Source organism: Micromonospora reichwaldensis (assembly GCF_031845925.1).
Taxonomy (GTDB): Bacteria; Actinomycetota; Actinomycetes; order Mycobacteriales; family Micromonosporaceae; genus Micromonospora; species Micromonospora reichwaldensis.
The window spans coordinates 1-86,079 of the sequence record NZ_JAVRFL010000030.1 but is presented as its reverse complement, the minus strand read 5'-3'; the positions used below and the strand labels follow the sequence as shown (position 1 = coordinate 86,079).

At 71.4% G+C, this 86,079-nt stretch carries 73 protein-coding genes; 31 read left to right on the top strand and 42 right to left on the bottom strand.

Features of this window, described 5'->3' with window-relative positions:
• The coding region (locus RM555_RS23010; RefSeq protein WP_311413683.1) for a hypothetical protein at positions 1-528 on the top strand (528 nt) is incomplete at its 5' end.
• A gap of 401 nt (positions 529-929) precedes the next feature.
• Here RM555_RS23010 and RM555_RS23005 read toward each other — a convergent pair.
• A complete protein-coding gene (locus RM555_RS23005; protein WP_311413682.1) occupies positions 930-1,442 on the bottom strand; it encodes a hypothetical protein in 513 nt (170 codons plus the stop codon).
• A 177-nt stretch (positions 1,443-1,619) separates the two neighbouring features.
• On the opposite strand from RM555_RS23005, the gene RM555_RS23000 reads away from it, so the two are divergent.
• Positions 1,620-6,476 carry a DEAD/DEAH box helicase gene (locus RM555_RS23000; RefSeq protein ID WP_311413681.1) on the top strand — a complete coding sequence of 1,619 codons (4,857 nt, stop codon included), beginning with the start codon at positions 1,620-1,622 and terminating at the stop codon, positions 6,474-6,476.
• A gap of 293 nt (positions 6,477-6,769) precedes the next feature.
• On the opposite strand, the gene RM555_RS22995 is transcribed toward RM555_RS23000, so the two are convergent.
• Together RM555_RS22995 and RM555_RS22990 are read right to left on the bottom strand one after the other, a co-directional pair.
• Complete coding sequence (locus RM555_RS22995; RefSeq protein ID WP_311413680.1) at positions 6,770-7,237, bottom strand: NUDIX hydrolase; 468 nt, start codon at positions 7,235-7,237, stop codon at positions 6,770-6,772.
• A gap of 24 nt (positions 7,238-7,261) precedes the next feature.
• Positions 7,262-8,485, bottom strand: coding sequence for a helix-turn-helix domain-containing protein (locus tag RM555_RS22990; RefSeq protein WP_311413679.1), 1,224 nt, complete (start codon positions 8,483-8,485; stop codon positions 7,262-7,264).
• Positions 8,486-8,865: 380 nt separating this feature from the next.
• Here RM555_RS22990 and RM555_RS22985 point away from each other — a divergent pair, with 380 nt between their 5' ends.
• Both RM555_RS22985 and RM555_RS22980 read left to right on the top strand, forming a co-directional pair.
• Positions 8,866-9,123: a hypothetical protein gene (locus RM555_RS22985; RefSeq protein ID WP_311413678.1), complete on the top strand. Its 258-nt coding sequence runs from the start codon at positions 8,866-8,868 to the stop codon at positions 9,121-9,123.
• Positions 9,124-9,706: 583 nt separating this feature from the next.
• Positions 9,707-10,432: a GntR family transcriptional regulator gene (locus tag RM555_RS22980; RefSeq protein WP_311413677.1), complete on the top strand. Its 726-nt coding sequence runs from the start codon at positions 9,707-9,709 to the stop codon at positions 10,430-10,432.
• 27 nt (positions 10,433-10,459) lie between these two features.
• Here the strand turns inward: RM555_RS22980 and RM555_RS22975 are convergent, their stop codons facing one another.
• Positions 10,460-10,645: a hypothetical protein gene (locus RM555_RS22975; RefSeq protein ID WP_311413676.1), complete on the bottom strand. Its 186-nt coding sequence runs from the start codon at positions 10,643-10,645 to the stop codon at positions 10,460-10,462.
• A 166-nt stretch (positions 10,646-10,811) separates the two neighbouring features.
• On the opposite strand from RM555_RS22975, the gene RM555_RS22970 reads away from it, so the two are divergent.
• The 8 genes from RM555_RS22970 (at position 10,812) to RM555_RS22935 (ending at position 18,261) form a co-directional block, all read left to right on the top strand.
• Positions 10,812-11,240, top strand: a complete 429-nt coding sequence (locus RM555_RS22970; protein WP_311413675.1) for a hypothetical protein — start codon at positions 10,812-10,814, stop codon at positions 11,238-11,240.
• A gap of 161 nt (positions 11,241-11,401) precedes the next feature.
• Positions 11,402-11,629: a hypothetical protein gene (locus RM555_RS22965; protein WP_311413674.1), complete on the top strand. Its 228-nt coding sequence runs from the start codon at positions 11,402-11,404 to the stop codon at positions 11,627-11,629.
• Positions 11,620-13,053 (top strand): FtsK/SpoIIIE domain-containing protein, encoded by a 1,434-nt coding sequence (locus tag RM555_RS22960; protein WP_311413673.1) that lies wholly within the window; start codon positions 11,620-11,622, stop codon positions 13,051-13,053. The genes RM555_RS22965 and RM555_RS22960 overlap by 10 nt, the downstream gene beginning before the upstream one ends.
• On the top strand, positions 13,050-13,760 hold the full coding sequence (locus tag RM555_RS22955) for a DUF2637 domain-containing protein (protein ID WP_311413672.1): 711 nt from the start codon (positions 13,050-13,052) through the stop codon (positions 13,758-13,760). Before RM555_RS22960 ends, RM555_RS22955 begins: the two co-directional genes overlap by 4 nt.
• Complete coding sequence (locus RM555_RS22950) at positions 13,757-15,538, top strand: replication initiator (RefSeq protein ID WP_311413671.1); 1,782 nt, start codon at positions 13,757-13,759, stop codon at positions 15,536-15,538. Before RM555_RS22955 ends, RM555_RS22950 begins: the two co-directional genes overlap by 4 nt.
• A gap of 18 nt (positions 15,539-15,556) precedes the next feature.
• Entirely contained in the window at positions 15,557-15,850 is a 294-nt protein-coding gene (locus RM555_RS22945; RefSeq protein WP_311413670.1) for a helix-turn-helix domain-containing protein, read from the top strand.
• An 11-nt stretch (positions 15,851-15,861) separates the two neighbouring features.
• On the top strand, positions 15,862-17,346 hold the full coding sequence (locus RM555_RS22940; RefSeq protein WP_311413669.1) for a tyrosine-type recombinase/integrase: 1,485 nt from the start codon (positions 15,862-15,864) through the stop codon (positions 17,344-17,346).
• A 108-nt stretch (positions 17,347-17,454) separates the two neighbouring features.
• Positions 17,455-18,261 (top strand): HAD family hydrolase, encoded by an 807-nt coding sequence (locus RM555_RS22935; RefSeq protein WP_311413668.1) that lies wholly within the window; start codon positions 17,455-17,457, stop codon positions 18,259-18,261.
• Positions 18,262-18,449: 188 nt separating this feature from the next.
• On the opposite strand, the gene RM555_RS22930 is transcribed toward RM555_RS22935, so the two are convergent.
• Complete coding sequence (locus tag RM555_RS22930; RefSeq protein ID WP_311413667.1) at positions 18,450-19,196, bottom strand: Fic family protein; 747 nt, start codon at positions 19,194-19,196, stop codon at positions 18,450-18,452.
• A gap of 267 nt (positions 19,197-19,463) precedes the next feature.
• On the opposite strand from RM555_RS22930, the gene acs reads away from it, so the two are divergent.
• From acs to RM555_RS22910, 4 genes are all read left to right on the top strand, one after another.
• The gene (acs, locus tag RM555_RS22925) at positions 19,464-21,428 is read left to right on the top strand and encodes an acetate--CoA ligase (protein ID WP_311413666.1); all 1,965 of its coding nucleotides are present in this window, start codon (positions 19,464-19,466) and stop codon (positions 21,426-21,428) included.
• Between the two features lie 266 nt (positions 21,429-21,694).
• Complete coding sequence (locus RM555_RS22920; RefSeq protein ID WP_311413665.1) at positions 21,695-24,484, top strand: immune inhibitor A domain-containing protein; 2,790 nt, start codon at positions 21,695-21,697, stop codon at positions 24,482-24,484.
• 424 nt (positions 24,485-24,908) lie between these two features.
• Complete coding sequence (locus RM555_RS22915; RefSeq protein ID WP_311413684.1) at positions 24,909-27,305, top strand: immune inhibitor A domain-containing protein; 2,397 nt, start codon at positions 24,909-24,911, stop codon at positions 27,303-27,305.
• A 138-nt stretch (positions 27,306-27,443) separates the two neighbouring features.
• Complete coding sequence (locus RM555_RS22910) at positions 27,444-28,376, top strand: alpha/beta fold hydrolase (protein ID WP_311413664.1); 933 nt, start codon at positions 27,444-27,446, stop codon at positions 28,374-28,376.
• A 1-nt stretch (position 28,377) separates the two neighbouring features.
• Here RM555_RS22910 and RM555_RS22905 read toward each other — a convergent pair whose 3' ends face one another.
• Complete coding sequence (locus RM555_RS22905) at positions 28,378-28,743, bottom strand: hypothetical protein (protein WP_311413663.1); 366 nt, start codon at positions 28,741-28,743, stop codon at positions 28,378-28,380.
• Positions 28,740-32,027, bottom strand: a complete 3,288-nt coding sequence (locus RM555_RS22900; RefSeq protein ID WP_311413662.1) for an SseB family protein — start codon at positions 32,025-32,027, stop codon at positions 28,740-28,742. The genes RM555_RS22905 and RM555_RS22900 overlap by 4 nt, the downstream gene beginning before the upstream one ends.
• Positions 32,028-32,179: 152 nt before the next feature.
• Between RM555_RS22900 and mycP the strand changes: the two genes are divergently transcribed.
• On the top strand, positions 32,180-33,457 hold the full coding sequence (gene mycP, locus RM555_RS22895) for a type VII secretion-associated serine protease mycosin (RefSeq protein ID WP_311413661.1): 1,278 nt from the start codon (positions 32,180-32,182) through the stop codon (positions 33,455-33,457).
• A gap of 150 nt (positions 33,458-33,607) precedes the next feature.
• Here the strand turns inward: mycP and RM555_RS22890 are convergent, their stop codons facing one another.
• On the bottom strand, positions 33,608-33,898 hold the full coding sequence (locus tag RM555_RS22890) for a WXG100 family type VII secretion target (RefSeq protein WP_132232078.1): 291 nt from the start codon (positions 33,896-33,898) through the stop codon (positions 33,608-33,610).
• A gap of 26 nt (positions 33,899-33,924) precedes the next feature.
• A complete protein-coding gene (locus RM555_RS22885) occupies positions 33,925-34,245 on the bottom strand; it encodes a WXG100 family type VII secretion target (RefSeq protein WP_132232452.1) in 321 nt (106 codons plus the stop codon).
• Positions 34,246-34,470: 225 nt separating this feature from the next.
• On the opposite strand from RM555_RS22885, the gene eccE reads away from it, so the two are divergent.
• From eccE to rarD, 4 genes are all read left to right on the top strand, one after another.
• A complete protein-coding gene (gene eccE / locus RM555_RS22880) occupies positions 34,471-36,420 on the top strand; it encodes a type VII secretion protein EccE (protein WP_311413660.1) in 1,950 nt (649 codons plus the stop codon).
• Between the two features lie 54 nt (positions 36,421-36,474).
• Positions 36,475-36,861, top strand: coding sequence for a phage holin family protein (locus tag RM555_RS22875; RefSeq protein ID WP_151457240.1), 387 nt, complete (start codon positions 36,475-36,477; stop codon positions 36,859-36,861).
• 93 nt (positions 36,862-36,954) lie between these two features.
• Positions 36,955-37,455, top strand: coding sequence for a GNAT family N-acetyltransferase (locus RM555_RS22870; protein ID WP_311413659.1), 501 nt, complete (start codon positions 36,955-36,957; stop codon positions 37,453-37,455).
• On the top strand, positions 37,452-38,381 hold the full coding sequence (gene rarD, locus RM555_RS22865) for an EamA family transporter RarD (protein ID WP_311413658.1): 930 nt from the start codon (positions 37,452-37,454) through the stop codon (positions 38,379-38,381). Before RM555_RS22870 ends, rarD begins: the two co-directional genes overlap by 4 nt.
• Before the next feature lie 10 nt (positions 38,382-38,391).
• On the opposite strand, the gene RM555_RS22860 is transcribed toward rarD, so the two are convergent.
• The 3 genes from RM555_RS22860 to RM555_RS22850 all read right to left on the bottom strand — a co-directional run bounded on the left by RM555_RS22860 (position 38,392) and on the right by RM555_RS22850 (position 40,996).
• A complete protein-coding gene (locus RM555_RS22860) occupies positions 38,392-39,084 on the bottom strand; it encodes an anti-sigma factor family protein (protein ID WP_311413657.1) in 693 nt (230 codons plus the stop codon).
• Positions 39,081-39,575: a sigma-70 family RNA polymerase sigma factor gene (locus tag RM555_RS22855; RefSeq protein ID WP_255474788.1), complete on the bottom strand. Its 495-nt coding sequence runs from the start codon at positions 39,573-39,575 to the stop codon at positions 39,081-39,083. The genes RM555_RS22860 and RM555_RS22855 overlap by 4 nt, the downstream gene beginning before the upstream one ends.
• Positions 39,576-39,709: 134 nt before the next feature.
• The gene (locus RM555_RS22850) at positions 39,710-40,996 is read right to left on the bottom strand and encodes a DUF418 domain-containing protein (protein WP_311413656.1); all 1,287 of its coding nucleotides are present in this window, start codon (positions 40,994-40,996) and stop codon (positions 39,710-39,712) included.
• 109 nt (positions 40,997-41,105) lie between these two features.
• On the opposite strand from RM555_RS22850, the gene RM555_RS22845 reads away from it, so the two are divergent.
• Both RM555_RS22845 and RM555_RS22840 read left to right on the top strand, forming a co-directional pair.
• Positions 41,106-41,873, top strand: coding sequence for a TetR/AcrR family transcriptional regulator (locus tag RM555_RS22845; protein WP_311413655.1), 768 nt, complete (start codon positions 41,106-41,108; stop codon positions 41,871-41,873).
• A gap of 234 nt (positions 41,874-42,107) precedes the next feature.
• On the top strand, positions 42,108-44,219 hold the full coding sequence (locus tag RM555_RS22840; RefSeq protein ID WP_311413654.1) for a PhoX family protein: 2,112 nt from the start codon (positions 42,108-42,110) through the stop codon (positions 44,217-44,219).
• A 122-nt stretch (positions 44,220-44,341) separates the two neighbouring features.
• Here the strand turns inward: RM555_RS22840 and RM555_RS22835 are convergent, their stop codons facing one another.
• Entirely contained in the window at positions 44,342-45,124 is a 783-nt protein-coding gene (locus RM555_RS22835) for an IclR family transcriptional regulator (protein ID WP_311413653.1), read from the bottom strand.
• A 153-nt stretch (positions 45,125-45,277) separates the two neighbouring features.
• On the opposite strand from RM555_RS22835, the gene RM555_RS22830 reads away from it, so the two are divergent.
• A complete protein-coding gene (locus RM555_RS22830) occupies positions 45,278-46,459 on the top strand; it encodes an MFS transporter (protein WP_311413652.1) in 1,182 nt (393 codons plus the stop codon).
• Between the two features lie 11 nt (positions 46,460-46,470).
• Here the strand turns inward: RM555_RS22830 and RM555_RS22825 are convergent, their stop codons facing one another.
• From RM555_RS22825 to mqnC, 21 genes are all read right to left on the bottom strand, one after another.
• Positions 46,471-47,556: a polyprenyl synthetase family protein gene (locus RM555_RS22825; protein WP_132232098.1), complete on the bottom strand. Its 1,086-nt coding sequence runs from the start codon at positions 47,554-47,556 to the stop codon at positions 46,471-46,473.
• 90 nt (positions 47,557-47,646) lie between these two features.
• Positions 47,647-49,200 carry an NADH-quinone oxidoreductase subunit NuoN gene (gene nuoN, locus RM555_RS22820; RefSeq protein WP_151454893.1) on the bottom strand — a complete coding sequence of 518 codons (1,554 nt, stop codon included), beginning with the start codon at positions 49,198-49,200 and terminating at the stop codon, positions 47,647-47,649.
• Between the two features lie 118 nt (positions 49,201-49,318).
• Positions 49,319-50,854 carry an NADH-quinone oxidoreductase subunit M gene (locus RM555_RS22815; RefSeq protein ID WP_132232102.1) on the bottom strand — a complete coding sequence of 512 codons (1,536 nt, stop codon included), beginning with the start codon at positions 50,852-50,854 and terminating at the stop codon, positions 49,319-49,321.
• A gap of 64 nt (positions 50,855-50,918) precedes the next feature.
• Positions 50,919-52,877: an NADH-quinone oxidoreductase subunit L gene (nuoL, locus tag RM555_RS22810; RefSeq protein WP_311413651.1), complete on the bottom strand. Its 1,959-nt coding sequence runs from the start codon at positions 52,875-52,877 to the stop codon at positions 50,919-50,921.
• A gap of 11 nt (positions 52,878-52,888) precedes the next feature.
• Positions 52,889-53,188, bottom strand: a complete 300-nt coding sequence (gene nuoK / locus RM555_RS22805; protein ID WP_132232104.1) for an NADH-quinone oxidoreductase subunit NuoK — start codon at positions 53,186-53,188, stop codon at positions 52,889-52,891.
• On the bottom strand, positions 53,185-53,955 hold the full coding sequence (locus RM555_RS22800; protein WP_311413650.1) for an NADH-quinone oxidoreductase subunit J: 771 nt from the start codon (positions 53,953-53,955) through the stop codon (positions 53,185-53,187). Before RM555_RS22800 ends, nuoK begins: the two co-directional genes overlap by 4 nt.
• Positions 53,952-54,593 (bottom strand): NADH-quinone oxidoreductase subunit NuoI, encoded by a 642-nt coding sequence (gene nuoI / locus RM555_RS22795; protein ID WP_121397080.1) that lies wholly within the window; start codon positions 54,591-54,593, stop codon positions 53,952-53,954. Before nuoI ends, RM555_RS22800 begins: the two co-directional genes overlap by 4 nt.
• A gap of 1 nt (position 54,594) precedes the next feature.
• The gene (gene nuoH / locus RM555_RS22790; protein WP_311413649.1) at positions 54,595-55,950 is read right to left on the bottom strand and encodes an NADH-quinone oxidoreductase subunit NuoH; all 1,356 of its coding nucleotides are present in this window, start codon (positions 55,948-55,950) and stop codon (positions 54,595-54,597) included.
• Positions 55,947-58,460: an NADH-quinone oxidoreductase subunit G gene (locus tag RM555_RS22785; RefSeq protein ID WP_311413648.1), complete on the bottom strand. Its 2,514-nt coding sequence runs from the start codon at positions 58,458-58,460 to the stop codon at positions 55,947-55,949. The genes nuoH and RM555_RS22785 overlap by 4 nt, the downstream gene beginning before the upstream one ends.
• Before the next feature lie 58 nt (positions 58,461-58,518).
• A complete protein-coding gene (gene nuoF, locus RM555_RS22780; protein WP_311413647.1) occupies positions 58,519-59,835 on the bottom strand; it encodes an NADH-quinone oxidoreductase subunit NuoF in 1,317 nt (438 codons plus the stop codon).
• Entirely contained in the window at positions 59,832-60,974 is a 1,143-nt protein-coding gene (gene nuoE, locus RM555_RS22775) for an NADH-quinone oxidoreductase subunit NuoE (protein ID WP_311413646.1), read from the bottom strand. Before nuoE ends, nuoF begins: the two co-directional genes overlap by 4 nt.
• On the bottom strand, positions 60,971-62,296 hold the full coding sequence (locus RM555_RS22770; protein WP_311413645.1) for an NADH-quinone oxidoreductase subunit D: 1,326 nt from the start codon (positions 62,294-62,296) through the stop codon (positions 60,971-60,973). Before RM555_RS22770 ends, nuoE begins: the two co-directional genes overlap by 4 nt.
• Positions 62,293-63,030, bottom strand: coding sequence for an NADH-quinone oxidoreductase subunit C (locus tag RM555_RS22765; protein WP_311413644.1), 738 nt, complete (start codon positions 63,028-63,030; stop codon positions 62,293-62,295). Before RM555_RS22765 ends, RM555_RS22770 begins: the two co-directional genes overlap by 4 nt.
• A complete protein-coding gene (locus tag RM555_RS22760) occupies positions 63,027-63,704 on the bottom strand; it encodes a NuoB/complex I 20 kDa subunit family protein (RefSeq protein WP_132232122.1) in 678 nt (225 codons plus the stop codon). The genes RM555_RS22765 and RM555_RS22760 overlap by 4 nt, the downstream gene beginning before the upstream one ends.
• 14 nt (positions 63,705-63,718) lie before the next feature.
• Positions 63,719-64,084 carry an NADH-quinone oxidoreductase subunit A gene (locus RM555_RS22755; RefSeq protein WP_111134310.1) on the bottom strand — a complete coding sequence of 122 codons (366 nt, stop codon included), beginning with the start codon at positions 64,082-64,084 and terminating at the stop codon, positions 63,719-63,721.
• A 193-nt stretch (positions 64,085-64,277) separates the two neighbouring features.
• A complete protein-coding gene (locus RM555_RS22750) occupies positions 64,278-65,555 on the bottom strand; it encodes a geranylgeranyl reductase family protein (protein ID WP_132232124.1) in 1,278 nt (425 codons plus the stop codon).
• 148 nt (positions 65,556-65,703) lie between these two features.
• Positions 65,704-65,934, bottom strand: coding sequence for a hypothetical protein (locus tag RM555_RS22745; RefSeq protein ID WP_311413643.1), 231 nt, complete (start codon positions 65,932-65,934; stop codon positions 65,704-65,706).
• A 65-nt stretch (positions 65,935-65,999) separates the two neighbouring features.
• Complete coding sequence (locus RM555_RS22740; protein WP_151454888.1) at positions 66,000-66,710, bottom strand: demethylmenaquinone methyltransferase; 711 nt, start codon at positions 66,708-66,710, stop codon at positions 66,000-66,002.
• A 114-nt stretch (positions 66,711-66,824) separates the two neighbouring features.
• Complete coding sequence (locus tag RM555_RS22735) at positions 66,825-68,054, bottom strand: COG1361 family protein (protein ID WP_311413642.1); 1,230 nt, start codon at positions 68,052-68,054, stop codon at positions 66,825-66,827.
• Positions 68,055-68,276: 222 nt separating this feature from the next.
• Positions 68,277-69,482: an LPXTG cell wall anchor domain-containing protein gene (locus tag RM555_RS22730; protein ID WP_311413641.1), complete on the bottom strand. Its 1,206-nt coding sequence runs from the start codon at positions 69,480-69,482 to the stop codon at positions 68,277-68,279.
• Positions 69,483-69,833: 351 nt separating this feature from the next.
• Entirely contained in the window at positions 69,834-71,024 is a 1,191-nt protein-coding gene (gene mqnC, locus RM555_RS22725) for a cyclic dehypoxanthinyl futalosine synthase (protein WP_311413640.1), read from the bottom strand.
• Between the two features lie 126 nt (positions 71,025-71,150).
• On the opposite strand from mqnC, the gene RM555_RS22720 reads away from it, so the two are divergent.
• On the top strand, positions 71,151-71,972 hold the full coding sequence (locus RM555_RS22720) for a peptidoglycan recognition protein family protein (protein ID WP_311413639.1): 822 nt from the start codon (positions 71,151-71,153) through the stop codon (positions 71,970-71,972).
• 86 nt (positions 71,973-72,058) lie between these two features.
• On the opposite strand, the gene paaE is transcribed toward RM555_RS22720, so the two are convergent.
• The 5 genes from paaE to paaA form a co-directional block, all read right to left on the bottom strand.
• The gene (gene paaE / locus RM555_RS22715) at positions 72,059-73,168 is read right to left on the bottom strand and encodes a 1,2-phenylacetyl-CoA epoxidase subunit PaaE (RefSeq protein ID WP_132232136.1); all 1,110 of its coding nucleotides are present in this window, start codon (positions 73,166-73,168) and stop codon (positions 72,059-72,061) included.
• Positions 73,165-73,641: a 1,2-phenylacetyl-CoA epoxidase subunit PaaD gene (gene paaD / locus RM555_RS22710; protein WP_311413638.1), complete on the bottom strand. Its 477-nt coding sequence runs from the start codon at positions 73,639-73,641 to the stop codon at positions 73,165-73,167. Before paaD ends, paaE begins: the two co-directional genes overlap by 4 nt.
• Positions 73,642-73,814: 173 nt before the next feature.
• Positions 73,815-74,540, bottom strand: a complete 726-nt coding sequence (gene paaC / locus RM555_RS22705) for a 1,2-phenylacetyl-CoA epoxidase subunit PaaC (RefSeq protein ID WP_311413637.1) — start codon at positions 74,538-74,540, stop codon at positions 73,815-73,817.
• A gap of 67 nt (positions 74,541-74,607) precedes the next feature.
• A complete protein-coding gene (gene paaB / locus RM555_RS22700) occupies positions 74,608-74,928 on the bottom strand; it encodes a 1,2-phenylacetyl-CoA epoxidase subunit PaaB (RefSeq protein WP_121397098.1) in 321 nt (106 codons plus the stop codon).
• Entirely contained in the window at positions 74,925-75,992 is a 1,068-nt protein-coding gene (paaA, locus tag RM555_RS22695) for a 1,2-phenylacetyl-CoA epoxidase subunit PaaA (protein ID WP_311413636.1), read from the bottom strand. Before paaA ends, paaB begins: the two co-directional genes overlap by 4 nt.
• Positions 75,993-76,351: 359 nt before the next feature.
• Between paaA and RM555_RS22690 the strand changes: the two genes are divergently transcribed.
• The gene (locus RM555_RS22690) at positions 76,352-77,308 is read left to right on the top strand and encodes a hypothetical protein (RefSeq protein WP_311413635.1); all 957 of its coding nucleotides are present in this window, start codon (positions 76,352-76,354) and stop codon (positions 77,306-77,308) included.
• Positions 77,308-78,255, top strand: a complete 948-nt coding sequence (locus RM555_RS22685; protein ID WP_311413634.1) for a serine hydrolase — start codon at positions 77,308-77,310, stop codon at positions 78,253-78,255. The genes RM555_RS22690 and RM555_RS22685 overlap by 1 nt, the downstream gene beginning before the upstream one ends.
• A gap of 31 nt (positions 78,256-78,286) precedes the next feature.
• Here the strand turns inward: RM555_RS22685 and RM555_RS22680 are convergent, their stop codons facing one another.
• From RM555_RS22680 to RM555_RS22670, 3 genes are read right to left on the bottom strand one after another with little or no spacing between them, the layout of a single operon-like run.
• Complete coding sequence (locus RM555_RS22680) at positions 78,287-79,138, bottom strand: menaquinone biosynthetic enzyme MqnA/MqnD family protein (RefSeq protein WP_311413633.1); 852 nt, start codon at positions 79,136-79,138, stop codon at positions 78,287-78,289.
• Between the two features lie 33 nt (positions 79,139-79,171).
• Positions 79,172-80,506, bottom strand: coding sequence for an MFS transporter (locus RM555_RS22675; protein WP_311413632.1), 1,335 nt, complete (start codon positions 80,504-80,506; stop codon positions 79,172-79,174).
• Between the two features lie 40 nt (positions 80,507-80,546).
• Complete coding sequence (locus RM555_RS22670) at positions 80,547-81,131, bottom strand: helix-turn-helix domain-containing protein (RefSeq protein ID WP_101413749.1); 585 nt, start codon at positions 81,129-81,131, stop codon at positions 80,547-80,549.
• 245 nt (positions 81,132-81,376) lie between these two features.
• Here RM555_RS22670 and RM555_RS22665 point away from each other — a divergent pair, with 245 nt between their 5' ends.
• From RM555_RS22665 to RM555_RS22650, 4 genes are all read left to right on the top strand, one after another.
• Positions 81,377-83,485, top strand: a complete 2,109-nt coding sequence (locus tag RM555_RS22665) for a HelD family protein (protein ID WP_311413631.1) — start codon at positions 81,377-81,379, stop codon at positions 83,483-83,485.
• 58 nt (positions 83,486-83,543) lie between these two features.
• Entirely contained in the window at positions 83,544-84,461 is a 918-nt protein-coding gene (locus tag RM555_RS22660; protein WP_132232158.1) for an ABC transporter ATP-binding protein, read from the top strand.
• Between the two features lie 15 nt (positions 84,462-84,476).
• The gene (locus RM555_RS22655; protein ID WP_132232160.1) at positions 84,477-85,214 is read left to right on the top strand and encodes an ABC transporter permease; all 738 of its coding nucleotides are present in this window, start codon (positions 84,477-84,479) and stop codon (positions 85,212-85,214) included.
• 94 nt (positions 85,215-85,308) lie between these two features.
• The gene (locus RM555_RS22650; protein WP_311413630.1) at positions 85,309-86,070 is read left to right on the top strand and encodes a VOC family protein; all 762 of its coding nucleotides are present in this window, start codon (positions 85,309-85,311) and stop codon (positions 86,068-86,070) included.
• Positions 86,071-86,079 lie beyond the last annotated feature (9 nt).

The window sequence follows — 86,079 nt, the reverse complement described above, 5'->3', positions numbered from 1 at the left end:
AAGTCCCAGATGCGCCTCCCCACCTCGGCTGTCGACGGCTTCCTCAAGTCCCAGATGCGCCTCCCCACCTCGGCTGTCGACGGCTTCCTCAAGTCCCAGATGCGCCTCCCCACCTCGGCTGTCGACGCCTTCCTCAAGTCCCAGCAGGACCAGGTCCGCCTCACCCTCGGGAAACTGGACACCAGGGCCGCCCTCCGGGTAGCAACGACCGGTTTGCAGAGCCCGGCCGCGTTGGTGGTCGATGACGCACTTGGAGACTTCGAGCGCGCCCTCGAGGACGCTGGACAACGGGTGGACCCCGACGAGGCGTCACTTCTGGCTGTCTGGTCGGAGTCGCTGCGGGAATTCCGGTCCTGGCTCCTTCAACCTGCCGTCAAGTGGCCTGCCATCGGGCTGGTTTCGTTCCTCGTCTCCTACTGGTGGGTGACCCTTAAGACCCAGCATCCGGACGTGGCTGACATGGTTGAGGTTCCCTTTTCGGTCCTAGCTGGATGCCTGATAGCGATGGCGGCAAACGCGAAGAAGTAAGCCAGGCCGCTCGCCTCGCTACCTGCTGCCATCCCGTCTGCCGCCGACCCACACACCGTGGAGCGGGCCAGGGGCCAGGGTGCCAAGGTGGAGCGCCCTACCGGACGAACGACCTTGGCACCCTGGCCCCTGGTCTGCTCGGCTTGCCTGGGTCGGTGGCGGACGGGATGGCAGCTCCCCACCACCGACAACCGCAACGGTTCTGCGCCCATCCTGGAGTCGTCTGGCCCCCGCCGGAGGCAGGGCTTGTATCGGCCGGCGCGCCGGCCGACGCCGGCGCTTGCGCCGGGAGCAGGCCGAGCGCGGCCGGCCTGCGGCCCGCTTGCGGGCCGCCTTGATCCAAGAGAGATGGTTTCGGCAATGCTGAGGCTTGAACCCTTGTCCTCCGTCGACTGCCATGACTATCCGCCTGCCTTCCTGGGGGGCGTCCGCATCGACGGGTAGGTCGGCAGAGCTTGGCCGCGTGGCGCGAGCATCGGGTTAAGGCCTTGGTCAAGGATGGCGCGATCGGAGTCGGACAGCCGAACAAGGGCCCGACGGAGATAGACGCTCCACGCATGAGGCTTGGGGAAGGCGTCCAGCCGATCCACCAACGGCCCCAACTCAAGCCCGCCTGGATAGGGAACCACGCCATCGATGCGTAGCTCGCAGGCGGAGTGGAAGGAGCGTTGGGCGATTTCTATCGGCTGGTCCAGGCGACGTGCAGCCGTTGCGGCCGTCGCAACGCCGATCACCCGGCCACGGTCGCGCGGTGGGTTGTTCCAGGCGCTACGGGTGGCATACAGGAACAGGCGATCCCCAGGTGCAAGGTCAGCTACCTCGGCTCGTGGCGTAGCTGGGAAGGCCATCCGCTGCTCGTGCAGCACCCACCAGATAGCGTCGCGTTCGCCGAGCACGACCAGGTACGAGCTCATCACCCCGAAGACTCTACGAGCACGTTGCTGTCGACAGGACCAGGGAATCGTTGGGGACGTAACCCTACTCGTGGCCACCTCACCTGAGGCCTCACCCGCCACGCTCGGGATCCTGGCCTCCGCCACACCAGCTACCACCCTTCCCGCCTGGCGCAACGTTCGGCAGAATCCCTACCCATGCCGACGACGCTGCAATCGATCCTGGATGACCTGTACTTCTCCGCGACCTCGGAGGCGGACAAGGGGGCGAAGTTCGAGCGATTGATGGTGGCGTACCTGCGTACTGACCCTCAGTATGCGGAGCAGTTTTCCCAGGTGTGGCGCTGGATGGAGTGGCCCGGTCGTGACGGTCAAGCCGATCATGGGATCGATCTAGTAGCCCAGGAACGCGACAGCGGTGAGGTCGTGGCGATCCAGTGCAAGTTCTACGACCCACGGAGCACGATCCAAAAGCCGGATATCGACTCATTCCTGTCCGCATCGGGCAAATTCCCCTACAAGCGACGCATGATCATCTCCACGACCGATCGCTGGGGTACGAACGCCGAGGCCGCCATCCGTGGCCAGCAGATTCCCGTCCAGCGGATCCGCTTCAAGGACCTAGCTGAGTCGAGCATCGACTGGTCACAGTTTTCACTGGCGACTCCTGAGGTGCTGGTACTGAAGGACAAGAAGGGCCTGCGTCAGCATCAAGAGAACGCGATTAAGGACGTCAAGGCTGGGTTCGAGACCCATGATCGGGGCAAGCTCATCATGGCTTGCGGAACTGGCAAAACCTTCACCTCTCTTCGACTGGCTGAACAGATGGTCGGCACGGGTCGCTCGGCACTATTCCTAGTGCCGTCGATCGCACTGTTGTCGCAATCGCTGCGGGAGTGGGCGACCGAGTCCGAGGTCCCGCTCCAGGCGTTCGCGGTGTGCTCGGATCCCAAGGTCAGCAAGGTCAACCTAGATAACACTAGTGAGGACATCTCCTCGGTCGACCTGCCCCTGCCGGCCACCACGGACTCGAAGCTGCTGCACACGAAGCTTGCGAGCGCGCCCGGCGATCGGATGCGGGTGGTGTTCGCTACCTACCAGTCGATCGGCGTCGTCTCTGCGGCTCAAGCCGCTGGCGGGGTGGACCCATTCGATCTGATCATCTGCGATGAAGCACACCGCACCACGGGCGTGACGCTTGCTGGCGAGGACGAGTCGGCGTTTGTCCGGGTACACGACCCGGAATACATTCTCGGCGAGCGGCGCCTATATATGACCGCCACCCCGCGAATCTACGACGACAATACCAAGGCGAAGGCCGGGGAAGCGGACGCCATCGTGACCTCGATGGACGGAGAGGAGTTCGGCCCAGAATTCCACCGCCTCGGGTTCGGAGAAGCTGTGTCCAAGGGCCTGCTTACTGACTACAAGGTCCTCGTTCTAGGCATCGATGCCGGCGTTGTGTCGCGCACCTTCCAAGCGCAGCTGGCTGACGACACTCTTGAACTGCGGCTTGACGACGTGGCTAAGATGGTTGGGTGCTGGAACGGGCTGGCCAAGCGTGGTGAGTCTGGCTTCGGGTTCGGTGATGACGTCGCGCCGATGACGCGTGCCGTGACCTTTGCTTCCTCCATCAAAGCGTCGAAGGCATTTGCTGAAACTTTTCAAAGGATCACTGAGCATTATATCCGGTCCGCCGATTTCGACAGGGAGTTCACCGACGAGGAAACCGGCACGCCTGATCGCGCGTTGCGCTGCGAAGTGCGGCACGTCGATGGTGGCATGAACGCTCTAATCCGCAATGAGAAGCTCGACTGGCTGCGGGAAGACGCGGGGACGGACACCTGCCGGATCCTGTCCAATGCTCGTTGTCTTTCAGAAGGAGTTGACGTCCCGGCCCTTGACGCCGTCATCTTCCTTAACCCACGGAAATCTCAGGTGGACGTTGTTCAGTCTGTCGGACGCGTAATGCGCCTGGCCCCTGACAAGAAGTACGGGTACATCATCCTTCCCGTTGCCATTCCGGCTGGCACACCACCAGACCAGGCGCTAAGTGGCGGCCGTTTTGACGTGATCTGGCAGGTGCTACAGGCACTACGTGCCCACGATGAACGCTTCAACGCCATGATCAACCAGATCGACCTCAACCGGGCACCTGGTGAACGTCTAGAGGTGATTTTCCCCGATCATCCGACGGATGATTCGGACACGAGCGGTGAGACCACCAGTAAGCGCCAGTACACCCAAGGGATGCTCGATTTACCGACCGTTACCCAATGGCGAGACGCAATCTATGCAAGGATCGTCGCCAAGGTCGGTTCCCGGCGTTATTGGGAGGACTGGGCCCAGGACATCCGCGAAATTGCGGAGGCCCACATCACCCGGATCAAGACCATCCTCGATAACCCCACACCCGAGATCGAGAAGCGTTTTGACGCATTCCTTGCTGGGCTCCGCGGCAACCTGAACGACTCAATTGGCCGAGACGATGCTATCGAAATGCTCTCACAGCATCTGATCACGAAACCCGTCTTCGATGCTCTTTTTGATGGCTATGACTTCACCGAGCATAACCCCGTGTCGCGCACGATGCAGACTATGGTCGACGCGCTGGACGATCAGAACCTTGATAGCGAGACCAAGACACTAGAAGCCTTTTACGAATCGGTGCGCGTGCGGGCTGCTGGAATCGACAACACGGCCGGTAAGCAAAAAATTATCACTGACCTCTACGAGTCATTCTTCAAAAATGCGTTCCCGAAGATGGCAGAGTCTCTGGGTATTGTCTATACCCCTGTTCAGGTAGTCGACTTCATCCTTCGCTCAGTGGAGGAGGTCCTACATTCAGAGTTCGGTGTGTCGATTAGCGACGAAGGCGTTCACGTACTTGACCCGTTCACAGGAACCGGGACGTTCATTGTCCGTCTTCTTGAAACTGGAATAATACGCCCAGGTGACTTACTTCGAAAGTATTCCCAGGAGCTTCATGCGAATGAGATCCTCCTGCTGGCATACTACATCGCTGCCATCAACATCGAAGCGACCCTCCATGGGCTACTCAAGGAACGGGATCCGAGCGCTGGGTACGTGCCGTTCAACGGCATTGTCCTGGCGGACACCTTTCAAATGACGGAAGACGACGACAAGATAGACTCCGTCGTCTTCCCTACGAACAACGCTCGAGCCGAGGCACAGAAGGCACTCGATATTCGCGTAATTATCGGCAATCCGCCCTACTCTGTAGGCCAGAACAGTGGCAACGATAACAACGCCAACTTGAAGTATCCGACGCTCGACAACCGCATTCGCACAACTTACGCGGCTGATCGGAACCGCGGCGGCGGACAAAGCGTGTTCGACTCTTATATTCGCGCCATCCGGTGGGCGTCTGACCGTATCGGCGACGAAGGCGTCGTTGGCTTTGTAACTAATGGCGGCTGGGTCGAGAACAACACCGCAGACGGCCTGCGCAAGACCTTAGCGAACGAGTTTTCGGTCATTTACGTATACAACCTCCGGGGAAATGCCCGAACTGCTGGAGAGCAGCGGCGCCGAGAAAAGGATAATATCTTCGGCCAAGGAGCCAGGACTACAGTCGCCATCATTCTGCTTGTTAAGAAGGCTGGGGCCACTGGATCGGCCGAGGTGCGTTATCGAGACATTGGTGACTATCTCACGAGAGAAGATAAGCTCCGTATCATTGAGGAGTCTCGCCTGGACACGGTGGACTGGCAAAGTATCAGCCCGAACACTCACGGCGACTGGCTGGGCCACCGCGACGAAGCGTTCGGCCTGTTCGCAGCGATCGGCGACAAGCGTGGTTCCGCGAATGGTTTGACCATCTTTGCGACCTACTCTCGCGGATTGGAGACAGGCCGCGATGCCTGGGTCTACAACTATTCGAACCGGAACCTGATGGATAACGTCAGGCGAACGGCTGCCGCGTACAACGCTCAGGTTGATGCCTTCAAGGACTTCATCATCGACCACCCTGGTGAGAAGCCAAGGTCGCTCGTTGACGAGTTCATCGATACGGATGCAACGAAGATCAGCTGGACTAACAGCCTTAAAAATCGGCTGGCGGCACGAAAGCCGGTATCCTTTTCGCCCGAGGCGGCGCGGATGGCGCTCTACCGGCCCTTCAACAAACAGCACGTGTACTTCGACCGAGCCCTCAATCACATTGTCGGCCAGCTGCCCGCTATCTTTCCGACGCCAAGTCATACCAACATCGGCTTCTACCAGGTTGGCTCGGGTTCGGCCGTTCCGTTCTCGGTGATCATGACAGATCTGCTTCCTGATCTTCACGTAACAGGTGCTGGAAGTGGTGGGCAGTACTTCCCGCGCTGGTCCTACGTCGAGCTGGAGGGATCCGCGGATCTGCTTAGCATGCTTGATGACAACGCAAGTGACCGGTATGAGCGGGTCGATAACATTACAGATTCCGCTCTCGCTGATTACCGATCCGCATACGGTGCCTCCGTATCAAAGGATGACATATTTTTTTACACCTACGGCCTTCTACACTCTCCCGAATACAGGATTCGTTACTCAGCTGACCTGAAGAAGATGCTCCCTCGCATTCCAAAAGTAGCCACCTCTGAAGACTTCCATCGCTTTGCCGATGCCGGTCGTGAGCTCGCCGAACTGCATATCGGCTACGAGGAGGTAGAGCCCTACCCGCTGACGGAGTCTGCCGATGGCAAGGTGACGGGCTCGGAGCTCTACCGAATGCAGAAGATGCGCTTCGCCGGCACCGGTAAAGCCAAGGACCGATCGACGATCATCTACAACCGCTACATCACGTTGTCGGGGATCCCTGAAGAGGCGTACCGCTACACGGTCGGCACTCGGTCTGCCGTTGAGTGGGTGATGGAGCGCTACCAGGTTAAGAGCGAAAGCGCGTCGGGTATCACTAACGACCCAAACGAGTGGCTCAAGGAGCTCGGTGACCCGAGATACATTGTGGATCTTGTCAAGCGGGTTGTGACCGTCTCGCTAGAGACGATGAAGATCGTGGACTCCTTGCCCTCGCTAATCCTCAAGGCGGGATAGCGCTTAGGGTTCCCGGCCATCCCGTCGCCGTCGACCCGCCCTTTGAGGCGCGGGCCGCCGCCCGACCCGCCACGTGAAGCGCACCTTGACACACTCGGACGCTGTCAGGCCGGGCGGTGGTCTGCTCGGCCTGCCCGGGTCGATGGCGACGGGATGACCTACCGTAACCACCCACGGACCGTGACCATCCGGCGCAGCCTCGGCCATCCTGTAACCGGAGGGTCCCTGCCGGATGCGCCCCAACCGTAACCCCGCAGCGCCGCCACGCCTTGAACCCGTGTCGAAACTCTGGGCTAGAGGGCGTTGCCGTGCTCCGCATATGCGGCGATGCCGCTGCTGCGTGCTGCGATCGCTGTGCGGAGTCTGCGAGTGAGTCGAGGCGGTCCGTGATGATTCAGATCTTCTGCTGTCACGTAGCGCCATTCGGTGAGTTCACCGTCCGTGAATCGGATGGCCTGTTCTTGCTCTGTAGTGAGAGAACCAGCGTCGAAAATGAAGAGGAGCTTGTCTCCTTCGTGCTCGGCCGGTGCCCAGTCGACGACGAGCATGGGGCCGACGGCGGTGGTGAGGCCGAGTTCTTCCTCGATCTCGCGCATGCACGCCGCGCGCGGTGATTCGCCGGGTTCGACGTAGCCGCCGGGGATGTCCCAGTGCTTCTTATAGCTGGGGCGTACGAGGAGCACGCGGCCTTCGTCGTCAAAGAAGAGGGCGCCTGCGGCGACGCGTGGGGTTGCCATGGGTGGCATCTCGTTGGCCGTCACCAGGGCAGCCTAGATGGGCTGGTTTCAGTCGAGCACCTTGAGCCGCCGGGCCAGTCCGACCAGTTCGGCTGAGGGCTTGCCGCGCTGCCGGCGTACCCAGGTCAGGGCGAGTTGTCGGCTGAGGAAGTGATGGCGGACCTGTTCGGGTGCCATCTGTTCGGCGTCCAGTAGGACCGCCTGGGCGTCGTCAAGGCGGTTCCACGAGCTGTAGGCGCGAGCGACTTCGAGGGCGTGCCGTACCCGTCGCTCCATCGGTAGGCCGGCGGTGTCGACTCGTGGCCCGAGGTCGATGGCGACTTGCAGATCGCCCAGCTCGGCGGCGGTGGCGACGCGGTGGATAGCGACGTTGGTCGGACCGAACGCGGTCCAGAGATGGTTGGCGTCGGCTCCGAGCTGGCCGGCGGCGTGGTCGGCGGCGGCGAGGAAGGTGCGGGTGGTGGCAGCGTCGTTGGAGCGGGCGGCGGCCATCGAGCCGGACAGGAACAGGGTTCCGTAGACGGAGAGCAGCGCTGGCGTGGCCTGCTTCAGGTGGGGATCAAGGTAGCCGGCGGCGTCCTCGGTGAGTCGTACGGCTTCGGAATAGCGGCCGGTGGCGTGCAGGGCGTGTCCGACGGAGCGGAACAGGGAGCCGGTGATGAGCGGGTCGCCCGTGGGTCGGACGGCGGCCAAGCCGCGGTCGGCGGCGATCCAAGCGAGATCGCTTTCTCCGAGCTTGGTGAGCTGGGTGGCGGCGAGTTGGTACGTCAGACCGAGTAGCCGACGGGCCTGATCCTGGTCGTCGCCGTCGTGGTGGTCAGCGGCGGCCTGGGCGCGGTTCAGCAGGTCGGGCAGGCGGCCGGTGACGTGCCCAAATCGGGAGTCCTGGTACGCGTCCCAGAGGGCGCCTACCTCCTTCCTGAGCACGGCGACGCTCGACGGCTCCGCTTCCATACCGCCACCGAACGGACCGAGGGCGCGGTAGTTCATCAGGGCGGCGCGGAGGGCGGGGACGGTTTCGGTGCCGCTGTCGCTGGTCCAGTCGAGCAGTGTGGGTTCGCCGAGCAGATCGCCGAGGGAGACGTCCAGGACTTCGGCCAGGGACTTGATGACGGAGAGCCGGTCCAGCTCGATCCGGTTGTTCTCAATCTTGCCCAGCCAGTCAGCAGTACGGCCGATGAGTCCAGCTAGGACCTCCTGGGAGAGACCGCGTCGTCTGCGGTACCAGGCGACGCGTTCGCCGATGGTCAGGGTGTTGGTTGTCCCGCGCACGGGTTCACTGTCTCCCCTCGGTCGGCTGCGACCCCGGAAGGATTTTCCGGGTCGCTGGGCGGTATGTGCCACAACCTGTCTGCATGACGGGGCTGAACGTATCGAGCAACTGCCAATCCTGCTCGGGCGCGGGCTGGAAGTACACCCTTGCCCGCACCGCCATTCGTGGGATGGGGCGCGGGTCGGAGCGGACTCGTTCGCTTGCCCGGCGGTCCTGCTTGGACTGTGCGGGTTCCGGTCGGGCGACCTGCTGAGGCTGGCCCGGGGTGGGTGCTGGCGTGGGGCCTCGACCCGAACGACGGCCCGTGAATGGCCCGCCCGCTCCGGCGCCCCGCAAGCCGGCGCCGTCCCGGCCGGGTGTCCCGGTGCCAGGCGACCTGGTGCTGATCGACGGCCGGGCGTCGGTGCAGTTCGGCGGAGATCGCGCGCTGTGGCTACGGGTGACGTCGGTCTGCGACAAGCCGACCTACTACGGCTGGGTGTGGCTCACCGGCTACGCCATCGACCTGGCCACCGGCAAGGCGTTGGCACGGCGTGAGGTCTTCGCGCAGATCGCCGGCCTTCAGATCCAGCGACGCAAAACCAACAACGCGCCGCCTCGCAACGTGGCGCCGGTGATGAGGAGACGCGGTGTTTGACGTTCGGGTACGACTCGGTGCGGTGCTGACGATCGATGCAGCCGATCGTCTCCTGCCGTCGGATGGGCCGGTGACGTTGTGGGTGACCGGAGTTCGGCTGGTGGCCAACCGTCCGCCGCAGGATGAGTGGATCTGGGTCGAGGGGGTCAGGGTCGGTCCGTCCGGTCGTCACGGTCGGCAGGCGCAGATCCTGGTACGCGCGAGCAAGCTCCCACCGGATGGGGCGGCCCGATGAGTACCTACCTGTCCAGTGCGCTACGCGACCAGCTCCGGGCGGCACAGGCGCAGCTTGACCAGCACACGCCATCGAGCGCGGACGGGCGCTGCGCCACCTGCGGCGAGGACGGTCCGTGCCCGCAGCGTCAGGCAGCGTTGCGGGTGTTCGGCCGGTACGGGTGCCTGCCGCGTCGGTGGCCGGGCGCGACTCGTCCGGAGTCGGTGGGAGCGCCATCGTCGTGGTCGGGATGGCTTGCCGCAGCGGTCGGGCGTGTGACGCCGAACGGCTGAGTTGACTTGTTCTGTCATGCAAACAACTCATAAGCTGCTGATATTCATGCAGCGTTCCTAGGTGGGGTGGCCCGCGATGGCGTACGAGATTCCGACGCCGAAGTACCTGCGCGTGTTGAACACGCTGCGGAAGCGCATCGAGGACGGCGACTACGCGCCCGGTGCGGCACTGCCGTCGGAGAACCAGCTCTGTACGGAGTTTGGGGTGTCCCGCCCGACGGTGCTCAAGGCGCTGGGAATTCTCAAGCAGGACGGCTGGATCGAGTCGCAGCAGGGCAAGGGCAGCTTCGTACGCGGCCGGCCCGTCTCCGGGCGCACCTCGCCCGACTACGCCCGCGACGCGGTCGAGCTGGACGAGACCGGGGAGACGGAGATTCTGCACGTCGGCCCGGTGCTCGCCTCACCGCGGATCGCGGCGGAGTTAAAGATCCCGGAGGGCACGCCGGTCTATGAGCGGCGCCGCCGTACCGTCTCGGAGGCGGGTCCGGTGGACCTGGTCGCCACGTTCGTGCCGGTGGACATCGCGGTCGGTACCGACATCACCAGGCCGGACCCGATCGCGGGTGGCCTGCTGGACCTCATCGCCCGCCACAAGGGCCTGCGACCCGACTACGCCACCGAGCGAATGACCGCCCGCCGGGTAAGCGACGTTGAGGCTGAGGCCCTGGAGGTGCCGGCCGACGAGTCGGTGATGAGCGTCGTCATCACCGTCCACCAGGCATCCGGCAACCCGATCATGACGTCGGTGCTGGTGATGCCAGGTAGCCGCCACGAGATCGAGGACACCTACGCTCTGTCCTGATTCGCCTGCGTCAACCTCGCTGGCGGCTCAGCGGCACATCTCGCCGGCAGTCCGCGTAACTCGTCCGTCTCCCCGATCGACGCACAGTTCGCTTGTCGTGCGGTCGATCCAGTAGATCTGCCCGCGTCCGATGAGCACTGGCTGGTCCAGGTGGAACCATCGACCAACGGTGTCCACCAGCAACAGGCGCTCGGCTGTCTCCCGCTGCGGCATCACGTCCTCCTCCTGCTGGTCCTGGCACCCCGGGGGCCGGCTCTCCACATTGTGCAATCGGTTCCCCTTCGATCTTGCTTGTACTTACAAGCTGACGTAGCTTGTTAGCTCAACCGGTTGTAAGGAAGACAACTGGCGAGGCTAGGAGGCTGCCGAAGTGGTTCCGATGACGTTGAAGGTTCCCGTCCCGTCCGAGTACGTGTTCCCCGCCGGGGCTCTCTGCCTTGGGGTGTCGCCGCAGATTGACTTTGAGCGGCGGGGTGAGGCGGACAACCAGGCGCGGGACAAGGAGACCGGGGAGCGGGTCTGGGTGGTGCGGGTGATGGACCTGGACTCGGAGGCCGGGAAGTTCGGGCGGTCGACCGAGGTGAAGGTCAAGGTGGTGGCGGCGCAGCAGCCGGTGCCGCCGCCGTCGACGGTGCCGGGTTACCCGCCGGCGGTGGAGTTCGAGGGCCTGACCCTGACCCCGTACGTGGATTCGCAGCGGTGCAAGCCGGGCCGCTCGTCGGGTGACTGCCGCTCCCGCATGGCGTACTCGCTGCGGGCCACCGCGATCCGGCCGGCGTCGACTATGCCCGGCTCGGTGGCTGCCTGACTGCTTCTAGGCGCGCGGGGCGGGTCGTTTCCCCGCCAAGAGTCCCGGCCCGTCCCGCGCTTCTTCCATCCCTCACGTGTGAAGGAGGGCGTGATGCCCACCGTAGTTCCCCCTGCCCTGAACTGCTCTGAGGGCCGCTGCTCGTCGGGGTGGTGGTCCTGATGTCCCGTACCCGCCTGATCGGTCTGCGCCACGCCTACCGCGAGGTGGAGGCGGCCCTCCGGTCTGTGCTGCGGTTGCCGCCGGCTTCGGCACAGGTGTGCGCGATCCGCTGCCCCCGCTGCGCGGAGTGGGTGAAGCCGCGCCGCTTCGACCTGCGTCGCATGTCCTGCCGCTCGTGCATCGCCACCCTGGCGCGTCCTGGCAGGGGTGGTGACCTGTGCCTCTGATCAACATCATTCCGGGCGACAAGATCCCGGTGGCGCCGATGAACATGCGCCTTCCTGCATGGCGGGTCCCGGGTTGGCTGCTGGTGTTCTGGTGGCTGGCCCGGGGCCTGTTCCGCCTCACCGTGCTCGCGGTGCGGTACTGGTGGCTCACCGCCCCGACCGTGGCCGCTCTGTGGGTGCGGGCCGAGTATGGCGGGCGGGTGCTGGCCGGCGTCGTCCTGGCGGTCGCCGTCGGCTGTGGGGCCTGGTGGCGGTGGCACTCGTCGTCGTGGCTGCGCTTCGGCTGGTACCCGCTCGTCAGCCGCGTCCGCGCATTGGTGGTCTACCGGCGGCGGTGGGCATCGGTCATGGCCACGTGCGGGTTGGCGACGGTGTTCGCCGGTGACCGGTACGTGCCGCAACTCCTGCGGGTGCGCTGCGATCGGTACGGCGACGAGCTGACCGTCCGCATGCTGCCGGGGCAGATCCCCGACGACTGGGGGCAGGCTGCGGAACGCCTCGCCTACGCCTTCCGCCTGCGCACCGGCCAAGCCCGCTCGACGGCCCGCCCGGATCGGGTGGTGATCCGGTTCCTGCGCCGTGACCCCCTGGCCGGCACCGTGGCGCTCCTGCCAATGACCGAGGTGCCGGACCTGGACGGGCTTGCGCTCGGTGTGCGTGAGGACGGGCAGCCCTACCGGCTGCGGCTGACCGGTTCGCATGTGCTGATCGCGGGGGCGACAGGCTCGGGCAAGGGGTCGGTGTTGTGGTCGCTGATCCGTTCCCTGGCTGGCGGTGTCCGGTCGGGGTTGGTGGAGCTGTGGGCATTCGATCCCAAGGGCGGCATGGAGCTGGCAGCCGGGGTGCCGCTGTTCGCCCGCTTCTCCTACGACGACCCCGACGGCATGGCCGGCGTCCTGGAAGAGGCCGTAAAGCGGATGCGGCTGCGGGCGGCCCGGCTGCGCGGGGTTGCTCGTCAGCACACGCCGACGCCGGATGAGCCGTTGATCGTGTTGGTGGTCGACGAGCTGGCGGCGTTGACGGCGTACATCACGGACCGGAAGGTCCGCGACCGGATCAAGGAAGCCCTCGGCCTACTGCTGTCCCAGGGACGCGCGGTCGGGGTGCACGTCGTAGCGGCGTTGCAGGATCCGCGTAAGGACGTGCTGCCGTTTCGGGACCTGTTTCCGACCCGCATCGGCCTGCGGCTGACCGAGCCAGAACAGGTCGACATGGTCCTCGGCGACGGTGCCCGCGATCGGGGAGCACTGTGCGACCGCATCCCTGAATCGACACCCGGTGTGGGGTTCGTCGTCCTCGACGGCGTCCGCGAACCCGTCCGGGTCCGCTTCGCCTACCTCACTGACGACGACATCCGCGAGCTGGGCCGTGACTATCGGCGGCTCTGCGGCGACACCAACGACGAGCAGGAGGTGACCCGGTGAAGACCAACGCGACTGCGGATCGGGTGGAGGGCGTAGTCCTGGTGCTCATCGTCCTCACGGTGGGCGGGCTGGCCGGGGCGGCGTCGTTCACGCACGTGCACGACTGGACCATGGCCAACTCCCCGACCGGTACGGGGGACTGGTTCGGGTGGGCCAACGCCGCGATCTCCGAACTCCTGCCCCTGGCGGCGCTGCTGACCATCCGGCGGCGCCGCCGCACCGGCGGGTCGGTCGGGTACCCGATGTTCCTGCTCGTCTGCGCCGTCGCGCTGTCGCTGTCGGCGCAGCTCGCCGTGGCAAAGCCGGGCGTGTCCGGGTGGCTGCTGTCAGCCGTGCCGGCGCTGGCGTTCCTCGGCCTGTCCAAGCTCATCTTCTCCACCACCCCTGCTGCCTCGCTGACGGTGTCTGTCGACAAGCCGGCAGACACCAGCGAGTGGGGCGACGTCCCTCCCGGCTACAACCCGGCCGACCACCGGCCCCCCTTTGACGTCGCCGACGAGAACCAAGCGGTGACCCTCGCCGTCGTCGACGAGGGCCAGGCGGTGAACGTCTCCGTGGAGGCCACCGACGAGCAGCCCCGCCCGGCGACTCTCCGCCCGGTTTCCGTGGCGCCGGTGGAACAGCGGCGGCCCGGACTGGTGCCCGTACCAGCGGCGGCTTTCGCGCCCCGCAACGGCAGCGTCTTCGACGGGGAGCGTGACCGGTGAGCCAACTCGAACTCGTCCCCACGACTCCCGTCGAGCAGCCCCGACCGGGATCGCGCGCGGACAGGATGCGCAAGCCCCTGGCCAAGGACGCGCTCAAGCAACTCGCCGAACAAAACGGCGTCTGCGTCCGCCCCCTGGCTCTGCGCCGCACCGACACCGCCACCGGCCACACCGAGGTCGTCGAAGTGCCCTGCGGGGCCACCCTCGCTGTCAAGTGCAAGCCCTGCGCGGAACGGGGCCGGCGGCTGCGCATCCAACAGATCCGCGAGGGCTGGCACCTCGCCGACGAACCCGCCGTCCGACCCGACAACCCCGGAGAAGACGTCCTCGCCCTCGTACGGGTCCGGGCACACCTGGAATTCGAACGCGAAGCGCTGCACTACCAGCCAATGACCCCCGACGAGCGGGCCGCGCAGATCGCCGACGTGGACGCCGCGATCGCGGAACTGGATGAAGCGCTCGCCGAAACCAGCCTGCGCGGGCACCTCACCCCGAAGGAGCGCGACGAGCGGCCTCGGCGCAAGCGGTCGACCCGGCGGCGGCAGGACTCCCCAGACCTGCCACGCCTGCCGGTCGACCCGCGCACCGTCGGCCGCGCCTACTCCGGGAAGGCAGGAAAGACGCACCGGCCGTCGATGCTCGTCACGCTGACGCTCGGCTCGCACGGGCCGGTCCACTCTCACCTACGGCGCGGCGCCTACGTCGCCCCGTGCGAGTGCGGCCAGCGGCACGGCCCGTATGACGACGTGCTCGGCACCCCGGTCGACCCCACGACGTACGACTACCGGCGCGCGGCCCTGGACTCGATCCACTTCGCCCGGGTCCTCGACCGGTGGTGGCAGAACGTCCGCCGCGCCGCCGGCTGGAACGTCCAATACGCCGGAGCCGTCGAGCTGCAACGACGACTCGCCCCACACGCACACTTCGCCATCCGCGGCACCCTTCCCCGCCGGCTGCTCAAGCAGATCGCAGCGGCCACCTACCACCAGGTGTGGTGGCCGCCCTTCGACGAACTGACGTACCCGGTCGACAAGCCGCCGGTCTGGAACGTTGACCGTCAGGCGTACGTCGACCCGAAGACCCGGGAGCCGCTGCCCACCTGGGGTGAAGCCCTCGACGCCCTGGAGGAACCCGACAGCCGCCCCGCCTACGTCGCCCGGCTCGGCCGTATCGACGCGCGGGGCATCGAGCAGGGCACCAAGGATGCGGAGCGGTCGATCCGGTACGTGACGAAGTACGTCACCAAGGACCTGACCGACCAGGCCAAGCCACGCTCCGACGCGCAGAAGGCGCACTTCGACCGCCTCCACGCCGAGCTGGCCGTCCTGCCGTGCTCGCCGACGTGCGCGAACTGGCTGCTGTACGGCGTCCAGCCGGACGGGGTCAAGGCGGGCTTGACCCCCGGCCGCTGCACCGGGAAGGTCCACCAACGCTCCACCCTCGGCTTCACCGGCCGACGCGTCCTCGTCTCCCGCCAATGGTCCGGCAAGACCCTCGCCGACCACCGCGCCGACAACCGCGCCTGGGTCCGCGCCATCCTCGCCGGCGGCATGGCCGACACCGAGGAACACGACCAGGCGGCCGACGACGCGGACGGCTCGAAGCGGTACCGGTTCGAACTCGCCCGACCCGAAGACCCCGACGTGCCACCCCTGGAACACCGCCTCCTGCGCGCGATATCCGCCCGCATCCGCTGGCGCGCTGACCTCGACACCGCCCGGATACGAACAGCCGCCGCCGTTTCGGCAACCGCACAACCCGCCGCGCTCGCGGCCTGAACCCCTGGGGAGGAAATCTTGTCCATCGTCGTGCCGTTCGCGCCTCGGCAGGCCGGGCCTCGTGCTGGCGACGTTGCCCCCGGCGACCGCCCGCCTCAGCCGGTCCGGGCCGTCTACACGGTCAAGGAAGTGGCCGCACTGCTGTCCCTGTCCGTCAGCTCTGCCTACGCCCTGGTCCGGGCCGGGCAGATCCCCGCCGAACGGCTGGGGCGGCGCTGGGTGGTGCCGCGTAGCCGTTTCCACGCATGGCTCGACGGTGCCTCCGGCGGCCTTTCGGCAACGGGTACCGACGCGCCGCGCGGGGGCTGGTGATCGTGGGCTTCGTGAGCAAGACGCCGGCTGGTACGTACCGGGCGAACTGGCGGGACTCGGCCGACCGGCAGAAGGCGAAGACGTTCCGCACCAAGAAGGAGGCGAACGCGTTCCTGGCCGAGGTGGAGGGCGCGCTCAACCGGGGGACGTACGTCGACCCCCACGCGGGGCGGATGCGCTTCGGCGAGTTCGTGACGCGGTGGCTCGCCGGGCGGTCGGTGGAGGCTCGGACGGCCGAGCGGACGGATTCGATGCTGCGGGCTCACCTGCTGCCGCAGTGGGCGGACTGGCCGTTGGCGAAGATTGACTACCTGGCGGTACAGGAGTGGGTGACCACCCTTGGCCGGACTCTGGCGCCGTCGACGACGACGAAGCACCTCGGGATGCTGTCGATGATCATGCAGACGGCGATCCGGGCGCGCCTGATCGCGGTGAACCCGTGCGAGGGGGTGCGGGTGCCGCGTAACCGGGCGCGGGAGGCTCGCGCCGGCACGATCAGCCGGGAGGCGTTCTTCGGCCAGCTGCTGCCCGCCGTGCCGGCCGAACACAGGGGCATCGTCTGCGCCGCCGCCGGGGCGGGACTGCGCTGGGGTGAGTGCGCGGGCCTGCCGTGGGAGGCGGTCGACCTCGATCGGGGGTTGCTGCACGTCGCCCAGGTGGCGGTGGAGACCCACGGCGGGATCGTGCTGCGGGCGTACCCGAAGACTCGGGCCGGCGTGCGGACGGTGCCGATGCCGCCGTTCCTCGTCGACGAGCTGCGCCGGCGGCGCGGAGCCGCGGTGCCGGACGGGCGGGCGTTGGTCTTCGCCGATCGGGACGGCGGGCCGCAGCGGCGGTCGAACTTCCGGCGGCGGGTGTGGCTGCCGTCGTTGGTGCGGGCCGGGTTGCTCGGTCGGGTGGCCGAGGTGGCGCCGGGCCGGTGGGTGGCGTCGTGGCCGGACCGGGACGGCCGGGAGCAGCGGGCGGAGTTCGCCGACGAGTCGGCGGCGGTAGCGCACGCGGCGGCCTCGGCGTTCGGCGGTCTGCGGTTCCACGACCTGCGGCACTCGTACATCACGTGGCTCGTGACGGACGGGGTGCCGGTCAACGTGGTGCGGCGGGTCGTGGGGCACGAGAAGGCGTCAACGACGCTCAATCGTTATACGCACACCCCGGACGACTACGCCGACCGGGTGCGGCTGACGTTCGCTGACGATTCGCTGACTTTCCGCCCGGCGCCCCGCCCAGTCGGCCTCGGAGAAGTGCCTCTACCAGGTCGGGAGCGCTTCCGGGAAAGGGACGACCCCCGTCGGGGGGAGACGGGGGTCGTCGAAGGTTCGGCTCCGGGGGGGGTCGAGCCGAACCCACTCAGCGGTCACGGGGGGTGCAACCGCCGAGGGTCTGCCTGTCGTACGAGATGTGAACACTCGTCGCATCAGCAAGTCTGCCTGAGCGAACCTGTATACGTCGAGTGGCGTCTCCTCCACTCCGTGCGAAATAATGTTCGCAGAGTGTGACCATAATCACGATGAGCGAGGGTGGCGGAGGGTCGGCCCGCAGGTCCGAGGGGTCGCCGGGCCCCGGGCACCCGCCGACCATAGACCATCCGGCTAGACTTTCGCGCCGTGGGCCGAAGTGCCGCTTTCTTCGATCTGGACAAGACCGTCATCGCCAAGTCGAGCGCCCTGGCGTTCGGTCGGCCGTTCTACCGGGACGGCCTGATCACCCGGCGTGACGTGGTCAAGTCGGCGTACGCCCAGCTGATGTTCCGGCTGGGCGGCACCGACGCGCAGACCATGGCCAGGACCAGGGACTACCTCGCCGCGCTCTGCAAGGGCTGGCAGGTGGAACAGGTCCGCCAGATCGTCGCGGAGACGCTGCACGAGCTGATCAACCCTTACGTGTACGCCGAGGCCGCCGCCCTGATCGAGGAGCACCAGGCCGCCGGCCGGGACGTCGTCCTGGTCTCCGCCTCCGGCGAGGAGATGGTCCGCCCGATCGGCGTGCTGCTCGGAGTCACCGACGTGATCGCCACCCGGATGGGCGTGGTCGACGGCCGCTACAGCGGCGAGGTCGAGTTCTACGCGGCCGGCTCGAGCAAGGTCGACGCCGTCGGCGAACTGGCCGCCGAGCGCGGCTACGACCTGGCCGACTCGTACGCCTACTCCGACTCGTACAGCGATCGGCCGCTGTTGGAGTGCGTCGGCCATCCCTCGGTCGTCAACCCGGACCGGCAGCTGCGCCGGCTCGCGGTCGAGAACTCCTGGCCGGTGCTGGAGTTCCGGCACCCGATCCCGCTGGGGCGGAGGCTGCGCGAGCGCCCGGCCGTCCCGGTCGCCGCCGCGGCGTTGGGCGTGGGCGTCGGCGTGGCCATCGGCATCGCCTGGTACGGCCGGCACCGCCGCACCCGCACCGCCCCCACACCAGCCTGAGCCGCGAGGCCGGCGCCCACCCGGCCCGGCGAAGGGCGTAACCACCTGAGCGCCCGCCTGCCCGAGCCGCGGCGTCCGCCCGGCCCGGCGACCGCACACGACCACCTGAGCCGCGAGGCCGAGCCGTGAGTCCGGCGCCCGCCCCGATCCGGTGACCGCGCGCGATCCGCGGACGAGTCGGCTCCGGCTCAGGCCGCCGCCAGGACCTCGTCGCCGATGGTGGTGAGCTGGTCGGCGCCGACCTCCACCGCCGCCATGTAGTGACGCAGCCAGGAGCGCAGCCCGTCCGGGGTGCCGGTGGCGAAGGCGCCGGCTGAGCCGACGTACTCCGGTTCGCGCTCGTGGTGACCGACGTCCACGGCGAGCAGGCCGCGCGGGTCCAGCCCGCTGGACAGCAGCACCAGGCGGGCGGCGCCCCGGGCCACCACCCCGGACGGCCCGGCGAAGGGGCGCAGGTTCAGCAGCTCGCCGTGCACGACGGCGGCCAGCACCAGCGGCGAGACCTTCGTGCCGCCGGCGACGAGCCCGGCCAGCCCGTCCAGCCGGGCGGCGACGACCGGGTCGGCCACCGGACGGCCCAGCTCGGCCTCACCGACGACGTCGCGGGCGGCGAGCACGTGCAGCCTGGCCAGCGCCTGCCGGGGCGCCTTCGGCCAGAGCTCGGACAGCCCCGGCAGCGCCCCGGCGACCCGCAGCGCGCCCTGCACCACCGGCTCGGTCACCGTCCCGGCGCGGACCGCCTCGCGCTCGCGGGCGTACCCCTCCAGGGCGGCGCTGGCCACCGCGGACCGGAGGCTGACCTCGGCCGCGACCTGGCCGCCGTGCCGGCGCAGCGCGCGGTGCCCCAGGGCCTGGTCGAAGCGCTCGCGGGCCCGCTCCACGGCGGGGGCGACGTCGGCGAGCGCGAGCAGCGGGGCGAGCGGGTCAGCGGTCACCCCGTCACGCTAGCGACTGCCCGGCGCGACCCGCCGACGAGCCGCCCGGAAGCGACCGGTGCCACCCTGCGCTTCGGTGAGGAAGGGGCCCTTCCTCTACAGGATGCGTTAAGAAGGTGCCCTTCCTTACACCTGGAACGCCGTCCGGCGCGCGGCGGAGGCCGCTCGGCGCGTGTCGGCCGGACCGGCGGTCGCCCGTGCCGACCGCCCCGACTAACCTCGTGCCCTAGAGAGACGCAGGTCACCCGAGCGACGAGGGAGTACGGCATGAGCGAGGCATTGGCCAATCTGCTGAACGAGACGCGCCAGTTCCCCCCGCCAGCCGAACTCGCCGCGAACGCCAACGTCACCGCCGACGCGTACGCGGACGCGGACGCCGACCGGTTGGCGTTCTGGGAGCGGCAGGCCGGGCGGCTGACCTGGGCGCGGCAGTGGGACCAGGTGCTCGACTGGTCGAAGCCGCCGTTCGCGAAGTGGTTCGTCGGCGGGCAGCTCAACGTGGCGTACAACTGCCTGGACCGGCACGTCGAGGCCGGGCTGGGCGACAAGGTCGCGATCCACTGGGAGGGCGAGCCGGGCGACACCCGGACCATCACGTACGCCGACCTGCACCGGCTGACCTGCCAGGCGGCGAACGCGCTGACCGAGCTGGGCGTCACCGCCGGCGACCGGGTGGCGATCTACCTGCCGATGGTCCCGGAGGCGGCCGTCGCGATGCTGGCCTGCGCCCGGGTCGGCGCCACGCACAGCGTGGTCTTCGGCGGCTTCTCCGCCGACGCGCTGACCAACCGGATCCAGGACGCCAGCGCGAAGGTGGTGATCACCGCCGACGGCGGCTACCGCCGGGGCAAGCCGTCGGCGCTGAAGCCGACCGTGGACGAGGCGGTGGCGAACTGCCCGTCGGTCGAGCACGTGCTGGTGGTGCGCCGCACCGGCGAGGAGGTGGCCTGGTCGGGCAGGGACCGCTGGTGGCACGAGACGGTCGAGACCGCCCCGGCCGAGCACGCCGCGCAGCCGTTCGACGCCGAGCACCCGCTGTTCATCCTCTACACCAGCGGCACCACGGCCCGCCCGAAGGGCATCCTGCACACCACCGGCGGCTACCTGACCCAGACGTCGTACACGCAGCACGCGGTCTTCGACCTGAAGCCGGAGACCGACGTCTACTGGTGCACCGCCGACATCGGCTGGGTGACGGGGCACTCCTACATCGTCTACGGCCCGCTCTCCAACGGCGCCACCCAGGTCATGTACGAGGGCACCCCGGACACCCCGCACAAGGGCCGGTTCTGGGAGATCGTCGACAAGTACAAGGTCAGCATCCTCTACACCGCCCCGACGCTCATCCGCACGATGATGAAGTGGGGCGAGGACATCCCGGCCGGTTACGACCTGTCCTCGCTGCGGCTGCTGGGCAGCGTGGGTGAGCCGATCAACCCCGAGGCGTGGATGTGGTACCGGCAGCACGTCGGCGGGGGTGAGCTGCCCATCGTGGACACCTGGTGGCAGACCGAGACCGGGGCGATCATGATCTCGCCGCTGCCGGGCGTGACGGCGACCAAGCCCGGCTCCGCGATGACGCCGCTGCCCGGGATCGTCGCCGACGTGGTCGACGACCAGGGCCAGTCGGTGCCGAACGGCGGCGGTGGCTACCTGGTGCTGCGCGAGCCGTGGCCGTCGATGCTGCGCACCATCTGGGGCGACGACGACCGGTTCATCGAGACGTACTGGTCGCGCTTCGAGGGCATGTACTTCGCCGGGGACGGGGCGAAGAAGGACGACGACGGGCACATCTGGCTGCTGGGCCGCGTCGACGACGTGATGCTGGTGTCCGGGCACAACATCTCCACCACGGAGGTGGAGTCGGCGCTGGTCTCCCACCCGTCGGTGGCCGAGGCGGCGGTGGTCGGCGCGACCGACCCGACGACCGGGCAGGCCATCGTCGCGTTCGCCATCCCGCGCGGCACCACGGACACGGCGGGCGAGGCCGGCGAGAAGCTCATCGCCGAGCTGCGCAACCACGTGGCGAAGACGCTCGGCCCGATCGCCAAGCCCCGGCAGATCATGCTGGTGCCGGAGCTGCCGAAGACCCGCTCGGGCAAGATCATGCGTCGGCTGCTGCGCGACGTCGCGGAGAACCGCTCGCTCGGCGACGTCACCACGCTCCAGGACTCGTCCGTGATGGACCTGATCTCGTCCGGCATGGGCGGCGGCAAGTCCGACGAGGACTGACGCAGGCGTACGCCCCGATGGGTGGCGGTCCCACGCAGACCGTCACCCATCGTCGTTTCTTACGGGTGTGCGACCGGCCGGATACGTGCTGTCACATCGGTCGGTCGGGTGAGCCGAGTGAAGCTGAACGGTCACAGGGAGAGGTCGACCCCTGTCGTTCCCCTCTTTTCTGTTCTAGGTTCACGCTCGTCGGGTCGGTTCGATGGATGTCGCATCGATGGAGGCCGACCGGCTTCCTCCTCCCCATGCCCGAGAAACGGAGCGGCATGAACAGAAATCCGCAATCCGGGTCGCGTCGACGCCTGCTCGTCGCGCTGCCCGCCATCGCCCTCGCCGCCTCGTCACTGACCGTGACCGGTGGCGCGGCGGCGGCGGAGCCCGGCCCCGCCCGAGCCACGATCGGGGCGGACGAGCACTACATCAACTACGCCGAGCCCGCCGTCCAGCCGGACAGCAGCGGCCGTGAGGTCAAGGGCAAGGGCGGCGTCTACGCCCCGGCGGTCGAAGAGGCGCGCGCCTACGACCGCAAGTACGCCCGCGGCAACCCGGTCGCCGCCGGGCAGCTCGCGAAGCACGAGGCCAAGTCGATCATGACGGGCAAGAGCCCGCGGCAGATCAAGAAGGCCCCGAGCACCCAGACCGCCAAGCTGCTGACCCTGCTGGTGGAGTTCAACGACCAGGCCAACGACGACTTCACCGGCGTCATGGTCCCCCGGACGGTCTTCGAGGACCGGACCTGCGTCCCCGGCACCGTGCAGAACGGGCCGAAGCACAACAAGATCCCGAACCCGGCGAACCTGCCCCACGAGGACAACAACTCGATGTGGGTGCCGGACTTCTCGCCCACCCACTACGACAAGATGCTCTATTCCAAGAAGGGCATCACCGAGCGGGTCCGCAAGGACCTGAAGGGCCCCGACGGCAGGCGCGGCATCGACCTGACCGGCCGCACGATGCACAACATGTACCTGGAGATGTCGAAGGGCGCGTACACGGTCGACGGGCAGGCCAGCCCGTGGATCACCGTGCCGCACTCCGAGGGCTGGTACGCGGCCTCGCGCTGCTTTCAGGACGAGAACGGCAACTGGGTTCCCGGCCGCCAGCAGTCGATGAACGGCCACCCGGACAACCCGCAGGGCGCGGGCCGGCTCGCCACCGACGCGATCGACGCCCTCGCGCAGGCGGACCCGAACTTCCCGTGGGCCGACTACGACATCGAGGACCAGGGCGACCGCGACGGCGACGGCAACCTCTTCGAGCCGGACGGCGTGATCGACCACCTGGTGCTGGTGCACGCCGGGCAGGGCAAGTCCCGCGGCGGCGGCGCCGAGGGCACGTACGCCGTCTGGGCCCACTCGTCGACGGTGACCGGCGGCTACACCATCCCCGGCACCAACCTCCAGGTCTCGAACTACATCGTGCAGCCGGAGGACGCCGGCGTCGGCGTCTTCGCCCACGAGTTCGGCCACGACCTGGGCCTGCCGGACCTCTACGACACCTCCGGCAACGCCGACTCCGACGTCGACTTCTGGGACCTGATGGCCTCGGGCTCGCACTCGGGCGAGATCTTCCAGGCGCTGCCGACGCACATGGGCCTGTGGGACAAGTGGGTGCTCGGCTGGGCCGACCCGCTGACCCTCGCGCCCGGCTCGAACCCGCGTGCCGTCCAGCTCGGCCAGACCTCGCGGACCCCGCGCGGCACCGAGGACGGCATCAAGGTCGACCTGCCGGACAAGGTGATCACGCTGGCGACGCCGCACAGCGGCGCGAACATGTGGTACTCGGGCGCCGACCAGGACTGGGCGGACGTCAAGATCACCCGTCAGGTGGCCGTGCCGGCGGCGGCCGACGCGAAGTTCTGGATGTGGAACAACTTCGTCATCGAGGCCGACTGGGACTACGGTTTCGTCGAGCTCTCCACCGACGGCGGCGCCACCTGGACCGAGCAGAAGGTCTACGACGCGGCCGGCAACCTCGTCACCACGAACGACGGCTACGCCGACCCGAACGGCCGGATGGTGGACTTCGGCAACAAGAAGTACGGCCTCACCGGTGACACGCACGGCTGGCGGCACGACTACGTCGACCTGTCGGCGTACGCCGGACAGACCGTCCAGGTCCGGCTCCGCTACGCCACGGACGAGGCGTTCGCGGAGCGCGGCTGGTTCGCCGACGACTTCTCGGTGACCGGCGGCGGCGCCACCACGTGGAGCGACGACGTCGAGGGCGGGGCCAACGGCTGGACGGCGACCGGCGGCAGCTTCGTCGACACCACCGGCCAGGGCTGGCACATCGACACCGGCACCTCGACCCAGGCGCACTACTACCTGGCCGAGTGGCGCAACTTCGACGGCTTCGACAAGGGCCTCAAGTACACCTACGACACGATCTACTCGCGCGACGCGTGGAAGGTCGACCGGGTCTCCTACAACGCCCCGGGCATGCTGGTCTGGTACCGGGACACGGAGCGGGGCGACGTCAACCACACCACGGCGCAGATGACGGCGCTGCCCAGCTACGGCGCCAAGGGCGGTCTGCTGATCGTCGACTCGCACTTCGACCCGTACCGCCGCAAGGGCGAGGCGGCCGTGAAGGACCCGTCGGTGCTGGACAACCTGCCCAGCCGCCCCCAGTCCGCCAACGCGGCCTTCTCGCTGAAACCCACGTACCCCTTCACGGAGTGCCTGGAGGCGGCGGACGAGCCGTACAGCGAGTACTGCACCAGCTTCGGTCCGCAGGCGCCCGTGAAGGGCTTCACCGACGCGAAGACCTGGTACCCGGGCATCGAGATGCGTGACGGCTCGCCGTACGCGCGGGACAACGACGCCTCCGTGGTCATCCCGTCGAAGGGCAACGCGCCGTACACGACCCGGGTCACCAACCCGGACGGTACGCCGGCGACGTCCTACTACGGGGTCAGCCTGGGCAGCGGCATCGTGCTGGGCACCGGGAACCCCGGCGACCAGGGCGTGTCCTACGGCGTGACCATCACCATCAAGCGCACCGCCCGGGACAACTCGTACGCCACGGTGTACGTCACCCCCGCGAGGAACTGACCCGAGGTCCGGCCGAGCGGAAAAACGGGCGGGGCCCGTCCGGAGAGCACCCGTGCTCCCCGGGCGGGCCCCGCCGCGTGTACACGTCGCCGGCGGTCGTAAAGGCCCGACGGACCACCCGTGGGACGGCCGACGGGCACGCCGCCGCCCACTTTTCCGTTACGCGATCACGCTTATCGAAAAGCGTCTCTTTGTCCCCAGGTGGGGGCGTTCACCCTGCTCACCGTGTTGGTGAACGGCCGGGATGTGACGGTGAAAAGCATTCCCAACAAAACTTTGCAACAAATCGACGCACGCATCTTCCCACCGGTCACACGAGTGTCTATGTTCACCATTGGTCCCACTAGTGGGATCGGTAGCACCGGCCCGTACCCCCGTTGGGCCGGTTCCCTCAAACCGGAGGTACCACGTGCGCAAAGTCGCAGTGGGTCTGCTCGGGCTTTCGCTGACGGCGACGGGACTGGCGTTCGGTTCGTCCGCCACCGCCGCGCCGCAGCCGAAGTTGCCGACGGCCGCTCCGTCGGTCGCCGAGCCAGCCCATGTCGACCACGACCTGCCGAACCCGCTGGAGGACAAGCGTCGCGCCCTGCGCCAGGAGGGCCTGAGCGACGTCCTCTCCGGCCGGGCCAAGCCGCAGAAGGTCAACGGCAGCACGGTCGTCAAGGTCGGCAAGACCCAGGCCGAGGGGGCTGCCGCCCGCTCGACCCGGGCCAACGCCGCCACCCAGACCAAGGACCAGTACGTCGAGCTCTCCCGGGAGAAGACGGACCGGATCTTCGTCATCCTCGCCGAGTTCGGCAACGAGCGGCACCCGAGCTACCCGGACCAGGACACCGACCCGGACACCGCGGGTCCGACCCGGTTCGACGGGCCGCTGCACAACGAGATCCCCCAGCCCAACCGGGCGGTGGACAACTCCACGGTGTGGCAGGCGGACTACAACGCCGACTACTACCGCAAGCTCTACTTCGGCACCAACCCCGGTGACGAGTCGGTGAAGCAGTACTACGAGGCCCAGTCCTCGGGTCGCTACAGCGTCGACGGCACTGTCACCGACTGGGTGAAGGTGAAGTACAACGAGGCCCGTTACGGCCGCTCCGGCGGCTACCCGTGCGCCTCGAACGTCTGCACCAACACCTGGGCACTGGTCCGTGACGCCGCCAACCAGTGGGTCGCCGACCAGAAGGCCGCCGGCCGCACCGACGCCCAGATCGCCGCCGACCTGTCGGCGATGGACCAGTGGGACCGGTACGACCACGACGGCGACGCCAACTTCAACGAGCCGGACGGCTACATCGACCACTTCCAGATCGTCCACTCCGGTGGCGACGAGGCCGACGGTGACCCGCACCAGGGCGAGGACGCCATCTGGAGCCACCGCTGGTACGCCTTCGCGTCCGACCAGGGCTCGACCGGCCCGTCCGGCAACCCGGCCGGCGGCACCCAGATCGGCAACACCGGCATCTGGATCGGCGACTACACCATCCAGCCGGAAAACGGTGGCCGGAGCGTCTTCTACCACGAGTACGCGCACGACCTCGGTCTGCCGGACGACTACAACGTCACCAGTGGTGGGGACAACAACAACGAGCACTGGACCCTGATGGCCCAGAGCCGGCTCGGCGCCAAGACCGACGCCGGCATCGGTGACCGTGGCGGCGACCTCGGCGCGTGGAACAAGCTCCAGCTCGGCTGGCTCGACTACGAGGTGGTCGTCGCGGGGCAGAAGCGGACCATGACCCTCGGCCCGCAGGAGTACAACAGCGACGAGGCGCAGGCCGTCGTCGTGGTGCTCCCGAAGCGTGACTACACGTTCGAGCACGGCGCGCCCTTCGAGGGCAGCAAGCAGTTCTTCTCCGGCAACGCGGACGACCTCAACAGCACGATGACCCGGACCCTGGACTTCACCGGGAAGTCGTCGGCCGCACTGTCGATGAAGGGCCGCTACAACATCGAGGCCGACTACGACTACCTGTTCTTCGAGGCGTCGCTGGACGGCGGCCAGTCCTGGGTGACCCTGCCCGGCACGGCCAACGGCCAGCCGCTCAAGGAGATCTCCGCCGGTCGCTACGCGCTGGACGGCAGCAGCGGCGGCGAGTGGGTCGACGTCAACATCCCCATGGACGTGGCGGCGGGCAAGGTCGCGCAGTTCCGGCTGCGCTACCAGACCGACGGCGGCGTCTCCGAGGGTGGCTTCTACGGTGACGCGATCACCGTGACGGCCGACGGTCAGACCGTCCTCTCCGACGGCGCCGAGACCGGTGCCGCGGGCTGGACGCTCGCCGGCGGCTTCGAGACCGCCGAGAAGAGCTACACCAAGGCGTACGACAACTACTACATCGCGGGCACCCGGCAGTACATCTCGTACGACAAGTACCTGAAGACCGGCCCGTACTTCTTCGGCTACTCGAACACCCGCCCGGACTACGTGGACCACTACGCGTACCAGGAGGGTCTGCTGATCTCCTACTGGAACACCCGCTGGGCGGACAACGACACGTTCGCGCACCCGGGTGAGGGTCGCAACCTGATCATCGACGCGCACCCGCGGCCGATCTACAACCTGACCGGCCAGCCCTGGCGGTCCCGCGTCCAGGTCTACGACGCGCCGTTCAGCCTGAAGAAGGCCGACTCGTTCACGCTGCACCTCAACAGCCAGCCGCAGTACATCCGTGGCCAGGCCGCGCAGCCGCTGTTCGACGACACCCAGCAGTACTGGTTCCCGGAGCTGCCGAACCACGGCGTCAAGCTCCCGGCCACCGGCACCAAGATCAAGGTCCTGGAGAAGGACGGCAACAACACCAAGATCCGCATCTCCTGATCGCTGATCCCGTACCACCAGCACCACACGATGCCCGGGCAGGTCACCTGCCCGGGCATCGCCCTTTCCCGGGCGGTCCCCGCCACCGGTGGGGTCGGCGTCGGGGGCGACCGGCGTCGGGGTCCTAGGCTGTCTGCCATGACCGAGCAGCGCGGCGGGCCCGTCGACGAGTCCTGCGTCCTCACCGAGGGGCCGTGGACGCACCGGTTCGTCGGCGCCAACGGCAGTCGCTTCCACGTGGTGGAGGCCGGCACCGGTCCGATGGTGCTCTTCCTGCACGGCTTCCCCGAGCACTGGTGGGCCTGGCACGAGATGCTGCCGGCGATCGCCGACGCCGGCTTCCGGGCCGTCGCGGTCGACCTGCGTGGCTACGGCGCCAGCGACAAGCCGCCCCGGGGGTACGACGGCTACACCCTCGCGGCCGACGTCGCCGGCCTGATCCGGGCCCTCGGCGAGCGCTCCGCCACCGTGGTGGGCACCGGCGTCGGCGGCATGATCGCGTGGACGGTGGCCTCGTTCCACCCGTCGCTGGTCCGCCGGCTGGTGGTGCTCGGCGCCCCCCACCCGCTCCGGCTGCGGGCCGCCATCTTCGCCGACCCGCGCGGGCAGTTCGCCGCCGCCACGCCCACCCTGAAGTTCCAGCTACCCCGCTACGAGCACGTGCTGACCCGCGACGACGCGGCGGCCGTCGAGGAGATGCTGCGCCGCTGGGGCGGGCCGCGCTGGGTCGACGGGCCGGGCTTCGAGGCGTACGCCCGGCGGTGCCGGGAGGCCATGCGCATCCCGCAGGCGGCGTTCTGCGCCCTGGAGGGCTACCGCTGGGCGTTCCGCTCGGTGCTCCGCCTGCACGGCTACCGCTTCGTCCGGCTGATGCAGAAGCCGCTCGTCACGCCGACCCTCCAGCTGCACGGCGCGCTCGACGAGGCCTCTCTGCCGCGTACCGCCCAGGGCTCCGGCCGGTACGTGGTGGCACCCTACGAGTGGCGGCTCCTGGACGACATCGGGCACTTCCCGCACGTGGAGGCCGGCGACCTGGTGCTGGGCGAGGTCCTGCGCTGGGCGAAGTCCTGAGTCAGACCCGCTGCTCGCGCAGGTCCGCGACCTGCACGGCGGGCGCCCAGCCCTGGTAGACGCCGAAGTCGAAGACCTCCAGCCCCATCGCCCGGGCCACCGGCCAGCGTCCGCCCGTGTACTCCACCCGCAGCCAGCCGTCGTGCTCGCCGAGGACGATGAACGGCTGCCCCTGCCAGGTGCAGGTGGTCCGCACGTACGCCAGGTCGTCGAGCTCGGTGGCGGGCAGCACCCGGACGTAGCGGCCGGGGCGGATCTCCTCGAAGCCCTCGCCCGGCTCCGGCTGGTAGAGCCGGACGTCGTCGCCGTCCGGGCTCGCCTGGTACTCCCGGCCCTTCCAGCGGGCCACGTAGCCGTCGCGCGTCACTGCTCACCGACCTGTCGCCACCGCAGCGCGTCCGTGTCGAGGATGGCGACCACCCGTTCGGTGCCGTCCGCGCCGATCCGCCACAGCTGCGCGCCGTGCGGCAGCCGGGCGCTGTCCACCTTGAACTCCGCCACCACGTCGCTGCTCTCGCCCGGCGCGAACCCGTTGCCCCGGAACGGCGGGCGCTCGATGACCCAACCCTCCATGGCCCGCATGGCGGCCTCGTTCTGCCCGCCGTACGGGATCCGGTAGAGGCTCGGCCGGTGCGCGGGCCAGCGCAGCACGTAGATCTCCCCGGCGTCCCGGGCGAAGGGGGAATCCGGGTAGCCCAGGCCGAGCGCGTCGTGCAGCTGCGCCGGGGTGCTGAGGTGGGCCAGCTCGCCGGCCCGGTGCACGAAGCCGGAGACCCGGTCGTAGCCCCGCTCCAGGTAGTACGCGAGCTGGCTGGGGGCGACCGCCTTCTGCATCACGATCGGGCGCGCCGGGTCGGGCGCGGGCGGGGCGTAGCGGGGGCGGCTCACCGGTTCCTCGGCGGCGGGCGGCTCGGTGTCGGTGTCGTCGCCGAGTCCCACCTCCGCCGCCCAGTTGGCCAGCCCGACGATCTGCTCACCGGGCAGCTTCGCCCCGACGGGGGTGCCCGGGTTGACCGCGAACGACCAGGACTCGTCCGGCCAGCGGCGGATCAACTGGACGAACTTCACCTCGATGGTCTCGACGGTCGCGTCGGTGTGGTCGGCCAGCCGCTCCGGCGAGGTGTGCACCACCACGAACGTCTCGCCGTCGAGTTCCTCCGTACGCCAGACGAAGCCGGGCTCGCCGGGCCGGCTGCCCGGCGCGGAGTCTGCCGCCACCGGCAGCAGCACGCGGGCCAGCAGCAGGGTGGACAGGAAGGTGTCGGTACTGCCGGCGCCGGCGGCGTCGAGCAGGTTCTCCTCGACCTCGTTGGCCGGCTCGAAGCCGACCGGCACGGGACCGGCACCCGATGACACGTCCGCGCTCCCGGTCAGGGGAGCGGTGACCGGCTCACCGGCGACCGGCGGACCGGGGTCCTCCGCCGGCCCGGCGTCGGGAACGCCGGCGTCGGTCGCGGCCCCCTGCCCGGTGGCGCCGTCCGTCGTTGGTGCGGGCGCGGCGACGCTGGTCGGCACCGTCGGGTCCCCGGACCACGCGCCGACGGGCGGCCCGGATCCGAGGGACACGGTCGCGTCCCCGGGCCACGCCGCGTCGGCAGGCGGCGCTGGATCGAGGGACACGGTCGGGTCCAGAGACACGGTCGCGTCACCCGACACGACCGGCTGCGTCCGATCGAGGGACACGGTCGAATCCAGAGACACGGTCGCATCGCCCGACCCCGACGACACCACCGGCTGCGTCCGATCCAGGGACACGGTCGGATCCAGAGACACGGTCGCGTCTCCCGACACGACCGGTTGCGTCCGATCGAGAGACACCGTCGGATCCAGAGACACCGTCGCGTCGCTCGACCCCGACGACACCACCGGCTGCGTCCGATCGAGGGACACGGTCGGATCCAGGGACGCGGTGGCGTCGCCGGACCACGACGGGGCGGCGGACCGCGCGGTGTCGGCGGGCGACGACGGGTGGGCGGGCGCGGGCGCGGGCGGTGCGGGGTCGGCGGTGGCGGCGGTCACCGGTTCCCGGCGGCGCCGGACCGGCTCGAACAGCGAGACGGTCTCCTCGGCGGGCGGGGCCTGCTCGGGGGCAGGCGGTCCGGTGAGGTCCCGCGACTCGATGACGGTGCCCTCGATGACGATGGGCGTGAACCCGCGTCGAGGGGCGGGTGGACCGGAGACCGGTTCCGCGTCCGCCGCCGGCTCCGGCCCGACCGGCTCGGAGGTGGCCTGCCGTCGCGGCAGCGCCTGCGTGAGGTCCTCGGCCGGCTGCGGTCGGTCCGCGCCGTACGCCGGTGGTGGCAGCCCGGGATCCGGGGCGGGGGCCCGGAGGTCCCGGGTGGCGTCCTCGCCGGGTCCGCGCGGCGGCAGCACCTGCGTGGCCTCGCCCCCGGGCATCGCGAAGGCCCGGGTGGGCTCGCCGCCGGGCGCCGGAAAGGCGTGGGTCGGCTCCCCGCCGGGCGCCGTGAAGGCGTGGGTCGGCTCACCGGCAGGCGTCGTGAAGGCGTGGGTCGGCTCCGCAGTCGGCGCCGCGAAGGCGCGGGTCGGCTCACCGGCAGGCGTCGTGAAGGCGTGGGTCGGCTCCGCAGTCGGCGCCGTGAAGGCGCGGGTCGGCTCACCGGCGGGCGCCGTGAAGGCGTGGGTCGGTTCCGCTCCGGGCGGGGCGCTCGGGATCGGGTGGGTCGCCTCCCCCGGTACCGGCTCCCCGATCGGCCGGCGGCGGGGGAACGGCTGGCTGCCGGGTGCGAGGCGGGACGGCGGAGCCGCCCGCTCGCCCGAACGCAGCGCCTCCTGCCGGTAGGCGGCGGCGCGACCGGAGGCCGGCTCGAAGAACGACCGGTTCGGCCGCTCCGGGGTCTCCCCGGCCGGGCGACCGTTGGTCGACGGCGAGGGGTGGGCGTCGGGCGTCGGCAGGCCCCTCGGGCGCTCGGTGAGCGGCGGCGGGAGCCGGTCGGGGGCCGCCACGGCGTCGAACCGGGCGGGTCCGCCGGCCGTCGGGTCGCCACGCCGCGCATCCAGGTGGTCCGCCGGGGGCATGGGCGGGGCGAGCGGGTGGGCGGAGCCGGGTCGGGCGGGTGCGGGGATCCGGCCGGTGGCCGACGCGGCCGTGGGCTCGGGCCGGAGCGTGCCGTCGGGCCGGGCCACACCGGTGGTCGGCCCGGTCGCCGGCCCGCCCGACGTGTCCTGACCGGCGGCCTGGGCGCGCGCCCGGGCAGCCGTCTCCACGCGTTCCAGCCGGGCCCGCGCACCCATGGTGCGGCCGGGCAGCCGGACGTCGCCCCGGGAGAGCTGGGCGACGAACCAGGCCGGCAGGTAGCCCTCGATGGGCAGCCCGGGATTGACCGCCAGCCACCACTCGTGGTTGGGCCAGCTGTCGGACAGATCGGCGTACGAGATACGCCGGACGGCACCGCCGTGCTCGCCGAGACAGGCGCGCACCGCCGCTCCGGAGGTGAACGCGAGCACGTGGGTACGGCCACCTGTGCTCCAGGTGCCCCAGCCCACCGGCGCCGTCCCCGCGAGTGCCTCGGCGGAGACCGGCAGCAGCAGTTCGGTCCGGGCCAGGACGCGGAAGTAGAGCTGTTGGTCGTTGGCGCGTAGCGCGTCCCGCATCGCCGCTTCGGCGTCGGTGGCCGGCTCCCACTCGGTCACGGCCACCCCTCCTCCCGCGAACAGGCCATAGGTATCGCGTACAACCTACAAGGTAGAAGCAAGATCACAATCGCTGGCCGGCGGCGGTGCGCCCGGGGCCGCCACAAGCGCTAACATCCCGTTCCGGAGTCGACACGATACGGAGGCGGTCGATGTCCCGGTCCCCCTCACGCCCGCTCCTCGCCGCCCTCACGACGGCGGTACTGACCGCCGTCCCGGCCACCCCCACGATCGCCGGCCGCCAGGCCGGGCCCGCCCCCGGCCCGGTGCCGGCCGGCTGGTCCGCATCCGCGCCGACCGCCGCGCGTGCGGCCCCCGGCTGCGCCTCGCCCCTCGCCCCGGTTCGGCCGGTGTCCGCGCGCCCCTGGCCCCAGCAGCGGTACGCCCCGGAGCGGCTGGCACCGCTCGCCACCGGCGCCGGGGTGACGGTGGCGGTGGTCGACTCGGGGGTGGACCGGCGGCACCCGCAGTTGGCCGGCCGGGTGCTCGACGGCACCGACCTGCTCGACCCGGGCGGCGACGGCAGCCGGGACTGCGCCGGCCACGGCACCGGCGTGGCGAGCATCATCGCCGCCGCCCCCCGCGACGGGACGGCGTTCCGTGGGCTGGCCCCGGGCGCCCGGATCCTGCCGGTACGGGTCAGCGAGCAGCAGGTGGTCGAGGGGCGGGAGTCGGGGCGCACGGTCAGCGCCGGGGACTTCGCCCGCGCCGTCCGCTGGGCGGTCGACCACGACGCCGACGTGCTCAACCTCTCCGTCGTCCTGTACGCGGACGACCCGGCGGTGCGGGCCGCGATCGGCTACGCGGTCGACCGGGACGTGGTCGTGGTGGCCGCCGCCGGGAACCTGCACGACGGCGGTGACCCCCGGCCCTACCCGGCCGCGTACGACGGGGTGCTCGGGGTGGGCGCGATCGGGGCGGACGGGGGACGGGCACCGTTCTCCCAGACCGGCCCGTACGTCGACCTGGTCGCCCCGGGCAGCGACGTGCTGATGGCCGCCCCCGGCGAGGGCCACCACCGGGCCGAGGGCACCAGCTACGCGGCGCCCTTCGTGACGGCCACCGCCGCGCTGCTGCGCCAGTACCGGCCGGAGCTGACCGCGGCGCAGGTGGCGCAGCGGATCGTGGCGACCGCCGATCCTGCCCCGGGCGACGGTCGGGGCGGCGGGTACGGCGCGGGGGTGCTGAACCCGTACCGGGCGGTCACCGAGACCGGGGGAACGTCGGAGCGGGCGCGCCAGGTCAGCGCGCTCGCGGACGACCGGGCCGAACCGGCGGTGCTGGCGCAGCGGGCCCGCCGGGCGACGGCCCGGGACCGGGCGCTGCTGGTGGCGGGGGCCAGCGGGGCGGTGGTGGCCCTGGCGGCGCTGCTGGCGCTCGTCGTGCCGCGCGGGGCCCGCCGCCGGTGGAGGCCGGCCGACCCTGTGTGAACCCGGCCGGCGGTCTGCGCCCGTCGCCCCGCCTGACCCGGCCGGCGGTCTGCGGCCGTCGCGTCCGGGCGTCCCCCGGCGGTCGCGCTGCCGGAAACGGCCGATGGTGGCGCCGACCGGCTCGCGATCGACGCCACCACCGGGCGGGGCCTACTGGAACAGGCCGACGTTCTTCTTCTCCGTGTCGAGGTAGTCGGCGGCGGAGTCGTCCACCGCGAGCTTGATGTCGCGCAGCATGACCTGGAGGTCCTGCGAGGCCGACCGCCAGCGGCGCTGCCGCTGCTCGTAGGCCTGGAGGGCCTCGCCGGACCAGCTCGCCACGAGCGGGGCGGCGTCCCGTTCGAGCTGCCCGAGCTGCGAGTCGAGCGCGTTCAGCGCCTTCTGGATGTCCGCGCTCGCCTGTTGCAGGGCGGCGAAGTTGACGACCAGTACACCGTCCATCGGATGTCTCCTCCCCCGAGACCGGGTCAGAGCGGCAGCTGGATGCCGCCGCGGTTGGTGGTGGACACCCGGCTGGCGGCCTCGGCGTCCGAGACGTCGTAGTGCCGGCCGGCCGTGCGGACGGCGCCGGCGGTCTCCCGCAGCGCCCGCTGAAGCGCCGCCTGGTCCTGTGCCCACTGCTGCTTGACCTGCTCGAACGAGCGCCCACCGGCACCGCGCCAGGCCTGCTGCAACACCTCCAACTCGGCCATCAGGCTGCTCAGCATGGACTGCAGGGACTGGTCGACCTGCTCGAACTTCGCGGCGGTCTGCTGCATCACCGCTGCTTCTGCCTGGGTCTGGGACACCCGGGACGTCACCTCGTCTCCTCGGTCGTGGCTGGCCGTGGGCGCACCCGCCCACCGGGCGCGCCGCTCGCGCCGCCCGGACGTCGAGCGTGGCGGGCGCGGGGTCAGCGAAACTCGTCGCTGACGGTAGCGGCACCGTCGCGGTTCTGCTACCCCGTGGCCATCCGCTGTGGACGACCGCGGCCCCCATCCCGCCGGATGCTCCCCTTACGATGGGCGGCGTCGATGTCGCGGCGAGTGACCGGTCGAGGAGGCGCGGTGACGGTGACCACCGGCCCGGGCCCGCACCGGCCGGCCCCGGGCCACGATCCCCGCCCGACCGCCGCGCCCGTCGTGCCGGCGCCGCCCGGGGCGGCCGGCCTGGCTGGCCCGACCGGCCTGGCTGGCGCGCCGGCAACCCCGGCCGCTCTGCCGCCGTCGCGGCAGCCGGCCGGCCGGCGGAGGGGCGCCGGCGTCCGGGCCGGTCAGGTCGTCGCCACGCAGGTGGCGGTGGCCGCCGTGGCCGCCGCCGCCGGCCGGGGCGCGCTGGTGACGTTGGCCGCCGTGGGGGTGGCCGTGCTGCTGCTGCCCCTGGCCTGGGTGCGGCTGCGGGGGCGGTGGCTCTTCGAGTGGCTGGCCACGGGCCTGGGCTACGCCACCCGCCGCCGTGCCCTGCCGCCGGCCGCGGACCCGGCGGCCCTGCTGGACCTCGTCGACCCGGGCGCGGTCGTGCGTCCCGCCGAGCTGGCCGGCACGCCGGCCGCCGTGCTGGACGACGCCGCCGGCATGGTGGCCGTACTGGAGATCGGCGATCCGGCCGACCTGCTCGGCGACGCTCCCCGCGCGCTGCCCGCCCCGGCGTCCCTGCTGCCGGCCGCCGCGCCGGACGGCCCCCCGGTGCGGCTCCAGCTCCTGCTGACGGGCTCTCCGGCGCCGACCGTCGGCGCGGGTGGCGGCGCGGTCGCCACCTCGTACCGCCAGCTCACCGACGGGCGGCTCGCCGGCCGGGAACGGGCCGTGCTCGCCGTGCGGGTGCTGCGGGCCGAGGGTTGGACGGGAGAGGAGCTGCGGCGGGCGCTCGCCGGAACGGTGCGCCGCATCGCGCGCCGGGTCGGGCCCGTCACCGCCCGCCCGCTGGGCGAGCACGCGACGCTGCGGGTACTGGCGGAGCTGGCCCACCACGACGACCATCCCGCGCAGGAGTCCTGGCAGGCGGTCCGGGCGGGCGACCTGCTCCAGACCACGTTCCGGCTGCGCCGCTGGCCCGACCCGCGTACCGACGCCGGCCGGCGGCTGGTGACCCGGCTGCTCGCGCTGCCCGCGACGGCGACGACCGTCTCGCTCGGCGTCGGGCCGTGGGCCGGCGCCGACCCCGCGGCGGCGCCGACCGGGCTGGCCGTACGGCTGGCCGCCGCCACCCCGGCGGAGCTCTCGATCGCGGCGCAGGCGCTACGCCGGCTGGTGGCCGAGGTGGGCGGCGAGGTGCACCGGCTCGACGGCGCGCAGCTCGACGGGTTGGCCGGCACGCTGCCGCTCGCGGCGGCGGGCGCGGCGGGTCCGGGTCCGGCGCCCGACGGTCTGGAGCTGACCCTCGGCGAGGCGGGGCTGATGGTCGGCACGAACCGGCACGGCGGCGCGGTGACCGTCCGGCTGTTCCGGCCGGAGAGCACCCGCGTGATGCTGGTCGGCGGGATACGCGCGGCGCAGCTGGTGGCGGTGCGGGCCATGGCGCTCGGGGCCAGGGTGGTGGTACAGACCGCCCGCCCGCGCGGGTGGGAACCGTTCGTCCGGGGCGTCGGCACCCCCGGCGCGATGATCCCGGTGGTGCCGCCGGGCCGTCCGGTGGGCGAGCCGGGGTCGCCGCTGCGCCCGCTGCTGGTGGTGGTCGACGCCGGTCCCACGCCCGCCGAGCCGGAGCCGGCGTCCCCGTGGCGGACCACGCTGCTGGTGCGCGACGAGTTGACCCCCGCCGACGCCGACGCGTTGGGCCGTGCCGACCTGGCCGTGCTGCAACCGCTCGACCCGGCCGAGGCCGCCGTGGCGGGCGCCGCGCTGGGCCTCGGCGGGTCGGCGGAGTGGCTGACCCGGATCCGGGACGACATGGTCGCGGTGGTGAACCGGCGGGCGCTGCGCTGGGCGCTGCTCTCCCCCACCCCGATCGAGTCGCAGCTGATCGGCCGCCCGTCCCGCCGCTGAGCGGGGCGACGGTCACGGCTTCCGCAGCTTGTCCGTCCGTGGCACGATCCGGCCATGGGTTTCCTCAAAGGGCTGCTGATCCGGCTGGGCAGCACGGCGCTGGCCTTCTGGCTGGCCACGCTGCTCATCCCGGGCATCACGCTGGAGTCGGCGTCCGCCGGCGAGACGGTCGTCACGCTGGTCCTCGTCGCGGTGATCTTCGGCGTGGTCAACGCGGTGCTCCAGCCGATCATCAAGACCGTCGGCTGCGGCTTCTACCTGCTGACCCTCGGGTTGATCGCGCTGGTGGTCAACGGGCTGCTGTTCCTGCTCACGAGCTGGATCGCCGACCAGGCCGGGCTTCCCTTCCACGTCGACGGCTTCTGGCCGGAGGCGGTGCTCGGCGCGCTGTTCGTCGGCATCGTCACCTGGATCCTCGGGGCCGTCCTGGACCGGGACTGACCCGCTTCGACCAGGGGGAGGTGGGCGGGCGGGCCGACCAGTGGGCGGGAATTGGCCGCTGATCGGGCCGGGTGGCCGGGTTAGCGTCGCGGCATGTTCACCCTGACCCGCGACGACGGCTACCTGCTCAGCACCGACCCGGCCCGGATCGACCTGGGCCTGGTGCACCACTGGCTCTGCACCGACGCGTACTGGGCGCTCGGGCGGGACCGGGAGACGGTGGCGCGGGCGTTCGCCGGGTCGGTGCCGTTCGGCGTCTACCGGCCGGGTGACGGCCGCCAGGTCGCGGTCGCCCGGGTGGTCACCGACCACGCCACCTTCGCCTGGCTCTGCGACGTCTACGTCGACCCCGGCGAGCGCGGCCGGGGACTGGGCACCTGGCTGGCCGGGGCGGTCCGCGACCACCTCGCCGAGCTGGGCGTACGCCGGATCCTGCTGGCCACCGCCGACGCCCACGCGGTGTACGCCAAGGTCGGGTTCGCCCCGATGACCGATCCGCACCGCTGGATGCAGCTCGACCAGCGGAACCAGCCGGTGAGTCCGATCACCGGAAAGGAACCGGGCGGCCTCCCGGCCCTTACGGTGGAAACGTGACGCCACTCCGCCTCGGCTACCTCTACGGCTTCGTCGCGTACCTGCTCTGGGGGTTCTTCCCGCTCTACCTGCGGCTGATGCGCCCGGCGGGGCCGCTGGAGATCCTGGCCCACCGCATCGTCTGGTCGGTGGTGTTCGTCGCCCTGCTGCTGGCGGCGATGCGCAACGTCGGTTTCCTGCGGGCACTGCTGCGCCGGCCCCGGGCGCTGGCCGGCATCGGCGTCGCCGCCGCGCTGATCGCGGTGAACTGGGGCACCTACATCTACGGCGTGACCTCCGACCGGGTGGTGGAGACCGCTCTCGGCTACTTCATCAACCCGCTGGTGGTGGTGCTGCTGGGCGTCACCGTGCTGCGCGAGCGGCTGCGGCCCACGCAGTGGGTGGCGCTCGGCATCGGCGGGCTGGCCGTGGCCGTGCTGACCGTCGACTACGGCCGGCTGCCGTACCTGGCGCTGGTGCTGGCGTTCAGCTTCGCCGGGTACGGCCTGGCCAAGAAGCAGCTCGGGCTGCCCGCCGCCGAGGGGCTCTTCGTCGAGTCGGCGGTGCTGGCGCTGCCCGCGCTGGCGTACGTGGGTTGGCTCGCCGCCGCCGGCGAGGGCACGTTCGGGCAGGTGTCGGTCGGGCACACCCTGCTGCTGGTGTCGGCGGGGGCGGCGACCGCGATCCCGCTGCTGCTCTTCGCCGGGGCGGCGAACCGGCTGCCGCTGACCGGTCTCGGCATGATCCAGTACCTCGCCCCGATCCTCCAGCTCGGCTGCGGGGTGCTGATCTTCCACGAGCCGATGCCGCCGGCCCGGATCGCCGGCTTCGCCCTGGTCTGGGCCGCGCTGATCGTCTTCACCGTCGACGCCGTCCGCAACTCCCGCCGTACCCGCGCCGCCACCCTCGCCGCCCGCCGGGCCGAGGCCGTCGCCGCGCCCCGCTGATTGGCGCGGGTCAGCGGACGTCGTAGACGAGGACGGGGGTGCCGTCGGCGCGCAGCAGCTCCAGCCGGACCAGCTCCGCGTCGGTGAACCGGGTCGCGCCGGTGATCCGCAGGTCGTCGCCGGGAGCGGCGAGCCAGGAACCGATCTGCTCCGTCGCGCCGTCCGGGCCGTGCGCCACCAGCCGGAAGGTGTACGCCTTGGCGTAGCCGGCCTTCGCGTCGTACCCGCAGCGCATCCGCACCTCGGTGCCCCAGTCGGTGCCGTTGAGGGCGATCTCGGCGTGCACCGGCACCGCGCCGGCGACCGGCTGCATGGCGACCATCCGCACCTCGACCGGGGTCGGGCCGGCCGCCTCCCGGGGCAGCAGGGCGGCGGTGCCGACGCCGACGACCAGGGCCGCCACGGCGGCTGCGAGCGCCGTGAGGGCGTACCGGCGGCGGGTGGCCGACCGGTCGCGGCGGCGGCGCTCCCGCGCGGCGGCGAGCAGTTCGGGCACCCGGGGGTTCTCCGGTGGCGGCAGGAACTGCTCCAGCCCCGCCGGGTCGAGCCGGCCGAGCAGCCCGGGCAGGACGGCGATCTCGGCGACCGCCTCCCGGCAGGCGACGCAGCCGGGGAGGTGCCGCTCGTAGGCCACCCGGTCGGCGGGAGCCAGCGCACCCAGCACGTACGCGCCGTCGTCGTGCGCGAACTCGCACCGGGTCATTCCGTCACCCCCATCTCGGCCAGGACCAACCGTAGTGAGCGCAGGGCGTAGTGGGTCCGGGACTTGACCGTGCCGGGCGGCACGCCCAGCCGGGAGGCCGCCTCCGCCACCGACCGCCCCTGGTAGAAGCACTCGACCAGCACCTCCCGGTGGGTGGGGCTGAGCCGGTTCAGCGCCTCGGCGACGGTCCACGCCTCCACCGCGCGTTCCGCCTCGTCCACGGCCTCGGGAGGCTCGGGCAGCTCGTCGGTGTAGACCTCGCCGACCCGGGCGGAGCGGCGCCGCCAGGCGTCGATGGCCAGGTTGCGGGCGGTGGTGAAGAGCCAGGACCGGATCGAGCCCCGCGTCGGGTCGAGCGCCTCCGGGTGCCGCCAGGCCCGCAGCAGCGTCTCCTGCACCAGGTCCTCGGCCCGCTGCCGGTCGCCGTTGACCAGCCGCAGGGCGTGCGCGTACAGCGCCTCCGCGTGCTCGTCGTGCAGCGCGCGGAGCAGTTGGGCGTCGTGGTCGCTGATGGCGGGTCTCCTCGCTGTCGGCGCGAGTCCGGCGGTGGCGTTCGCACGGGAATACGTGCCGCCGCCCCGAACGGTTCAGCCGCAGGTCACCGTGGCACCCCTGGCCGAGGTGTTCACGCCCGGTTCTGGCGGGGCACGGCGACGGACGGCTCGTCCGCGCCCGATCCGGCCCCGGTGCCGGCGAAACCGGCGTGCGGCGGTCCGGTCCGGCCGGCCGGCCGCTGGTCGGCGGGCGGGACGAGGAAGGCCGGCCGGCGGGCGTTCGTGAGCCACCGCAGCGCCCACTCGACCGGGCCGTAGCGGAACCGGCGCAGCCAGAGCGCGCTCACGACCAACTGGACCGCGAACACCGCCAGGGCGAAGGCGACGAGCGCCAGCGGGGAGAACGTGCCGGCGAGCCCGAAGCCGATGCCGGTGAAGGCGACCAAGCCGGCCACCGACTGGCCCAGGTAGTTGGTGAGGGCCATCCGGCCGGCCGGTGCGAGCGCGGCCCGGACCGCCGCCGTGCGCGGGTTGTGCATGATCCGCAGTAGCGTCGCCACGTACGCGGCGGCCAGCATCGGCGCCGTCGCGACGCTCGCCGCGACCCCGAGGGAGTTGTCGTTGCCGCCGCTGGCGGTGTACACGACCGAGCCGAGCAGCCCGATCGGGAAACCGACCCACTGGATCCGGCGCAGCACCGGCTCGCCGCCGGTGACCCGGGCCAGCCACTGCCGGCGCCCGGCGACCATGCCGACCAGGAACATGCCCAGCGCGGTCGGGCCCTGCATGGACGCCGCCTGGACGAGCAGCAGCGGCAGGCCGGCGAGGTGCCCCTCGATGACGGCCCCCCAGCCGCCGAGCAACGCCCGCGTCGTCTCCGCACCGTTGGCCAGCGCCTCGGCCTCCCCGGGCAGGAACGCCGAGCGGTCCACGAACAGTGCGCCGGCGACCCCGCTGAGCACCACGAGGGCGTAGAGGGCCACCGCGATCCGGATCGCCGTGCGGTCCCGCACGTCGCGCAGCAGGAGCAGCACCAGGCACGCCACCGCGTACGTGACGAGCACGTCACCGCCGTAGAGGAAGACGGTGTGCAGGGCGCCGATGACGAGGAGCCCGGCGATCCGGCGGAGCATGCGCGCCGAGAAGGCCGCGCCGGCCCGGCGCGCCGCCGCCATCTGAAGCGTGAAGCTGTACCCGAAGAGGAACGAGAAGAGCACGTAGAACTTCATGTCGACGAACACGGCGGAGAGCACGCGCACGGCGTGGTCGAGCCCCGAGTCGAAGTCGGGGTCGGTCACCAGGTTCCCCGGATAGCCGGAGGCCATGAAGGTGACGTTGACGACGAATATCCCGAACAGTGCGAATCCCCGGACCGCGTCGACGTCGAGCACCCGCCGCATCGAACCCTGTGTAGTCACAATCCACCCTCTTCGCGTTCTGCGTATGAGATACAGAGTACGTGATACAGAGTTATCGAGATCTAGAGTGAGCACAAGACCCCCGGGCGGAGGACGAGGAGATTTCGACGTGGCGCAACAGCCGCTGCCCCCCGTGGTGGCCCGCATGTGGGGCCGCGAGGCAATCCCTCGGCACGGCCCTCGACCCAGCCTCGACCTGGGCCGGATCGTCGACGCCGCGATCCGGATCGCCGACCGCGAGGGCCTGGAGGGGGTGAAGATGAGCAGCGTCGCAGGTGAAGTCAGGGTGGCGACGATGTCCCTGTACCGCTACGTCGGCAGCAAGGACGAGCTGTTGATCGTGATGGCGGACGCTGCCGCACCCGAGCCACCCGTCCTCGACGGACAGCCGTGGCGCGACTACCTGACCGACTGGACCCGGGCCCACCGGGACTTCCTGCTCGCCCGGCCCTGGCTGCTGGCGCTCGGCCAGCACACCCCGCCCGCCGGGCCACGGGCGCTGCGGTGGCTCGACCGCGCGCTCGCCGCGCTCGCCGGCACCGGGCTCGGTCACGGCGAGCGGCTCAACATCGTGACCACCCTGACCGGCTACGCCACCCGGCAGGCGTCCCTGGCCCACGCTCTCAACAGCGCGGCCGGCGCCGCCGAGGACGGCTCGATCTCCGGGCTGGCCGACTACGGCCACGTCCTCGCCCAGGTCGTCGACCCGGACGGCTACCCGGAGCTGGCCGCCGCCCTGCGCGCGAACGCGTTCGGCGCCGCCGAGCAATGGATCGACGACGCCGACTTCACCTTCGGGCTCGACCTGCTCCTCGACGGCATCCAGGCGCTCGTCGCGCGGCAGGGCCCGGCTGGGGGCGTCCCGGGGATCGGGTAGGTGAGATGGCGGTCTCCTCGCTGTCGGCGCGAGTCCGGCGATGCGCTCGCACGGGAATACATGCCGCCGTCCCGATCGGTTCAGCCGCAGGTCACCGCAGGAGTCCGGCCGAGGTGTTCACGCCCGGTTCACACCGTCGCCGACGGTCGCTCACCGCGCCCTCCTAGCGTCCGGCGGGTACGCACGCCAGCGGCTGGTCCGGCGTGCACCGACCCCCATCAGGAGGCTCCTTCCATGAGCGACCGTCCCCGGCTGCTCCCGTTGCTGGGCGCCACCCGCCACGGCAGCCGCGACGCCATGACCTGTCTCTACCGGTGCGGCAACGCGTGCGACCACCCGGTGCCCAACATGTCCGACAACGCGTACTTCGGGGACGTGGTGAACGCGGAGGTGTCCCGGCGCGGCGTGGTCCGGGCCGGCGCGGTCGGCGCGCTGGTCCTCGGCTTCGGCGGCGCGGTGGCCGGCGGCGCCCCCGCCGCGGCGGCCCCCGCCACCCCCGTGGTCCCCGGTGCCGCCGGCTTCGGCCGCCCCGACGGCGGCGTCGGCAGCGGCGCGCTGACCTTCAAGCCCGTCCCGCCGAACACCCTCGACAGCCTCGTCGTGCCCAACGGGTACGACCACGCGGTCGTCCTGCGCTGGGGCGACCCGGTGGTGCCGGGCGCCCCCGAGTTCGACGTGCGCGCCCAGAGCGCCGCCGCGCAGGCCGGGCAGTTCGGCTACAACAACGACTTCGTCGGGGTGCTGCCGCTGGACGGGCGGAAGCGTGCCCTGCTCGTGGTCAACCACGAGTACACCAACGAGGACCTGATGTTCCCCGGCTTCACCAGCCAGGACGCGCTGAGCGTCGAGCAGCTGCGGATCGCGATGGCCGCGCACGGCATGTCCGTGGTGGAGCTGGAGCGGGTCGACGGCACCGGGCAGTGGCGGCCGGTCACCAAGGGCCGGCGGCCGTACAACCGGCGGGTCACGGCGCTGGCCACGAAGTTCGAGCTGACGGGGCCGGCCGCCGGCTCGGCCCACCTGCGGACGGCCGCCGACCCGAAGGGCCGTACGGTCGTCGGCACGCTGAACAACTGCGCCGGCGGGGTGACCCCGTGGGGCACCGTGCTCTCCGGCGAGGAGAACTTCAACCAGTACTTCGTCGGCGGCGACGCGGTGGCCGAGGAGGTCAAGCCGAAGCTGGCCCGGTACGGCATCACCACCACCACCCGCTACCCGAGCGGCAGCCGGAAGTGGGAGCGCGCCGACGAGCGGTTCGACCTGGCGAAGCACCCGAACGAGGCCAACCGGCACGGCTGGATCGTCGAGATCGACCCGTACGACCCGGAGAGCCGCCCGCGCAAGCACACCGCGCTGGGCCGGTTCAAGCACGAGGGCGCGAACGTCATCGTCGCCAGGAGCGGGCACGTGGTCGCGTACATGGGCGACGACGAGCGGTTCGACTACCTGTACAAGTTCGTCTCCGACAAGAAGTTCATGAAGGGCAACTCCTGGGTGGCCCGCCGGCACAACCTGACCCTGCTGGAGTCGGGCACCCTCTACGTCGCCGAGCTGAAGCAGAGCAGCGCCGGCGAGATCGACGGTTCCGGCAAGCTCCCCTCCGACGGGGCGTTCGACGGCCGGGGCCGGTGGATCAAACTGGTCAGCGGCAACCGCTCGTACGTCGACGGGATGACGGCCGCCGACGTGCTCACCTTCACCCGGCTGGCCGGCGACAAGGTCGGCGCGACCAAGATGGACCGCCCGGAGGATGTCGAGCCGAGCCTGCTCACCGGCAAGGTGTACGTGGCGCTGACCAACAACACCGACCGGGGCAGGGCCGGCAAGCCGGCCGCCGACGAGGCGAACCCGCGCAACTCGAACAAGCACGGTCAGGTGCTGGAGCTGGTCGAGGACCGTGGCGACAACGCGGGCGAGACGTTCGCCTGGTCGCTGCCGATCGTCGCCGGTGACCCGGCGGACCCGTCGACCTTCTTCGCCGGGTACGACAAGACGAAGGTCTCCCCGATCTCCTGCCCGGACAACGTGGCGTTCGACGCCACCGGGAACCTCTGGATCTCCACGGACGGCAACGCGCTGGGCAGCAACGACGGCCTCTTCGCCACCGCCGTCGAGGGGCCGGAGCGGGGCCACCTGAAGCAGTTCCTCACCGTGCCGGTGGGCGCGGAGGCCTGCGGTCCGTTCATCACCGGGGACAACCGCTCGGTCTTCGTGGCGGTGCAGCACCCGGGCGAGCTGAGCGGCGCCTCGGTCGAGAAGCCGGCCTCGAACTGGCCGGACGGCGACTACGCCAAGCCGGGCGTGGTGGTCGCCTGGCGCCTGGACGGCGGGCCGATCGGCAGCTGACCACCCGTCGGGCGGTCCGCCGCCGGACCGCCGCCGTGGCCCTCTCCCAGCCGGGGAGAGGGCCACGGTCGTCGCGGCCCGATGCGGCCGGCAGGACCCGCGAGCCTGCCCCGGCGGCCGGGTCAGCTGTCGGCGGCCAGGCCGTCGGCGATCGTCCGGGCGACGGTGAGCAGCTTCGCCCGGACCACGCGGGCGGAGGTCATCATCTCGCCGGCCGGCAGCGCGCAGGCCAGCACGACCCGGCGCTCCATGTCCTTGTCGGGGCTGACCAGCACCGCGGCGCAGGCCACGCCCTGCCGGAACTGCCCCAGCTCCAGCTGCATGCCCCGCCGGTCCCCGGCGGCCAGGTCGACCTCGAACGCCTCGGAGGTGGTCAGGGTGGCGGAGGTGAAGGGACGCATGCCGTAGTCGCGCAGGTAGCGGAAGCGCTGCTCGGCGGTCATCGTGGCGAGCAGCGCCTTGCCGAGGGCGGTCGCGTGCGCTCCCTCGTCGAACCCGGGCACCAGGTCCTCCAGGTACGGCGAGCGGGGGCCCTCGGCCACGGCCGTGACCGCCACCTGGCCGCCCACGAACCGGCCGAGGTAGTGGCTGTAGCCGGTGTCCATGGCGGCCCGGCGCAGGCTCTCCCCGACCGCGGGCGGCCCCCGGAACGCCGTCACCAGCTCGCGGTAGCGGTCGGCCACCTCCAGGCCCACGATGTACGTGCCGTCCTCGCGACGGATCACGTAGCCCTCGTAGGCCAGGGTGCGGACCAGGTGGTAGGTCGTCGCCACGGTCAGCTCGCAGCGCCGGGCGATCTGTTTGACGGTGAGCCCCTTCGGGGCGCGACCGACCGACTCGAGCACTCGTAGCGCGCGGGACACGCTCCGGATGAGATCCGAAGGTTCCGCCAAGGGGTCGCGCACAACCACCTCCGCCGCCGGGGACTTACACCATATGAAAAACAGGCCCAGTTCGAAATGCCCGTTCGGTGGAGGATGCCAGATCGTCATGAACGTCGCGTTGCTCAACAGGCACGTTCCGTGACGAAAACCCCGCTCGCGTAGGTTTGCCGGACCATGACCGACATCGCGCTCCAGCCCGCCCCGGGCATCGCCCCGCCCCGGCCCGGGCGGGCCGTGACCGGGGCCGTCGCCGTCACCATCGCCTGCGTCCTGCCGGTCTTCCTGCTCGGCGGGCTCGCCGTGCAGATGGGCGAGGACCTCGGCTTCTCGCCGGCCGGGCTGGGCCTGGCCGTGTCGGTCTACTTCGGCGTGGGGGCGCTGGCCTCGGTGCCGTCCGGCGTCCTCGCCGAGCGGCACGGGCCGACCGTGGTGGCCCGTGCCGGCATCCTGCTCTCCGCCGCCTGCCTGCTGGCCGTGGCGGGGCTGGCCCGGTCGTACCCGGTCCTGCTCGGTCTGCTCGCGCTCGCCGGCACCGCCAACGCCCTCGGTCAGCTCGCCAGCAACGCCACGCTCGCCCGGCACGTGCCGACCCGCAGGCAGGGGTTGTCGTTCGGGGTCAAGCAGGCCGCCGTCCCCGTCGCCACCCTGCTGGCCGGGGCGGCGGTGCCGACCGTGGCGCTGACGGCCGGCTGGCGCTGGGCGTTCGTCGTGGCCGCCGGCGGGGCCCTGGCGGCGTTGCCGGCCGTACCCGCGCGGGAGCCGCGCCCCGCCCGGACGGCCGCACCCACCCGCGGCGGCCGCGCCACCGCGGCCCTGGTGGTGGTCGGGGCCGCCGGGACGTTCGCCGCGGCCGCCGCGAACGCGCTCGGCACCTTCGTCGTCGACTCCTCCGCCGACCGGGGGCTGTCACCCGGGCTGGCCGGGCTGACCCTGACGCTGGGCAGCGCGGTCTGCGTGGCGGCCCGGGTCGTCCTCGGCTGGCTCGCGGACCGTCGCGCCAGCGGGCACGTCGCCCTCATCGCCGGCATGCTCGTGGTCGGCGCGGCCGGGCTCGGCCTGCTCGCGACGGCCGGGTCGGTGCCGCTGGTGGCCGGCGTGCTGCTCGGCTTCGGCCTGGGCTGGGCGTGGCCGGGCCTGATGACCTTCGCGGTGGTCCGGCTGCACCCGCAGGCCCCGGCCGCCGCCACCTCGGTCACCCAGACCGGGGTGTACGCGGGCGGTTGCCTCGGCCCGCTCGGCCTCGGTGCCGTGGCCGCGCACGCCGGCTACCCGGTGATGTGGCTCGTGGCCGCCGGGTCGATGCTGCTGGCCGCCGCCCTGATGCTCGCCGGCAGCCGCCTGCTAGCCCGCCGCTAGCGGGTCGGGCGTCAGCTGGTGCGGTCGGCGATGTAGTCGCAGAGGGATTCGAGGGCGCGGCGGGCCGGGCCCTGCGGGAGCGGCGAGAGCTGCTCCCGGGCGTCCTCGGCGTAGCTGCGGACCGTCTCCCGGGCCCGCTTGAGCGCCGGGCTCTCGCGCAGCAGGCCGAGTGCCTCGGCGTGCAGGTCGTCGTCGGTCAGCGGCCCGGTCGCCAGGATCTCCCGCAGCCGCACCGAGGCGGCGTCGGCGTCGTCCGAGCCGAGCGCGTAGAGCACCGGCAGGGTCGGCACGCCCTCGCGCAGGTCGGTGCCGGGCGTCTTGCCCGACTCCACCGACTCCGAGGCGATGTCGAGCAGGTCGTCGGAGAGCTGGAAGGCCACGCCGATGGTCTCGCCGTAGCCCGCCAGCGCCTCGGTGTGCTCCGGGGCGGCACCGCCGAACATGCCGCCGAAGCGGGCCGACGTGGCGATCAGCGAACCGGTCTTGCCCGCGATCACGTCGAGGTAGTGGGCCACCGGGTCGTCGCCAGGGCGGGGGCCGACGGTCTCGGCGATCTGGCCGTGCACCAGCCGCGCGAAGGTGCGCGCCTGGAGGCGTACGGCCTCGATGCCCAGGTCGGCGGCGATGTCGGCGGCGCGGGCGAAGAGGTAGTCGCCGACGAGGATGGCGACCGAGTTGGTCCACCGGGAGTTGGCGCTCGGCGCCCCCCGGCGCACGGCGGCCTCGTCCATCACGTCGTCGTGGTAGAGCGTCGCCAGGTGGGTGAGCTCCATCACCACGGCGGCCGGCACGACCTGCGGCCCCGTGGGATCGCCGAACTGGGCGCCCAACGCCACCAGCAGCGGGCGGAACCGCTTGCCGCCGGCCTCCACGAGGTGCCGGGCGGCCTCCGTCACGAACGGGTCGGCGCTGGCCACGCTCGCCCGCAGCTCGGACTCGACGCCCTCCAGCAGGCCCAGCACGGACGCCTCGACGCGGGGATCGGCGAGATAGAGGCCGAGCGCGCCGAACTGACTCGTGCTCACCCTGGTCCGACGGCCGCCGGACCCGGAGGCACCTGAACGCTCGCCAGCCGGATTCACCACGCCATCAACCATGCCACACCCCTGCGACCTGCCCTGGACGGGGGATACGGCGCGGGGGCCGGCACGCCGTGGCGTACCGGCCCCCGCGGGCGTGGGCGTCGGTCATCTGACAAATTCGGCGGCGCCGGTGGCCAGGTCGAGCAGCGGCGCGGGCGCCACACCGAGCACCAGCGTGGCGAGCACGCCGATCATCAGCGCGGCCGAGGTCAGCCCGCCGGGCACCGCGACGGTCGGCGTCGACTCGCCGGGCTCGGAGAGCCACATCATCACCACGACCCGCAGGTACGGGAAGGCCAGCACCATGCTGGTCAGCACGCCGGCGATCACCAGCCACGCCTGCCCGCCCTCGAGCGCCGGGCCGAAGACCGCGAACTTGCTCGTGAAGCCGCTGGTCAGCGGGATTCCGGCGAAGGCCAGCAGGATGAAGGTGAAGATCCCCGCGTAGAACGGCGAGCGCCGGCCCAGCCCGGCCCAACGGGACAGGTGGGTGGCCTCCCCGTCGGCGTCGCGCACCAGGGTCACCACGGCGAACGCGGCGAGCACCGAGAAGCCGTACGCGACCAGGTAGAACATCGTCCCGGAGATCCCGTCGGCGCCCGGCGCCAGCACGCCGACCAGCAGGTAACCGGCGTTGGCGATGGAGGAGTACGCCAGCAGCCGCTTGATGTCGGTCTGCGTGACGGCCAGCACCGCGCCGACCAGCATGGTCAGCACCGCCACGACGCCGAGGACCGGGGTGAAGTCCCACCGGGCCCCGTCGAACGCGACGTGGAACACCCGCAGCAGGGCGCCGAACGCGGCGACCTTCGTGCAGGCGGCCATGAGACCGGTGACCGGGGTCGGCGCGCCCTGGTAGACGTCCGGGGTCCAGACGTGGAAGGGGGCCGCCGCCGCCTTGAAGAGCAGCCCGATGGCGAGCAGCGCCATGCCGGCGAAGAGCAGCACCGGGCTGGCCGGGGAGTTCTCGACCGCGGCGTCGATGGTGGCGAAGTCGACACCCGCCTGCCGGCCCGGGATGCCCGCCGTGAAGCCGTAGATCAGGGCCACGCCGAACAGGAAGAAGGCCGAGGCGTACGCGCCGAGCATGAAGTACTTCAGCGCGGCCTCCTGGCTCAGCAGCCGCCGGCGGCGGGCCAGCGCGCAGAGCAGGTAGAGCGGCAGCGAGAAGACCTCGAGCGCGATGAACATGGTCAGCAGGTCGTTCGCCGCCACGAAGATCAGCATGCCGCCGATCGCGAACGTGGTCAGCGGGTAGACCTCGGTGAGGCCGTTCTTGCCCTCGGCCTGCCGCCGGTCGTCGGCCGACTCGGCGGTGACGGCGGCCTGGGCGACGAACGCCCCGCCCCGCTCCACCGAACGCTCGCCGATGAGCAGCAGCGCCATCGCGGCGAGGACCAGGATCGCGCCCTGGAGGAAGAGCGTCGGCCCGTCCACCGCGATCGCCCCGCCGATCGTGATCTTCCGCTCGTCGGCCGCCAGCACCACCATGGTCAGCGCGGCGAGCACCGCCAGCAGGGCCATCGACAGCTGGACCACGTGCCGGAGCCGGCGGGGCACGAACGCCTCGACCAGCACGCCCAGCAGGGCGGCACCCAGCATGATCAGGGTCGGAGCGAGCGCCGCGTAGTCGATCGACGGCAACTTGAGCTCAGTCACTGCGCAAACCTCTCGTTCGCGACTGCGGGGCTCACTCGCTCCGCTCGTTCACTCCTCGCGCTCACCGCTGCCGGCCTTTCGTTCGCGACTGCGGGGCTCGCAAGCTCACTCCTCGCGCTCACTTTGCCGCCTCCTGGACGGTGCCGCCCGAGGTCGGGGCGGGGTCGGTCCGGCCGACGTCCTGCATGGTCGCCTGCACGGCCGGGTTGATCACATCGGTGACCGGCTTCGGGTAGAAGCCGAGCAGCACGATCAGCGCGATCAGCGGCGCGACCACGAACTTCTCGCGCAGGTTCAGGTCACGCTTCATGCCGTCGATCTGGGTGAGCGCCGGGTTGAGCGTGCCCTGGGTGGTGCGCTGCACCATCCACAGCACGTACGCGGCGGCCAGGATGATGCCGAGCGTCGCGATCACCGCGACCGGCTTGTTCACCGTGAACGTGCCGATCAGCACCAGGAACTCGGAGACGAACGGCGCGGTGCCGGGCAGCGCGAGCGAGGCCAGACCGGCGAAGAAGAGCACCCCGGCCAGGATCGGCACCAGCTTGCCGGCGCCGCCGAAGTCGCTGATCAGCGCCGAGCCCCGCCGGGCGATGAGCATGCCCACCACGAGGAAGAGCAGGCCGGTGGCGAGCCCGTGGTTGACCATGTAGAGCACCGCGCCGGTGCCGGCCTGGGTGGTGAAGGCGAAGATGCCCACCCCGATGAAGCCGAAGTGCGCGATCGAGGTGTACGACACCAGCCGCTTCAGGTCGTTCTGGCCGACCGCCAGCAGCGCGGCGTAGATGATGCCGATCACGCCGAGCGCCAGCGCCCACGGGGCGAACCACTTGGCCGCGTCCGGGAACAGCGGCAGGCAGTAGCGCAGGATGCCGAAGGTGCCGACCTTGTCGAGCACGCCGACGAGCAGCGCCGCCGCACCCGCCGGGGCCGCGCCACCGGCGTCCGGCAGCCAGGTGTGGAACGGGAAGAACGGCGCCTTGATCGCGAACGCGAGGAAGAAGCCGAGGAACAGCCAGCGCTCCGTGCCGGTGGAGATGTCCACCTGGGACAGCGCCTGCCAGTCGAAGGTCTTCCCGCCGACGACCCAGAGGCCGATCACCGCGGCGAGCATGAACAGACCGCCGACCAGCGAGTAGAGGAAGAACTTCACGGCCGCGTACTGCCGCTGGTGGCCGCCGTAGCTGCCGATGAGGAAGTACATCGGCACCAGCATGACCTCGAAGAACACGTAGAACAGGAAGACGTCGGCGGCGGCGAAGACGCCGATCATCGTGCACTCGAGGACGAGCAGCAGGGCGAAGTAGACCGGCACCGACCGCTTGGACGACTCGGCGTCGTGCCACGACGCCAGGATCACCAGCGGTACGAGCACCGCGATCAGCATCAGCATCACCAGCGCGATGCCGTCGGCGGCGAAGGTGAAGCTGACGCCCCAGTTCGGAATCCAGGTGTAGGACTCACGGAACTGGAAGCGGTCGCCACCAACCTCGAAGGTCACCCACATGACCACCGACAGCACCAGCACCAGCAGCGACCAGCCGAGCGCCACCTGCTTGGCCAGCTCGGGCCGGCTGCGCGGCAGGAAGGCCACCACCAGGGCGCCGACCAGCGGTGCCACGGTGAGCACCGAGAGGAACGGGAAGTCGGACATTATGCGGCCTTACCTCCGTCGTCACTGCGCGGTCCGCCGGAGACGGCCGCCTGGAAGAGGTCGATCACGCCAGCCACCCCGCCTCGACGGCCAGGAACGCCGCCAGGACCAGCAGCGCGCCGGTCAGGATCGAGGTGGCGTACGACCGGACGAAGCCCGTCTGGAGCCGCCGGAGTCGACCCGAGCCGCCACCGATCCCCGCCGCGAGGCCGTTGACCAGCCCGTCGATGCCCCGGTTGTCGAGGTAGACCAGTGCCCGGGTGAGGAAGATGCCCGGCTTCTCGAAGATCGCCTCGTTGACCGCGTCCGTGTAGAGGTTGCGGCGGGCGGCGGTGACCAGCACCCCGGCCGGCTGCGGCGCGGTGGCCGTGCCGCCCCGGAACAGGAACCAGGCCAGCCCGGCACCGAGCACGGTGACCAGGATCGACAGGATCGTGATCACGGTGTGCGAGAGCACCGCGTGGTGCTCCCCCTCTGCCGCACCGAGCCCGGCCGTGGCGGTGAGCCAGTCCGGCACCGAGGTGGAGAGCAGCCAACCCGCCCCCACCGAGCCGACCGCCAGCAGGATCAGCGGGATGGTCATCAGCTTCGGCGACTCGTGCGGGTGTCCGATGTCCTCGGTCCAGCGCTTCGGCCCGTGGAAGGTGAGCACGAAGAGCCGGGTCATGTAGAACGCGGTCAGTCCGGCACCGAGCAGGGCCGCGCCGCCGAAGAGCCAGGCGGTCCAGTCCTCCCGCTCGAACGCCGCCACGATGATCGGCTCCTTGGAGAAGAAGCCGGACAGCGGCGGGATGCCGATGATCGCGAGCCAGCCCGTCATGAAGGTGATCCAGGTGACCTTCATGTACTTCGACAGCCCACCGAACCGGCGGATGTCGACCTGGTCGTTCATGCCGTGCATGACCGAGCCGGCGCCGAGGAACATGTTGGCCTTGAAGAAGCCGTGCGCCAGCAGGTGCACGATCGCCAGCGCGTAGGCGCCGCCGCCGAGGCCGACGCCGAGGAACATGTAGCCGATCTGGCTGACCGTCGACCAGGCCAGCACCCGCTTGATGTCGTCCTTGGCCGCGCCGATGATGCAGCCGATCAGCAGCGTCAGCGCGCCGACGCTCACCACCACCAGCTGGAGCGTGGAGTTGGCCGAGAAGATCGGGTTCGAGCGGGCGATCAGGTAGACGCCGGCGGTGACCATGGTCGCGGCGTGGATGAGCGCCGACACGGGGGTCGGGCCCTCCATCGCGTCCGGCAGCCACGCCTGGAGCGGGAACTGGCCGGACTTGCCGGTCGCGCCGAGCAGCAGCAGCAGGCCGAGCACCAGCACCGTGGTCGCGGTCAGCGAGCCGACCCCGTTGAAGACCTCGTCGTACTGGGTGGTGCCGAGGCTGGCGAACATGATGAAGATGCCGATCGCCAGGCCGGCGTCGCCGACCCGGTTCATCAGGAACGCCTTCTTGCCGGCGGTGGCGGCGCTGGGCCGCTCGTACCAGAAGGAGATCAGCAGGTACGACGCCAGACCGACGCCCTCCCAGCCGAAGTAGAGCATCACGTAGTTGTTGCCGAGCACCAGCAGCAGCATGGCCGCGACGAACAGGTTGAAGTAGGCGAAGAACCGCCGACGTCCCGCGTCGTGCGCCATGTACTCGACCGCGTAGAGGTGGATCAGGAAGCCCACCCCGGTGATCAGCAGTACGAAGACGGCGGCCAGCGGGTCGAAGAGCAGACCGAAGTCCACCCGCAGGTCGCCGACCGTGATGAAGTCCCACAGGCTCAGCTCGACCGACTTGTTCTCCAGGCCACGCAGCTGGAGGAAGTAGGTCAGGCCCAGCACGAACGCGGCGCCGATGGCGGCCACCCCGAGCCAGTGCCCCCAGCGGTCCGCCCGCCGGCCGAGCAGCAGCAGGACCGCCGCGCTGAGCAGCGGAATCGCCACCAGCAGCCAGACGCTGCCCAGCAGCCCGTCCGCCGTCGCGTAGGCGACGGTGCCCACCGGCTCAGCCGGGGCGTTCGTCAGAATCGTTCCCACCGCAGGACCCCTCAGTACTTCAGCAGGTTGGCGTCGTCGACACTCGCGGAGCGTCGGGTCCGGAAGATCGCCATGATGATCGCGAGCCCGACCACGACCTCGGCCGCCGCCACCACCATCACGAAGAACGCCATGATCTGGCCGTTGAGGTCACCGTTGATCCGGCTGAAGGTGACCAGCGTCAGGTTGGCCGCGTTGAGCATCAGCTCGATGCACATGAACAGCACGATCGCGTTGCGCCGGATGAGCACACCGACCGCGCCGATGGTGAAGAGCACCGCGGCCAGCACCAGGTAGTAGTCCGGCGTCACTTTTCCGTCCCCTTCAGGGTGGTCTCCCGGTCGTCGAGCTCGCGCACCGGCAGGATCTCCGGGGTGCTCCGCTCGGTCAGCCGGCCGTCCGGCAGGCGGGCCGGGGTGGCCACGGAGGAGGAGGTCGCGTAGACGCCCGGGCCGGGCTTCGGGCCCGGGTAGTTGCCCGGGGCGAAGCGCGCCCGCATCGTCTTCGGCTGGTCCAGCCTGTCCTCCTTGCGCCGCTCGATGTGGGCCAGGACCATCGCGCCGATGGCGGCCGTGATGAGCAGCGCCGAGGTGAGCTCGAACGCGAAGACGTACTTGGTGAAGAGCAGTCGGGCGATGCCCTGCACGTTGCCCTCGGCGTTGGCCTGCTCCAGGCCGACCGCCGTGGTGCCCTCCAGCGCGCGCCACAGCCCGCCGCCGGCCAGGCCGGCGAAGCCGAGCCCGAGCACCACCGCCGCGACCCGTTGGCCGCGCAGCGTCTCGATCAGCGAGTCCGAGGCGTCGCGACCCACCAGCATCAGCACGAACAGGAAGAGCATCATGATCGCGCCGGTGTAGACGATGATCTGCACCATGCCGATGAACGGCCCGGCCTGGAGGACGTAGAAGACGCCCAGGCAGAGCATCGTCAGCACCAGCCAGAGGGCCGAGTGCACGGCGTTGCGCGCCGCGACCATCCCGATCGCGCCGATCAGCGCCAGCGGGGCCAGGATGTAGAAGGTCACCTGCTCCCCGCCGGAGACCTCGCCCGCCGCGGCGAGCACCGTCTGCGTGGTCATGCTCCGTCTCCCTTGGCGGCTGCCGCCCGCTGGGCGTGCTGCTCGGCACCCGGGAAGGTCACACCGGGGTGCTCCTCCACCTGGTACCGGCCCGGGTTGTTGGCCGAGTGCTCCGCGCCGGCCGAGGTGCCCGGGTTGGTCAGCGCGCCGACGTAGTAGTCCTTCTCGCTGTCGCCGAGTCGCATCGGGTGCGGCGGCTGCTCCATGCCCGGCAGCAGCGGCGCGAGCAGCTGTTCCTTCGTGAAGATCAGATCCTGCCGGCTGTCCCGGGCCAGCTCGTACTCGTTGCTCATGGTGAGCGAACGGGTCGGGCAGGCCTCGATGCAGAGCCCGCAGAAGATGCAGCGGGCGTAGTTGATCTGGTAGATGCTGGCGTACCGCTCACCCGGCGAGAAGCGCTGCTCGTCGGTGTTGTCGCCGCCCTCGACGTAGATCGCGTCCGCCGGGCAGGCCCAGGCGCACAGCTCGCAGCCGATGCACTTCTCCAGCCCGTCCGGGTGCCGGTTGAGGATGTGCCGCCCGTGGTAGCGCGGCGCCGACACCGGCGGCTTGAACGGGTAGTCGGTGGTGACGACCTTCTTGAACATGTGCGAGAAGGTGACACCGAATCCCTTGAACGTTCCGGTGATCGCGCCCACGTCACACCTCCCTGGAGTCCGGGCCGGCGGCGATGTTGGCCGGCTCCCGCTCGGCGACCACGCGCCTCGTGCGCGGGCTCGGTGGTACCTGCAGGTCCATCGGGGGCAGCGGGAAGCTGCCGTGCGGCCGGTCGTTGACCTGCTCCTGGACCGTCGGCTTCGGCTGCTGCTTCCGGCTCGGCCAGAGCAGCGTGGCGAGCAGCAGGATGCCGGCGGGGATGCCGACGGCGATCAGCTTGCTGCGCGAGTCCCAGTCCTCGATCGAGCGCAGGCCGGCCAGGACCAGGATCCAGACCAGGTTGATCGGGAGCAGGACCTTCCAGCCGAAGCGCATGAACTGGTCGTAGCGCAGCCGGGGCAGGGTGCCCCGCAGCCAGACGAAGACGAACACCAGCATGACGACCTTGCCGAAGAACCACAGCATCGGCCACCAGCCGGAGTTGGCGCCCGCCCAGATGCTGGTGATCGGCCACGGCGCGTGCCAGCCGCCGAGGAAGAGCGTCACGGTGAAGGCCGACATGGTCACCATCGCGACGTACTCGCTGAGCATGAAGAGCGCGAACTTCAGCGAGCTGTACTCCGTCTGGAAGCCCGCCACCAGCTCCGACTCCGCCTCGGGCAGGTCGAACGGCGCCCGGTTCGTCTCACCGACGATGGCGATGAAGAACATGATGAAGCTGGGGAGCAGCAGGAGCGCGTACCAGCCGGGGGCCGGAACCTCGAAGCCCCCGATGCTCAGCCGGGTGCCGTCACCCTGGGCGGCGACGATCCCGCTGGTCGACATGGTGCCGGCGGTCATGAAGACCGCGACGACGCTCAGGCCCATCGTGACCTCGTACGAGACCAGCTGGGCGGCGGATCGCAGGCCGCCGAGCAGCGGGTACGTGGAGCCGCTGGCCCAGCCGCCGAGCACGATGCCGTACACGGCCAGCGAGGAGAGGGCCAGCACCACCAGCACCGCCACCGGCACGTCGGTGACCTGTAGCGGCGTCCGGTGCCCGAAGATGCTGACCATCGGCCCGAACGGGATCACCGACAGCGCGGTGATCGCGCAGACCACCGAGATCACCGGGGCGAAGAAGAAGACGACCTTGTCGGCGGTCCGCGGGAGGAGGTCCTCCTTGAAGGCGAGCTTCAGGCCGTCGGCGAGGGTCTGCAGCAGACCGAACGGGCCGGCCTGGTTGGGGCCGGGCCGCACGGCCATGCGGCCCACGACCCGGCGCTCGAACCAGACGCCGAGCAGCGTGGCCAGCACGGCGACGACGAACGCGAAGACGATCTTGCCGAGGACCAGCCACCAGGGATCCCGGCCGAAGTCGGCCAGCGTCGGATCCTGGGCCAGGTAGACCGCGTTCACTGCTGTACACCCCCTGCGTTGAGGAGCGGGCCCGGGCGGTCCGCCGCGTCGGCGGCGACCGCGGCGGCGGAGATCCGCACGAGCGCTCCGGACGTCGCGCCGAGGCTGCGTCGCACAGTCGAGCCGGGCGAGTTGGTCGGCAGCCAGACGACGCCGTCCGGCATCTCGGTGATCGCCGCCGGCAGGGTCAGCGCCCCCCGGTCGGTGCCCACCGTCACCGGATCGCCGTCGGCGACGCCGAGCGCCTCCGCGGTGCCCTTGCCCAGCCGGACCACCGGCGGGCGGGCGGTGCCGGCGAGGTGCTCGTCGCCGTCGGTGAGGCTGCCCAGGTCGACCAGCTGGTGCCAGGTGGCGAGCACCGCCTCACCGGCGCCCGGCTCCCGCACCGTGGCCGGCTCCACCGACGGGGCGGCGGGACGGTCGGTCCGGGTCCGCGGCAGCGCGCCCAGCTCGCGGCGGACGCTGAGCACGTCACCGGTGCCGAGCTGCACGTCGAGCTGCGCGGCGAGCGCGTCCAGCACGCGGCCGTCGGTCATCGCGGCGGTGCGCAGCACCGCCTCGAAGGTGCGCAGCCGGCCCTCCCAGTCAAGGAAGCTGCCGGCCTTCTCGACCACCGGGGCGACGGGGAAGACCACGTCGGCCCGCCGGGCCACCGCGCTCATCCGCAGCTCCAGGCTGACCAGGAACGGCACCTCGTCCAGGGCCTTCTCGGCCAGCCGCGGGTCGGCCAGGTCGGCCGGGTCGACCCCGGCCACCACCAGCGCGCCGAGCTGACCGCCGGCGGCGGCGGCGAGGATCGCGTCGGTGTCCCGGCCGGCCTGGCTCGGGATCACCCCGGCGGGGATGTCCCACGCCTCACCCAGCTCGGCCCGGGCGGCCGGCTCGTTGACCAGGCGGCCACCGGGAAGCAGGTTGGGCAGGCAGCCCGCGTCGACCGCGCCGCGGTCACCCGCGCGCCGCGGCACCCAGGCCAGCTTCGCGCCGGTACGCCGGGCCACGTCGGCCGCCGCGGAGAGGCCGCCCGGCACGCTGGCCAGCCGCTCGCCGACGATCAGGATCGCGCCCTCGGCGCTGAGCGCCTCGGCCACCGTCGCGTGCTCGGCGAGCACGGTCGCCTCCTCGCCCGGCACCACCCGGGCCAGCTTGGCCCCGAGCTTCTCCAGGCCGCGGGTGGCGAACGGCGCGATCGCGTAGACCGTCAGCTTCTTCTTCAGGTACGCCTTGCGCAGCCGCAGGAAGAGGATCGGGCACTCCTCCTCCGGCTCCAGCCCGACCAGCACCACGGCCGGCGCCTTCTCCACGTCGGCGTACGTGACGTCGGTGGTCCCGGCGACCGAGCTGGCCAGGAAGTCCGTCTCCTCGCGGGAGACCGGCCGGGCCCGGAAGTCGACGTCGTTGGTGTTGAGCGCGACCCGGGCGAACTTCGCGTACGCGTAGGCGTCCTCGACGGTCAGCCGACCGCCGGTGAGCACCGCCGTGCCCCGCCCGCCGTCCCGCGCCGCGCGCAGCCCCTCGGCGGCGACGGCCAGCGCCTCGCTCCACGCCGCCTCACGCAGCTCGCCGGTCTGCGGGTCGCGGACCAGCGGGGTGGTGAGCCGGTCGAAGGCGCGGGTGTACTGGAAGCCCCACCGTCCCTTGTCGCAGTTCCACTCCTCGTTCACCGCCGGGTCGTCGCCGGCCAGCCGGCGCAGCACCTTGCCCCGCCGCCAGTCGGTGCGCTGGGCGCACCCGGCCGAGCAGTGCTCGCAGACGCTCGGGGAGGAGACCAGGTCGAACGGCCGAGCCCGGAACCGGTACTGGGTGCCGGTCAGCGCGCCGACCGGGCAGATCTGCACCGTGTTCCCGGAGAAGTACGAGTTGAACGGCACGTCCCCGGATTCGTCGGCGGCCGAGCCGGGGCAGCCCGCGCCCGTCTCGACGCCGTAGTCCTCGTCCCGGTAGATGTTGATCTCCTCGGCGGACGACCGGCCCATCAGGTCGATGAACTTGTCGCCGGCGATCTCCTCGGAGAACCGGGTGCAGCGCTGGCAGAGCACGCAGCGCTCGCGGTCGAGCAGCACCTGCGTGCTGATCGGCAGCGGCTTCGGGTACTCCCGCTTGTGCTCGTGGAACCGCGAGTCGGAGCGTCCGGTGGACATCGCCTGGTTCTGCAGCGGGCACTCGCCGCCCTTGTCGCACATCGGGCAGTCGAGCGGGTGGTTCAGCAGCAGCAGCTCCATGACCCCCTCCTGCGCCTTCTTGGCGACCGGGGAGGTGAGCTGGGTGCGTACGACCATGCCGTCGGCGACGGTCTGGGTGCAGGAGGCGACGGGCTTGCGCTGCCCCTCCACCTCGACCAGGCACTGGCGGCACGCGCCGGCCGGGGCCAGCAGCGGGTGGTCGCAGAACCGGGGGATCTCGGTGCCCAGCTGCTCGGCGACCCGGATCAGGAGCGCCCCCTTCGGGGCGGTGACCTCGACGCCGTCGATGGTGAGCGTGACGGTCTCGGTCTGCTTCGCTACGTCGGTCACAGTGCTTGCCTTTCGCTCGCGACTGCGGGGCTCGCTCCGCTCACTCCTCGCGCTCGCATCAGTGCGCTCCCACTAGCTGCTTGTCCGACAGCCTCGGCGCGGTACGTCCCTCGATGTAGTCGAGGTAGTCCTGCTTGAAGTACTTCAGCGACGAGGTCACCGAGCTGGTCGCGCCGTCACCCAGGCCGCAGAACGAGCGGCCGAGGATGTTGTCGCAGGTGTCCAGCAGGGTGTCCAGGTCCTCGTGGGTGCCCTGACCGGCGAGGATCCGCCGGTAGACCCGGACCATCCAGTAGTTGCCCTCGCGGCACGGGGTGCACTTGCCGCACGACTCGTGGTGGTAGAACTCCAGCCACCGGTAGGTCGCGTAGACCGGGCAGTCCTGGTCGGAGAAGATCTGGGTGGCCGTGGTGCCGAGGATCGAGCCGGCCGCCGCCACCCCCTCGAAGTCCAGCGGCACGTCCAGGTGCTCGGCGGTGAGCAGCGGCGTCGACGAGCCACCCGGCGTCCAGAACCTCAGGTTGTGACCGGGCTGCATGCCGCCGGCCAGCTCGATCAGCTCCCGCAGGGTGACGCCCATGCCGCACTCGAACTGACCGGGGTTGGCGATCCGGCCGGAGAGCGAGTAGATCATCGGGCCGGACGACTTCTCCGTGCCCATGGTCTTCCACCAGTCGGCGCCGCCCAGCACGATGTAGGGGACGCTGGCGATGGTGCCGACGTTGTTGACCACCGTCGGGCTCGCGTACAGGCCGTGGGTGGCCGGGAACGGCGGGCGCAGCCGGGGCTGGCCCCGGAAGCCCTCCAGCGAGTCCAGCAGCGCGGTCTCCTCGCCGCAGATGTACGCCCCGGCGCCCGAGTGCACCACCAGCTCCAGGTCGTACCCGGAGCCGAGGATGTTCCGGCCCAGGTAGCCCTTGGCGGTCGCCTCCCGCACGGCGTTGCGCAGCCGGCGCGCGGCGTGCACCGCCTCGCCCCGGATGTAGATGTAGGCGCGGCTGGCCCGGATCGCGTACGACGCGATGATCACGCCCTCGACGAGGGCGTGCGGGTCGTGCGTCATCAGCGGGAGGTCCTTGCAGGTGCCCGGCTCCCCCTCGTCGGCGTTGACGACGAGGTAGTGCGGCTTGCCGTCGCCCTGCGGGATGAACCCCCACTTGAGACCGGTCGGGAAGCCGGCGCCGCCGCGACCGCGCAGGCCGGAGTCCTTGATCAGCTGGATCAGGTCGTCCGGGTGCGCCTTGAGCGCCTTGCGCAGGGCCGCGTAGCCGTCGAGCTTCTCGTAGGTCCCGATCCGCCAGGCGTCCGGCGAGAGCCAGCGCTTGGTGAGTACCGGCGTCAGCTTGGCCAGGGTCTCCGGCCGGGGAGTGGTCACTTCTGGACCCCCGTCTCGCTCGCGACGGCGGAGCCCGCGCCACCGGCGCCCGCCTCGGCTTCCTTGAGGTTGCGCTGCTGCGCACCGGCCTCGTCGCCGGCGGGCTTGCCGTCGCCGGCCGGCGCGTTGGCCGCCGCCCCGGCGGCCTCCGCCTCCTGCGCGTCGCGGGGAGCCGGCGGGGCGCCGTCCACCGGAACCTTGGTGCCCGGGGCGTCCGGCACGGCGGTCGCCGCGTCGGGCTGCCGGGTCTCGGCGGTACGCACCTCGGGCGACTTGGCGTCCGGCGCCTTGACGTCACGGGTGGTGCTGCCGGCCGCCTCGGCGGCGGGGGCGGGCTCGCCGGTGCCCGTGGCGGGCCGGGTGCCGTTGCCGCTCGGGGCCGGCGCGGCCTTGGCCGGCGCCGGCTTCGCGGCCTCGCTCCTGGCCTTCGCCTCGGCGGCGGCCTTGTCGGCCTCGGCCTTGCTGCGGATCGGGGTGTTCGGGTCGAAGCCCGGCACCGAGATGCCGTGCTCCTGCGCCAGCCGCAGCCCCCGCAGGGTGGGCTCCCCCGGGCCGCCGTCGGCGACCGCGCCCTCCCGCTCGTCGGCGAAGCCGGCGAGCTGCACCGCCATCTCCTTGAGGGTGCAGAGCCGGGCGCCCCGGGTCGGCATCGGCCGGCCACCGGCGCGCAGCTCGTCGACGACACCGCGCGCGGTCTGCGGGTCCACCCCGTCGAAGAAGTCGTAGTTGACGGTCATCACCGGGCCGTAGTCGCACGCCGCCAGGCACTCGGCGTGCTCCAGGGTGATCTTCCCGTCGGCGGTGGTCTCGTCGTGCCCCACGCCGAGGTGCTCGGCGAGGGTGTCGTAGACCTCCTGGCCGCCGAGCACGTTGCACATCGTGTTGGTGCAGACACTCACCAGGTAGTCGCCGGTCGGCCGGCGCTTGTACATCGTGTAGAAGGTGGCGACCGCCCCGACCTGGGCCTTGTTCAGGCCCAGCACCTCGGCGCAGAACGCCACACCGGCCGGGGAGACGTAGCCCTCCTCGGACTGCACCAGGTGCAGCAGCGGCAGCAGCGCCGACCGGGACCGGTCGGCCGGATAGCGGGCGATGATCTCCCGCGCCCGCTCCCTGGTCTCGTCAGTGAAAACACTCATCGGTCACAACCACCCATCACGGGGTCCAGCGAGGCGCCACCGGCGATCACGTCGGCGATCAGGCCGCCCTCGGCCATCGCCGGGAGCGCCTGGAGGTTGACGAAGCTCGGCTCCCGGTAGTGCACCCGGTAGGGCCGGGTGCCACCGTCGGAGACGGCGTGCACGCCCAGCTCGCCGCGGGGCGACTCGATGCCGACGTAGACCTGGCCCGGCGGCACCCGGAAGCCCTCAGTGACGAGCTTGAAGTGGTGGATAAGCGACTCCATCGACTGACCCATGATCTTCGCGACGTGCTCCAGCGAGTTGCCCATGCCGTCGACGCCGATGGCGAGCTGCGCCGGCCAGGCGATCTTCTTGTCGGCCACCATCACCGGGCCCGGCTTGAGCCGGTCCAACGCCTGCTCGACGAGCTTGAGCGACTCCCGGATCTCGGCGAGCCGGACCAGGTAGCGGCCCCACACGTCGCCGTCGGTGTGCGTCGGCACGTCGAACTCGTACGTCTCGTAGCCGCAGTACGGCATGGTCTTGCGCAGGTCCCAGGCGAGGCCGGCCGAACGCAGCACCGGGCCGGTCACGCCGAGCGCGAGGCAGCCCGTCACGTCGAGCACCGCGACGTTCTTGGTCCGCTCGAGCCAGATGGGCTGCCCGGAGAGGAGGTTCTCGTACTCCTTGAGCCGCTTCGGCAGCAGCTTCAGGAACTCGCGGATCTTGACGATCGCCTCGTCCGGCACGTCCTGGGCCACGCCGCCCGGCCGCACGTACGCGTGGTTCATCCGCAGGCCGGTGATGATCTCGAAGATCTCCAGGATGTACTCACGCTCGCGGAAGCCGTAGAGCATCATGTTGATGGCGCCCAGCTCCATGGCGGTGGTGGCCACCCAGACCAGGTGCGAGGAGATCCGGTTCAGCTCCATCATCAGCACCCGGATGGTGTTCGCCCGCTCGGTGATCTGGTCGGAGATCCCGAGCAACTTCTCCACCGCCAGCGCGTACCCGGTCTCGTTGAAGATCGGGGCGAGGTAGTCCATCCGGGTCACGAAGGTGCTGCCCTGGACCCAGTTGCGGTATTCGAGGTTCTTCTCGATGCCGGTGTGCAGGTAGCCGACGACCGAGCGGGCCTCGCGGACCGTCTCGCCCTCCAGCTCCAGGATCAGCCGGAGCACGCCGTGCGTCGACGGGTGCTGCGGACCCATGTTGACGACGATCCGCTCGTCGTTGATCGGGTCGGCCCCCGAGACGACGCTGTCCCAGTCGCCACCGGTGACGGTGAAGACCTTCCCCTCGGTGGTGTCGCGCTCGGTGGCGTAGTTCGACGTGGTCACTGGTAGGACCTCCTCCGGTCCGGCGGCGGGATCTCAGCGCCCTTGTACTCGACGGGTACGCCGCCGAGCGGGTAGTCCTTGCGCTGCGGGTGCCCCTCCCAGTCGTCCGGCATGAGGATCCGGGTCAGGTTGGGGTGACCGTCGAAGACGATGCCGAACATGTCGTACGCCTCGCGCTCCTGCCAGTCCGCCGTCGGGTAGATCGACGTGACGCTCGGCAGGTGCGGGTCCTCGACGGAGACCGCTGCCTCCAGCCGCACCGTGCGGCGGTAGGTCATCGAGGTGAGCTGGTAGACGACGTGCAGGCGGCGGGCGTCGGCGCCGAGGTAGTCGACCCCGGAGACCGAGGAGCAGAGCTCGAAGCGGAGCGCCATGTCGTCGCGCATCACCTGGCAGACCTCGGCGATCCGCTCCGAGCGGATGTGCAGGGTCAGCTCGCCCCGGTCGACCACGACCTTCTCGACGGCGTCGGCGAAGTCCGGGTACGCCTCCTCCAGCGCGTCGCGGACCTCGTCGAAGTAGCCCCCGTACGGCCGGGGCGCGTCCTCGATGGTCCGGCGCTGGCGGACGAGGCCGCCGAAGCCGGACACGTCGCCGGAGCCCTGGTTGCCGAACATGCCCCGGCCGGCCGGGCTGGCCGGGGGGTACTCGGCGGGTGCGGTGCTGCTGGCGCCGGCCGGCGTGACCGGAACCGGCACGCCGCCGTCGTCTTTCCTGTCCTGAGGCGCGGTCACTTCTGGACACCCCCGTGCTGCAGGTGGTTCTGGGCCTTCATCCAGTTCTCGATCCGCAGCTGCTCCTCGCGACCCTCACGGACCGCCTTGGTCCACTCGGCCCGCCGGGCCTTGTCGCTGCGGTACGACGACGGCATCGAGCCGTAGGGGACGACCGGGACGTCGCCGCGGGCCTTGCGCGCCTCGAGCATCTTGCGGCCGTTCGGGCCGAGCGGCTCGTGCCCGATCTTCTCGCGCAGCTTGAGGACCGCGTCGATGAGCATCTCGGGCCGGGGCGGGCAGCCGGGCAGGTACATGTCGACCGGGACGATGTGGTCGACGCCCTGCACGATGGCGTAGTTGTTGAACATGCCGCCGCTGCTGGCGCACACGCCCATCGAGATGACCCAGCGGGGCTCCGCCATCTGGTCGTAGATCTGGCGCAGCACCGGGGCCATCTTCTGGCTCACCCGGCCGGCCACGATCATCAGGTCGGCCTGCCGGGGCGACGCCCGGAAGACCTCCATGCCCCAGCGGCCCATGTCGTAGTGCGGGCCACCGGCGGCCATCATCTCGATCGCGCAGCAGGCCAGACCGAAGGTGGCCCCCCAGACCGACGTCTTCCGCGACCAGTTGACCAGCTTCTCCACCGAGGTGAGCAGGACACCGGCGGGAAGCTTCTCCTCGATACCCATCTGAGGTTCCTCCCTCAGTCCCAGTCCAGGCCGCCACGCCGCCAGACGTAGGCGTAGGCGACGAAGACAGCGACGATGAACAGGACCATCTCCACGAAGCCGAAGATCGGCAGGGCGTCGAACGAGACCGCCCAGGGGTAGAGGAAGATGATCTCGATGTCGAAGACGATGAAGAGCATCGCCGTCAGATAGAACTTGATCGGGAACCGGCCGCCGCCGACCGGCTGCGGGCTGGGCTCGATGCCGCACTCGTACGCCTCGAGCTTGGCCTTGTTGTAGCGCCGGGGACCGGCGAAGCGGGCAGCGGCCACGGAGAACAGCGCGAACCCCGCGGCGAGGGCGAACAGCCCGATGATCGGTGCATAAGGCGAGAGCGACATCGTTTTCTCCTGCTCGTCCTTCCCTGCCCCTGGTCCTTGTCAAAAATCACACTATTCACGTCCCTCGCGACGGTCGTCGGCGGGGGTCGATCTCCCTTGTCCGCACCTGCGGTCATCGCAGACCGTGGACGGGGCCGTCACACGGGGCTGCCTTCGTTCACGACCGCGGGCGCTCGCAGGCTCGTTCCTCGGGCTACACGGCCGGCGCCACTCTCGTCATCGTGTTGATGACGCGGTCCATCGCGTCCCCGTCGCGGGGGTCGGTCAGGTTGGCCAGCAGCTTGAGCACGAAGCGCATCAGCATCGGGTGCGGCATCCCGTGCTTCGTGGCCATCCGCATGATCTCGGGGCGGCCGATGAGCTTCACGAAGATGCCGCCGAGCCGGTAGTAGCCGCCGAAGCGGAGCTTCAGCTCCGTCGAGTACGCCGTCAGCGCACGCTCCCGGTCCGCGCCGGCCGGGCGCGCGAGCGCCTGCACGGCGACCTCCGCGGCCAGCTCGCCGGACTCCATCGCGTACGCGATGCCCTCGCCGTTGAACGGGTTGACCATGCCGCCAGAGTCGCCGACCAGCATCACGCCCCGGGTGTAGTGCGGCACCCGGTTGAAGCCCATGGGGAGCGCGGCGCCGAGGATCGGCCCCTCCGCGTTCGCCTCGTCGGTCATGCCCCAGTCGGCCGGGGTGTTGGCCAGCCAGTCGGTGAGCAGCCGGCGGTAGTTGGTCTTGCCGAACGCGGACGAGGAGTTGAGCACGCCGAGGCCGACGTTGACCCGGCCGTCGCCCAGCCCGAAGATCCAGCCGTACCCGGGCAGCAGGTTGTCGCCGCTGTCCTTGCTGCGCAGCTCGAGCCAGGACTCCAGGTAGTTGTCGTCGTGCTTGGCGGGCGAGCGGTAGTAGCGCCGGACGGCGACGCCGATGGGCCGGTCCTCGCGCTTGGCCAGCCCGAGGGCGAGCGGGAAGCGGCCGGAGACCCCGTCGGCCGCGACGACCAGCGGCGCGTGGAAGGTGGCGGGCTCCTTGCCCGGGCCGACCTCCGCCTCGACGCCGGTGACCCGGCCGTCCGGGCCCAGCACCGGGCCGGTGACGTTCACGCCGGTGCGCAGCTCGGCGCCGGCCTCGACGGCGCGCCGGGCGAGCAGGTCGTCGAAGTCGAGCCGGGTGCGCACCAGGCCGTAGTTGGGGAAGCTCGCCAGGTCGGGCCAGTCCAGCTCCAGCCGGACGCCGCCACCGATGACCCGCAGGCCCCGGTTGTGCAGCCAGCCCGCCTCGGGCGAGGTGTCCACGCCCATCCGGATGAGCTGCCGCACCGCGCGCGGGGTCAGCCCGTCGCCGCAGACCTTCTCCCGGGGGAACTCGGTCTTCTCCAGCAGCAGCACCCGTACGCCGTGCCGAGCCAGGTGGTATGCGGTAGCCGACCCACCGGGACCGGCGCCCACGACGATCACGTCGGCGTCATGCTCCACCGCGGCCATCCCGCGCCTCCTCCCGCATGCTCGTGAAATGCTTCACAAGCCAGACGGTGGGAGTCTATGACCGACGTCATGACCACGCCGGACCAGGGGTACCTAACTTGCCGGAGACACGTCGGCCGAGGTCGGAGGCGGGGCGCCGGGGCGGGCCTCAGCGCCGGGCGGAGGCGGCCGGATCCAGGCCGGCGTCGTGCCGGATCGTCTCCGGCAGGTGCTCGCGCAGCGCGCCGCCGGCGGCGCGGTCCAGGGCGGCCAGCACCTCGGCCACGACCTGACGGACGTCGGCGGGATCCGCGCCGGCCAGCTCCTTGAGCTGGGCGATGAGTTCGGTCGCGTCGTCGTCGGTGGCCTCCGCGCCGACCGCCTGGTGTCGTCCCGTCATGGGGGCGAGCTTACGGAACAAAGTGGATCAAAAACGGATATTCAGGAAAAGGGCGCCGAACAGGTCTAGACGCGGACCGCGCGGTGCAGCGCCGCGATCCCGCCGGTCAGGTTGCGCCAGGCCACCCTGCCCCAGCCCGCCGCGCCGATCCGCGCGGCCAGGGCCGGCTGGTCGGGCCACGCCCGGATCGACTCCGCCAGGTAGACGTACGCGTCGGGGTTGCTGGAGACGGTGCGGGCCACGCTCGGCAGCGAACGCATCAGGTAAGACAGGTAGACCGTGCGGAACGCCGGGTTCACCGGGGTGCTGAACTCGCACACCACCAGTCGGCCGCCCGGCCTGGTGACCCGGGCCAACTCCCGTAGGGCGGCGTCGGTGTCGTTCACGTTGCGCAGCGCGAACGAGATGGTCACCGCGTCGAAGCTGGCGTCGGCGAACGGCAGCTTCAACGCGTCCCCGGCCAGCAGCGGCACCTGGGGACGGGTGCGCTTGCCGACGCGCAGCATGCCGAGGGACAGGTCGGCGCCCACCGCGTACGCGCCCGACTGGGCCAGTTCCTCGGTGGACACGCCGGTGCCGGCGCCCACGTCGAGCACCCGCTCACCCGGCCGCAGGTCGAGCGCGGCCCGGGTGGCCCGGCGCCAGAACCGGTCCTGCCCGAAGGAGAGGACGGTGTTGGTCAGGTCGTAGCGAGCCGCCACGCCGTCGAACATCGCGGCGACCTCGTGCGGCTGCTTGTCCAGGTTGGCGCGCTGGCCCTGCGGGGTACGGCTCACCCCTCCACTCTGCCAGTCCGGCCCGCGCGGTCGGCCGCTGGGTCGGCCGCACCACCACCCGGACACGCCACGGGGGCGGGATGGTCGCCCACCCCGCCCCCGAGTCGTCGTACGTCAGTCGGTCGACTTCTCGTCGCCGGGCGCCACGAGGACGACCCTGCGCCGCCGGGAGAGCAGCAGCAGCGCGCCGCCGGCCAGCAGCACGGCCGCGCCGATGCCGCCGATCAGCCCGGCCTGCACGCCGGTCACCGGCAGCCCGCCGTCGCCGCCGCCACCGCCACCGGGGGTGGTCGTGGGGCCCGCCGTGGGTACGCCGGTCGGGGTCGGCGTCGGCTCGCCGGTCGGCGTCGGGGTCGGCTGCGCCGACAGGTCGACGAAGGCCTCGAAGATCGTGTGGTTGTCGCCCATGTCGGCCTCGGAGAAGGCCTTCCGCTGCGCCTGGCCGGCGACCTTCGGCTCCTCCTGCGGCTCGCCCTCGGCGGCGTCCAGCCCGTACGCGAAGAGGTCGCCCTCCCGCAGCACCGGCTCGGTCACGCCGTCGCCGACCTTCACCGTCACGTCGGCGGTGTAGTACTGCCCCCGGCGGATGGTCGCGCCGGCGTCCTCGCAGAACGCCTGCTCCTTGCCGAGGAACACCTGCGTGACGCAGTTCTGCGGCAGCGTCACGAAGCTCACACCCGCCGGGAGGGTGATGCCGTAGAAGACGCCGGTCGCGGGTCGGCTGCCGTCGTTGTAGACCGCCCAGTCCAGCGGCACGGTCTCGCCCCGACGCACCGGCCTGAGGTCCGGCTCGTCGGCCACCGCGCCGTTGACCACGACGCCTGCCTGGACGTCCTGCGCCCAGGCGGTGAGGTCGTAGCCGGGCTTCGTGACGGTCACCGGCACGACGACCTTGTCGCGAACCTTGCCCCCGGGCGTCGCGGTGACGACGTGGACGACCAGCTTGCCGCCGTCGCCCCGGCCGCCCGTGCTGAACAGCGGGACGCCGAAGTCCTTGCTGGTGCCGGCGGGCAGGTCGCCGAGGGAGCACTGGTAGAGGTGACTCTCGATGGCGCGGCAGCCCTCGGGCACCAGGAAGCCGACGCGCTTGTCCTTGAGCTGCTGGGTGTTGACCCGCAACGAGACGTCCTCCGCCGTGGCCGTGCCGGCGTTGGTGACGGTGAACTTGAACGGCTTGCTCCGGGCCGCGTCGACACCCTTCGCGAGCTGGGTGCTGATCGGGGTCAGGGCGAGGTCCGGCGCGTCGGCGGCCTGGGCGGGAACGGCGACGGTGGTCAGGCCACCCGCCGCGAGGAGTGCCACGGCACCGGCGCGGGCCAGGGCCGAGCGATGGAACAGGGTCATCGGTCCCCCGGGGGGTTAGGGAAGAAACGGATGGTTGCGGAACCCGGGCGGACGCTATCGAAGGTCGAAGCGGCACGCCAGCAGGGAGATCGTGTTTCATCCGTCCGGCCGATCCGGTCGGACGGACGGTCCGACGCACAGCGGGGGCGGGATGGTCACCCATCCCGCCCCCGCTGCCGTGCGTTATGTGAACGACCCTCGCGGGTCGATGGAGGACGACCGTCAGGCCGTCGGCTTCTCGTCGCCCGGAGTCACCAGGACGACCCGGCGCCGCCGCGCCACCATGAACATGGCCGCGCCCGCGATCAGCACCGCGCCGCCGATGCCGCCGATCAGCGTGGTCTGCGCGCCGGTGACCGGCAGGCCGCCGTCGTCGTCACCGCCGCCGCCCGCGCCGCCCTTGGCCGCGACGATCACCGCGTACGCGTCGGAGTTGTCGGTGGCGTCCACGTCGCTCGCCTGCAGGCCGGTGACGTTCTCCGGCAGGGTGACCGCGGCCGCCTGCTTCCGGCTGGGCTCGGAGCCGACCGGCTCGACGCTGACCAGACCGCCCTTGAGGGCGCCCGGCTTCACGCCCGCCGCCACGTCGAACACGTGGTAGAAGCCGTAGGCCGAGTAGAGCTTGTCCTCGGGGTTGGTGTCCTCGTCCTGCGGGATCAGGCCGAAGTTGGCGTAGGTGCAGGTGAAGGTGGACTTGTCGGCCGCGTACTCGCAGCCCTGCTCCACCTCGGTCGGGGTGACGCCCTTGGGCAGCTTGACGCTGATCTTCAGACCGGCGGTGGCCTTGTCACCCTGGTTGGTGATGAAGTAGGTCAGCGCCGAGCGGCCGCCCGCGTGCAGGTCGCCGGAGTAGACCGGGTTGCCGTCGACGATCTTGACGGCCTGCTTGACGTCCTCGGCGACGACCGAGAGGTCCGGCCCGCTGGCGTCGGAGAAGTCCAGCGTGGCGGTCTTGGTGTTGTTCGCCGCGTTGGTGTCGTCCTTCGAGATGAGCTTGAAGGAGAGCGGGGCCTTGTAGGTGCCCTCGAGCTCGGCCTTGAACAGGACGACAGGCAGGTCGGTGGTCTCGCCCGGGCCCGGCAGGCCCTTCTCCGTCGCGTGGCAGATGAACGCGGTCGGCTTCCCCCCGGCGAGCTCGATGTCGCAGCCGTCCTCGACGGCCGGCACGGCGGCGACCTTGTCGAAGTCGACCTTGGACACGTCCACCCGCACGGACAGTTCGCTCGGGGTGTTCTTGCCGGTGTTGGTCACCTTGGCGAAGGCGAGCTTGCCCTGCGCGTTGGCGGCGACCCGCGTGCCAGCCACCTCGATCGCGAGGTCCGTCTCCGTGCCCGAGGCGTGAGCCGGGCTACCGAGGGCGGTCAACGCGCCGGAGGCGAGCAGCGCGCCGGCGCCGATACGCGCCAGCGAACGGTTACGGAAGATCATGGAAGAGTTCCCCCCGTTGGGGTGAAGGAAAGGTACGGCCGGGGACGTTAGCGGTAAGCGATCACGCCCGCCACCCCGCAGAACGGGCGCGTTGAACAGCCTGGCTAAGAATCACTTAAGGAATGCCCGGATTGATATGTCTTGCTGCCCCGGCCACCCCGACACCGACTCCGAACGGCAATCCAATTGAGATCAACGGACCACGGGAATTCACCCGATCGGTCAGCCGAGCGAGTCATTTACGGTCACTTTCCGTATTCCCGCAATTCACGCAGCGGTCCACGTACGACGACACCCCACCGCCGGACGACGGTGGGGTGTCGGTGGTGCGGGTGGCTGCGGACGCCCCGCTCAGCGGGCGTCGACCAGCGGCAGGGACTTCCCGGCGCCGCCGCCCGGCATGGCGATCGAGGAGAAGTGCGAGACGACCCGCTCGTCGGTCGGGTCGTCGGCCGGGGTGCGGTGCACGGCCAGCCGGTTGTAGAGGGTGTCGCGCTGGGCGGGGATCCGGTCCGCCGAGCGGATCATGCCGATCAGCTCGTGCAGGTTGGAGCGGTGCCGCGCGCCGGCCGAGGAGATGACGTTCTCCTCCAGCATGATCGAGCCGAGGTCGTCCACGCCCATGTGCAGGGCGAGCTGCCCGACGTCCTTGCCGGTGGTCAGCCAGGACGCCTGGAGGTGCGGCACCGTCTCGAAGAAGAGGCGGGCCACCGCGACCAGCCGCAGGTACTCCAGGGTGGTGGCCTGCGTACGGCCCTTGAGGTGGTTGTTCTCCGGCTGGTACGTCCAGGGGATGAACGCCCGGAAGCCCTTCGTGCGGTCCTGCACGTCGCGGATCATCCGCAGGTGCTCGATCCGCTCGGCGGCGGTCTCGCCGGTGCCCATCATCATGGTGGCGGTCGACTCGACGCCCTGCCGGTGCGCCAGCTCCATGACCTCCAGCCAGCGCTCGCCCGACTCCTTCAGCGGCGCGATGGCCTTGCGCGGGCGGGCGGGCAGCATCTCCGCGCCGGCGCCGGCGATCGAGTCCAGCCCGGCCGCCTTGATCCGGGCGATGGCCTCGTCGAGGCTGACCCCGGAGACCTTGGCCATGTGCAGGATCTCGCTGGGGCCGATCGAGTGGATCGCCAGCTGCGGGTACGCCTTCTTGACCGAGGAGAACAGCTCCTCGTAGTACTCCACGCCGTAGTCCGGGTGGTGCCCGCCCTGGAGCATGACCTGGGTGGCGCCCAGCTCGACCGCCTCGCCGCAGCGGCGCAGGATCTCCTCGGTCGGGTGGGTCCAGCCCTCCTTGTGCTTGGGGGCCCGGTAGAACGCGCAGAACTTGCACGCCGTCACGCAGACGTTCGTGTAGTTGATGTTGCGGTCGATCAGGTACGTGACGACGTTGTCCGGGTAGCGGCGTCGGCGCACCGCGTCGGCGGCCTCGCCCAGGGCGTGCAACGGCGCCTCGGTGTAGAGCAGCATGGCCTCCTCGGGCGTGATCCGCCCGCCGTCCGCGCCACGCTGCAGGATGTCGTCGATCTCCCGGCTCACACTCACCCCCCGAGCCTACGTCGCCCCGCCCCGGGCCGGCCCCGCCGGACTCCTGTCGACCACGCCACAGGCCCCGCCGACGCGGCGGCGGACCGAGGGACTTACCCGGAATTCATCGATCAATTAGCATCCGTGGATGATTTTCCTCCCGCCTTCCCCCGCCCCTCCAGCCCTCCCGACGGCGGCCTGATGGCCACCATCCCCTGGCTGGCCGACGTGCTCCGCGCCGCCGGCGTCACGGTGGTCGAGCACGGCAACTGGCTCGGCCGGGTCTCCGGCAGCTCGTTCGCCCCCATCGGTGTGCTCTGGCACCACACGGCGGCCACCTCCAGCGCCGGCAATCCGCACCCCGCCCTGAACATCTGCGTCAACGGCCGTTCCGACCTGCCCGGCCCCCTCTGCCAGGCCCTGGTCGACTATCACGGCGTCTTCCACGTCATCTCGGGCGGGCGGGCCAACCACGCGGGCGTCAGCCGCGGCAGCGGCCCCATCCCGGCCGGCGACGGCAACACCCTGATGGTCGGCTGGGAGATCGACTACAACGGGGTCAGCCAGGCCATGACCGGCGCCCAGTACAGCGCCTCGGTGCTCGCCACCGCCGCCGTGCTGCGGCGGCTCGGCCGCGACGCCAGCCACGCCCGGGGCCACCGGGAGACCAGCACCAGCGGCAAGATCGACCCGTCGTTCATCGACCTGGCCTCGATGCGCGCCGACGTGGCCCGCCAGCTCGCCGGCAACCCACCCCTCGACCTCACGGAGAACGACATGAAGCTCATCCAGTCACCCGGCCGCGGCATCGCCCTCGTCGGACCCGGCTACTTCCGTCAGCTCCGCAACGACGAGGAGGTGCACGCCGCCGTCGCGCTGGCCGGCAACCCGCTGGTCGGCAACGACCGCCAGTTCGACCTGTGGCGCAGCATCGCCTACGACGGCCAGGTCAAGGCCCCGAGCTGACCTCACGCAAGGGGGTCGGCGGGTCGACGCGGTGCCTGCGCCGACCCACCGACCCGGCTGCGCCCGCCCAGCGGCGGGCGGACCGGTCAGGCGTCGTAGTCGACGGTGAGCCGGTCGGTCGTCGGGCTGGACTGGCAGGTGAGGACGTAGCCGGCGGCCACCTCGTCCGGCTCCAGCGCGTAGTTGCGGGCCATCGTGACCGCGCCGTCCACCACCTTGGCCTTGCAGGTCGAGCAGACCCCGCCCTTGCAGGCGTACGGCAGCTCGCCGCGCACCTTCAGCGCCGCGTCCAGCACCCGCTCGTCGCGCCGCATCGTGAAGCGCGACGACCGGCCGTCGAGCAGGATGGTCACCTCGGCGCCGCCCCCCGGCTCGTCGGCCGGGCGTCGCGGCGGGGCCGGGGCCTCGGCGACGTGGAACAGCTCCGTGTGCACCGCCGACTCCGGCACGCCGCGCGCGGCGAGCACCTCCCGGGCGTCCACCACCATGTCGTACGGGCCGCAGAGGAACCACTCGTCGACGGTGTCGCCGGGAACGACGGTGTCCAGCAGCCGGCCCAGCCGGTCGGCGTCGATCCGGCCGGAGAGCAGCGGGGACTCGCCCTGCTCCCGGGAGAGCACGTGCACCAGGTGCAGCCGGGTGGGCCACCGGTCCTTCAGGTCGGCCAGCTCCTCGGCGAACATCACCGTGTTCGCCGTGCGGTTGCCGTACACCAGCGTGAACGTGCTGGCCGGCTCGACGGCGAGCGCCGTCGCGACCAGCGCGAGCACCGGGGTGATGCCCGAGCCGGCGACCACCGCGCCGTAGTGGCGGGCCCGGTCCGGCGCGAGGGCCGTGGTGAAGTGCCCGAGCGGCGGCAGCACCTCGATCGTGTCGCCGCCGCGCAGCGCGCCGCAGGCGAAGGCGGAGAAGGCGCCGCCGGGGATCTCCCGCACGCCGATCCGCAGCCGGCCGTGCCGGGCCAGGTCGTCGGGCGTGGAGCAGATGGAGTACGACCGCCGCACGTCCTCGCCGGCGGCGCCGGGGCGGCGGACGGTGAGGTGCTGGCCGGCGGAGAACGCGAACGTCTCCCGCAGCTCCTCGGGCACGGCGAAGGTGACCGCCACGGCGTCGTCGGTGAGCCGGTCGACGGCGGCGACGGACAGCGGGTGGAAGACCGGCCGGCGACGGACCGGGCGGGTGATGGTGACAGTCACAGCGCCTTCAGGTGGTCGAAGGGTTCACGGCAGGAACGGCAGCGCCAGAGCGCCTTGCACGCGGTCGAGCCGAAGCGGCTGACCTGCTCGGTCTCGGGCGAGCCGCAGCGCGGGCAGCGGACGGCGAGGGTCAGCGGCACCACGTTGTCGGCGCGTACGGGCGACGGCGGGGCGATGCCGGCGGCGGCGAGCTTGGCCCGGCCGGCGTCGGAGATCCAGTCGGTGCTCCACGCCGGGCTGTAGACGGTCCGCACGTCGGCCTCGGGACGCCCGACGGCGGCCAGCGCCCGCCGGATGTCGGCGCGGATCACGTCCATCGCCGGGCAGCCGGTGTAGGTGGGGGTGATGGTCACGACCACCCGGCCGGTCGCCGGGTCCTCGTCGACCGCCCGCAGGATGCCGAGGTCGTCGATGGTGACCACCCGGATCTCCGGATCCACCACCGCCGCCACGGCCTCCCTCGGGTCCTTCACCAGTGCCGCCTTCCGTTCGCGACTGCGGGGCTCCGCTGCGCTGCACTCCTCGCGCTCACCAGTGCCGCCTTCCGTTCGCGACTGCGGGGCTCCGCTGCGCTGCACTCCTCGCGCTCACCAGTGCCGCCTTCCGTTCGCGACTGCGGGGCTCCGCTGCGCTGCACTCCTCGCGCTCACCAGGTGGCTCCGGGGTGGGCGCGGTGCAGCACCTGCATCTCGGCGAGCAGGTAGGACAGGTGCTCGGTGTGCACGCCGTCCCGCCCGCCGCCCGGCGCCCAGCCGGACTCCGGCCGGGTCAGGATGGCCTCGTCGAGCACGGCACCGACCGTGGCGTCGAAGTCGGCCCGCAGGGTGGCCGGGTCGACCGGCGCCGCCGGGTCGGAGGCGAACAGCTCGTGCACGTACGGCCAGACCTGGTCGACCGCCGCCTGCATGCGCCGGTGCGACTCCTCGGTGCCGTCGCCGAGCCGCCGCACCCACGTCGAGGCGTGGTCGAGGTGGTAGGCCGACTCCTTGCGGGCCTTGGCCCCGATCGCGGCGAGCCGCTCGTCGGCGCAGCCGGCCAGCGCGGTGTAGAGGGGAAGCTGGTAGGCCGCCAGGAAGAGCAGCTTCGCCATCGTGACCGCGAAGTCGCCGTTGGGCAGCTCCACGAGCAGGCAGTTGCGGAACTCCCGGTCGTCGCGGAGGAACGCCAGCGCGTCCTCGTCCCGGCCGGCGCCCTCCACCTCGCCCGCGTACGACAGCAGGAGCCGGGCCGCGCCGAGCTGGTCGAGGGCGATGTTGGCCAGCGCGATGTCCTCCTCCATCTCCGGCGCGCGGGTGGTCCACTCGGCCAGCCGCTGCGCCGCGACGAGCGCGTCGTCGCCGAGGGCGAGGGCGAAGTCGAAGGGGCCGTTCACGCCGCCACCCCGCTCCGCTCGGCGGCGGCGCGACGCGCCCCGGTGCTGAGCCGAACCGTTCGCTCGCTCACAGGTGGGCCACCCCGTCCGGCACGTCGTAGAAGGTGGGATGCCGGTAGACCTTGTCGGCCGCCGGGTCGAAGAAGGCGTCCTTCTCGTCGGGGCTGGACGCGGTGATCGCGCCCGCCGGCACCACCCAGATGGAGACGCCCTCCTGGCGGCGGGTGTAGAGGTCCCGCGCGTTGCGCAGGGCCAGCTCGGCGTCGGGGGCGTGCAGGCTGCCGACGTGGGTGTGCGACAACCCGCGCCGCGCCCGCACGAAGACCTCCCACAAGGGCGAAGGACCGCTCACGCCGCGCTGGTCCGTCCGCTCGCTACGCTCGCTCACGCCGCCACCTTCTCCTTCTGCTGCACCCGCTTGGCGGCGTACGCCGTGGCGGCCTCCCGCACCCACGCGCCGTCGTCGTGGGCGCGGCGCCGGTGCTCCATCCGCTCCCGGTTGCACGGGCCGTTGCCCTTGATCACCCGCATCAGCTCGTCGTAGTCGGGCTGGGTGAAGTCGTACGACTGCCGGGACTCGTTCCAGCGCAGGTCGGGATCCGGGATCGTCAGGCCGAGGATCTCCGCCTGCTGGACGCACATGTCCACGAAGCGCTGGCGCAGCTCGTCGTTGGAGAAGCGCTTGATCTTCCAGGCCATGGACTGCGCCGAGTGGGTGGAGTCGGTGTCCGGCGGGCCGAACATCGCCAGCGACGGGTACCACCAGCGGTCGAGGGCGTCCTGCGCCATCGCCTTCTGCGCCGGGGTGCCGTGCGCGAGCGTGTGCAGGATCTCGTAGCCCTGCCGCTGGTGGAACGACTCCTCCTTGCAGACCCGGATCATCGCCCGCGCGTACGGCCCGTAGGAGCAGCGGCAGAGCGGGACCTGGTTGACGATCGCGGCGCCGTCGACCAGCCAGCCGATGGCCCCCACGTCGGCCCAGGTCAGGGTGGGGTAGTTGAAGATCGAGCTGTACTTCTGCCGGCCGTTGAGCAGCAGTTCGACCAGCTCGTCCCGGCTGATCCCGAGGGTCTCGGCGGCGGCGTAGAGGTAGAGGCCGTGGCCGGCCTCGTCCTGCACCTTGGCCAGCAGGATCGCCTTGCGCTTCAGCGAGGGGGCGCGGCTGATCCAGTTGCCCTCCGGCTGCATGCCGATGATCTCGGAGTGCGCGTGCTGCGCGATCTGCCGGATCAGCGTCTTGCGGTACGCCTCGGGCATCCAGTCGCGCGGCTCGATCTTCTGGTCGGCGTCGATGACCTCGGCGAAGTACGCCTCCAGGTCCTCGTCCGGGCCGGGGGCGCCGCCCCGGCGGCCATGTGCGGCGGCCTCCCGCAGGGCCGCCTCCGCCGCCTCGACCTCGCCGAGCAGGCCACCGCCGGGTGCGTCCTCGGCGGAGAAGTCGTTGCCATACATGGGGTCAAGTGTTACAGCTCGCCTCTCCGGACACCAGAGGGTGTAACAGGTTTCCGGAGACAGTTTCGGCACGGGGCGGGGACTCGGGCAGCCTGCCAAACTATGACTTGGGTCACTATGGGAAGGTGAATCCTCTCAACAGCCACATAGCGGCTCGATATCCCGCCTACATGGCAAGTTGCCAGGTGTCGGGTCCTGGCGCGCCGCCGATCCGCACGTAGACTTCCCCCGTCACACCGATCGGCTGCCGACGATCGCCCGAGAAACACGGAGGGCGGATCCCCCGGCCCTCGGCGAGCCGCCGATCCGTCCGACAACCAGCCGGTCCCCCCGGCCTGACATCTGGAGCTCACCCACTCATGCGATCCCGCGTGACCCTGGTGCTCGCCGTCGTGGCGGTCCTCCTCGGTGGCGGCCTGCTCGTTCCGGCCGCGTACGCCCGACTCGCCGGCGACGACGCCGCGAGCGGCGGAAGCGGCGGCGGAAGCGTCGCGGCGCCCGCGCCCACCCCGCCCCCGCCGCCGACCCTGGCCGCCGGCCCGGTCACGGTGAACTTCAAGGGCGAGTTCTTCTCGTGGGCGCTGATGGACCGGGAGACCGGCGAGATCTCCGGGTCGAAGAACCTGGCCTCGACCAGCTCCACCGAGTCCATGATCAAGGCCTGGTTCGCGGCGGACTACCTCAACCAGCTCGGCGACAAGCCGCTGCCGGCCGAGCGGAAGAAGCAGATCACCACCGCCATCCGGGACAGCAACGACGACGCCGCCAACGCCCTCTACGGCGCGGTGGGCCGGGCCGCCACGATCAGGCGGATGGTCAGCACCTGCGAGCTCACCGACACCAAGCCGGGCAACGTGCCCGGTTACGTGGGCTGGTGGAGCTTCACGCGGATGTCCCCGCGTGACGCCGTCCGGCTCGGCGACTGCATCGCCGACGGCACGGCCGCCGGCCCCAAGTGGACGAAGCTCCTGCTGGACGAGATGAGCAAGGTCAGGGGCAGCACGGCCGCCAAGGACCAGAAGGCCCGCTCCGGCGGTGGCCGCTGGGGCATCATCGACGGCCTCCCCCAGTCGATCGTCAGCCAGGGCCCGGTCAGCATGAAGAACGGCTGGACCCCGCTCAACTACGACGGCAACTGGCACGTGAACTGCCTCGCGGTGACCGACAGGTGGAGCCTCGCGGTGATGCTCCGCTACCCGCAGAAGAGCGGGCTGAACTACGGCGCGCAGGTCTGCGCCGCGGTCGCCAGCCAGCTCGTGACCCCGCAGCCCGGCGCCGCCCTCAAGGTGCCGCAGCAGCCCGCCGGGAGGCTCTGATGGCGCGACAGCGCCGGGCCGATGAGCCCGCCGACGCCTCCCCCGGCAGGCTCATCGCCATCGCGGTGGTCCTCATCTGCCTGGTGCTCGTCTCGCTGCGGCTACTGCCGGGCTCGCCGTTCGAGTCCCGCGCCGCCGCCGAGTGGGGCACCCCCGCCGGCCCGGCCGAGCGCGCCACCGGAGCCCCGAGCGACCGCAGCTCCCGGCCCTCGCCGTCGCCGAGCCCGACGCCGGAGCCGGAGCCGCTGCCGTTCGAGGCCAAGGAAATCGACCTGGACATCGAGGGCTGGTACTCCTGGAGCGTCCTCGACCGCCGCACCGGGGAGATCGTCGGCTCCGACAACATGGACGAGACCAGCACCACCGCGTCGCTGATCAAGGCGTGGATCGTCGCCGACCACCTGCGCCGGGCCGACGAGAACGGCCAGACCCCGAGCGCCGCCAAGCTCGCCGACGCCACGAAGATCATCCGGGACAGCGACAACACCCGGACCCAGCAGTTCTACAACGCGCTTGGCGGGTCCGCCTCGATCAAGCGGCTGCTCTCCACGTGCGAGCTGACGGACAGCAGCGTCGCCAGCGACGGCGGCTGGAGCCGGACGAAGCTCTCCCCCCGGGACACCGCCCGGATGGGTGCCTGCATCGCCGACGGCCGCGCCGCGGGGCCGAAGTGGACCAAGTGGCTGATCAACGAGATGCGGCTGGTCAGGGGCGGCGGCGACTTCGGCATCCGCAAGGCGTTCCCGGCCGCGGAGCGCAAGAAGATCGCCATCAAGAACGGCTGGATCGACCGGACCAAGGAGCAGGAGATGCACATCAACTGCCTGGCCATCGGCGACACCTGGACGATGGGCGTGATGGTCCGCTACCCGATCGGCAAGGGCTACGAGTACGGCATGAAGAACTGCCAGAAGATCACCGAAGCCCTCCTCCGCCCCACCACCTAGGCCCGACCACCGCCCCGGGCCGGCCAGAGGTTCAGCCCATGAAGAAGGCCGGGCCGGAGGCGGGCAGGGGCGGGGCGGCGTCGATGGCGGCGGCGCGACGCGCGAACTCGCGCAGGCCGGCCACCTGGCGCTCGCCGAGGGAGAAGTCCAGCGCCCGGAAGTACGTCGCCAGGGTCGCCGCGTCGAACGGCTCCCAGCGCGCGGCCGCCTCGGCCACCTGGTCCAGCTCGGCCAGGCAGAGGTCCCGGGAGCGCAGGAACGCCTCGTGCACCTCCTTGACCAGGCCGGGATGGGCGGCGGCGAAGTCGCGGCGTACCGCCCAGACGGCGAAGACCATCGGCAGGCCCGTCCACTCCCGCCACGCCTGCCCGAGGTCGGTGACCTCCAGCCCACGCTTCGGCGCCTCGTAGAGGGCGCGTAGCGCCACGTCGCCGATCAGCACCCCGGCGTCGGCCTCCAGCAGCATCTGGGTCAGGTCGGGCGGGCAGCGGAAGTACTCGGGGCTCACCCCGTACCGCTCACCGAGCAGCAACTGGGCCAGCAGCACCCCGGTCCGCGAGGTCGAGCCCAGCGCCACCTTGCCGTGGCCGAGCTCGGCCAGCGGGCGGGTGGAGACGACGTTGACGGACAGCACCGGGCCGTCGCTGCCGACCGCCAGGTCGGGCAGGAGCAGCAGCTCGTCGGCGTGCCGCAGGTACTCCACCTGGGAGATCGGGCCGATGTCCAGGTCACCGGCGACCAGGGCGGCGCTGAGCCGGTCCGGGGAGTCCTTGTGCAGGTCGACGTCGATCAGGGCACCGGAGCGCATCAGCCCCCAGTAGATCGGCAGGCAGTTCAGGAACTGGATGTGTCCGACCCGGGGGCGTGCGACGTGCTCAGCCATGCCCCGACCGTATCCCCGCCACCGTTGCGTGGCTCAGTGGGCCGGGGTGGGAGTGGCCAACCCCGCATCCGCCGGTTGGTCGCCGTCCCCCGCCTCCCCCGGCGTGCCGTCCGCACCGCCCGCCCGGGCCGCCGCCGTCGGCCCGGCGCCGGCGCCGGCCGCCCGGACCCGTCGGACGGACCGGGCGACGGCGGGCACGAACGCCACCACGACCAGCAGGCCGACCGCGCCGGCCGCCGCGATCAGGGGTCGCGGTGACAGCAGCGCCAGCAGGGCGCCCCCGATCAGGTAGCCCCCCATCGAGCCGCCCTGCACGGCCGCGCCGTAGAGGGCGTACGCCCGGCCGCGCGACGCCTCCGGCACCCGCCGGGCGGTGAGCAGGTTGGCGAAGACGTTCTCCCCTCCGTTCGCCGCGCCCGCGACCAGCCAGAGCGGGACCAGCAGCGCGGCCGTGGGCACGGCGGCGGCAACCAGCACCATGAGGCAGATGCCGCCGAGCGTCGCCAGCACCCCGTACACCAGGGCGCCGTCGTCGGTGAGCCGGTGGGCCAGCCGGGCGCAGAGCCAGCTGCCGGGCAGCATTCCCGCCATCCAGGCGGCGCCGACCAGCCCGTAGACCGTGGGCGAGCCGTCGAGGGTCTCGCGGATGAAGAAGACCTCGACCACGTTGATGCCGCCGACGGCGGTGATGACCGCGGCCGTGCTGACGACGACGGCCAGCAGCAGCGGGTCGCCGCGCAGCCGCCACGCCGGGGCCCGTTCCGTCCCGGACGCGGGTGCGGCCGTGGCCCGCCGGCCACCCCTGCGGGTACGCAGCAGCAGGCCCGCCGCCACCAGGGCGAGGTAGCTCCCGGCGTCGATGAGCAGGGGTACGCGCGCGCCGAACTGCCCGACCAGCAGCCCGGCGAGCACCGGGCCGCCGAGCGCGCCCAGGCTGCTGGCCGTCTGGCTGATCGCGCTCGCCCGGGGCAGGTCGGCGGGGCGCACCATCGCCGGCAGCAGCGCCGCCAGGCAGGGGTGGGTCACGGCCAGCCCGCAGGCGAGCAGCGCGACGAGCCCGATGATCAGGGCCGGGTGGGTGGCGAAGGCGAGCAGCGCGCAGACGGCGGCCTGCCCCAGGCCGGCGGTGACCAGCAGCTTCCGGCTGTCCACCCGGTCGGCGAGCCGCCCGGTGAGCGGGGCGAGCACCACCAGCGGCAGGGTGGCCGCCAACAGCAGTCCGGACACGGCGATGCCGCTGGCGCCGGCGGACTGGAGGGCCAGCGCCAGTGCGGTGGCGGCGAGGAAGTCACCGCACATCGAAGTGCCTCGCGCGGTGGCGGCGAGCCAGACGTCCGACCAGCGCGAACCGTCAGTTGTGAAGGACATACTTCGAAAATAATCCTTCACAACTGGTCGAAGCAACCCCCTACGCCAGCGGCACCGCCCGGTACTGCACCGCCACCGTGCGCGCCCCGGCCGGCGGATCCGCCTGCCGGTTCCGCTGCCGGTACGGCTCGAACAACGCGCTCACCGCCTCGTTCAGCCCGGCCAGCTCGTCAGCGGTGAGCAGCAGCAGCGTGTCGCTGAACAGCGCGACGTCGTACCACTCGGCGGGCTCGTCGCCGGCGCGGCGCAGCCAGTCCCGGGTCCGCTCCATGTCCCGGGCCGCGTGCGCCTCCACCAGCGCCTGCTCGGCCGCGCGCGCCTCCGGCCCGGCGGACTGTCCCGCGTCGACCATCAGGGTCCGGCCGACCGTGCGCCACAGCCGCTCGCGAGCGTCCCCCCGGCTCGGCGCCTGCTCCACGAGGCCCGACTTCGCCAGCGCCCGGAGGTGGTAGCTGGTCGCGCTCGGCGACAGCCCGGCCACCTCCGCACACTCGGTGGCGGTCGCGCCGCCCTCCACCACGCCCAGGTGTTCCATGATCGCGATTCGGGCCGGATGGGCCAGCGCCCGCATCACCTGCGGGTCGCTGATCGTGATCCGGCGCTGTTCGGGACGCGCCTCCGTCATGTGTCCATGATTCCTGGTCGCCCGCCCGCCGCGGGTCGCCGGTCGACCGGCACCGGAGGTCCAGCGGCGGACGGCGGCGCCACGGTCGAAATCCGGTGGAGCGTCACGCGCCCGGCGCGTAGGCTGTCAGGTCGCTTGACGGCCAGGGTGAGGTGACCACCGCATCGGACGTCCCGCGCCGGGGGCCGGCCCATCCGCCCGCCGGACACGCGAGCGACCGGCAGTAGACCCCGACGGGATTCAGCGTGACCGACCTCGATCTCGACCTCGACGCCGACCTCGCCGCCGAACGCGAGCACCTCGCCACCTCCCGGGCCGCCCTGGCCCAGATGCGGGAACGCGCCCAGGCCCTCTTCTCCACCGGCGACCAGGTGGCCGGCGACGCGTACGCGGCCGAGACCCTCGGGCGCACCCTGGCCCGCCGGGTCGCCGAACTCGCCGACGACCCCACCACGCCGCTCTTCTTCGGGCGCCTCGACTTCGGCCCGGCGACCGGGGCCCCGCCCGCCGACGACCCGCCCGGCGATCCCGGCGACGGGCCGGACGGGTGGCACGCGGGCCACGCCGGGCGGCGCTACCACGTCGGCCGGCGGCACGTCACCGACGACCGGGGCGAGCCGCTGGTGCTGGACTGGCGGGCCCCGGTCTCCCGGTCGTTCTACCGGGCGAGCGCGCGCGACCCGCAGGGCGTGGCGGTACGGCGCCGCTTCGGGTTCAGCAGCGGGGCGCTGACCAGCTTCGAGGACGAGCGCCTCGACCGGGGCGAGGAACTGGGCACGACCAGCCGGATCCTGACCGCCGAGATCGAACGGCCGCGCGTCGGGCCGATGCGCGACATCGTCGCCACCATCCAGCCCGAGCAGGACGAGCTGGTCCGGGCCGACCTCGCCGACTCGATCTGCGTGCAGGGCGCCCCGGGCACCGGCAAGACGGCCGTCGGCCTGCACCGGGCCGCGTACCTGCTCTACCTGCACCGGGAGCGGCTGCGCCGCTCCGGCGTGCTGATCGTGGGGCCGAACCGGGCCTTCCTGTCGTACATCGCGGCGGTGCTGCCGGCGCTCGGCGAGGTGGAGGTCGAGCAGGCCACCGTGGAGGACCTGGTCGGCCGGGTGCCGGTGCGGGCCGTCGAGGACCCGGCGGTGGCCGCGGTCAAGCACGACGCCCGGATGGCCGAGGTGCTGCGCCGGGCGGTCGACGCGCACATCGGCGAGCCGACCGAGCCGATCATGGTCTCGGACGGCTCGTTCCGCTGGCGGATCGGCCTGGACCCGCTGCACCGGGTGGTCCAGGAGACCCGCCGGGAACGGCTGCCGTACGCCACGGGGCGCGAGCGCGTCCGGGCCCGGGTGGTGGCGCTGCTGCAACGGCAGGCCGAGGCGCGGCGCGCCGAGTCCCCCAGCGACGCCTGGCTGCGCCGGATGGGCAAGGCCACCCCGGTCACCGCCTTCCTCGACGCGGTCTGGCCGGCGCTCACCCCGGAAGGGCTGGTGCACGCCCTGCTCGGCGACCCGCAGCGGCTCGCCGCGGCGGCGGACGGGCTGCTCGACGCCGAGGAGCAGGCGCGGCTGCGTGGGCTCGCCGCCCCGGCCGGCACGAAGCTCGGGCGCACGCCGAAGGCCACGAAGTGGACGGCGGCCGACGCCGTGCTGATCGACGAGGCGGCCGGGCTGATCGAGCGGCCGGGCGGCTTCGGGCACGTCGTCGTCGACGAGGCCCAGGACCTCTCCCCGATGCAGTGCCGGGTGATCGCCCGGCGCAGCGAACACGGGTCGATCACCCTCCTCGGCGATCTGGCCCAGGGCACCGCCCCGTGGGCCGCCGCCGACTGGCGGGAGTCCCTGCGTCACCTCGGCAAGCCGGACGCCGTCGTGGTGCCGCTGACGGTCGGGTTCCGGGTGCCCGCCGCCGTGGTCGCGTTCGCCAACCGGCTGCTGCCGGCGCTCGCCGTCGACGTGCCCCCGGCCGAGTCGCTGCGCCGCGACGGCGCGCTCGACGTGCGTACCGTCGACGACCTGGCCGCCGCGACGGTGGCCGAGGTGCGCGCGGCGCTGGCGTTCGACGGCTCGGTGGCGGTGATCGCCGCCGACGACGCGGTCGGCGGGCTGCGGGCGGCGCTGGAGGCCGCCGGCGTCGACACCGCGACCGTCGACGAGCCGACCGCCGCGGCGCGCGTCACGGTGGTGCCCGCGACCCTGGTCAAGGGCCTGGAGTACGACCACGTCATCGTCGTCGAGCCGGCGGCGATCGTGGCCGCCGAACCGCGCGGCCTGCACCGGCTCTACGTGGTGCTCACCCGGGCGGTCTCCCGACTCGCCGTGCTGCACGCCCGACCGCTGCCCGCCCCGCTGGGCTGACCGGCCACTTGCGCCGGGGCGGTAGACAGGGGTCCGTGACAGCCCTGACGAGCGTCCCGTGATCCTCGCCCGCGCCGAGGCGGTCAGCCGCCGCTACGGCGACGTGCTCGCCCTCGACCGGGTCGACCTGGAGGTCTCCGCCGGCGAGTTGGTCGGCCTGCTCGGCCCGAACGGGGCCGGCAAGAGCACCCTGCTGAACCTGCTCGTCGGGCTGCGCCGGCCCACCGCCGGCCGGGTCGAGCTGTTCGGCGGCGACCCGCGTGACCCGGCGAGCCGGCGGCGGATCGGGGTCACCCCGCAGGAGACGGGCCTGCCCGGCACGCTGCGGGTCGGCGAGGTGGTGGACTTCGTCGCCGCCCACCACCCCGACCCGGTCCCCCGGGGCGAACTGCTCGACCGCTTCGGCCTGGGCGAGCTGGCCCGGCGGCAGACCGGCGGCCTCTCCGGCGGGCAGCGCCGCCGGCTCGCGGTGGCGCTCGCCTTCGTCGGCCGGCCCCGGCTGGTGCTGCTCGACGAGCCGACCACCGGCCTGGACGTCGCGGCGCGGCACACCCTGTGGGAGGCGATCCGGGCGTTCCACGACGACGGCGGCACCGTGCTGCTGAGCAGCCACTACCTGGAGGAGGTCGAGGCGCTGGCCCGGCGGGTGGTGGTCATCGGGCAGGGCCGGGTGCTGGCCGACGACACGGTCGACGCGATCCGGGGCATCGTCGGCGTACGCCGGGTCAGCCTGGTCGCCGACGCGCTGCCCGCGCTGCCCGGCGTCGTCCGCACCGAGCGGGTCGACGGCCGCACGCACCTGCTCACCACCGACGCCGACGAGCTGGTGCGGGCCCTGGTCACCGCCGGGGTGGCGTTCGCCGACCTGGAGGTCCGCCCCACCTCGCTGGAGGAGGCGTTCCTCGCCATCACCGCGCCCGGCTCCGGAGCCGACCGTCCGACGACCGCCGTGGCCGGCCCGCCGGCCACCGCCTGAGGGGACGGATCTCCCATGCGCCTCGCCCTGGTCCACGCCCGCTACCAGCTCCTGGAGACGGTCCGCATCCCGGTTGCCGTCGTCGGCAGCGCCTTCTTCCCGGCCGTCGCGATGCTCTTCTTCGTGGTGCCGTTCGCCGGGAAGGACCCGGTCGGCGCCACCTACGCCACCGCCGCCATGGTCACCTTCTCGGTGATGAGCGCGAACATCTTCCAGTACGGCGTCGGGGTCGCCGAGGACCGCGACCAGCCCTGGAACCCGTACACCCGGACCCTGCCGGCCGGGCCGGCGCCCCGCTTCGCCGGGCGGGTGCTGGCCGGGCTGGCGCTCACCTACCTCTCCCTGGTGCCGGTGGTGGCGATCGGGGCGGCGCTCACCGAGGCGCGGGTCAGCGCACCGGCGTTCCTGCTGGCCCTGGCGATCGTCACGGTGATCTCGGTGCCGTTCACGCTGCTGGGTCTCGCCATCGGCTACTCGATGCCCAGCAAGGCGGCGATCGTCGTGGCGCAGGTCGTCTTCTTCCCGCTCGCCTTCGGTGGCGGGCTGCTCTCCGCACCGGACCAGGCGCCCGGCTTCGTCGAGGCCGTCGCGCCGTTCCTGCCGACCCGGGGCGCGGTGGAGCTGATGTGGGCGGCGGTCGGCGACTACCCGGTCAACCCGCTGTCGATGGTCATGCTCGGGGTCTGGGTGGTGCTGCTGGCGCTGCTGGCCGGGTGGGCGTACCGGCGCGACGAGGGTCGACGGTTCAGCTGACGTTCGGCCGATCCGCCACGTGGCGCGGCGGGTCGGTGCCACGATTCCGGCAGGGGCGTGCCGGCGTGGCCGTCCCGCCGAGAGGGGGGTCGACGTGAGCATCGTCCCGCCGGGCACACCCTGCTGGATCGACCTCGCCACCCCGGGCCTCGCCGAGGCGCGGCGGTTCTACCCGGAGCTGTTCGGTTGGACCGGCCGGATCGACCCGGAGCCCGAGGCGGGCGGCTACACCGTCTTCCTGCTCGGGGGGCGGGCGGTGGCGGGCGCGGGTCCGCCGGCCATCCCCGACCAGGTGCCGATCTGGTCGACGTACCTGGCGACCGACGACGCGGACCTGGTGGCCGGCCGGGTCGAGCGGGCCGGCGGGCAGGTCGTGGTGCCCCCGTTCGAGGTCTTCGACCAGGGACGGATGGCGGTCTTCGCCGACCCCGCCGGGGCGACGTTCAGCGTCTGGCAGCCGATGTCGATGCCCGGAGCCGAGGTCTTCGACATCCCGGGGGCGCTGACCTGGACCGAACTGGTCACCCCCGATCCGGAGGGCGCGAAGGTCTTCTACGAGCTGGTCTTCGGCTGGCAACCGGACGACCAGCAGTCGGGCCCGGTCACGTACACCGGCTGGCGGCTCGGCACCCGGATCGTGGCCGGCATGGTGCCACCGCTCGGCGACGGGTTCCCCGCGGACACGCCCGCGTACTGGTCGGTGTACTTCGCCGTGGCCGACGCCGACGCGGCCGCCGCCCGCGCCGCCGAACTCGGCGGCACCATCCTCGTCCCGCCCCAGACCGCCCCGGCGGGCCGCTACGCCGCCCTCCGCGACCCCCACGGCGCCCTCTTCAACATCCTCACCCGCCCCTGACCCCCACCC

Bases quoted from the DNA above. Each gene is read 5' to 3' on its own strand.
- RM555_RS23005 (WP_311413682.1), bottom strand. From the start codon at position 1,442: ATGAGCTCGTACCTGGTCGTGCTCGGCGAACGCGACGCTATCTGGTGG.
- RM555_RS23000 (WP_311413681.1), top strand. From the start codon at position 1,620: ATGCCGACGACGCTGCAATCGATCCTGGATGACCTGTACTTCTCCGCG.
- RM555_RS22980 (WP_311413677.1), top strand. From the start codon at position 9,707: ATGGCGTACGAGATTCCGACGCCGAAGTACCTGCGCGTGTTGAACACG.
- RM555_RS22975 (WP_311413676.1), bottom strand. From the start codon at position 10,645: ATGCCGCAGCGGGAGACAGCCGAGCGCCTGTTGCTGGTGGACACCGTT.
- RM555_RS22970 (WP_311413675.1), top strand. From the start codon at position 10,812: ATGACGTTGAAGGTTCCCGTCCCGTCCGAGTACGTGTTCCCCGCCGGG.
- RM555_RS22965 (WP_311413674.1), top strand. From the start codon at position 11,402: ATGTCCCGTACCCGCCTGATCGGTCTGCGCCACGCCTACCGCGAGGTG.
- acs (WP_311413666.1), top strand. From the start codon at position 19,464: ATGAGCGAGGCATTGGCCAATCTGCTGAACGAGACGCGCCAGTTCCCC.
- RM555_RS22920 (WP_311413665.1), top strand. From the start codon at position 21,695: ATGAACAGAAATCCGCAATCCGGGTCGCGTCGACGCCTGCTCGTCGCG.
- RM555_RS22910 (WP_311413664.1), top strand. From the start codon at position 27,444: ATGACCGAGCAGCGCGGCGGGCCCGTCGACGAGTCCTGCGTCCTCACC.
- mycP (WP_311413661.1), top strand. From the start codon at position 32,180: ATGTCCCGGTCCCCCTCACGCCCGCTCCTCGCCGCCCTCACGACGGCG.
- RM555_RS22890 (WP_132232078.1), bottom strand. From the start codon at position 33,898: ATGGACGGTGTACTGGTCGTCAACTTCGCCGCCCTGCAACAGGCGAGC.
- eccE (WP_311413660.1), top strand. From the start codon at position 34,471: ATGTCGCGGCGAGTGACCGGTCGAGGAGGCGCGGTGACGGTGACCACC.
- RM555_RS22875 (WP_151457240.1), top strand. From the start codon at position 36,475: ATGGGTTTCCTCAAAGGGCTGCTGATCCGGCTGGGCAGCACGGCGCTG.
- RM555_RS22870 (WP_311413659.1), top strand. From the start codon at position 36,955: ATGTTCACCCTGACCCGCGACGACGGCTACCTGCTCAGCACCGACCCG.
- RM555_RS22860 (WP_311413657.1), bottom strand. From the start codon at position 39,084: ATGACCCGGTGCGAGTTCGCGCACGACGACGGCGCGTACGTGCTGGGT.
- RM555_RS22840 (WP_311413654.1), top strand. From the start codon at position 42,108: ATGAGCGACCGTCCCCGGCTGCTCCCGTTGCTGGGCGCCACCCGCCAC.
- RM555_RS22830 (WP_311413652.1), top strand. From the start codon at position 45,278: ATGACCGACATCGCGCTCCAGCCCGCCCCGGGCATCGCCCCGCCCCGG.
- RM555_RS22825 (WP_132232098.1), bottom strand. From the start codon at position 47,556: ATGGTTGATGGCGTGGTGAATCCGGCTGGCGAGCGTTCAGGTGCCTCC.
- RM555_RS22815 (WP_132232102.1), bottom strand. From the start codon at position 50,854: ATGTCCGACTTCCCGTTCCTCTCGGTGCTCACCGTGGCACCGCTGGTC.
- RM555_RS22800 (WP_311413650.1), bottom strand. From the start codon at position 53,955: ATGACCACGCAGACGGTGCTCGCCGCGGCGGGCGAGGTCTCCGGCGGG.
- nuoE (WP_311413646.1), bottom strand. From the start codon at position 60,974: ATGAGTGTTTTCACTGACGAGACCAGGGAGCGGGCGCGGGAGATCATC.
- RM555_RS22760 (WP_132232122.1), bottom strand. From the start codon at position 63,704: ATGGGTATCGAGGAGAAGCTTCCCGCCGGTGTCCTGCTCACCTCGGTG.
- RM555_RS22755 (WP_111134310.1), bottom strand. From the start codon at position 64,084: ATGTCGCTCTCGCCTTATGCACCGATCATCGGGCTGTTCGCCCTCGCC.
- RM555_RS22750 (WP_132232124.1), bottom strand. From the start codon at position 65,555: ATGGCCGCGGTGGAGCATGACGCCGACGTGATCGTCGTGGGCGCCGGT.
- RM555_RS22745 (WP_311413643.1), bottom strand. From the start codon at position 65,934: ATGACGGGACGACACCAGGCGGTCGGCGCGGAGGCCACCGACGACGAC.
- RM555_RS22735 (WP_311413642.1), bottom strand. From the start codon at position 68,054: ATGACCCTGTTCCATCGCTCGGCCCTGGCCCGCGCCGGTGCCGTGGCA.
- RM555_RS22730 (WP_311413641.1), bottom strand. From the start codon at position 69,482: ATGATCTTCCGTAACCGTTCGCTGGCGCGTATCGGCGCCGGCGCGCTG.
- paaA (WP_311413636.1), bottom strand. From the start codon at position 75,992: ATGTATGGCAACGACTTCTCCGCCGAGGACGCACCCGGCGGTGGCCTG.
- RM555_RS22690 (WP_311413635.1), top strand. From the start codon at position 76,352: ATGCGATCCCGCGTGACCCTGGTGCTCGCCGTCGTGGCGGTCCTCCTC.
- RM555_RS22685 (WP_311413634.1), top strand. From the start codon at position 77,308: ATGGCGCGACAGCGCCGGGCCGATGAGCCCGCCGACGCCTCCCCCGGC.
- RM555_RS22680 (WP_311413633.1), bottom strand. From the start codon at position 79,138: ATGGCTGAGCACGTCGCACGCCCCCGGGTCGGACACATCCAGTTCCTG.
- RM555_RS22675 (WP_311413632.1), bottom strand. From the start codon at position 80,506: ATGTCCTTCACAACTGACGGTTCGCGCTGGTCGGACGTCTGGCTCGCC.
- RM555_RS22670 (WP_101413749.1), bottom strand. From the start codon at position 81,131: ATGACGGAGGCGCGTCCCGAACAGCGCCGGATCACGATCAGCGACCCG.
- RM555_RS22655 (WP_132232160.1), top strand. From the start codon at position 84,477: ATGCGCCTCGCCCTGGTCCACGCCCGCTACCAGCTCCTGGAGACGGTC.